Source organism: Klebsiella sp. Shm-1 (genome assembly GCF_040804525.1).
GTDB classification, from domain to species: domain Bacteria; phylum Pseudomonadota; class Gammaproteobacteria; order Enterobacterales; family Enterobacteriaceae; genus Klebsiella; species Klebsiella pneumoniae.
Genome location: NZ_CP161823.1, coordinates 4,548,231 through 4,663,573, shown reverse-complemented (window position 1 = coordinate 4,663,573; position 115,343 = coordinate 4,548,231). Strand labels below are relative to the sequence as shown.

Sequence of the window (115,343 nt, the reverse complement as noted above, 5' to 3'; positions counted from 1 at the left end):
AACGCCCTGAACGTAGGGGCCAATCGCCGCTGGTGCATTTTCCGTCGCAATAGTTTTGCTCATGTTATCTCCAGATGAACTGAGTAATGTTACGCAAAATCATTCAGGTTGCCGCCAGGCGGTAAGCGCTGTATCGCCGGCGCAGACGCCGCCTGAAGGACGAAGCGTAGGGTGGTAGCCATTATAGGGAGGCCTACCACCAATACCAACCGCATTTAGTTGGCCAGCACCACATAATGAGAAAACTCTTTTTCGCAGTATTTGCATTTGAGTGCGATGTCATCAGCGCGTTTTTTCACTGCAAAACTGGAAGAAACCGGTTCGGCGTGGCTGATACAGTTGCTGTTCGGACAGACCAGCACGCTGTCGATACGATCCGGCAGGCTCGGGCGGGATTTGCCCACCACTTCGTAATCATCAATGCGGTTTACCGTCGCCTGCGGGGCGTACAGCGACAGCTGGTTAACCTGCTCGTCGGTTAGGAAGGTGTTCTCGATTTTAATCAAATCCTTGCGGCCCATCTCGCCGGAGGGCAGGTTCAGGCCGATGGTGATGCGCTGGTCGGTTTCGGTCAGTTTGAACAGGGTGAGCAGCTTAAAGCCGACCTGCGCCGGGATATGGTCAATCACGGTGCCGCGTTTGATCGCTTCTACCTGCAGTTTATTGTCGTGTGTCATCTCTCATTCCCCCTTACAGTGCCAGCTCGCTATTCAGTACCAGTGCCAGTAACGCCTGGCGGGCGAAGATGCCGTTACCGGCCTGCTGGAAGTACCAGGCGTGCGGTGTTTTATCGACATCGGTGGTGATTTCGTCAATGCGCGGCAGCGGGTGCAGCACCTTCATATTGGCGCGCGCCCCTTCGAGGTCGGCGGCGCGCAGGACGAACTGCGCTTTGACGTTGGCGTATTCCGACGGATCCAGACGCTCTTTCTGCACGCGGGTCATGTACAGAATATCCACTTCCGCCATCACGTCGTCGATGGCGCTATGCAGGCTCCAGGCGATGCCTTTTTCATCGAGCATATCGAGGATGTACTGCGGCATGGCCAGCGCGTCCGGGGCGATGAAGTAGAAGCGGTTGCCGTTGAATTTGGCCAGCGCCTGGGTCAGGGAGTGGACGGTACGGCCATACTTCAGATCGCCGACCATCGCCACGTTGAGGTTTTCGAGGCGGCCCTGGGTCTCCTGAATGGTGAACAGGTCGAGCAGGGTTTGGGTCGGGTGCTGGTTAGCGCCGTCGCCGGCGTTCAGTACCGGCACGCCGCCGGAGAATTCGGTCGCCAGGCGCGCGGCGCCCTCCTGCGGATGACGCATCACGATGGCGTCGACGTAGGTGCTGATGACGGAGATGGTATCCGCCAGCGTTTCCCCTTTTTTGCCCAGTGAGGTGTTGGCGCTGTCGGAAAAGCCGACCACGCTGGCGCCCAGGCGGTGCATCGAGGTTTCAAAAGAGAGGCGGGTGCGGGTCGAGGCTTCAAAGAAGCAGCTGGCGATAACCTTATGCTTCAGCAGCTCGGGTTGTGGATTGGCTTTCAGCTTTGCCGCCGTCGCCAGCACCAGTTCGAGGTCTTCGCGGCTGAGATCGTTTATGGAAATGATATGTTTTTGATATAGCGGGTTAGCCATGCTTATCTCCTGACGCCTGGGCAAAAAAAAAGCCCCTTAAATAAGGGGCTTCGGGAATCCAATGAGCAACGGAAAGAAAAACGGCAGGCCAGCGTCTGCATTGAGACGCGCTAAGACAGAATGTCGTACGCAATTGGCCATGCTTCCTCCCGGCAAAACGACTGGCATTATACGCAGACCGTTATGACGATCAAGCGATTCATTCACAAACAGGTAATCGTTTGCCTGTCGAAAAGTGCGCCAGCGCAAAGAAGCGTGAAACTGTACTGGTATGGCAGCCGCGATGGGGGTATAAAACAAAGAAATGAAATGCTGTTTTATATTTGAGGTTAGCAATGATTATTGGCAATATCCACCATCTGCAGCCATGGCTGCCTGCCGCGCTGCGCGAGGCTATCGAACAGGTTATCGCTCAGGTCAGCGAGGCGACGCCGCTGGGTAAACACGCTATCGACGGCGACAACCTGTTTTATCTGATTTCTGAAGACACCACCGAGCCGCAGGCCGCGCGCCGCGCGGAATACCATGCTCGCTATCTCGATATCCAGATTGTGCTCCGCGGCAGCGAGGGGATGACCTTCAGCACCTTGCCGCCAGGAGAGCCGCAGACCGACTGGCTGGCGGAGAAAGACATCGCTTTTCTTGCCGAAGGCCAGCAGGAGAAAACGGTGATCCTTAACGAAGGGGACTTTGTGGTGTTTTATCCCGGCGAAGTGCATAAACCGCTGTGCGCCGTTGGCGCCCCGGCGAAGGTGCGCAAAGCGGTGGTGAAGATGCTGATGGTTTAGTTGACGAGCTTTTTTACCCAGAGCTAGCAATTGTCATATTGTGACAATTGCTATTCTTTGTTTTTCCTGGCTATTCCCGCTTTTTTACTTCTTATTCCCTCTCATTTGCTGCTTCAGCCAAACGCTCATACCGAGCGCATTGTGCAAATTTTGATGGCGATCTCATTAATACGTTATATAACGTATTAATGTTGTTTCCGCTAATTTGAACAATCAATAATGAGATCTGGAGTTCTTACTGTATGAATACTAAAGAAATAATTAATGCCGTTGCTAAAGAGATAGAAGACAAAGGCGGAATCCGCCAAGTGTTCCTTGTTGCCTGCGGCGGGTCATTAGTGGATATGTATCCGGCTAAGTACTTCCTGGATAGCGAGGCGACGAAGCTTCATGTCGGCATGTATACCGCCAATGAGTTTGTCTACACGACGCCGAAAACGTTAGGGGAGAATTCGCTGGTTATCGTCTGTTCGCACGGGGGCAACACGCCGGAATCCGTCGCTGCGGCTAAGCTTGCTCAACAGCATCAAGCGCATACTATTACGCTGACTCACAACGCTCAGGCACAGTTGATCGAATACGCCAGTCACAACATTCTCTATGCCTGGGGTAACGATACCAATGTGGTCGATAATCCGATGGCGATTATCCTCAACCTGTGCGTTGATACGTTGCAGCAGGTGGAAGGTTTCAATAATTACGCTGATTTCCAACAGGGAATGACCCAAATTAATGGCGTCATTGCTCATGGCCGTCAGCAGGTTGCGGATCGCTGCCAGCGTTTTGCCCAAAAATATCAAGATGAAAAGCTCTTCTATATCCTCTCCAGCGGAGCTTCTTATGGCCATGCTTATGGTTTTGCTATCTGCTCACTAATGGAAATGCAATGGCTACATGCCGCACCTATTCACTCCGGTGAGTACTTCCACGGACCTTTTGAAGTTACGAATAAAGAGACGCCGTTTATTTTATTGATGAACGAAGGCCGTACGCGGGCGATGGATGAGCGAGCTTTGGCCTTCCTCACCAAGTATGCAGAAAAAGTGGAAGTCGTTGATGCTAAAGAACTGGGCATCGGGGTTCTTCCTCCGTCAGTCGTGGAGTTTTTCAACCCGGTACTGTTTTACAGCATCATGTGTGAATATCGTTCTGCGCTTGCCGACATTCGCCAGCATCCATTGGATACCCGCCGCTATATGGGGCTGGTGGAATACTAAGGGGAATTATGATGAATGTGATTGGAATTGGCGATAACGTCGTCGATAAATATGTTCATACTCAGACTATGTATCCCGGTGGAAATGCGCTGAACTTTGCCGCTTATGCGGCCATGCTGGGGCACAATGCGGCCTATTTGGGGATTTTTGGTAATGATGCCGCTGCGGAACACGTTATGCAGGTGCTGGATAAAGTTGGCGTCAAGTGGCCACACTGTCTGCAGGTGGCAGGAGAGAACGGCTGCGCACAGCTGAAAATCGAAGAGGGAGAACGGATATTTCTTGGTTCGAACGCCGGGGGTATTCGCAAGACAACTTCGATGGATTTTATTTTTCAGCATGAGCAATACCTGCGTGAGTTTGATCTGATCCATAGCGGCTGTTATAGCTACATGGAGACGCACTTACCTCAGTTACGCGAGCTCAACATTCCTGTCTCTTTCGATTTTTCAGATGACTTTGTACTGGAGCAGGCGCTGCCGCTGTGCCGTTACGTCGACTTCGCCTTCTTCTCATGCGCCGACTACAGCCTGGCGCAAACACGTGAAATTGTGCAACAAGCGCAGGCCAGCGGAAGTCGCATTGTCTGCGCGACGCGTGGAGATGAAGGCGCGATTTTATTTGACGGGCAGGATTGGTATCAGCAGGCGCCCGATTACGTCACTCCCGTCGATACAATGGGTGCAGGTGATGCTTTTATTACCGCTTTCATTTGCCATTTTCTGGCCCAACCTACGGGTAACAAGCGCGAAGCGATTACCAAGAGCCTGCAAAAAGCAGCAGCTTTCTCGGCACAAATTTGCCTGAAAGAAGGGGCATTTGGCTACGGGACTCACTACTAACCTATAACGCCATCTCTCATTTTTCCGTACTGATTTCCGTCCGCTAGCCGGGCGGAAAGGGGGATTCCTGCGCTTTTTCCGTGAGGAAAGAATTATGCATAGTGATGCTGCTGATTTGATTTTACGTTCTGATGCTATTTTTACTGCTGCCAGAAATGAGCTATTTAGCGGATATGTAGTCATTAAAAACGGCGCTATCGCGGCGATGATAGCGAATGGGGAAGATATTCAAACCTGGAGAGGTGAAAGAACTCGCTTTATCGAACTTGGCGATCGCCTGATTTGTCCCGGATTTTGCGATAATCACACGTTTTTTACCGGCTATATGAGCATGCAGCGTGGCGTCGATCTCCATGCCGCCCGCGATAGTAATCATGCCCTTGAACTATTACAGGATGCAGAAAAACTTCTCCCTGAGGGGAAAAGCCTCTATGGCTGGGGCTGGTCTGCTGCCCGTTGGGGAGCGGTGCCTGATGCCAGACTATTGGATGACGCTTTCCCGCAGAGACCGGTTGTCGCCATTAACGATGACAAAAGCTATTGCTGGATGAACCGTGCCGCCGTGGAGCTTTATGGCTTTACCGCTGAAGAGTGCAGCGCGGAGGCGAGAATCGCATTATTGGATGAGATGCTGTCTGATACCGCACAGTTAAAAAAAGAAATGCGGGCATTTATGGCCCGACTTGCCGGGCAGGGAATCACGGCAATAAAAGACGTTTGTTTCAACGATGCGCCGCAGTTGATGAATGCCTGGGATGAACTGGAAAAAGAGGATGCGCTATTGCTGAGAGTAAGCATTGTTTCTCAGCCCGTATCTGCGCCTGTCGATCTTGCTTTCGGTGAACAGGCCCGACGCCGCTTTCATTCGCCATGGCTGCGGTTTCATGGCTTTAAATTTATGGTCGATGGCGTTATTGCCGATCATACCGGCGATATGATTTACCCCTATGCCGATCGTCCCGGCACGAACAATGAACGACCCGTTGATTATAATGCCCTGCGCCAGCAGGTTTTGTTGGCTGATGCTCGTGGATTCAACTGCTGTATGAATGCGGAGGGCGATGCCGCAATTCGCCGCTGTATTGATATTTTTGCCGAATGCCGTAAGCGTCACCCGCAGAGCGTGGTTAGACATTCTCTGAGCGATCTGGAATGTCCGCATCCAAACGATATTCCCAGAATGGCTGAGCTCGGCCTTTTTGCCGAAGTTTATGCACAAATTCTGCTCCTTAACCCCTGCGAAGCCGAAGCCTATATGCGCGAACGCTATGGGGAAGAGCGCGAAGCGCAATTCTACGATTATGCCGCACTATTTGGGGCTGGCGTGACGGTGACTATTGGCACCGATCTGCCCCTGTTTATTCCTTCTGTTCCTGACTCGATGTATGCCGCCTGCAGTCGTCAGTTCCCTGATGGTTCACCCGTGAATGGCTGGTACCGCGAACGCGGAATGACCCGACAACAGCTCTTAACGGCATGGACGCTGAATAGTGCTCGACACCACGGCATGGAAGAGATGACCGGTAGCCTTGAGCCGGGAAAACGCGCGGATATCGCGGTTTTTGACCGTAATTTGTTGAGCTGCCCGAATGATGAGTTACGGACTTCTACCGTTGTACTGACCCTGGTGGATGGCCGTATTACCCATGACCTTCTGTAACTCTAAAAATGCCGAAAGACGGCAAACATAATATAAACATCTTATCGAGGCGGATTATGCGTATTGCAAAAATAAAGTGGGCGATGCCACACTGCTACGCTCTGATTTTCTTCATTATTATATTAGTAGCGCTGCTGACATGGTGTATTCCCAGCGGCAGTTTTGATTATCACTCAGTGACCTTACCCGGCGGTGAAACGAAAACATTAGTGATCCCAGGGTCTTATCATCTGCTGGACAAAGTCAGCAGCGAGGGCGATTTACGTCAGGGTATTGCCGCCGTACTGGCCGCGCCGATGGAGGGGATTATCAAGGCCGCCGACGTAGTGGCGTTTGTGCTCATTGTTGGTGGCGCTTTTGGCATTATTTTACGTACTGGCGCAATTGAGCGGGGGCTGGTGGCGCTGGCTGAACGCCTGGCAGGTAAAGGAATTTTGGTTATCCCTATCGCAATGACCTTGTTTAGCCTGGGAGGCGCGACTTTTGGTATGAGCGAGGAGGTGATCCCCCTGTATGCGATCTTTATCTCCCTGATGTTCGCGCTGGGTTATGACTCAATGACTGCGATCCTGATTCTTTTTCTGGGAACCCAGATTGGCTACGTTGGCGCAATGACCAATCCGTTCTCTGTACTCATTGCCCAGGGCGTAGCGGGTATTCAGGGAAATCCGCAGCTTTGGCTACGTGCTATTGCATGGCTGGTCTTCACGCTACTGGCGATTGCTTACACCATGTGGTACGCGCACCGTGTTAAACGCACTCCGCAAAAGTCGCCGGTATATGAAAATGATTGTCGCAACCGCGAGCAGTTTTTGTCGATACAGGATACGTCGGTCCATTTTTCCATCGCCGATCGGGTAATTATCATCGCCTTTGTGCTGGCGCTGGCCGTCATCTCATGGGGGTTAATCACGCGTGGCTGGTACATGGTTGAGATCGGCTCTGTGTTCCTGGCTCTGGGGCTGTTTTCCGGGATCGTCGGGCGCATGGGCATTAGCGGGATGGCCGACAGCTTTGTCGAAGGGTGCAAAGAGTTTGTCTACGCCGCCGTAGTCATAGGTCTTGCGCGCGGTATTCTGGTGGTGGCGGAGAACGGACGAATTATCGATACGTTGCTATTTGGTTTGTCTGAAATGCTGGAAGGGTTGCCGCAGTATGCGTTTACCACTCTGATGCTATTAGGGCATAACGTCATCACTTTTTTTGTGCCCTCATCTTCGGGCGAGGCCGCGCTCACTATGCCCGTGCTGGCGCCGTTAGGCGATTTGGTTGGTATCAATAAAGAGGCGATGGTGATGGCTTATCAATTTGGCAATGGCCTGACGAACCTGGTCTCTCCTACCGGCGGTGTATTGCTGGCTGGGTTGTCTATTGCGCGCATTGGGTTTGGTCAGTGGTTAAAGGCCATTGCGCCGCTGTTTCCGGTGCTGTGGATAGTTAGCGCTGCTTTTGCTGCGATTTCGGCCTGGGTCTGAAGGATATGCGCGCCGTCGTAGTTTGATGTGCGCGCTTCGATTATAATCCTGCTTCGCATTAATGGCCGTGCTGGTACCTCTTTTATGTCGAATTTTGGACTGCAACAGAATACTTCCGTACCGTTATACAGGCAGCTTAAAGATAAAATCCTCAGCGATATTTCTTCCGGGAAACTCGCTGAAGGAGAGAAAATCCCCACCGAGATTGAGCTCAGCGAACTCTACAATATCAGCCGTATTACAGTGCGCAACGCAGTGAAAGAGCTGGTAGCAGAAGGCTATTTGGTAAAAAAGCAGGGGAAGGGGACTTTTGTCTGTCTGCCTAAAATTGAGCGTAAAGTTGTTCACTTACTTAGCTTTACTGCCGCATGCGATGCTAACCATCTACCAACCCATAGCGTAGTGACTCGTCGTGAGATTCTGCAGGACTATCGTAATGCGCGTCAGCTTCTTGAGCTTGAGAGCGATGATTCCGTGCTTTATATCCAACGCCTTAGGATCGCTGGCGATGCGCCGTTAATGTTAGAGAATAATTACTACTCTCTGAAACGATTAGGTTTTTTACAGCAGGAGGATCTTAGCGGGTCGCTGTATCAGCTATTGCGTGAAAAATATGCGATCGTGCCTACCTATGCGGGTGAAACGACAGTAGAAATGGTGCGTGCGGATTCTGACAGCGCACCGCTGCTGAAGCAACCGCCCGGCGAACCGTTATTCCTGATGAAAACGCTAATTCTGGATAGCCAGCATCAGCCTATTCATTATGGAGAACAGTATATCGTCGCCGAGCGTTACACGTTTAGTTTCTGATTTCAGCGTGAAAGCGTCGCCACCATCACCGCTTTGATGGTGTGCATCCGGTTTTCCGCCTGGTCGAAGACCACGCTCGCCGCCGACTCAAACACCTCGTCAGTCACCTCCATGCCGCCGTGCAGGCCGTAATCGGCAGCCATCTGTTTGCCCAGCGTGGTCTGATCGTCGTGGAACGCCGGCAGGCAGTGGAGGAACTTGACCTGCGGGTTGCCGGTGAGCGCCAGCATCGCGCTGTTAACCTGATAGTCGCGCAGCAGGGCGATACGTTCGGCCCATTTTTCCTTCGCCTCGCCCATTGAGACCCAGACGTCGGTATAGATAAAATCGGCGCCTTTCACCCCCGCGGCGATATCTTCCGTCAGGGTGATGTTGCCGCCCTGCTGTTTGGCCAGCGCGGTGCAGGTCTCCACCAGCGCGGCCTCCGGCCAGCAGGCCGATGGCGCCACCAGGCGCAGATCCAGACCGGTCAAGGCGGCGGCTTCCAGCATCGAATTGCCCATGTTGTTGCGCGCGTCGCCGGCGTAGACCAGCGTCATCTGGTTAAAGGCTTTGCCCGGCAGATGCTCTTTCATGGTCAGCAGGTCCGCCAGCAGCTGGGTGGGGTGGAACTCGTTGGTGAGGCCGTTCCACACCGGCACGCCGGCGTATTGCGCCAGGGTCTCTACCACTTCCTGGCCGTGGCCGCGGTACTGAATGCCGTCGTACATCCGTCCGAGCACGCGGGCGGTGTCCTTGATCGACTCTTTATGGCCAATCTGGCTGCCGCTGGGCCCCAGATAGGTCACGCGGGCGCCTTGATCGTATGCGGCAACTTCGAAAGAGCATCGTGTACGGGTTGAGTCTTTTTCGAAGATGAGCGCGATGTTTTTTCCTGCCAGTTTCTGGACTTCGATACCGTTTTTCTTATCGGCTTTCAGCTTTGCCGCCAGCTCGAGCAGGGCGGTGATTTCTGCAGGCGTAAAATCGAGTAACTTTAAAAAATGCTTCTGGTAAAACGCAGACATGGTTCCCTCACCTGGCATAGGCCACTAATTGAATTAAAATTCAATTTATATGTATGAATATTCATTTGCAAGTCTGTGATCGAAATCTTTCACTGAGAAGTGGAGGCAATGACGGCGGTATGTGACAATAGGGATAACTGCCGCACATTATGAGGAACGAGCCATGGCAAACCCGGAACACCTGGAAGAACAGCGTGAAGAGACGCGTCTGATTATCGAAGAGCTGCTGGAAGATGGCAGCGATCCGGACGCACTGTACACGATTGAGCATCACCTCTCTGCAGACGATTTCGAAACCCTGGAGAAAGTGGCGGTTGAAGCGTTCAAGCTGGGCTACGAAGTGACCGAGCCCGAAGAGCTGGAAGTGGAAGAGGGTGACATGGTCATCTGCTGCGATATTCTGAGCGAATGCGCGCTGAACGCAGACCTGATCGATGCCCAGGTGGAACAGCTGATGACGCTGGCAGAAAAATATGACGTCGAGTATGACGGTTGGGGCACCTATTATGAGGACCCGAACGGTGAAGACGGCGACGACGATGACGAAGAGTATGTCGATGAAGACGACGATGGTGTTCGCCACTAAGTCGCAAATGTCGTAGATGGATACGGCGGCGCCTGCCGCCGTATAGCAAGGAACTTTCATGGATTACCCGCAGATTCTTTCCCCGATTATCAACTTCCTGCACTGCCCGACGCCGCAGGCGTGGATTGACGAAGCCCGCAAGCCGGAAAACCTGCCGCTGCTGCTGACCGACCATATGGTGTGCGAGCTGAAAGCGGCGCAGAACGCCATGCTGCTGGTGCGTCGCTACGTCGCGGATAAAGCTGACGCCGACGAACTGTTGGCCTGCCTGAAGCCGTACGAAGACTTCACCTACCGCCGGGGGCCGGAGCCGGATTTTGTCGCCCTGCATAAACGGATCAACAAAAGCGCCATGCCGCAGACCGACGACCCGTGGGGCCGCCAGCTGCTGGACAGCATGATTTTGTTGATTAAAGAGGAACTGCATCACTTCTGGCAGGTGCGGGAGATGATGCTGGCGCGCGATATCCCCTACGTCAAAATCACCGCCAGCAACTATGCCCGCGGCCTGCGGCGCGAAGTGCGCTCGCATGAGCCGGTGATGCTGATCGATAAGCTGATCTGCGGCGCCTATATCGAGGCCCGCTCCTGCGAACGCTTTGCCGCCCTGGCGCCGTGGCTGGACGACGATCTGCAGAAGTTCTACCTGTCGCTGCTGCGCTCCGAGGCGCGTCACTATCAGGACTATCTGGATCTGGCGCAGAAGATTGCCGGAGAAGATATCAGCGAGCGGGTGCGCCAGCTCGGCGAGGCGGAAGCGGCGCTGATCCTCCGTCCGGAGGCCGAGTTCCGCTTTCACAGCGGTGTGCCGGTAGCGGCGTAACCCACGATATTCGGGCCCGGTAGTCACTAACACCGGCAGTTTCAGTAGCCATGGGGAGAGAGATAGCGTTGAGAGCTTCAGCTCGCAATGGTACGGGCCGTAGGTCGGGTAAGGTTAGCCGCCACCCGACAAAAAAACGGCACCGCGAGCACGGGTAAGGTGCCAGCGGTGCCATCCGGGACATACCCCGGCTCGCGCTACGCTTAGCCGTGTAGCCCCGGTAAGCGTAGCGCTACCGGGGACGCCTGCGATATCGAGGCGCTACAGCGTTTTCAGCATCCGTACTTCGCAGTCCACGTGGCCGGTGCAGCCCAGCGGCCCGTCAATGTGCTCGAAGCCAAGATGTTCATATAAGCCGATCGCCTCCGTCAGGAAGGCGGTGGTTTCCAGATAGCAGCGCTTAAACCCTTGTTCGCGGGCGTAGTCCAGCGCCAGCAGCGCCAGCTTCTTCGCCAGCCCCTGGCCGCGGGCGCTGGTCATAAAATACATTTTCTGCAGCTCGCAGATATCCGGCTCGCTGCAGGCGAGCGGCGCGACGCCGCCGCCGCCAACCACTTCCCCCTCTTGCTCCACCACCCAGTAGGCGGAGCCCGGCTGGCTGTACAGCTCATACAGCTCATCGAGATTCGGGTCGGCGACCGTATAGCCTTTATCGGCGGTCAGGCCATATTCAGCCGAGACCTGGCGGATGACCCTGGCGATGGCGGCATTGTCTGCCGCCGTAATGCGACGCAGCAACGTCGCCGCGGGGACGCTCGTATTCATACAATGACTCATTACCCAAAAAAGACGAATGATGATGTTAATAACATCGCGACAGGGGAAAGCGCAAGCGAGGATGTTTCATAAAAAACGCCCCATGCCGGGTGGCAAGGGGCGGGAGGATCATAGCGCGGCGATCACCGCCTGCTGCTCAATCAGCTTCGCTTTCGCTTCCGCGTAGCCTTCCAGCTTCTCGCGCTCTTTAGCGATAACTGCTTCCGGCGCGCGGGCGACAAAGCCTTCGTTGGCCAGCTTGCTCTCGATGCGGCCAATTTCACCTTCGATTTTGGCCACTTCTTTCGCCAGACGCGCCAGTTCATCTTCTTTATTGATGAGGCCCGCCATCGGGATCAGCAGCTCGGCGCCGTCGACAATCTTGGTCACCGAGACCGGACCTTTATCATCGGCAGGCAGCACGGTAATGCTTTCCAGACGCGCCAGATTCAGCAGGAAGCTGCGGTTGTCGTTCACGCGACGCTCGGCCTCTTTGCTGCAGCCGCGCAGCAGCAGTTCCAGCGGTTTGCCCGGAGCGATGTTCATTTCCGCACGGATGTTACGCACGGCGACGATCGCCTGCTTCAGCCATTCGGTGTCGGCCAGCGCCGCGTCGTCCACCTGAGAGGCATCGTACTGCGGGAACGGCTGCAGCATGATGGTGTCGGCGGTGATCCCGCAGATCGCTTTCACGCGCTGCCAGATGGTCTCGGTAATGAATGGAATGATCGGATGCGCCAGGCGCAGCAGACCTTCCAGCACGGTCACCAGAGTATGGCGAGTCCCGCGCAGCTCCGCTTCGTTGCCACCATTCATAACCGGCTTGGTCAGCTCCAGGTACCAGTCGCAGAACTGGTTCCAGGTGAACTCGTACAGGATGCCGGCGGCGATATCGAAGCGGAAGTTATCCAGCGCTTCGCGATATGCTTTCACGGTGTGGTTGAATTCCGCGATGATCCAGCGGTCGGCGAGGGAGAGCACCATTTCGCCGCCGTTGAAGCCGCAATCCTGATCTTCGGTGTTCATCAGCACGAAGCGGCTGGCGTTCCACAGCTTGTTACAGAAGTTACGGTAACCTTCCAGACGCTTCATATCCCAGTTGATGTCGCGGCCGGTAGAGGCCAGCGCCGCCAGGGTGAAGCGCAGGGCGTCGGTGCCGTGCGGCTCGATGCCGTTCGGGAACTGTTTCTCGGTACGCTTGCGGATTTTATCCGCCAGCTGCGGCTGCATCATGTTGCCGGTACGTTTTTCCAGCAGCTCCGGCAGGGTGATACCGTCAACCATATCCAGCGGGTCAATGACGTTACCCTTGGACTTGGACATCTTCTGGCCTTCGTCATCGCGGATCAGACCGGTCATGTAGACGGTCTTAAACGGTACCTGCGGCTTGCCATTTTCATCTTTGATGAAGTGCATGGTCATCATGATCATGCGGGCGATCCAGAAGAAGATGATGTCGAAGCCGGACACCATCACGCTGGTCGGGTGGAACTGACGCAGGGCGTCGGTGTTTTCCGGCCAGCCGAGGGTGGAGAAGGTCCACAGCGCGGAGGAGAACCAGGTATCGAGAACGTCTTCATCCTGACGCAGGGCAACGTCGGCGCTCAGGTTGTTTTCCTGACGCACTTCGTCTTCGCTACGGCCTACGTAGACGTTGCCGTCGTTGTCATACCATGCCGGGATGCGGTGACCCCACCACAGCTGACGGGAGATACACCAGTCCTGAATATCGCGCATCCAGGAGAAGTACATATTTTCGTACTGCTTCGGCACGAACTGAATGTCGCCGTTTTCAACGGCTTCGACTGCTGGCTTGGCCAGCACGTCCGCGCGCACGTACCACTGGTCGGTCAGCATCGGCTCGATCACCACGCCGCCGCGATCGCCGTAAGGGACGGTCAGGTCGTGCGGTTTGATCTCTTCCAGCAGGCCGAGGGCGTCAACCGCCGCAACAACGGCTTTACGCGCCGCGAAGCGTTCCAGTTTCTGGAACTCCGCCGGGATCTCGCTGGAGTAGACGTCGGATTCATTGCCTTTGGTGTCGTAGACTTCCGCGCTTTCGCGGATGTCGCCGTCAAAGGTGAGGATGTTGATCATCGGCAGCTGGTGACGACGACCCACTTCGTAGTCGTTAAAGTCGTGCGCCGGGGTGATCTTCACGCAGCCGGTGCCTTTTTCCATGTCGGCGTGTTCGTCGCCCACGATCGGGATGCGGCGGTTAACCAGCGGCAGCACCACGAATTTGCCAATCAGATCTTTGTAGCGCGGATCTTCCGGGTTAACGGCCACGCCGGTATCGCCCAAGAGGGTTTCCGGACGGGTGGTGGCGACCACCAGGTAATCTTTACCGTCAGCGGTTTTCGCGCCATCGGCCAGCGGGTAGCGGATGTGCCACATGGAACCTTTCGATTCGCGGTTTTCCACTTCGAGGTCGGAAATGGCGGTGCGCAGTTTCGGGTCCCAGTTAACCAGGCGTTTGCCGCGGTAGATCAGGTCTTCTTTGTACAGGCGAACAAAGACTTCTTTCACGGCATTGGAAAGCCCCTCGTCCATGGTGAAGCGCTCGCGCTCCCAGTCCACGGAGTTGCCGAGACGGCGCATCTGACGGGTAATGGTGCCGCCGGATTCCGCTTTCCACTGCCAGATTTTGTCGATAAAGGCGTCGCGGCCGTAGTCGTGGCGGGTTTTCCCTTCTTCAGCGGCAATCTTACGCTCAACCACCATCTGGGTAGCGATACCTGCGTGGTCGGTACCGGCCTGCCACAGGGTGTTTTTGCCCTGCATGCGCTGGTAGCGAATCATGGTATCCATGATGGTTTGCTGGAAGGCATGACCCATATGCAAACTGCCGGTGACGTTCGGCGGCGGGATCATGATGCAGAAGCTCTCCTGGCTTTCATCACCATTCGGTTTGAAATAGCCCTGCTTTTCCCAGTGCTCGTAAAGCGGCTGTTCGATATCTTGTGGGTTGTATGTCTTTTCCATTATTTCCAGGTTGCCGTGTTCAGGTTGAAACCAGCCATGCGGTACGCCTTATAGCGTTCGCGCGCCAGTTGTTTCAGATTGTCTTCGTAAGGGACAAAGTCTATCACTTCTGTGAAAGCGGTGGCAAAATCTGCAAAGTTTAGCCGCAGGCTGATAAGAATATCCCGCGGGCTGCTGTTGCGCTTTTGCGGCCAGGCAATCTCTACCGGCGCGCCGCCTCTCGGGCCTTCGCCCGCCAGATTATGCGGCACAAAGCTCTCCGGCGGCCGCGACCACAGCGCCTCGTCGAGGCGAATCGCCTGCTGTTCATCTTCGCAGGCGATCAGGACGCGCTTGCCGTTGCGCCAACGTTCTGCGGCAATGTCACACACCAGCTGCTCGACGGCGCTCAGGCCGTCGACGGTGGCGTCATTGTCCAGAAGATAGAACGTTGCGTTTTTCATATATGGGGCTTCTTGTTGTGGATTTAAATGCAAAGCCGGGCGGCGCTACGCTTACCCGGCCTACAGTGTGCTGCCGTTTGTAGGCCGGGTAAGGCATCGCCGCCACCCGGCATGTCACATCACTCTTCGCCGTTAAAACCCGCACGATTGAGCAGGAACTGCGACAGCAGCGCCACCGGACGACCGGTCGCGCCTTTGGCCTTACCGGAACGCCAGGCAGTACCGGCGATGTCGAGGTGCGCCCAGTTGTACTTGCGGGTGAAGCGCGACAGGAAACAGCCGGCGGTGATCGCGCCGCCAGGACGGCCGCCAATGTTCGCCATATCGGCAAAATTGGATTCCAGCTGGTCCTGGAACTCGTCGGCCAGCGGCAAACGCCATGCGCGGTCGCCCGCCAGTTCGGAGGCGCCGATCAGCTCATGGGCCAGCGGGTTATGGTTCGACATCAGGCCGGTGATGTGATGGCCGAGGGCAATCACGCAGGCCCCGGTCAGCGTCGCCACGTCGATAACCGCTTCCGGCTCGAAGCGCTCAACGTAGGTCAGGACGTCGCACAGCACCAGGCGGCCTTCGGCGTCGGTGTTCAGCACTTCCACCGTCTGGCCGGACATAGTGGTCAGGACGTCACCCGGACGATAGGCGCGGCCGCCAGGCATGTTTTCACAGCCCGCCAGCACGCCGATGACGTTCAGCGGCAGCTGCAGTTCGGCAACCATCCGCATCACGCCGTACACCGCCGCCGCGCCGCACATGTCGTACTTCATCTCGTCCATGCCTTCGGCAGGCTTGATGGAGATACCGCCGGAGTCGAAGGTCAGGCCTTTACCGACCAGCACGATAGGGCGCGCGTCCTCAGCCGGGTTGCCTTTATATTCGATGACCGACATCAGCGACTCGTTCTGCGACCCATTGCCGACGGCGAGGTAGGCGTTCATCCCCAGCTCGCGCATCTGCTGTTCGCCGATCACCCGGGTGATGACGTTTTTGCTGTAGGTATCGGCCAGCTGACGCGCCTGGGAAGCCAGATAGGCGGCGTTACAGATGTTCGGCGGCATATTGCCAAGATCTTTCGCCGCTTTGATGCCGGCGGCAATCGCCAGGCCATGCTGAATGGCGCGTTCGCCGCTGGTCAGCTCGCGACGGGTCGGCACGTTAAAGACCATTTTACGCAGCGGGCGACGCGGCTCGCTTTTGTTGGTCTTCAGCTGGTCGAAGCTGTACAGCGTCTCTTTGGCGGTTTCAACCGCCTGGCGAACTTTCCAGTAGTTGTTACGGCCTTTGACGTGCAGCTCGGTCAGGAAGCAGACGGCTTCCATTGAGCCGGTATCATTCAGGGTATTGATGGTTTTCTGGATGACCTGCTTATACTGACGCTCATCCAGCTCGCGCTCTTTGCCGCAGCCAATCAGCAGAATGCGCTCAGACAGAATGTTTGGCACATGGTGCAGCAATAACGTCTGGCCAGGTTTGCCTTCCAGCTCGCCGCGACGCAGCAGGGCGCTGATGTAGCCGTCGCTGATTTTATCGAGTTGTTCGGCGATGGGGGAGAGGCGACGTGGTTCAAAGACGCCGACCACGATACAGGCGCTCCGCTGCTTCTCCGGGCTACCGCTTTTTACACTGAACTCCATGCACTATGCTCCTGAATCTTAAAGACAACAGTGGTGGCTACGGCTATACTCGTCGCCTTTCAAGTTGCAGATGCGCCGGCTGCGCCTGCTTACCCTGACGTGGCACATTGTGCGCGCCAGGGGCCACAGCCCTGCTGCCTTCTTACAACTCGAAATCCATTGAGTATATAATTGCAAGCTTTCGTAACTCATATCCGCTGTTGCGGTGACTTCGTGTTAATCTTAACGTTATTAAGGCCTGGGTTCGTCAGAAAAGATCCTGACATGCAGAACCGATGAGTCATTTAATCTTAGCGACGTTTTCGACGACCAAAGAGAATAAATGACGTTTAAGCCATGAAACAAGCAATTTTCCTGCACTAAAACGGGTTTTTACGGGCGTATTTATAGTGATAATCATAAGATATCTGGTTCGTGAGACGCTGAAAAGCCAGTTGGCGATCCTATTCATCCTGTTACTGATTTTCTTTTGTCAGAAATTAGTCAGGATCCTCGGCGCCGCGGTGGATGGCGATATCCCAACCAATCTGGTGCTCTCGCTGTTGGGGCTCGGCATCCCGGAGATGGCGCAGCTTATCCTGCCGTTAAGTCTGTTCCTTGGCCTGCTGATGACCCTCGGCAAGCTGTACACCGAAAGTGAAATTACGGTGATGCACGCCTGCGGCCTGAGCAAAGCCGTGCTGATCAAGGCGGCGATGATCCTCGCGCTGTTCACCGGCGCGGTGGCGGCGGTCAACGTTATGTGGGCGGGGCCGTGGTCGTCGCGCCATCAGGACGAGGTGCTGGCCGAAGCTAAAGCCAACCCCGGTATGGCGGCGCTGGCCCAGGGCCAGTTCCAGCAGGCCAGCGATGGTAACGCGGTGATGTTTATCGAAAGCGTCAACGGCAACCGCTTCCATGACGTCTTCCTTGCCCAGCTGCGTCCGAAAGGCAATGCGCGCCCCTCGGTGGTGGTGGCGGATTCCGGCGAGCTGTCGCAGCAGAAAGACGGCTCGCAGGTGGTGACCCTCAACAAGGGCACCCGCTTTGAAGGCACCGCGATGCTGCGCGACTTCCGCATTACCGACTTCAATAACTATCAGGCTATTATCGGCCACCAGGCGGTGAGCGCCGATCCGGACGACACCGAACAGATGGATATGCGCACCTTGTGGAAAACCCACACCGACCGCGCGCGCGCCGAACTGCACTGGCGCTTCACGCTGGTGGCGACCGTCTTCATTATGGCGCTGATGGTGGTGCCGCTCAGCGTGGTGAACCCGCGTCAGGGCCGCGTGCTGTCGATGCTGCCGGCGATGCTGCTTTACCTGGTGTTCTTCCTGCTGCAAACGTCGATTAAGTCGAACGGCGGCAAAGGCAAAATGGACCCGGCTATCTGGATGTGGGCGATTAACCTGCTCTATTTTGCGCTGGCGGTGCTGTTAAACCTGTGGGACACGGTGCCGATGCGCCGCTTCCGCGCCCGTTTTAATAAAGGAGCGGCCTGATGCAGGCGTTTGGCGTACTTGACCGTTATATCGGTAAGACGATTTTCAACACCATCATGATGACCCTGTTCATGCTGGTGTCGCTCTCCGGCATTATCAAGTTTGTCGATCAGCTGAAAAAGTCCGGGCAGGGCAGCTACGATGCGCTGGGCGCTGGTCTCTACACCATCCTCAGCGTGCCGAAGGATATCCAGATCTTCTTCCCGATGGCGGCGCTGCTTGGCGCGCTGCTGGGGCTGGGGATGCTGGCCCAGCGCAGCGAACTGGTGGTGATGCAGGCATCCGGTTTCACCCGGCTGCAGGTAGCGCTGGCGGTAATGAAAACCGCGATCCCGCTGGTGCTGCTGACCATGGCCATCGGCGAGTGGGTGGCGCCGCAGGGCGAACAGATGGCGCGCAACTACCGTGCCCAGCAGATGTACGGCGGCTCGCTGCTCTCAACCCAGCAGGGGCTGTGGGCGAAAGATGGCCACAACTTTGTCTATATCGAACGCGTAAAAGGCAACGATGAGCTGGGGGGCGTCAGCATCTATGCCTTCAACCCGGAGCGTCGTTTACAGTCGGTGCGCTATGCCGCTTCGGCAAAATTCGATAGCGAAAATAAAGTGTGGCGTCTGTCGCAGGTGGATGAATCCGACCTGACCGATCCAAAGCAGGTGACCGGCTCGCAGATGGTGAGCGGCACCTGGAAAACCAACCTGACGCCGGACAAACTGGGCGTGGTTGCCCTGGATCCGGATGCGCTGTCGATCAGCGGGCTGCACAACTATGTGAAATACCTGAAGTCCAGCGGCCAGGATCCGGGACGCTACCAGCTCAATATGTGGAGCAAAATCTTCCAGCCGTTGTCGGTGGCGGTGATGATGCTGATGGCGCTGTCGTTTATCTTTGGCCCGCTGCGTAGCGTGCCGATGGGCGTCCGGGTGGTGACGGGGATTAGCTTCGGCTTTATCTTCTATGTCCTCGACCAGATTTTCGGCCCGCTGACCCTGGTCTACGGCATACCGCCGATCATCGGCGCGCTGTTGCCGAGCGCCAGCTTCTTCCTGATAAGCCTCTGGCTGATGATGCGCAAGGCCTAGCGGGTAAGCCTGAAACGTAAGCCCCCTCAGCGATGAGGGGGCTTTTTTTTAGCGCTTGCGTCCGCCCAGCAGGCTGCCCAGCATGCCGCGGACGATCTGATTGGTGACCTGGCGAACCGCGCTTTTCGCTGCGGTCTGCACGATACCGTCGCGTTTTCCGCCGCGCGGGCCGGTGCTGCCGAACAGGATATCTTTCAGGCCGCCAAGCAGCCCGTCGTCATCGCCGTTCTGCTGGCCCTTCGCCGGCGGAGCCGACTGCTGCCCGGTGGCGACCTGCACCCCTTGCTGCAGCATTTCGAAAGCCGACTCGCGGTCCACCTCCTCCTCATACTTACCGTACAGCGGCGAGTGGTTCAGCAGACCATTGCGCTCGTCATCGCTGACCGGCCCCATTCGCGAGCAGGGGGCGATAACCATCGCCCGCTCGACCACCGACGGGCTGCCTTTCTCATCGAGGAAGGAGATCAGCGCCTCGCCGGTGCCCAGCTCCTGGATCGCCTGCTCGGTACTGAAGGCCGGGTTGGCGCGCATGGTCTGGGCGGCGGTTTTCACCGCCTTCTGGTCCTTCGGCGTAAAGGCGCGCAGGGCATGCTGCACGCGGTTGCCCAGCTGGCCGAGCACGGCGTCGGGAATATCCGCCGGGTTCTGCGAGACAAAGTAGACGCCGACGCCCTTGGAGCGGATAAGGCGGATCACCTGTTCAATTTTATCTAGCAGCACCTGCGGCGCGTCGTTGAACAGCAGATGCGCCTCATCGAAGAAGAACACCAGCTTCGGTTTATCGAGGTCGCCGGCTTCCGGCAGGCGCTCGTAGAGCTCGGAGAGCATCCACAGCAGGCTGGCGGCGTACAGCTTCGGCATCTGGTAGAGCTTTTCGGCGCTAAGGATATTGATCACCCCTTTACCGCTGGCATCGACGCGCATCCAGTCGGCAATATCCAGCATCGGCTCGCCGAAGAAGTGCTCGGCGCCCTGTTGCTCCAGGGTCAACAGCCCGCGCTGGATGGCGCCGATAGAGGCGCTGTTAATATTGCCGTACTGGTTCTGGAAAGACTTGGCGTTATCGCCGATAAACTGGGTGATTGCGCGGAGGTCTTTGAAGTCGAGCAGCAGCAGGCCGCGGTCGTCCGCGATGCGGAAAATAATGTTCAGTACGCCGCTCTGCACCTCGTTGAGATTGAGCAGGCGCGCCAGCAGCAGGGGGCCGAGATCGGAGACCGTCGCCCGCACCGGGTGGCCCTTCTCGCCAAAGATATCCCAGAGCACCACCGGGTTGGCGTGCGGCTCCCAGTCGCTGACGCCGATCTTCTCCAGCCGCGCCTGCAGTTTCTCTGAGCTCTGCCCCGCGGCGGCAATGCCGGTCAGGTCGCCCTTGACGTCGGCCATAAATACCGGCACGCCAATCTCCGAGAACGACTCAGCCAGCTTCTGCAGGGTGACGGTTTTACCGGTGCCGGTCGCACCGGTGATAAGCCCATGGCGGTTGGCCATCGCGGGCAGTAAATAGAGCGCGTTATCCAGCGTGCGCGCAATCAACAGGGGTGAGCTCATGGTCGATTCCTCCATTTATCCTGCGACGATTATAGGCAACCTCGTCGTCCGGCGTTGGGAAAATCGTCACGCGCCGCGCACGCTGTACCGTGAGGGTCTCAGGCGCAGTGGCGCTGGATGAGCGCGATGCTCTGCTCAATTTCGCGCTCGATATCCGCTTCGCTCCATTGCGCCAGCTCGGGGGCGAAGGGCTCAAAAGCGTACACCCCCTGATAGCCGCGGGCTTCCAGCGCTTTAACCTGCTCGCAGGTGCCGAGACGATCCTGCGGGGTTAGCATGATGCGCTCGGCATCGGTGAGCTGCTCGCGCGGACGGCTATCGTCCACTCCTGAAAGGTGCACCAGCCCGATATCCGCCACCTCTACCTGGCTGAACTCGTCCGCCGCCTGCGGGTAAAGATGGTGATGGAAGGTGTCGATCAGCAGCTTAAACGGCACGCGGGCGTCGTGGATCAGCGTCTGCGCCTGGTGCGCAGAACGCAGCGAGCTTTGCGGGAAGCCCAGCGGCTCCACCAGGCCGTGGATGCCATAGAAGGCGAACAGCGGCGCCAGGTCGCGTAGGGCGCCCAGGGTTTCGCTGGCCGGCACCTCGCTGCCGTCGTTGAGCGGACAGAGCACCAGCGATTTGGCGCCGATGGCCTGGGCCTCTTTCAGCAGCGATTCGGTCAACTGCCGCACTTCTTCGCTACGACGGTTAAAGGGGTAGACCGCGTTAATCGTCAGGATCTCGATGTGGTAGCGCGCCGCCAGCTCGCGCACCTGCTGATGGCTCAGATCGTCGGTCACTTTTCCACTGGGTAAATCGTTGCGCAGCTCGACCTTATTCAGGCCCAGACGGTTCACCAGACGGAAAAACGCTTCAATGCTGAGCGCTGGCGCGATTTTGCGGTTAATACAAAAACGTTGCATTGCGATGGCCATAGGACACTCCTGACGGAAGAGGGGTAGGTTCGTTCAATTGGCTAACAGTCAAAACGTTTATTCCAAAATTAGCAAGAATGGAAATGATGAATGTTTGAGCTGTCTCGCAAAATATCACCGGCACCGACTACCGGCGCGACAGCGGCGGGAAGCCTGGCGTCGAGGGCAACGAGGCGCGATGCGGGAAGCGCACAGGCGACCGGTTAGCGCAAAATGCGACTGTTATCACCAAAATGAAATTTCATTTCACAACAATGTTGAAATATAAATTTCATTTTACTACGGTTATAGCACAGCAGAATCAGCGACGGGCCGGTGTGCGCTGGCCCCCTTCACTATGAGGCGAGAACATGACGATCACAGGAAACTTTATTGGCGGGAAAACCGTTATCAGCAGCAGCAACGAAACGATGCCGGTGTACGACCCGGCGACGGGCAAAGCGGTGCGCGAAGTCACGGTGTCAACCGCGCAGGAAGTCTCCGAGGCGATTCAGGTTGCTCGCGATGCGTTTGACAGTTGGTCCCGTACCACGCCGCTGCGCCGCGCCCGCGTGCTGTTCAACTTTAAAATGTTGCTGGAGCAGCACGTGGAAGAGCTGGCGGGGATCATCGTCAGCGAGCACGGTAAGGTGTGGTCGGATGCGCTGGGCGAGCTGACCCGCGGTATGGAAGTGGTCGAATTCGCCTGCGGGATCCCGCACCTGATTAAAGGCGAATACTCCTCTGACGTCGGCACCGGCGTCGACAGCTACTCGCTGATGCAGCCCCTGGGCGTGGTGGCAGGGATCACCCCGTTTAACTTCCCGGCGATGGTGCCGATGTGGATGTTCCCGCTGGCGCTGGCCTGCGGCAACAGTTTCGTCCTCAAGCCGCCCGCGCTGGCGCCGACGGCCGCTGTGCGTCTGGCAGAGCTGTTAAAAGAGGCTGGTCTGCCGGACGGCGTGTTTAACGTCGTGCACTGCAGCAATGAAGATGCTGAGCAGCTGTACACTGACCCGCGTATTGCGGCGGTGAGCTTCGTCGGCTCCTCCGGCGTGGCGGAGTATATCTATAAGACCGCCAGCGCCCACGGCAAGCGCGTGCAGGCCTTCGGCGCCGCCAAAAACCACGCGATTGTGATGCCGGATGCCGATCTCGACGCTACCGTTAACGCCATTATGGGCGGCGCTTTTGGCTCCGCAGGCGAGCGCTGCATGGCGCTGCCGGTGGTGGTGGCGGTGGGAGATGAAACCGCCGACAAACTGATCGCCCGCCTGAAGCCGCTGGTGGAAGCGCTGAAAGTAGGTCCGGGCTGCATGCGTGGCCAGGAAGAGAACGAGATGGGACCGGTGGTGTCTGATACCCATCAGAAAAAAGTGCTCGGCTATATTGATAAAGGCGAAAGCGAAGGGGCAAAACTGGTGGTCGATGGCCGCAAACTGCGCGTGCCGGGTTACGACGCGGGCTACTATGTCGGCGGCACCCTTTTCGATCACGTCACCCCGGAGATGACCATCTGGCGCGAAGAGATCTTTGGCCCGGTGCTGGGGATTGTGCGCGCGGCGGACTATGACAGCGCCCTTGAGCTGGTCAACAGCCACGAGTTTGGCAACGGCAGCGCCGTTTTCACCAGCAACGGCCACACCGCGCGTGAATTCGTCCACGACGTGCAGGCGGGGATGGTCGGGGTGAACGTGCCGGTCCCGGTGCCGATGGCGTTCCACAGCTTCGGCGGCTGGAAGCGCTCGGTGTTTGGCGCGTTGAACGTCCACGGGCCGGACGGCGTGCGCTTCTACACGCGTATGAAGACCGCCACCGTACGCTGGCCGGCAGGGCAGCAGACCGTATCTGAATTCAGCATGCCGACGTTAGGTTAATCGGCGAAGGAGAGCGCCATGTCGTTACTGGCTAAATCGCGAAAAGAGGGACAGATCCAGCATATTACGCCGCAAAGCGCCGGTTGGCGCTATATCGGCTTTGATGTCTGGATGTTGAAAAAAGGGCAGACCGTGACGCTGGAGAGCGGCGATCGCGAGCTGTGCCTGGTGCTGGTCGCCGGGCTGGCGTCGGTGAAAACGCAACATGCCGATTTCCCGAATCTCGGTAAACGGATGTCGCCGTTTGAACGCACCCCGCCGTGGTCGGTCTACGTCCCGCCGCAGGATAAAGTTGAGGTGACCGCCGATTCCGATCTGGAGCTGGCAGTATGCAGCGCGCCGGGCAAAGGCAGCTTCCCGGCACGCCTCATTCGGCCGGAAGACGTCGGGGTAGAGCACCGTGGGAAAGGGCGCAATCAGCGCCGGGTGCATAATATTCTGCCGGACAGCGCCGAGGCGGACTGCCTGCTGGTGGTGGAAGTCTACACCGACGAGGGGGCCACCAGCTCGTGGCCGTCGCATAAGCATGATACCGCCCAGCCGGGCAAAGAGACGCAGCTGGAAGAAACCTACTATCACCGCTTCGATCCGCCGCAGGGCTTTGCCTTCCAGCGGGTCTACACCGACGACCGCAGCCTGGACGCCTGTATGGCGCCCTACAACCACGATGTGGTGATGGTGCCGCGCGGTTACCATCCGGTGGCGGCGATTGCCGGTTACGATAGCTACTATCTGAACGTGATGGCCGGGCCGGACCGGAAATGGTTGTTTACCTGGGAAGATGACCACGCCTGGATCAACACGCCGGAGTACCCGCGCCACGACTGATGCGCGGTGCAGAAGCGGATAAAGAAGGCCGGTTAGCGATGCTAACCGGCCTTCCTGTTTGAGGGCGGCGGGTGTTTTTTCGCGAAACGCTCCGCGGAATCCCTCTCCCCGACCCGGCAAGCGCAGCGCCGCCGGGGAGGAACCTCCGGCACTGTACCCGCCTTTGTGCCGGATGGCGGCACAAATGCCTTATCCGGCCTACGGCATCCTCCCGTAAGCTCCTATACCGTCGGCCCGGCAAGCGCAGCGCCGCCGGGCGATGACTACAGGCACGGTGCTGCTTTTATGCCGGGCGGCGGCTCACGCCTTGCCCGGCATACGGTTCGTGCGACCTGCCGTTAATTTATTCACCATTGTTGCTGAAACTGCCGGTGCTGACGGCCTCAAAATCGCTGAGACGTTCCCGGAAGGCCGGGGCAGCCCGCATGGATGCGGGCTGAGGGCCGTGTTTTGCACGGATGCTGCCTCGGCCCGACCCGAAGCCTGCAGGGATAAGTCGAAGGGACCGCGTAGCGGCGATTTTGCTGGCCGGAGCCCGGGGGTACAAGGGGCGGCGGCGACTGGCCGCCCCCTGTGCGCTCCCTGCGCCATGACAGGCATAACGCAGACGATTAACCGGGAGCGCAATGTGCGCTGAAATCACATGCGACAAACGCTTTACCCGGATTAATAAAGTTGCATACCAATAACATTATCTCCGGCACCCCGCAGGCGCATATACCCCAGGCCCGGCAAGCGCAGCGCCGCCGGGCGATGACCACAGGCACGGCGCTGCTTTTATGCCGGGCGGCGGCTCATGCCTTGCCCGGCATACGGTTCGTGCGACCTGTCGTTAATTTATTCACCATTGTTGCTGAAACTGCCGGTGCTGACGGCCTCAAAATCGCTGAGACGTTCCCGGAAGGCCGGGGCAGCCCGCATGGATGCGGGCTGAGGGCCGTGTTTTGCACGGATGCTGCCTCGGCCCGACCCGAAGCCTGCAGGGATAAGTCGAAGGGACCGCGTAGCGGCGATTTTGCTGGCCGGAGCCCGGGGGTACAGGGGGCGGCGGCGACTGGCCGCCCCCTGTGCGCTCCCTGCGCCATGCCAGGCATAACGTAGACGATTAACCGGGAGCGCAATGTGCGCTGAAATCACATGCGACAAACGCTTTACCCGGATTAATAGAGTTGCATACCAATAACATTATCTCCGGCACCCCGCAGGCGCATATACCCCAGGCCCGGCAAGCGCAGCGCCGCCGGGGAGGACACCACCGGCGCCATACCTGCCTTTGTGCCGGATGGCGGCTTCGCCTTATCCGGCCTACGGGAGCCTCCCGTAAGCTCCTATACCGTAAGCCTGGCAAGCGCAGCGCCGCCGGGCAGGACACCGCAGACACCATACCCGCCTTTGTGCCGGATGGCGCTACGCTTATCCGGCCTACGGCATCCTTCCGTAAGCCTATACTGCGCCGCCGAGTAACAAACGCCAGGCAGCCTATCTCACGCCTTCTGCTTGGCCTCGGACTCCTGGCTGCTGTTCAGCGCCAGCGAAACCGCCAGCGTCTGGGCCAGACACAGGGAAGCAACCTGCGAGCGGAAGCCATCCACCTGCGCTTCACGCACCACAAAGCAGACATCGCTGAAAGCCGCCAGCGGGCTGACCTGGCTGTCGGTAATGGCGATCTGCCGCGCTTTGCGCTGCGCGCCCAGCTCCACCAGCTCGACCACTTCCCGGGCGTACGGCGAGAAGCTCACCGCCACTACCACGTCTTTCGGACCGACCAGGCTCAGCTGCTCGGTGAACATGCCGCCGAGGCCGTCGATCAGAAAGGCTTTGCGATCGAGGTGACGCAGCGCATAGGTCAGATAGGAGGCGACGCTGAACGACCGGCGCAGACCAATGACGTAAATATTTTCCGCCTCGCCCAGCAGGGCCACCGCGCGCTCCAGATCATCGCTGGAGGTCTGCATCGCCAGCTGCTGCAGCGCCTGGTTGTTCACCATCGTGAACATATTGAGGATTTCCGTTGGCGTTTCCGGCGGGCTGGACTCATCGCTGGTGGTCTGGCGGAACAGACGGGCGCGCTCGGTATAGTTGGCGGTCTCTTCCATCAAATGTTGCTTGAACATCTGTTTCATTTCGTTAAAGCCGCTGAAGCCGAAGGCGTTGGCAAAACGAATCAACGTGGAAGGGGGAACATCCGCCTGTTGCGCAATGGAGGCCACGGTATCGAAAGCCACGCTATTGCTGTTATCAAGGATATAGCGGGCGACCTGTTTCAGGCGTTTGCTTAACGTATCGTAGCGACGCCTGATTTCATCCTGCAGGATGGTCAGCTGTGTTGGGTTATTGGCCATAAAGTGCGCTCTGAGAAAATGGAAGGAATATGGCTTCCAGTGTACCAAATGAAGCGAATTTTTCATTTATTGCGACGAAATACGCGATTCATTTCACGAAGAAACAGAAAAACGCCCGCTCCGCAAGGTGACGGAGACGGGCGTCGGGGGATCAGCGGCGGGCTTCGCGCCAGTAGCCAATAAGCGTCAGGTAGTTGCGTTTCACTTCCTCTATCAGGGCCTCATCGCTGAGCTCACCCTGCATCCAGCGCCGCGACGGCTGGCCAAAGATGGTGCGCCCGACGGCGAAACCTTTGATCATCGGGTGTGCGGCCGCCTCGGCGAAACCGGCGCGCAGTTTGTCGGAAGGCGCATCAAGCCCGAGGATCAGGATCCCGCGGCTCCACGGATCTTCGCGCTCGATGAGGGCGGTGATCTGCTGCCAGCTGGCGCTGGAGAGCGGCGGCAGCTTCCACCAGTCCGGTTTGATCCCCAGCTGATAAAAGTGTTCCAGCATAGTGTGGTAATGGCGCTCGTCTTTGTCCGGGCCATTTTCCGGCAGGATCACCTCCAGCAGCAGTTCATGGCCTGACTTGTTACAGGCCTGCCAGACCTCGAGCAGCAGGGCATCCTGCTCTGCACGCAGCGCCGCCGGGTCGTCCGGGTGATAGAAGACCAGGCATTTGACGACATGCTCCAGCGGCCAGTCGATCAGCTGCGAGCCGATGTTGCCATGCTCCAGACGCAGCGGTCGCGAGCTGGGCAGTTCGATAGGGCGGCCGATCCACCAGCCCTTGCCGGTAATGGCGTTGAGCGCACGCTGGCCGTAGGTACCGTCGGCCAGAATGCCGCTGCGCTGATCGAGACCTGCCTCCTGCGCCGCCGCTTCGGCCGCGGCCAACAACAGCAGCTTGAGCTGCGGAATGCAGGCTTCGTCACGCCCGGTCTCCCGCGCCAGATCGGCCAGCTGTTTGCGATGGTCAAAGGCGAAAATGCACAGCTCCGGCCACTGCTGACGGCGGCTGGTGACCCGGTGTAGGTGGTTGAGGCGCTCGTCGACGTCCGGGCGCGGCACCGATTCGGCGCGCTGCAGGTAGTCATCGAGTTCGACTTTGGTCGGCATCGCCGGCGCGCAGCCGTGGCGGGAGACCACCAGCGCCCCGCAGGCGTTGGCGTAACGGCAAGCCTGCTCCCAGCCTTCGTCGTTGAGCCAGCCGCGCAGCAGACCCGACATAAAGGCATCTCCGGCGCCCAGCACGTTGAGAACCTCCACGCGCACGCCCTGCTGCAGCGGCACCTGGTCCCAGCTGTCCGGGATGTCGCCTTCCAGCACCACGCAGCCCATCGGCCCGCGCTTGCAGACGAGAGTGGCTTTGGTGGCATTGCGCACATTTTTCAGCGCGGTCAGGGTATCGGTGCTGCCCCCGGCAATATGAAACTCTTCTTCGGTTCCCACCACCAGATCGAACAGATGCAGCACTTCCTGCAGCTGGCTGGTGACCGGTCCGGACTCAATGAAACGGGTTTCGCCATCGCCGAGCGAGGTGAGCCCCCACAGCACCGGACGGTAATCGATATCCAGCGCGGTACGCAGGCCGTGACGGCGGGCGTACTCCAGCGCCTTCAGCACCGCGGCGCGGGTGTTGGCGTGCGACAGGTGGGTGCCAGTCACCGCCAGCGCCCGGGAGGAGGCAATATACTCCTCGCTAATGTCGTCAGGCGTTAAGGCCATATCGGCGCAGTTATCGCGGTAGAAAATCAGGGGGAAGGTCTCCTGATCCTTAATCCCCAGCATCACCAGCGCGGTCAGGCGAGATTTGTCGGTAATCAGATACTCGGTATCCACCCCGGCGCGGTTGAGCGTTTCGCGCAGGAAACGGCCGTTGTGTTCATCGCCAACGCGCGCCAGCATGGCCGATTTCAGCCCCTGAATCGCGGTGCCAAAGGCCACGTTGCCGGAGGAGCCGCCGAGATATTTCGCGAAACTGGCAACGTCTTCTAGCCGCGAACCAATCTGCTGGGCATAGAGGTCGACGGCCACCCGACCTATACAGATGACGTCGAGCCGCTTTACTGCTGCATTCATAGCTAGGATTTCCTTTTTGGTGTCTGCTGCCTGGAAGGGTCGGGATCCCGACGTCGACTCCGTGAACAGCCTGAGGGTTATTGGTTACCCTTAGTTTGAGAAATAAATATTTCATTTGCAAACTCGTTCGAAATTAAAAAACCAAAAGTGTGAGGGATCTACCACTCTGCCGCACTGAGCCTCGCGCGAGCGCGGATCGCCCCCTCTGTCGACCCGGGGGAAAATGAAACGCCAAATGGCATCCATTTACCTATGATTTTTAAGGGGATATTTCCGTCTGGAGCGGCAAAAAAGGGCCTGAAAACGTGTCTGGAATGTAAGTGAAACGTATGAAATGGGTAGAGAGTTTGATCCTTCTCGCAAAATGAAATATTTCTTCTGTATTTGTATTTAATGAAAAAAATGTTTGCCTATAATCCACAGGTATTCCAGTGACGTGAACGACGGCCCCGGCGGCATCGGCGCGACGCCACACACAAATACTGAACAATAAGGATTGTGCATCATGGGCAAACTGAGACTGACAACGGCGCAGGCGCTGGTGAAGTTCCTCGATAACCAGTACCTGGAAGTGGATGGTGTAGAGCTGAAGTTCGTGAAAGGCATTTTCGCGATTTTCGGCCATGGCAACGTCCTGGGGCTGGGGCAGGCGCTGGAGCAGGACAGCGGCGATATGCGCGTCTATCAGGGGCGCAACGAGCAGGGGATGGCCCACGCGGCCACCGGTTTTGCCCGCCAGGCCCTGCGCCGGCAGATTATCGCCTGCACCTCCTCCATCGGTCCGGGAGCGGCCAACATGATCACCGCCGCCGGCACCGCCAGCGCCAACCGCATCCCACTGCTGCTGCTGCCGGGCGATGTCTTCGCCACCCGCCAGCCGGATCCGGTGCTCCAGCAGATTGAACAGAGCTACGATCTCAGCATCAGCACCAATGACGCTTTCCGCGCAGTCAGCAAATACTGGGACCGCATTACCCGCCCGGAACAGCTGATGAGCGCCTGCATCAACGCCATGCGCGTCCTGACCGACCCAGCGGAAACCGGCGCGGTAACGCTGTGCCTGCCGCAGGACGTGCAGGGCGAAGCCTGGGATTACCCGGAATCCTTCTTTGCGCGCCGCGTGCACCGTCTCGACCGCCGCCCGGCCAGCGCCGCGCAGCTGGCGGACGCCGTGGCGGCCATCAAAGGCAGCCGTAAACCGCTGATCGTCTGCGGCGGCGGGGTGAAATACTCCGGCGCGGGCGAAGCGCTGTCCCGTTTTGCCGAGCGCTACGGGGTGCCCTTCGCCGAAACCCAGGCCGGGAAGGGGACGGTGGTCTCTTCTCACCCCCTGAACGTCGGCGGCGTCGGCGAGACGGGCTGCCTGGCGGCGAACCTGCTGGCGAAAGAGGCCGACCTGGTGATCGGCGTCGGCACCCGCTTCAGCGATTTTACCACCGCCTCGAAATGGATTTTCCAGCACCCGGAGGTGCGTTTCCTGAATATTAACGTCAGCAACTTCGACGCCTGGAAGCTGGACGGCATTGCCATGCTGGCGGACGCCCGGGAAGCGATGACCGCTCTCGACGCGGCGCTGGCGGACAGCGGCTGGCAGGCCGGCTGGGGCGCGCAGATCGAGAGCGTGCAGAGCCGTCAGTTAAAAGAGACCCAGCGCGTCTACCAGGCGGTGTGGCAGGAGAAATCCTTTGTGCCGGAGATCGACGATCATCTCGATCGCGAATCGGTGTATCGCGAGTTCCGCCAGATCACCGACTCCACCCTGACCCAGAGCAGCGTTCTTGGGGTACTGAATGAAACGCTGCCGGCCGAGGCGGTGATCGTCGCGGCGGCGGGCAGCCTGCCAGGCGATCTGCAGCGCGTCTGGCGCAACCGCGCGGAAAACACCTACCACGTGGAGTACGGCTACTCCTGCATGGGATACGAAGTCAACGCCGCGCTGGGCGTGAAGCTGGCGCAGCCGCAGAGCGAAGTCTACTCCCTGGTCGGCGATGGCTCGTTCATGATGCTGCACTCTGAGCTGGTCACCTCCCTGCAGGAGCGGGCGAAGATCAACGTCGTGCTGTTCGACAACATGGCCAACGGCTGCATCAACAACCTGCAGATGGAGCACGGGATGGACAGCTTCGGCACCGAGTTCCGCTACCGTCAGCCGGAAACCGGCCAGCTGCAGGGCGGCCTGGTGCCGGTGGACTTCGCCACCATCGCCGCCGGCTACGGCTGCAAAACCTGGCGCGTCACTACCCTGGACGAACTGCGCCATGCGCTGGACGCCGCCCGTCGCGAAACGGTCAGCACCCTGATTGATATTAAAGTGCTGCCGAAGACCATGGTGCACAAATACGGCAGCTGGTGGAACGTCGGGGTCGCCCAGACGGCGCTCTCTGAGCGGATCCGCAAAGTGGCGCAAATGATTAATGAAAAGCGCGCCCAGGCGCGTGATTACTAAAACGAACATCCACTCTGAATCCTACAGACTTACGGAGAAAACCATTATGTCGCTCAAATTAGGTGTCATCGGCGCTGGCGCTATCGGTAAAGAACACATCCGTCGCTGCACCCAGGTTCTGCAGGGGGCCACCGTTGTGGCGGTGTCTGATATCAATGCCGACAACGCCCGCGCGGCGGTTGCGCTGCCGGGCGTGCAGGCGGAAGTCTACGCCGACGGCCACGACGTGATTAACGCCAGCGATGTCGATGCCATCCTGGTCACCTCCTGGGACCCGACCCACGAAGAGTACACCCTGGCCGCCATCGCCGCCGGTAAGCCGGTATTCTGCGAAAAACCGCTGGCGATGACCGCGGAAGGCTGCCGCCGCATCGTCGATGCCGAAATGAAGGCCGGCCGTCGTCTGGTGCAGGTTGGCTTTATGCGCCCGTACGACGAAGGCTATCTGGCGCTGAAAAAAGTGATCGACGATGGCGATATCGGCGCACCGCTGATGCTGCGCTGCGCCCACCGCAACCAGTCGGTCGGCGAGAACTACACCACCGATATGGCGATCACCAACACCCTGATCCACGAGCTGGACGTGCTGCGCTGGCTGCTGAACGATGACTACCGTTCCGTGCAGGTGCGCTTCCCGCGCTCCACCTCGCACACCCATGCGCGCCTGAAAGATCCGCAGATCGTCTCCTTTGAAACCAAAAAAGGCACCCTGATCGACGTCGAAGTGTTCGTGAACTGCCAGTACGGGTATGACATCCAGTGCGAAGTGGTCGGCGAAACCGGGATTGCCCGTCTGCCGGAGCCGTCGGCCGTCCAGATGCGCAAGTCCGCCAGCCTGTCGACCGCCATTCTCACCGACTGGAAAGACCGCTTTATCAAAGCCTACGACGTCGAGCTGCAGGCCTTTATCAACGACGTCAAAGCCGGCCAGCTGCACGGCCCGTCGGCCTGGGACGGCTACGCGGCGTCGGTGGCGGCGGATGCCTGCATTAAAGCGCAGGGAACCAGCGAGCCGGTTGAAGTGACGCTGCCTGAGTGCCCGGCATTCTACAAACGTTAAGCGCGTTTTGCTGACGGAACTTCTTTGCACAGGTAACGACGATGAAAATTGCTTTTGATGTGGATGTCATTAAGGACCTCGGGATCACCCGCATGGTCCATCAGGTAGCGGAGTGGGGCTACAAGTACATTGAACAGTCGCCGCACCCGCAGATTAACCCGTTCTACAAGCACCCGCGCGCCAGCCGGGAGATCATGGCGGAGTACAAGCAGGCGCTGCGCGATACCGGCCTTGAGCTGTCGTCGTTTATCTGCGTCTACCGCTGGTCCGGCCCGGACGAACTGCGCCGTCAGGCGGCGGTGAAAAACTGGAAACGGCTGGTGGAAATTGCGGTGGAGATGGGCGTTCAGGTGATCAACACCGAGTTCTCCGGCGATCCGAATCAGCCTGAGATCTGCGATGAAATGTTCTATCGCTCAATGGAAGAGCTGTTGCCGATTTTTGAGCGGGAAGGCATCCGCGTGGAGATCCAGGCGCATCCCTGGGATTTCTGCGAAGAGAACAATGAAACCGTCGATATCGTGAAGTCGTTCCGCAGCGATAACGTGAAGTACGTCTACAGCGTGCCGCACACCTTTTTCTACGACAAAGGCGTCGGCGACGTGGCGAGCATGCTGCGCTATGCCGGGAGCGATCTCTCCCATGTCCTGATTGCGGACACCCGCAATCATACGAAACATTGCCGCTATATCGTTAACCCGCCGGGCGTGGATGCCGTGGTGCACCAGCACGTAGGCGTCGGGGAAGGGGATGTGGATTTCGACGCGCTGTTCCGCACCCTGCGCGAAATGAAATTCGCCGAGCAGACCTTCAAGGTCGGCGGGGAGCCGATTGTCGCCACCTCGCTGTTTGGCTACCCGGAAAAAATGAAATACCAGGCAGTGGAAACCCGTGAACTTATTGAACGTGAATTGCTGCGCCGGTAAGGCGCAGCGGCAGGAGCCCTACTATGAACAAAGATAACGTCAAACTGGCTATCGCCCCAATCGGCTGGACTAACGATGATATGCCGGAGCTCGGCAGCGAAAACACCTTCCAGCAGATCGTCAGCGAAATGGCGCTGGCCGGCTTTACCGGCAGCGAAGTCGGCAGCAAATATCCGCGCGACCCTGCGGTCCTCAAGCCGATGCTGGATATCCGCGGCATTCAGATCTGCAACGCCTGGTTCAGCACCTTTTTCGCCAACGGCCAGCGGGAAAAAACCATTGATGAATTCGTCAATCACATGAACTTCCTTCATGCGATGGGGGCGAAAGTGATTGGCTGCTCCGAGCAGAGCGGCAGCATCCAGGGGCTGGATAAACCGATCCTCGGCGATGCGAAGCCGTGCTTCAGCGAAGAAGAGTGGCAGCGGGTGGCAGAAGGCTACAACACCCTCGGCCGCCTGGCGGCGGAGAAAGGGATGCAGGTCTGTCTGCACCACCACATGGGCACCGGCATTCAGACCACCGCGGAAATCGACAAATTTATGTCGCTGGTGGACGAGCGCGTCTTCCTGCTGTTCGACACCGGCCACGCCTGGTATTCCGAAGGCGGCGAAGCGCCGATGCTGGCGATCCTTAAAAAGTATCTGCCGCGCATCAACCACGTCCACCTGAAAGACGTCCGCCCGCCGGTGATCGACCAGGTGCGCCGCGACGGCTTGTCGTTCCTCGACGGCGTGAAAAAAGGCACCTTCACCGTCCCGGGCGACGGGGTGATCGATTTCCGTCCGGTGTTCAAGCTGCTGGACGACTTTGGCTATAAAGGCTGGATGGTAGTGGAAGCCGAGCAGGATCCTGCTCTGGCCAATCCTTTCGAATACGCCGTCAAAGCGCGCAAATATATCCGCGAAACGGCAGGGATCTAATCGTTGTGACATTTTCAGGCCATACCGGGTATGGCCTGCTTTTTTCCTTTCTCAACCGGACCCAGGGCTTAACCACAGCGCCGGACAGTTCCCTCTCCCTCAGGGAGAGGGCGGGGTGAGGATGACGATGACGGGTAAAGCGTCACTTCACTTCCGCCAGCGCGGTCTTATCCACATACGGTTTCATCAGCGCGTCGGCTTCCTTCTGCGCCGCCTGCACCGCTGCCTCCGGCGTCACTTTGGCATCATTGACCACCGCCGCCAGCTGGTTCTCCATCGCCTTACGCACCGCCACGGTCTCCCAGGTGGAGTACCATGGATGGGCGTACTTCAGCTGCTCAAGGGCGATCGCCGCCCGCGGATCCTGCTGCAGATAGGCCTTCATCTCCGGCGTATCGTATGACGCCTTGCGCGGCGAGAAGTAGCCGGTGAAGCGGCTCCACGCGCCGTTCACCTCGGGGCTCACCAGATAGGTCAGGAACTGATACGCCGCTTTCTTCTGCGCATCGCTGATGCCTTTAAAACTCACCAGGCTGGCGCCGCCGATCGGCACCGCGCGCTGCTCTTTGGCCGGCAGCATCGCTACCCCAAGCTCAAAGTCTTTGCTGTTCTCGCGCATAAAGCCCAGCGCGCCGGTGCTGAGCATCGCCATCCCGAGCTTGCCGGAGAAGAACGCGGCGCTGATCTGCTTCGAGTTCAAGACCCCGGACGGCATCACCTTGTCCTTGTAGATCAGATCCTGCCAGAAGCGCAGGGCGCCGATGGCGGTCGGCGAGTTGTAATAGACCTCGCCCGGATAGTCTTCGTTAAAGTATTTCCCGCCGTTGGCGCGCACCAGTGCCGAGAAGATCCAGCCGCCGTAGTCGTCGTTGGTCGACGGCAGCATGATCCCCCACTGGCCTTTGCTCTCGTCGGTCAGCTTTTTGGCATCAGCCAGCAGCTCGGCCCAGGTCTGGGGCGGCTGTTTGATCCCGGCTTGATCGAACATCGTCTTGTTGTAGTAGAGGATCGGCGTCGAGTTATGGAACGGGATCGCATAGGTGGTGCCCATCACCTGGGCGTTCTTATGCATCGCGGGCCAGAATTCCTTTTGCAGAAAATCGCCGGCCTTTTGATCGCCATATTTAAACAGCTCGTCCATCGGCAGGATCTCATCTTTCAGCGCCAGATCGGTGGTGAAGTTGGCGGACATGATCACCAGCGCCGGCGGCTGGCCGGCCTTCTGCGCCGATTCGGCTTTGATCTTGGTGGTGTCGTAGTTGCCGGTGAAGATCCCGCGCACTTCGACATCCTGCTGCGAGTCGTTGAATTGCTTAATGACGCGGGTCATCTCCATGGTCAGCTTGCCGTCCACCGGCGCCGGGAACATGAAGTCTATTTTCTCTTTTGCCAGCGCCGCGCCGCTCAGGGCAAGGCTGAGGCCAACCGCGACTAGCGTAAAAGGTTTAAACATGATTACACTCCATCAATAAATTATGCTGGGTCTCAGCATGAAAAAGATGCACATCGGCAGGCGAGAAGCCGATCTGTAGCGACTCGCCTTTCTCCGGCACCGTGCCGCGGTGGCGGCGGCTAAAGCGCAGGGTGCCGATCGGGGTGCTGACGTGGAGCAGGTAATCGGCCCCCATCAGTTCTCGTTGCAGAACGGTGGCCGGCAGGCGCAGATGGCCCTCCTCCACGCGGTCGGTAATATGTTCCGGGCGAACGCCCAGCCAGACGCGGGTCTGATCCCGGTGGCGCGGCGGCAGCGGATGGCGTTGTTCGCCAAGCTGAACGTTGCCGTCAACGCAGGGGAGCGATAGCAGATTCATTGCCGGTGAACCGATAAATCCGGCCACGAACAGATTGGCCGGGTTGGCATACAGATATTCTGGCCGTCCTACCTGCTGCACGTGGCCGCCGTTCATCACCACGATGCGGTCGGCCATCGACATCGCCTCGGTCTGATCGTGGGTCACATAGATGGTGCTGGTTTTCAGCTGCTGGTGGAGCGCCATAATGCTGTCGCGCACTTCGCTGCGCAGGCGGGCGTCGAGGTTGGAGAGCGGCTCGTCCATCAGGAACAGCCGCGGATTGCGCACAATCGCCCGGGCCATCGCCACCCGCTGGCGCTGGCCGCCGGAGAGCTTCGCCGGTTTGCGGTCGAGCAGCGCCTCCAGCTGCAGCATCTGCGCCACTTTGTCCACCCGCGGCTGCCAGCTGCTTTTCTCTTCCTTGCGCACCTTCATGCCGAAGGTGATGTTGTCGCGCACCGACAGATGGGGGAACAGGGCATAGTTCTGGAAGATCATCGCGAAGTTGCGCTCGCGCGGCGTGGTGGCGGTGATGTTCTCATCATGCAGCCAGATTTGTCCTTCGCTGACCGGCTCCAGCCCGGCGAGCAGGCGCAGCAGGGTGCTTTTCCCGCAGCCCGACGGGCCGACCAGCACCACGAATTCGCCTTCGTGAATATCCAGCGACAGGGCGCTGAGCGCCGGTTTGCCGTCGAAACGTTTACTGATGTTTTGCAGACTGAGCATGGCGGTTAGCGCTCTTCCGTTGGGCAACTGATGTTTTCGTCGTACAGCCACGGCCCGGCGTAGTGGGCCAGCGAGTGCTGGTAGCTCACCCACTGCTCACCGACCTGACGGTGCATCAGGCACGAGGCCGGGGAGAGGTCGTAATAGGGCCGGGTGTCTTCGTGGCAGTACGGCACCTGATGGACGGTGCCGGGAATGGTGGAGATCAGCGCCTGGCGATACTGGGTCATGGTCAGGCTGTGGTTGTGGCCGCAGAAGATGCGCGTCAGCGACGGAAAACGCTCCACCAGCGCCAGCAGACGGTGGCCGTTTTCGCAGGCGATCGGGTCCATCTGCGCATTGCCCAGCGGCAGCGGCGGGTGGTGCATAAAGATCGTTGCCGGTTTGTCGCCGCCCTCGAACAGTTGCGCCTCCAGCCAGCTGATGGTCTCGTCGGTCAGCCAGCCTTTTGACGTGCCGGCATGACTGGAGTCGATAAACAGCAGGCGGGTGGCGAAGTCATCCACCGCATAGCGCATATTTTGCGGATCGTTGCCCAGCTGCGGGCACAGCGGATGAAGATGCTCGAGAAAATGGGCTTTGTCGTCGTGGTTGCCGGGGATCAGATACAGCGGATAGTTCAGGCTGCCGAGGATCTGGCGGGCCACCTGATACTCCTCCGGGCGGCCGCAGTTGACGATATCCCCGCTCACCACCACCGCGTCCGGGCGCTCGCGCAGCGCGTTAAGCTGGGAGACCACGTCGGCGTTGGCGGCATTGACGTCGATAAAGCCGTACAGCTTCTCGCCGCGGCTGCGGAAATGGGTATCGGAAATGTGCGCTAACAGCATGAATCACTCCTTATTTGATCCCGGAGAAGCCGAAGCTCCGCAGGAACTGTTTCTGAAAAAGGATGAACGCCAGCATCAGCGGCAGGCAGACCATCAGCGTCCCGGCGCCGATGGTGCCCCACTGGCCGCCGGATTCGGCGCCCATGGCGAAAGAGACCAGCCCGACGGTCAGCACCTGCTTATCGGGATCGTTGAGCATCATCAGCGGCCACAGGTACTCGTTCCAGTGGTAGGTAATGCTGACGGTGGCGAAGGCCAGCACCGACGGCCAGGACATCGGCAGCAGTACGCGGAACAGCACCTGCCACCAGCGGCAGCCCTCCATCAGCGCCGCCTCCTCCAGCTCTTTCGGAATGGCGAGGAACGCCTGACGCATCAGGAACACGCCGAACGCCGAGGTGAAGTAGGGCATCATCACCCCGGTGAGGGTGTTGAGCAGGCCGAAGGTTTTCAGGGTCAGCATGTTCGGCACCATCATCACCACCGGCATGATCATCAGCTGCACCAGGAACAGGAGAAACAGCGTCTGCTTGCCGCGAAACTCGTGGCAGGCGAAGACGTAGCCGGCGGTGGTGATGGTCAACAGCTGCACGAAGAAGGTGCCGAAGGTGAAGATAAGGGTGTTGGCGTACAGGCTCAGCCAGTCGGCGCTGTTCCAGGCGTCGCGGAAGTTATCGAGAGTCAGCGGCAGGCGGGGCAGCAGCGACGCCATATCGTCGCCGAAGGTGGTGGCGCTGAACGAGGTCGCCAGCATCCAGATAAACGGGCTGACCCACAGCAGCGCCAGGCAGCACATTAATACTGTGAGCGTAAAGGGCGACGAGCGGCGCAGGCGCAGCCACAGCGGACGGGCGGCGGCGGGCGTGCGGACCAGCAGCGGCGAGATTTCAGCGCTCATAGTGGGCTCCTTTCTCCAGCAGTTTCAGGTTAATCAGCGAGAAGGCGAACAGCCCGGCCAGGGTGAGGAAGGTGGCGGCGGAGGCTTTACCGAGGTCGTGGGTATCCCAGGCGAGATTCTGGATGTAATAGAGCAGCACGGTGGTGGCGTTGTCCGGCCCGCCGCGGGTCATCACCGCCACGTGGTCTATCTGGGTGATGGAGTAGATCAGCGCGGTGGTGATCACAAAGCTCAGGGTCGGGCGCAGCAGCGGTAGCGTGACCTTAAAAAAGACCTGCGTGCGGGTAGCCCCCTCCATCAGCGCCGCTTCCCGCGTCGAGGCCGGAATGCTCTGCAGCCCGGCGAGGAAAAACAGCATGTAGTAGCCGGCGAACTTCCACACGCCGATCAGCGCCAGGGCCAGCAGCGCGCTGTTGCTGCGTCCCAGCCAGTTGTTGTTCATCGGCCCGAACAGCTTCGCCAGATAGTGGTCGAGCAGGCCGAGGCCGGGCATAAAGATAAACAGCCACAGCGCGGCGGCGCTGACCATCGGGATAATCATCGGGAAGAAAAAGGCGGTGCGCAGCCAGCGGTTGACGCGATGGTTCTCGCTCAGCGCCACCGCCAGCAGCAGGGCGAGGGTCACCCCGGGCACTACCGTCAGCAGGATATAGAGCAGATTATTGACCAGCGACTGCCAGAAAACGCCGTCGGCAAACAGGCGGGAGAAGTTATCCAGCCCGACGTACTGCGCGCCGTCGCTGGCCATGCGGGTATCAAACAGGCTGTCATACACCGAACGCCCCAGCGGGAACCAGGTAAACAGCAGTAAAAACAGCAGGGAAGGCGACAGGATCAGCCAGGGAAGCCAGGTCTTTCTCATGGTGACGCGCATCTCGTTCAGCCATTTATCGAAGCCCGGATTGTGGGAAGCAATGACTACAGAGGCATGGCGGGGAGATGACGGTTTGATGAAGCAACGGGGAAAACGCCGGGCGAGCGGGCCGCCCGGCGGGAGAGAATCATCAGAAGTCGGCTTTCAGCACCGCGCGGTAGCGGGCTTTGCCTTCGCGAACGTGCTTCAGCGCTTCGTTAATTTGCGACATCGGGAACAGCTCGGTGGTCGGAGCCACTTTGCTGCGCCCGGCAAACTTCATCAGCGTGCGCAGTTCGGACGGATTACCGGTCGCCGAGCCGGAGATGCTGCGGTCGCCGCCGATCAGGGTAAAGGCCGGCACCGGGAACGGCTTCATCACCGCGCCGACGGTATGGAAGTTGCCGCCGTAAGCCAGGGCTTCGAAGTACGGCTGCCAGTCGAGGTCCACCGCCACGGTGTTGATGATCAGGTCGAACTGACCGGCCAGCGCTTTTAAGGCTTCCGGATCGCGGCTGTTGACCACGCGATCGGCGCCCATCGCCAGCACTTCCTGCTCTTTGGCCGGGTTGGAGCTGAAGGCGGTCACTTCCGCGCCCATCGCCCGCAGCAGCTTAATGGCGATATGGCCGAGGCCGCCGATGCCGATCACCCCGACGCGGCTGGTGGCGGTGACGTGGTGGGTCAGCAGCGGTTTAAAGACGGTGATGCCGCCGCACAGCATCGGGCCGGCGGACGCCAGATCGATGCTCTCCGGCAGGGGGATCACCCACTGCCAGTCGGCGCGCAGCTTATTGGCGAAGCCGCCGCGGTTGAGAATGGTCGGCACTGAGCCTTCCAGACAGTTGATCTGGTTGCCGCTGATGCAGGCGTCGCAATGGCCGCAGCTGCGCGCCGTCCAGCCGATGCCGACCTTCTGGCCAATCTTCAGCCCTTTATCCTGCGCCGCGCTGCCCAGCGCCGCCACCCGGCCAATCACCTCGTGACCGGCCACCAGCGGGTAGCTCGACATCCCCCATTCGTTGTCGATCATCGACAGGTCCGAATGGCAGATCCCGCAGTATTCCACTTCAACTTCGACATCTTCCGGCTGCAGCTCACCTGCATCGTATTCCCACAGCGACAGATCGGCGCCCGCTTCTTTGGCGGCGTAGCTTTTAATGATGCTCATGTTCATTTCCTTGGGGTTGGCGTGATAACCCAGAAAGTGTAGAGCATGGTTTTTCACGGCGCTTGGCAATCGGAGGGGTCGCGAAGCGGGCGGACCAGCCGCCCGTTAAGGTCAGCGGCTGGCCAGCGGCCACTGATTAAGGCGGATGCCGCGCTGCGGGGCGTTCTCGGCAAAATCATCCAGCACCGCCCGCACGTCCGGGTCGAGATAGCCGACGCTGTCGTGCTCGACGATCACCACGCTCTTTTCCGGAATCTTCGCCAGCAGGGCCAGCAGATGTGGATTGTGCATAAAGGTCAGATTCTGCTGGATGCGCAGCACGTAGTGGTCATCGTAGCGCGCCAGCTGCAGCGAGTGGCGATGGCTGCGCCAGAGGCTGAACGCCATCTGGGTGGCAAGACCAATCCCGATCCCCGCCAGCATGCCGCAGGCGATAATCCCGCCGATGGTGGCGAGGAACGGAACGTACTGCGCCGCACCCTGGCGGAACTGCTCGATGAACAGCCGCGGCGTCGCCAGCTTATAGCCGGTATACAGCAGCACGGCGGCGAGGCTGGCGAGCGGGATTAAGGTCAGCAGGCCGCTGAACCACAGGCCGCAGATTAACAGCAGGACGCCGTGGATAAAGATCGACAGCTTGCTCTGCGCGCCATTGCTGACGTTCACCGAGCTGCGGACGATCACCGCGGTGATCGGCATCGCCCCCAGCACGCCGGAGAGCAGATTGCCCACGCCCTGGGCGACCATTTCGCGGTTCGGCGAAGGCGGCGGATTTTGCGGACGCAGCTTTTTCAGCGCCTCCTGGCTGAGCAGGGTTTCGAGGCTGGCGACCAGCGCCAGGGTTACCGCCACCACCCACACCGACGGATTGCGCCACGCGCTCCACGCCGGAGATTCCAGCTCGCCCAGCAGGTCGCCGAGGCTGCCGAACGCCGGCAGGGTAATACGCGGCAGAGCGGCCAGCTGCTGCGGCGCAAAATGGGTCAGCAGCAGGGTGGTCACGCAGCCGAGCAGGACGGCGATCAGCGGCCCGGGGATCCAGCGCAGGCTCTTCACCCGGCGGATAAGCGGCGAGCCCCACAGCCAGAGCACCAGCAGGCCGCCCGCGGCGACGGCAATCGCATTGACGGAGAAAGCGGCATTGCCCTGAACCACTTCGGCAAGCCCGGTCTCTTCCGCCGTGCCGAGCGCGACGGGGATCTGCTGCATAATCAGCAAGATGCCGATCGCCGCCAACATGCCTTTGATGACGCTGGCGGGAACCAGCGAGATAAAGTGCCCGGCCCGCAGAATGCCGAACAGCAACTGCAGCACGCCGGCCAGCACCAGCGCCATCAGGAAGACGGAGAAGGAACCCAGGGATTCAATGGCGGCGACGACGATGGTGACCAGTCCGGCGGCGGGGCCGCTGACGGCGAAGCGGGAGGGGCTGAGGGCGGTGACGACCAGGCCGCCGATGATACCGGTCAGCAGGCCGACGAAGGGCGGTAAGCCGCTGGCCTGGGCGATGCCGAGGCACAGCGGCAGGGCGACAAGGAAGACGACGATGCCGGCGAGAGAGTCCTGACGAAGCGTGTTCATGGGGCGTGCTCCTGCGGTGAGAGATGTTCGACGAGGGTGGTTAAATGGCCGGAAGCCAGATCGTAGACGCAGCCGTGCAGGCTGAGCGGCCGCCCGCTGGCGAGCACCGTCTGCACCGGCTCACTCTCCAGCAGACGGGCGAACTGGGCGCGAACGTTGGCTTCCACCAGGGCGTCAAGAGCACGGCGAGAGGGCTCCGCGTCGGAACTGGCGCTGGCACTGGCGCCGGGGGAGGCCTCAACACCACACCCATCGGCGATCTGCGCAATTTCGTGATACAGGGTGTGGCGCAACTGGCCGATGCGGCGAGCCAGCGCCGAGGACTCCTGCGCCAGCGGCAGGGTGGGCAGAGAGAGCGCCGCCTGCACGCCGCCGCAGCCGTAGTGGCCGCAGAGCACCACCCGCTCCACCTCAAGGTAGTGGAGGGCATACTGCAGGACGCTCATGACGTTGTCGTCGGCGGGATCGAGCATGTTGGCGATATTACGGTGGACAAAGAGCTCGCCGGGCTGGCTGCCGGTGAGCACCTCGGAGGGCACGCGGCTGTCGGAGCAGCCGATCCACAGCGAGTGGGGCCTCTGCCCGTCGATCCATTTTTCGAAATAGTCCGGATCATGCTGACACTTCTGCAGCGCCCAGCTGCGGTTGCGGGCCAGCAAAGGTTTTAACGTCGTCACAAGTATTCTCCTGAGTTAATTCATCGAGTGAATATGTCCATCAAGACTCGTACAGCGACTAGTAAAAATAGTGTTTACCGGAACCCTTCACGCCTGAGGAAAATCCTGGAATAAACGGCAAAAAGAAAACTTTTCATTAATGTAAAGTTATAAAAATATTGAGGAAATTAATGTTTTGCCGCGGAGCGGATGAATAACTAAAAGGCATTGGCTAAAACTTTCTGGACTATATGGGAATGGTGACGGGTGGGGTGGGGGGAATAGTTGGGGAGTGGATATTGGGGATGGGTGGGGAGCGTTGGGTTGTGCTGGGGATGCGGGTGAGAGTGGGATGAGAACAAGTTGAGATAAGATTGAGTGAGGTTTGGGGGGATCAAGGGGAAAGGGGAGTGGCTGGCAGGTGGAGTTGGGGTTGTGGGGGTTGTGAGAGGAGGGTTGCTGGTGGCAGTCGCGCTGTGGAACGACAGCAAAAGGTGACGCTGCGCAGGATAGCGCTGTTTTTTTCAACACTTAGCGCAATGACGACACGCTGTCGCTTGCATGACCGCCGCCGACAGGTATAATCCAGAACGTTTCCGCATCCCCTTCAGTGCCGAAGTGGCGAAATCGGTAGACGCAGTTGATTCAAAATCAACCGTAGAAATACGTGCCGGTTCGAGTCCGGCCTTCGGCACCATCGGAACATCAATAGACGTCAACGGACGTCTTTTTTTGTGCCTGAAATCCAGTATTCACAAGGCTTTCCTTGCTTTTTCACTCAACCTAAGTCAACCAGATTCAATCTACATCAACTTACTGATGCGGGTACAACTGCGGGTATATCTCGGTTCGATAATATTTGTACCCACACAGAACCCTTGAAAGGATACTCATCATGGCTCTGAGTGATGTGAAGGTTCGTTCAGCTAAGCCTGAAGCAAAAGCCTATAAACTGACTGACGGTGAAGGCATGGTTTTGCTGGTTCACCCTAACGGCTCCAAATATTGGCGGCTTCGTTATCGCTTCGGTGGGAAAGAGAAGATGCTGGCGCTGGGGAAATACCCTGAAGTGTCGCTGGCGGATGCCAGGGCACGCCGGGACGAAGCCCGTAAGCTATTAGCTAATGACGTCGATCCCAGTGAGAATAAGAAAGCCGTTAAGGTAGAGCAGGAGCAAGAGGCGATAACTTTTGAAGTGGTTGCCAGAGACTGGCACGCCAGCAATCAGAAGTGGTCTGCATCGCATAGTGCTCGTGTATTGAAAAGCCTCGAAGATAATCTCTTTGCTGTCATCGGTAAGCGGAACATTGCTGAATTGAAGACACGGGATCTGCTTGTACCCATCAAAGCAGTCGAGTCGTCCGGACGTCTTGAAGTTGCGGCTCGTTTGCAACAGCGAACTACCACGATTATGCGCTATGCCGTTCAGAGTGGCTTAATCGACTACAACCCCGCGCAGGAGATTGCTGGTGCGGTTGCTACGGCGAAAAGACAGCATCGTGCGGCTTTGGAGCTTAACCGCATACCTGAATTACTTCATCGCATTGATCATTACACCGGCAGGCCTTTAACTCGATTAGCTGTCGAGCTCACTTTGTTAGTGTTTATCCGTTCAAGCGAACTGCGCTTTGCCCGTTGGTCAGAAGTGAATTTTGAAACGGCCATGTGGACGATCCCAGGTGAGCGTGAACCGCTGGAAGGTGTTAAGCATTCGCAGCGTGGTTCAAAGATGCGGACGCCCCATCTTGTTCCCTTGTCGCGTCAGGCCTTAGCTATTCTGGAAAAGATCAAAAGCATGAATGGGAACAGAGAGCTGATCTTCGTTGGCGATCACGATCCGCGTAAGAACACGGTTAACAAGGCCTTGCGTGTGATGGGCTACGATACGAAGGTTGAGGTTTGCGGGCATGGTTTCAGGACTATGGCATGTAGTTCATTGATTGAATCAGGGTTGTGGTCGAAGGATGCGGTAGAAAGGCAGATGAGTCACCAGGAGCGTAACACTGTGCGTGCGGCTTATATTCATAAGGCAGAGCATTTGGGGGAGAGGAGGCTGATGCTGCAGTGGTGGGCGGATTATCTTGATGCGAATAAAATGGCTGCTATCACTCCATTTGACTATGCAAAGATTAATAGTCCTTTTCGATAATACTAACTAAATGTATGAATATTCAGTTTTTGTTAATTAAATATTTATAGCTGAGAAGCCTCCCCCCGAATGGGGAGAGGCTTTTGTCTTAACTCAAGCAAGAAAGAAATCGTTATGTAAAACTTTATTTTTGTCCGGTACTTGAACGGAAGTGTTAAATATCCAAGGTATCTTGTTCGCCTAATGGCCATCTTTTCAATCAAATAACCCCAAGCTTTGCATACAATTCTTTTTTCTCTTTCATGCTGTTATCCAATGGTGCAACTCGTAATGCTGCTTTCAAATATGCTGCAGCACCAGAGTAATCACGCATTTGCTCGCAAACTAAAATGAGTTGGCTTAACACATGGAACTTCATTGGAGTTGTTTGGTTTACTTTCTCCAATAGTGCTCTTGCTTCAGGATATTTTGCTTCAAGGCCAAGGATAGATGATTCTAAATACATGGTAGTCGCGTTTTCTGCTTCAACTTGCTTTCGTTGCAACAGCCAGAATTTTGCTTGACTAATATTGCGCAACTGTAAGTTTGTCTTAACTATCAGCTCGAACAAAGCCGCTGGTTGAGTCAATTTACCCTCGAGCAAGATCGCTTTATTATCTTCTACAACTTTTTCAAAGTCGAATAAGCGATTGGCGCGGTACAAGGCAATAAGTTGCTGATGTAAAGCTTGTAGATCTTTACTGCGGCCATACTCCTGCGACGCTAACTGGGCAGCCTTTTGGTAAGACTGATTGGACATTGCTTCAAGTACCGCACTTGACCAGTCCTGATCAAGTTTAGTCTGAAAAACTGGAGCAATAGCACTAACTTTTAGTTGCTTAGTGGTAGCTGCATCAAATGCATGAATTAATTCGGAAATAGTTGAAAAGCGATCCTCCGCTCGTTTTTGTAAGCAGGTAAGAACCACTTGCTCCAGGTCCGTATGAATAGAGCTATTAATCTCTGTCGGAAGCTTGAAAGGTGCGTGGCGCTGAACTTGTGCTGGCGTATCATGGGGGAGCTTTCCTGTCAGCAGCTGGTATAGCAAAACACCTAAGCTGTAGATGTCGCCCAATAGTAGCTCTTCCAGACTGCCTCTACGGCTATCGACGTTGGAGAACTCTGGGGCCGAATACAACACAGTCCCGCCATTTTCTCGGGTACGAACGTAAATTTCTTCTGGTAAAGCTGAGCTGCCAAAGTCCGTCAACTTCACCAGGTCCCGTTCGCCAACCAAAATGTTATGTGGCTTAATATCTCCATGGGATATTGGCACTGGTAGCTCGGACAAATAATGTACAGCACAGAGCACTTGACGATATATTCTGAATAAACGTTCATAGGTCTGGCCAAAATTACGCTGCCTGTCATCAAGCTTTTGCGCCAGGGTTTGGCTTGGGAAATATTCCATTTCAATATAGAACCATTCATTATCTATACGGCCCATATCAAAAATTTGCACAATATTTTCGTGCGGCTCGACGTCTAAAAGCTCTTTACCTTCGGCAAGCTGGCGGTCTTCCCGAGTAATATCCTTAGGGATTTTTACTGCGACAATTTTTCCATCTTGCAGGCGCTCCGCCCGCCATACCCAACCATGGCTGCCATCACCAAGGCATTCAAGTAACAGGTATTTGTCACCAAGGCGTTTATTCGTCCCTGGCAAAAAATGTGCTGATTTTATATTCACATCAACACCTCATAGTGAATTCTGTCCAAAACAATCATGCTCAGATTTTTGATAAATAAAAAGCGACTAAATACCACCTCAACATCAGGAGCGGCGCTTACTTGGGTACCAGTGGATGAAGTGAAACCCATGCGGCAAATGTCTTTCAGTTTTCGGGTATCAGGTGCACCTACTAAGCCTTGGCTCCAGGCACTAAGGACCAGGGTTTTGGGGCAATGATTCCAGCGCTGCGCTGCTTCCAGTAAGTTTTTTAATTTTTCTTCTAGCTTGTGCTGCCCCTTCGCTGAACCATCAAAGCGTTCAAATTCGATTAAACACATAGGCGATGCAGATGATTTATGAAACCAGCCCGAGTCTGAGCGAATATCAGCACCAAATGTACCTGGAGCCGGACATTCCACTACCGCCATAAATGACTGTTCATGCCCGAATGTATTCCAAACGCTACAGCCTAAGCTGTGGACCAATACATCCTGGTCCAATAGCTTACCGCTTGCTAAAAGTGGAAACGTCTCATTTACCCAAGCTACTTCAGGCATAGGCACCTTAGCCATTGAAAGAGCCCCAAACACGCAATACCTCCGGTGATTCACCACCGTGAATTAATGCCTTACTACCTATTTTAACAAGCAGTGGTGCAGGGATTGAACGACCACACACCAGAGCTTCACCGGTTGATAAACTAGGAAGTTCCTCCAGGTCAGCTTTGCTCACCATATCTGATGCTTTAGCTATAAATCGTTGATCGTCTGGGTTCTTTAAGCGCATCGTAATTAGCGTATTGCACTGAGAGGTCACATCTGAATCTAATTTCGATGGACGCTGGCTCACAATGCCAAATCCAACACCAAATTTACGACCTTCACCGGCGATCTTTTTAATAATGCGGTGACTGACTGCATTGCCACCGGCCGGAGCAAAATTATGGCCTTCTTCGTAAATGATAAAGCATGGGCGCAGCGGGTCCGTTTTGCTTGAGGCCGCCTTTAATATTTCACTAGATAACAGTGCACAAATGACTTGCTTAGCAGTATCACTCAAACCTTGTAAGTCAACAACGACTAAACGCCCTTGTTGATTGCTCGGGCGTCCCACCATTTTGTAAATATCAGTTGGCTCAGCCATCGTTGCACTGTAAAAACTTTTGGCTTCATTAAGCACGCGTGAAAGCTTCATCGAGGCGACGGCGGCACTACGGCCTGATAACGCCTTCGCCTCAGCTTCAGAAAGGTCGTCCCACTCTTTTAACTCTTCAATGCCATCACCTAATAAGAAGCGTAGGCGGTTAATATCTCGTGGCTCGGTCTTATCTGCAGAGCGCCAATAACGAATTGCAACATCGAGTACCCGTTGTTGCGGTTCCGTTAAACCAGGTAATATTTCAGCAATATCGTCCATTTCAAAATGGTCAAACTGAAGCGCTAATGGTGTATTCTTACTAGCGTATTTATGTTTAAAAGATTCGTGCTGCGGCGAGTAAACTTGAATACCTGCACCGGCGGCTTGCAGTTTTTCAAAGGTCTGTTTTATCAGTGGTAGTGCTTCTTGATCACGCTTATCGTCAGTGGCTTCTAAGAAGCTTGAGAATTGCAGATTACCGCCAGCGAGGGCTTTACCATATTCACCATGTGGATCAAATACTACTACAGTACCGTTATTAACCGCGACTAAACGCTCAATAATGCGGCCAACAGTATAAGACTTACCTGAACCCGTCATTGCCAGAACTGCCAGATGCTCAGTGACCAACTTGTTCACGTCAATAAAAACAGGAACTGTATTCTCGCCTTTGTCGTAGCCTACCAGGTTGCCCAAGTGCAAACTGGAGTGTTCATTAAATTCGTAAAAATCACTCAAAAACTGGAAATCGACGGTTTCAACAGCGGTACCAGGGTTAAGTGGGCGACGTGGAATTTTGATTTGACGAGTAACAGGATCGCGGTAACCAACCAGCTCGACCTGAGCAAACATATTCTCACCAGTTACATTCGCACCGGGCAAAAGCTCAAGCTCAGTCACACCATCGCCAAAGCCGGCGTTGTAGAGCATATTGGTGCGACTGATCTTAGTCACTCGCCCCAGTACGGCGACTTGCCCCTCATCTTTGCGTTCCTGGTGCATAATGCGTACAAACTCACCACGGCGTACTGAAAACGAGTCTTGCACAACCATAGTTAACTGGCTGGCATCACCAGTGTTACCGACTAATTTACCTAAAACTTTATAAGCCATTATTCAATCCCTCATCGAGGCCTGCCAACCACCCTGCCTCAATATCATTATTCTTTAGAGCCTGGTGTAAACCCTGGCGATAAAACGTAGCAAATTTAGGTAAAATGCCAAGCTGTTGATAGCCAAGTAATTGTGGCAACGGCATTGCATTACCTTTGTTTTGTATATCCAGCACTATCAGGCGAGAGGCAACTAAATCGAGATCAGCACTTTTCCATTCTGGTTCGTCACCCGCTAATTGCACCATTTTTATCTGTCCACCTCGGGCACTACGGAAGTGAAAACCAATTAACCCTTGCTTAGCTTCAATGTTGGGTTCAATGCGGTTTTCTTGCTCAGACAAACGAAATGCGACGGTGCGCGAATAGTTGCCTAAAATGCCATTGATAAATCGCAAATCCCCCACGCCCACCAAACTTTCATCCAGCCCTGCCAGATTTTGCATCAACTCTTTAGAAAACCCATCAGAGGCTAAAATTTGTTTGCGGCCTTGTTCGGTACGTAAATCTTGTTTGGCGATACTTACAATTGCACTAAAGCGCTCAGCCAAAATGCTCGCAAGCACTACACCATTTTGATTCCACGGAAAAATTTTAGAGCGATGGTTTTGCCAAAAAGTTTCTATCACTTGCCTGGTTTTTTCGTACTCTTGTTTATGACGGACATTGCGCTCCAGCGGAGCCATATCCCGTGCTAAAAACAACGGCGTATCCAGCAAAATTAAATCACCTGGCTCATAACTTAAGAGTTTTTTCTCAACTAACTGATAAGAATGACGAATTTCAATTAAATCAAGTCGTTTACGCTGTGCTTCAAAATCAATATCATCCAGTTCTGATACCGAGTCGCTACCCGCCGTACTGACTTTATTGTCATCTATTAGCAAATCTGTGCGTACTGCTGCACTGGCATAAATAAAACCACCCAATACCTTGTCTAAGCACGATTTAGTCGCAATACCGGCTACGCGTAAATTAACGATTGTGGGCTTGGGGACCGCTTTCACTAAGCCAGCATCACGGAACAGCGGTGCCACTTGCTCAATATCACGGACCTGTTTAAGCAAGCGTCCTGCGCTTCCAGGTAAGCGGAGCTGGCTATCGATGGCGAGAGATTGCGCTAAATTCATCGTTTTGTTCTCATTCATGCTTATAGCGCTCCTGTGTGTAGCTGCTCGTTAAGTAATGGGGCATAAGCCCAATATTGCGAGGCTTGTAGGCATGTTTTACCGGTGGCTGTTATGCCCGCTTCGTCGATAAAATCGTGCTGCCGCAACATCTCCCCCCGCTTGACAATATCAAGGCTGTTAACATCAAACATCAGCTTAACCGCGTTATGCTCAGACAACGCTTGTAAGCTCATGCTACTTCCAGCGTAGAGTAGTAGCAATACAACCAGATCGTGCTTATCAGGTGTGTAGTCGGTTGATGGCGCGTTAGGTTCGATGATTCGTTCAGCAATGCCTGCGTGGTCCACAAACCAATTCAACCATCTCACCAGGATCTCACTATGATCGAGTAAAGTCAGCGACCACAAAGGTAACGTGGTAAAGGCTAATAGCCCACTGTTGCTGTGTTTTCGTATGTAACGGGTATGCACCACATCGCCGGCCTGGTGTTGGTGGCGATCTGCACTGCCAGTAAAGCCAGCAATAGCCTGGTCTGTTTCACTGGCTAGCAAAGCGGTTAGCCCTGGCTCTTGCACCCTCAAGACCGCTGGTACTAACTGCCAATCTAGTGGGGAGGACAAGTGCGCTAATAAGGTAAATTGTTCAGCTTTCAGGTTTATCACCAAAGCGGCACAACCTGCCTGCATAGCCCAGTGATACAGGCGTTGCATAGTATTAGCGTCAGTCAACTCTTCTGCTTGTACTAACAACAAACCGCTGGCTGGCGGCGAGCTAATCCAATCCTTCGTTAAGGGGGTTGCCCCCGCAACAGTTTGCAAAAACCGACCTTTACGATTACTGGCCAGTGCTGCAGATAAGTAAAGACTCATTGCGTCACCTCTATAAACCAGTGGCAAAGGTTAGGCGCATTTTTACAATACCTTTGTCTACAAGTCCTTTCTGTTGCTCAGGTGTTAACGCGGGTTCTTGGTTTTGGCTCAAAGCCTGATAAATCGGTTGCCAATCCGCCAGTGTTAAGCCTGTATCTTTTAATATTTGCTCACCCTGGCTCTGCCATTTGGCTTGGGTGCTTTCACACACCAGTTGAAGTTCACTGACACCCAAATTGCTCACATCCCCCAGAGTCAACGCTGCTGGTTCCGCTTGCTTTTGAGAAGCCAATAGCGGTTTTAATAACGGCAGCCAGCTGTTTACCTGCTCGATGGAGCTGCGTCTGAATTGGTTAAGACGCTCTTCAATTTTAAGTAGCTGACCTTGAATCGGTGTAAGTTGACCGCGTGCCGGTTTTAAAAGCTCTTCTGGTAAATCCCGTAACGATGAAAACTGCCCATTGCGCAAACTGTTTTGCATACTTTGACGCTTGCTCTCGGCATCGTTGGGGAGATCGGCAATAGCGTCTTTAATGAGCTGTAATTTCATTACCAGTTTTGGTAGCTCTGCAATGTCATCAGCGTACTCATACTCAGCCGTGGCGCTACTAAGCCATTGTTGCAACTGTTGGGCGCGTTGGTTTTGCTCTGCGAGGTTATTTACCAGCTTCCCAAATCGTTCTTTGCAGTTGCGGTAGCTAGACAAAATATGTCCCTGGATCTCCACTATCGGCAGCTGTTGATCACTGTGCAGGTTTAAACCCACTTCTTGCGCTAAGGCTGAAAGCTTGTCATGTGCTTTACCTAAATCGAGTTTACGCAGGTAATGCAGTAAGGTATCGCTGTCTGCTTGCTGCTCTTTTTGGCCAGTGGCACTGCTGGTATCGTCTTTCAACGCGCCGTCTAAAATATGACCTATGGTGCGCAGCGTGTTGGTGTACAGACGTTTCGGGAAATTCGTCAGTGGGGCACACTCTGTTTCAACATCTATGATTAAATCAGCGAGTCGGTTGTTGATACGCTCAGCACTGCGCTCAACAAATTCGGCAAATAAACAGGCCTGTTCAATGCGTTGATAAAGCGAGGTCGTTTTGTCTTCTAAGCTAAGAATATGGGCATCTTTTAGCATGGGCTTGGAACTATTAAGCGGTTTAACCTTTGCTACTAACTCCAGCACTTCAGCACGCTTGTGGATAAGCCCTGCCAGTACTTGCGTGTCGTTGGCCTCGACAATATCAGCCAGTTGTTCTTCTTGGTGTTTGAGCACGTTAAATAGTGATTGTGCTTTTTCCAGCTGCTCTTTAGCTTCCACGGTGACAAAACCCAGCTTATTTGTACCCAGTGGCGCGAACATTTCATTAATGCGTGCATAACCATACACGCGGCTCATGACTTCCACATTGGCTGCGTAGCTGCCCATATCGTTACCGCTGAACCAGTTTTGTGCTTCTCTAATGGCATTTTCTAAGCGGGAGCGCGGATAGTGCTCCCAAATTGCCTGTTTTTCTGTTGGATTGGTTAACGTGAGTAAGTTCAGCTCTCCACACCACCACATCCAGTCATTAAACACGCCTTTGGCGGTAATGCTCGTTTCAGCCACATAGGCGAAATAAAACTGCTGCTTAAAGCCTTCGAATTGCCACTTGTGCTTTTTATTAGGGTGAGCAATACGGGCTAAAAATAATGGGATCTGCACCTGGCTTCGCTGCACATTATTAAGTTCAGTAAATAGCCCGGCATGTTCATCGGCCGTGTAGCCTTTGGCAACATAGCTGCCCGGCACTTTAAGTTTATCCAACAAGCTGCTCAGCTCATTCACTGGCACGCCGTGTTGCTGCTGTAAATCGAGAATGCCGTTTAACTCAGGGTGAGCAATGGCCAACTGATACCAGCCTTTAAACAACAGGTCGCGGTCATTCGGTGATAACTTACCATCCACCTTTAACGGCCAGGCAATTAAACCGCGCTTCTGCAAGCGCTGGCGCCACTTGTGAATGGCATCCGTGGCAAAGGTAGTCAAGGCATGCAGCTTGTTTTTGAATTTCGCGGTAAAGCTGTCGGCAGTTAAATTCACGCCGTGCAACTGGCATGCTGCCAGACTTAAGCCAATACGCTCTAACTGGTCTGCTTCGCTTGGGTTGACATAATGCAGCAGTATCGCATCACGCAACTCATTTCTTTCATCCAGTCTGCTGTATTGCTCCATAAGATGTGCAGAAGCGGTTAACGCTAATACTGGCGTGCGACCATTTTGGTGGCTGTGGTTTGCCGCAAAGGTGTGAAGATTGTTCAGCTCAATGAGGTTACTGACCCAGGCAAACAAGGCTTTACCTTCTGGGTGAAGCTTAAATCCATCCAGGGTAAGTAAACCACCCTGGCGACCACGGGGCTCGGTTAAAATGGCCAGAGGTGCATCGTCGCTGCCCGCTTTATTACTCAGTAAGCTTTCATCATAGGTCCAGTTGTTATCCAGTAATCTCATAAAGCCCGTTACACGGGCTAATGCCTTGATGAGCGGCTTCTGGCTATTTTGTTTGCTCAGTTCACTCATCGCCTGTTCATGGGCATCGCCCATGGCGGGATCTTTAAAAATCAGTGAGTTTTGCTGGGCACTGCGATAGCGCAAATCCAGGCGCAGTAACATCGCCACACTGGGGCCAATATGCGTTGCTTCGCTGGCGTCCAGCTCGGTAGTTTCACCCACTAACTTGTGCCATAAGGCATCGGCAGCAAATTCTATCGCTGGGTGGTCATACAGCAAGCTGAGTAAGTATTTAAACTCACCTTTTGACAGAGGCAGTAATACCGCGCCTTTATCGCCGCTTGCGGCTTGCTCTTTAATCGAAAAAGTACGCAGGTTATCCAGCAAAGTATCTAAGTTCAGCGCTTGATCTACTGCAGGGTAGTACCATTCATCTTTATCGCGGCGGAATTTGGCTTGCTCCAGGGCTTGTCGGCACTGTAGGCGGTCAATGCTCAGTTTGCGGTAATGAGCAGCTATGGGTTCCAGATCTTCGTTTTTCAGCGCCAGCAATTCAGTGGCATGGTTCACTTCAGCTAAGCGCACGGGTAATTGGCCGTAGAGCAAACTACGGCATTCGGTCAATAGTGCCTGGTCGCGGGTTTGAATGCCTTCTATCGCACCTTTATCCAGAACATGCCTGGCCACGCGGCCAGAACCAGCCAACACAGCTTCAAATAAATCGCCCACATCCTTGATACTGCGGCCTGCTTGTTGGTATTGACTCAGCACCGCATCCACATTAGCCATGACCACGTTAAACCAACCGAAGTTGGCACCACTCATGGCGTATGCAGCTTCCACTAAACCAGCAGGGTAATTAAAACCCAGCTTGCCGTCTTTTAAGAGGCTTGCCACATAGTCTGATACATCGGCAAAGGCATTATGCTCAAGTTCCACTAACTCAAAGCGGCGTGCGACCGATTGAATTTCGCGCAATTGCTGGCCAAGCAGTGGTGAGCACAGTGCAACATAGCGCAACCATGGAAGTTTACGGCGAGGGTCTTCCTCTTTAATTGCTTTACCAATCAGGCGAATGGCCTGGCCATCGAGGCGTTTATCTCGTTCGTCTTCCAGGCCAAAAGTGGCGGCTTCTGCAACGGTTTCCAGCTCATCCAGCACCACCAACATATACTGTACGCCAAAGCTCTTTAATACTTTATAGGCGGCTTGCACCAAACTGACTACCAGCGTTTGGTCAGTATAGAGGTCTTCTTCGCTGTGGTTGGCGTTCAGCTGTAAGGCATCTGCTAACAGTTCAGACTTAAAGCCAAATGGCATTAAGCGTTCATAGGCTTGTTTGGCAATTTCACTTTGAATCGATCCATCAAAGGTTTGGGTGGCCAGTGGTAATAGCGCCTGATATAAACCAAAAGCAAACCAGTTATCCGAGTTTTGATAATCTGATGCCACTTGAGAGTAGCGAATGTAGAGCGCCAGATATTTATCTTGCGTATCGCGATTAAACAGTTGCTTATCGTGCAGTTGGCCTTGCTCATCGCGGACAAACCAGCCCCTGGAACAGTCGTTAATTTGTGCGACCAATTCATGGCCTAAACGTGATTTACCCCGGCCCCATTCGGCTTCGACGGCAAACACATGGGCAAAGCGATCATCGTCGTGATCCACCGTATGCAAAAAGGTTTGAAAGCGTTTGAAAAATCGGCTCTGGCCCACTAACGGGTCGCGAGGTGGGTAATCTGATACGCCCGTCGCCGCCCAGCGATGTTGTTTTGCCAGGCTATCAACCATCTGTTCGTTTAATTCAAAACTCATAACGACGATCCTTGAAGGTTTATTCTATTGGCGGCGCGTTTTTTATTGGCATAGCAGTTTTGCGCCAGTTGCTTAATGGTCCGTTGTAAAGTTTGGCTTTTGTAGCCAAATAGCGGTGCTAACGGCAGGCTATAACAGGCATCGCTGAAGCTTGTGTGAATTCGATATTGGCCGGACTCGCCACGACCCGCCTCGGTAAATTGCCAGATTTTTTGTGCCAACAATTCGGCAATCAATGAGCTTAGGACGCGGTTTAGGCGGTTGATGCTTTCTGTGTTCGCATCGAGTGCCGGGTAGAGGGTGATATTGAGCTCACCGAGCAGAAGCACAATAAACTCAGCCAAACTGCCCAGGCTCACTTCATCACCTTCAAGGCCTTGTACTGCCACATTTATTTGACCGGGTGCAAAGGCATTTTGCCCGACAGGTAAAGTGAGCAACAAGCCGCCACGTTGCTCGGCAACCCAGGCATCTTGCACAAATATAATGAGACTGAGTAAAAATAACCAGGGTTGTTGGGCGAATAGCTCGGTAAGCGGCACGTTGTCATGACCCGAGCGGGACACCAATAACCAATCGGCATTGGGGTTAAGGTCATGTTCATCAAGCAAGGTATTAGGGAGTGCTAACAACCGCCCACTACACCAGTTATTTGTCAGTTGTTTTGCGGTGACATCCACCACTTGTATAGGTGCCGGTGGTTCATTTTGTTCGCTCACGGTAAACAAGGTATGGCTGGTGCGCAAAATACGACATAGCGCGGGAATGGCAGCATTGTCGTTTAGGCTATGACCGAGCAAATCGCGTTCGGTTTGTGCCAAAGGGCCGGCAATGATTTGCGGCGTGGTGGCAGTGCTTTCCAGCTGGGCTAAGACCCATTCACTGGCATTGCCCAGTTGTTGAATGAGTTTAACCAATACCATTGTGTCACTCATCGTGCCTGCTTCCTGGCAGCGAGCGGCGGCTAAATTTATCCAATGTTGGCGAACATCTGGGTTTAAGCCCAACAACGCTAATTGCCATTCACCTGACTGGCTTAAATCGTTAAAGGCATCAAGCAATGGTGCAGTGAGGCTAAAGGCGCTAATGATATCCGTTTCAGCGTCGTTCTTTTTCGGTTGTATTATTGGTTGTAGCAGTGACCTGAGGGCAGGCACAGCCGCCAGTAACAACGCTGCTTTACTGGCGGTTAAACCGCCTTGCTGCCAAAGCTGCAGGCAGAAGTTAAGTGCCGCTTCGCTATTTACGGGGTCGTTATTTTGCCTGGTTGTAATGCTGTCCATGCCCCTTGTCTCCATCTTTACTCTTCAGCCTCAGCTTGTGCCGCATCTTCCAGCAAACTGTATAACTCATCCACATCGCTAAATAGCGGTGTGGCGCCTTCAATGGCATACCCCTCAGCACTTAGTTTACTTATAATCGCCTGATCTAAGCTGTTGTCGCCATCTTCCAGGGCTTGTTGGGCCTGGATTAATTGTTGCTCGGTCAGTTGGCCTTCGATTAATGACTCAACTAGGGTTTTGGCACTTCGCGTAAGTGCAAAAGCAATTTTTTTGGCCAGATTAATATTAATTAAGTTTTTTGCTAAGAATTCTTCAATATCATTCTTGAGCCTAATAACAGGAAGTTCATGGAGGCTCGCGAGATCCAAATAGCTGATGATGTTATTGACCGAAACTCGCTCGCAATATAATTCTTTGATTGTCGAGGAAAGGAAATAAGCCAAATAGGCATTATTAATGCCCTTGGGCGTGAACCTGAATATACTACCATTAATATAGGTGCCAGCCAGGTGGGATTCTGCGAGTTCGCAAGTGGAGATCGCGCCTTTAATCTCCATTAGAATATCGCCTTTAGAAACTTTTGCCTTATCGGCAACCTCTTCTTCGGGTACGTAAGTAAAGCATGTAGGATCTATGTTTGCATTTTTCAGATCAGTGGCACGAATAAATCTAACGTTACCTTTCCCGTAAGAGTTGCTTGAAGGTAAAACGCCATAAGATCCGCTTTCGATAAATTGCTTTAAGGGTTCAGAATTAATCTTGAACCAAGATTCATCAAAAAAACTGAATTTTTCATCATAAAATGCCGGATCGAGGCGATCTTCTAGTTTTGTTCTAACGATTTTTGTGGATTTTTTTTGTTTGTAGCCTAGCTCAGCTAGAGCATTCGCAAACATAAATGATGATACTTGCTCAAGCCGCTTCGCCCAAGCGCCCAGTTGCTCGGCTTGGCGAACTTTATCCCCGATGTATTTTTGAGACAATGACTCTGCTGTGATAACAGGCAAATTGGCGATAAGGGGGGTATTCAGGACTGGTTGAGCAGAGCCAGATATACCTCGTAGTAATGATTTTTGTGCATACTTTGTTGCTAGATAAGCAATTAGAAATGACGAGTCGATCTTGTCTGTTAAAGGCCTCGCAATCATTAAAGCGCGGGAACATACACCATCTGGCATAGATACTGTCTTCAACGCTACTTTACCAATTGTATTTCCAACTGCAGCAAAGACTATATCGTTATCTCGAATCCATATTTGAGAGTTATTGGCTGCAAAATCATCTGGAACATAATTAACATCGTCATTGCTAAGAAAAATACCGTTGATATCGGAAACGCGATAAAGCGTTGTTCCCTGATCTCTATAAACAGAAGTGAGTTCTCCGGTATAGCCAACGTTTATCCCATTGCAGTATGCACTCAATGGTATGACACCATAGTCTTGTAGTGTTTTATGGTTCTTAATCTGCTCAAGAGAATAGAACTCTGCATCCAGTCTATCTTCCAATAAATTTGAGTTTACTCGGCTATACATCACTTACCCCGCTTATAAGCCGATACAATCTTATCCAGATCGTTAGCGACACCAGCGTTATAATCTTCGATGTTGTTTTTCACCACGTAGCCCAGAGTTTCCGCCACTGCCATAAATACATCGGTTTGTGGCTCGGGTAAAAATTGCTCAGGCTGGTTGGGGTTAGCATGGCGTTTTTGCAAATACAAAATCGAGGTTTTGGCGCCCGTGCCGGAGAGCTTAAAGCAGTCGCTCGGCAAGGAAATTACCGCTTTTACAATGGCTTTACCGCCAACAAACTCGCTGGTTTTTTCGTCTTTTTTCCCCATAATGTACTCGCGTACATAGCGGTCGCCGGAGTTACATAAAATACCATCAGGCAACACTATTAACAGGCGGCCACCGGGTTTAAGCAGTTGCAGGCAGCGGTCGATAAAAAGTACTGCTGGATCAATGGTGGCACCTACCGGTTGCCAGTTGCCCTTGCTATCGGGTTTGCTGCCCAGCGCGAGCCCTGCGGTTGTAGGCTGCAGGCTGTAAAACGGCTTTTTATCAGTACCGCCAGTTTTGCGTAAATCGGTACGATAGCCCGCCCATTTAGGCTCGCCGTTGTCATCCAGCTCTAAATCACCGATATCCTGCCACTTCATTTTTACGTGGTCATACCAGGCGTTGTAGCTATCAACGACTTTTTTGGTCGGACGAAAACCACCAAGCACTTGCTCCATATTGGCTTCGTAATTGGCTTTTGAGTTTTGACCATTTTTGCCTTTATCAAATTTAGGCGTACCGAACGGCGGGTTGGTGCAAATAAGGTCAAAGCTATTCGGCTTCAGAGCGTTAGTGGTGAGTGAGTTGTCGGTATAGAATATCTGCGCTTTGGGGGCGCCTTGTAATGCCATATTCACGCGGGCCAGCATCACCATGCGCGGTGCAGCATCGGCACCGGTAAATGCACAATCGCGTAATTTTTGTTTCAATGATTCTTTTTTATCGTCGGCCAGCACCAGCTTAAAGTCGATCCATTTATCAATCTGGCTTAACGCCACCGAGCCAAAACCAAAGGAGCCACAGGTGGGGTCGCAGAAACGAAAATCGCCATTGGCTAAGCGCGATCGCATTTCATCGTCATCGTCGATGTCGTGCATAGCAATTTCTAGCATGGCCTGTTTTACTGGGTTAGGTGTTAAATAAACGCCAAGGCCACCTTTGGATTCAAAGTTGGCACGCAGGAAGACATCAAACACTCTGCCGAGTAAATCTCCTGACACATCAGCCAACGTGCCGTGTTCTTTAGCAATTTTGCCGTCGTTGGTTTTTACCGGCCCCAGGTTTTGTATTGCTTCCAGCAAATCCTGATAGTTTTTCGCAACAGACAGGCGCAGGTGTGTTTCTTTACTAAAGATGGGATTACGTGAGCCATCATCTGAGATCACGACGTAGTTTTCGTGGCTTTTAAATTCCTCAAACGCTGCTTTGATTTGTGCAACGGCTTTATCGCCGTGCCTGGCCACATATTGCCAATCATAGACGTCACGAAAACGCAGGGTATTTCCCTCATCATCTTTAAAGGTAAGGTCTTCATCGTGATGCACACGGAAAGTTTCTAAAAACAGAAGTTTAGCCACTTCCTCAATAATGTCGTTTTTGTCGTTTACCTTGTCTTTTGTGACACGGTAAACATTTTCATGGAAGGCATCAAATCGCTGCATTAAGCGTGTATAAACACGCATCGACCAGCGAAAGGTTGGATCACGCTCCATGCGATCAAAGCTACGTAATTCTTCCAGACTTGGCAGGGTATCGGCACCGTGGGTACCGTCAGATCCATCGGCACCGAACAAGGCCAAAATACGTTGGTTCATGCCATCGTCCACAACGGCAAATACTGGCCAGTCACCTTCGATATCGCTTAACAGCTGGTAGGCTAAATCATCAAACTTTGCAGTATCAGCGGCGTATTCCCAATGGCCTTCTGTCAGCGCAATCAACATGACTGGTGGTGTTAAGTTGCCTTCAACCAGGCCTTGAATGAGACCAGCCTTGGCGAATTCATGCTCGGGTAATTCGACCAACGGTTGAGTAAACTCGGTATGCTGTTTGACCAGTTTGTTGAACAGTGCTTCTAGCTGCTGCTGCGGGTCTTGTTTTTTTGCTTTTGCTTCTTTTGCCATGATGTTTTCTAAAATCCTTTAATACCGCCAACGGTTACTACAAGTGCCGGCTAATTTATCAATACCAGCAAGGGACCTTTAGTCTCTAACTGCGCATGCTTCAGCGCCAGTTTGCGTATCTGCTGTTCACTGGTTGTAATACCAGCAGGGAGCTTTTTCAGTACTTGTGCCAGGGGCATGCGCCCACCAGCTTGTTGTAACAATGATATCAAATGTGCCGCAACATCAGGTGTAACCTGGTAGGTTGCCGTTGTGGACTCTTTTAGATGATTGCTTTGAGGCAATGAGGCAAGCCATAGCGAAACTTGAGACTGGCTAAAGCCAAGGGTTTGCCAGAGAGTTTGGTTCTCGTTAAATACAGCGGCAGCGCTTCTGGGCGCTGCTGTTTGCTGAGTAATTAGTTGTTCCAGGCTTTGCCGCTGGTATTCATGGGTCATCTCATGCCTCCACTATAGGATACTGAAGCAGCCATCCGATCCAGTTTGGGGCTCATTGTACAGGACACGTCATTCGGCCACATCATCCTCTCACCGCATTTTGCCATTATCCGGTATGGCACAACCCATAATTTTAATGTCTCCGAGAAAGCAAAATGCTGCGGTATCGGTTGGCTAAAGTCATCATGCGCAGGGTAAATCAGATACATTTCGCCATTCCCACCAAGATATTTTTGTCCGTAGGCAAACATTTGATAGAAGTCAGCTTGTGCCAGTCCATAGAGTGATTTTGTCTGCTGGCTGCTATTCACCAGCTTCCATTTTGTATCCATCACCATTTTGGTTTGAACTGGTTTGTGTGATTGAATCAGCAAGTCGGGGCGAAGCTTAAAGCAATCTTTAAGTCCATGCTTTACCAAAGAATAAGTTGCTGCTTGAGGTAAAACTTTAAGGTGAGGAGGAAGTTCGTAGGAGAGTGTTTGTGCAACAAAGGATTCAAACACCGCTTCCATAGGGAACAGGAGGGATATCGCCTTGGTATTTCCCTGCAAGGCGCTCGGGCTCATTCCTCTCAGGATCAATTGCGCCCACGCCATTGGCTCGTTGTAATGAGCCATACCACGCTCGAGGCGTAAGTTGTTTATATCACGTTCAATATCCCGGCTAAGTGGAATACCGTCAAACGCAAAGCGCAGTTCGTAAAGCCAGCGTTGATTCTCTGATGACAGCTTTAGACTAAGAAGCTTATCTAACGCGGAGTGTAAGAGCCGATTGGCGGCACAATCAGGCATGTAGTCATCATAATCGACACAAAACTTATGGCGATTCACCGCGTTATGTCGCAGCTGTGCAGAAAGAATCAGCTTGCCTTTCATAAAAGCCAGGTTACCTTGCTCGCTCACATAGTCGGAGCGTAAACCTTGTTTAAGTAATTGGCTAACGCTACGCAAAAACTGGTAAATAAAAATCTCAAGCAAAGGCATACGCTGAGCCTGAAGAGTGGCTTGCTGGGTTTGAATATGTCGAAACCCAGGCAGATAGCTTAGCATCGTCAGTAATGTTTGACGCGCATTAGCCGCTATGAGGTTTTTACCAACCTTGGGCAGTATCTCAAGCTGGAAACCGTGAGGTGTTGAAAGCATCCCCGCGTAGTTTTGCACCTGAAGCAATTTGAAGCCTGAGCGAGAGGTGAGTTTGAGAAACTGGCTCCCTTGATTACTTGCCAGGCTAAGCGCTTCTAAATAATTAAAGACCTGTTGAGGCACCAGCTTTGCGCCAATTGAAGCCGCTTTTCCACTCCCCAGTAGGTCATATTCAAAAACGGAGATAACTTCACCCATGATTTACAGCCCGCTCATCAAGGGGAGTCTGCTGGGGCTGATAAATTGAACGATAAGCCTGTGGAATATTCCAGATCTCTTGATCGAAATCTTTAAGCTCGTAAGCTGTTGATTGCTGATCATGGCGTCGTAAACCATGGTTGTTACCAAAAAGCGTATCGAGATCGTCGGTTTTCTCAATCACGAATTGTAGGCTGTCGTCTTGTTTCTGGTTGTCTGCCAGCACTAGCCTGATCTTGTTCCAGTCATCGAAAAAGTATTCCTGCAACAGGGGAATGATCTTTTTCTGGAATGCGATCTTCAATTGTTTAAACGCAGCTTCTTCATCACCGGCATCGAGTGCATTTTTTACCGACATAAAGAACGCATGCCCCAGTGTATGTTCGCGATCGTAAAGCGCTTCGATGCGGCTATTCAGTTTCTCTAACAATGACTCAAGCTCTATGCCTTTCACCTTAGCTCCACTCAGTAAAGAGAGATCAGGCATCATTTCGACAAAGTCAAAGCGACGGCGCAAAGCCGTGTCCATCAGAGCTAAAGAACGGTCCGCTGTATTCATGGCTCCGATGATGTCGACATTGGCGGGGACGCTGAAGTGATCACCGCTATAAGATAGTTGCAGGCTCATTGCATTAGACATACCAGCACGCTTGTCTACTTCAATGAGTGAGATCAGTTCCCCAAAGATCTTGGAGATGTTGCCGCGATTGATCTCATCAATGAAAATGGCGTAGCGATGTCCTGGATCGGCGTTGGCACGCTGACATAGGCGTATAAAGATACCCGGCTCAATGGGATAAGAGATATTGCCACTCTCGTCAGAGCGAGCGCGTATACCTTCAATAAATTCTTCATAGCCGTAAGATTGGTGGAACGTAACCACTGCAAAACGCTGTATAGCTTCGGCAGATTTTGGACCGCGTTTAAGTTCGGCGTAGAGCTCTACCAAATCCTCCACTTGCTCGAGCTGTGAATCAACTATCAACCATTCGCTGTTATCTGTTTTGTTAAATACGGCAGGCTCACGCCGATTCTTATAATCAACGGTTAACGACTCGGGAACTGTATAGGATTGCAAAGCTGCCCAGGCAGTATTCGATAGGTTGCCATTACGACCGTTTAATAATGCCTTACGTTGAAACCACATATGTTCAATAATTTGGCGAACTTTGGCTCGTTTCCCAAGATCGAGCAGCACCAGCGTTATAACCTGCATCCAGTTCAACGATTCAAGGCGAGAATCCAGCCAGGCATCACGATCAGCAGGAACTGCATGAGAAGTGTACTCTTTCATTTTTTGCTGCAACGTGAAGGTCTTGCCAGTGCCTGGGGGGCCAAAGAAGATCACGTTAGTTGGTGAATGTGGAATGGTCTCGTTCTCGATGGGCTCACTGCTGGTTATGGATGTCGTGCTAGCTACTTTCTCCTGCTTTTGTTCATTATCGCGTTCACGGAGCAATTCATAGAGATGCCAGATGGCCATATTCACGTAATAAGGATCTTTGTTAGGAGATTGGGCGTGTATGGCTTGTTTCAATTCATAGTTTTTCTGTAACCAATTTCCGGTCAGTACCAAACCGAGATGGAAGTGTTGATTTAGGAATTCTGCTGCTTTATTAAAAGCATTCTCATCCACAGTACTGGTGTAGTTTTCTGGCGAGAACGCGGCAAAGACGCGATTTCTTAAACTCCAATACATGCGCTTAAGCTCTCCGGTCTCTTTAGCCTGTTGTAGCGCACTGCCTACGTATTGGTAGGTTGCTTCATTCGGTTGCTGACGAATACGTTCGGTGAGTTCTCTAAGCAATGGGAGGCTTTGCTGATATTCTGCTAATGATGGAACGCCCTGACGAATACTGGCAATACCGTTATCACGTTCATACCAGAGCCTCTTAACTAAATCATCCGTTTCAGGCTCAGTAAAAGTTGAGGTTTGTTGTAGCAAGGTCGTAAATTCACGGTATCGCTGATCCCACTTGGAAGCTGAGTAATTTTTATCTTTCGCCAGGGCATCAATCAATTCACTGATCGTCAGCTTGCCTGCTTCAATACTATCAACAAGATCCATCGTAATTTTCCTTTGATGCCACATTTCTTACAAGGTAGCCAATGAGCTGTTTTATGATCTATCTTACCAAGCATGAGTTTGCAGCCAAGTGCCATGAGTCAGATTTTCAATGGAAAGTACAGTTTTGACATGTCATTGAATTGATTGCTCTCAAACGAGTTTTTGGCATCTTCACCTTAAGTCGCGATTATCAAGTTACTTTGTTGTGCTGAAGCGCTGTTGATATCAATAGAGTATGAGCTGTACGGATACTAATGTAGGGCATGCTCCCTTCTTGGGTCAGCAAGGTGCGATGATTTTGAGTTGGAAGAGGAAAGTACGGGGAGTTGTGTTCGCACTGACCTGCCCCCAGGATTAGATACAACCTTCAGTTAGTAATGGATTGCCCTCGCCCCGATAGACGATCCTGCCCTATAGTTTAAGCATAGGAGGAGCGTATGGGCACACCACGATTTACACCTGAATTTAAGGAAGAAGTCGCCCGTCAGATAACGGAACGCGGTTATTCCGTCGCCGAAGTTTCTGATCGGCTGGGCGTTTCAGCACACAGTCTCTATAAGTGGTTGCGGGCTATTAAACCCGATAACAGCGAGCAGCATGCCCGTGATTTACTGGAAGCGAAAAGCGAGATCCTGAAGCTCAGGGCCCAACTGAAGCGCACTGAGGAAGAACGGGACATACTGAAAAAGGCCGCGCGGTACTTTGCAAGGGAGCCCGACTGAAGTACCGCTTTATCAATGAGCACCGCACTGTATGGGGTGTCATGACGATGTGTCGGGTGTTGTGCGTTGCCCGGGCCGGGTTTTATGCGTGGCTGCATAACCCGGTCTCCGCGCGGGATAAAGATAACCAGCGTCTGCTGACGCTTATCCGTGACTCCTATTCACTGAGCGGAGGCGTATACGGTTACCGTCGGGTTCATGGCGACCTGAACGAAATCGGGGAAAACTGCGGTAAAAACCGGGTGGGCCGTATTATGCAACTGAACCGGATTAAAGCCGTGCGCGGCTATAAAGCTCCGCGTCGTATCGCTGGCAGACCTTCAGTGGTTGCGCCTAATCGTGTGCAGCGGCAGTTTACCGTTGTCCGGGCCAATCAGATCTGGGTCACCGATATTACTTATATCCGCACCAGGCAGGGCTGGCTGTATCTGGCGGTGGTTATTGATCTCTTCGCCCGTAACGTGGTTGGCTGGTCGATGAAACCCACGCTCTCTCGCGAACTCGCGTTGGACGCTCTGATGATGGCCGTGTGGCGTCGAAAACCGGACGGCGAGGTTATCGTACATAGCGATCAGGGCAGCCAGTACGGCAGTGACGACTGGCAGCGCTTCTGCCGGGCCAATAACCTGGCGCCGAGCATGAGCTGGCGTGGCAACTGCTGGGATAATGCGGTGGCCGAATCGTTCTTCAGTTCGCTGAAAAAAGAACGGATCAGAAAACGCATATATAAAACCCGGGATCTGGCCCGGGCGGATATCTTCGATTACATTGAAGTGTTCTACAACCGGGCCCCGCGCCACAGTCATCTCGGCGGCGTCAGTCCGGAGGCCTTCGAACAGGCCTCGTCGTGAGGACAGAATTTGTCTACAGGCATGGGGTCAGTCCAGTTGTAGTTAGATGGTTTTGAACAGGTGATACATGACATGATAAAAAAGAAAAAAACAAAAAAGAGTGGGGTTTGTCAGCTAACAGGAGATTTTGGCCCTTTTCAGCGATCGCATATATTACCAAAAGCCGTAACGAAATTAAGTGACAATGGTGAGCGATACAGAGAAACATCTCTCAATACAAGGCCTGTTTGGCGTTCTAATAGTTGGTATGATTATAATTTAGTAACTGCTAAAGGTGAAAAAATACTCAGTGAAATAGACGATTTGGCTATCAGTGAACTTAGAAAACATAAACTAATATGGAGTGGTTTTGGTCCTAAATGGAAAAATTCTCCGACAAGTTATCGTTTGGATGAACCAGTAAGAACTGTAAGTGGTTTGAATACTAAATTAGTAAGGCTCTTTTTTATTAGTTTGTTGTGGCGAGCTGCTGCTTCTCAGAGAGAAGAAATGTCTGATATATATCTTCCTCAGCAAGAGCTGGATGTTCTTAAACTAATGATAGTAAGAAAGGAATCAGGTGAACCTGGTTTTCTTCCAATGTATATCAATCAAATATCTAACATAGGAGTTCATCATAATCGGACCCCAATTTATGAAAAGCAAGTAATAGGTGATATTGAAGTAGATACATTCAGATTCTACTTTGAAGGGTTGATTTGTCATATTATTCATTCATATGATGGTGATATTATAAAAGGGTTAGAACCTGTATTTATAGAAGCCTCTTCTGAGTTGCTTGTTATAACTCATAAATTCGAAGATTCCAGAGCATTTTCTGATTTGAAAGAAGTGATCTCTAGTTCGTTTGATGAATGTTCCTAATCTAACTAGGGAAACTTTGGGATGATATTATTTCAACAATTTTGGACAAAAGTGTTAGATATATTTTTTAAACGCTCCCAAAACCAGTGATACCGAAAGTGCGGTGATCACCGCACTTGGTACTAACATATATGATGGCTTAAGAAAAACCGGCACCGCCAGCCACGCCAGCCCCGTTGCCGCGAGGCTGGAGCCGATCATACGCCTGGCGTGGTGATAAACAAACCCGGACTTATGGCCTGCGCCGAACCGCCGTAAGTCGCGTCTTACCAGCCCGTCAATAAGCCCGACGACGATAATCAGCGCAAATAGCGGCAGTGCCTGCAACAGAACCACCAGCCGTAGCAGAAAGGTGAGGGTGATATTGCTCGCAGACTGTAACGCGCAGCGGATTACCGTCGTGACAGCCTCCGTCCAGAACAACCCGCTTTGACCACTGAGAGAAGCAATCAGCGCCGCGCTCCCTTTCTGCAACGTATCGCTGACAATCGCGAGGTCTTCTACTAACCACATCGGTGCGCCAGCAGAGCTTTTCCACCACTGCCATGTCACCTGCAATACCTGCTCACTGTGACTGGCGCAGGTGTTCCGCCAGAAAAACGCCTCGCCCAGCCACTCCAGCGTTATCGCCAGCATCCACGCGCCGAGGCAAAAACCGATCAGCACGCCGGGAAGTAATGCTATCCAGCCGAGCAGTCCGGGGCGACGCACGGGGCCTGGTGGCGCATGTTCGGGCATCAGTGCAGCGGCAGAGTAATGTAGCGGCAGAGGAACCGTGCCTCGTGTGCCTCATCCAGTCGTATCTGAAAAATGTCGTGTTCGCCTTGCGGCGATGTAGCTTCGCGCCATGCCTGAAAGCCCTGCAAATTCATCTGGGCGATAATCTGGTCGGGCGTTTCTCCCTGCGTCAGCGCTTCCACCGCCTGTTGCAGGGGAAGAGGCAGAGTTTGCGCAGGCCACATCACTTCAACGCTCACGAGCTGGCGGTGTGTCCGGGGTATCATCGGTATGGTTCTCCGTGGTTTCGCTGTCGTACAGCCATAAAATAGGGTCATTTTTCGCCGTTACAACTGTCTCCGGGCGGTTCCACCATACGGGCGCGCTGTCGTATTGTTTTTCCATATAACGGGTGATTTGAGCGATGTTCTCCGGCATCAGCGGATCGTGTGCTGCGTCCGGTAATGGGATGCGTAGCTTCCAGAGCTGACCACCTTCCAGCAGAGCGAACGCCTGCCCTTTGGGAAGCTGTACCAGTGAGGCGGGTTCCAGTAACGGCACCTGTATGCTGCTCATCCGATCCTGGGTGTTGCTGGAAAAACTGATATTGCCCTGTGCGTCGGCGCTGTCGGTAACGCCGGAACTGATGCTGTTGCTGAGCACATCCACCTGCGGCAGTTGCTTCGTCAACAATTCGACGGTGGCAGATTCCCGCACCCGCATCATGATCCGACTGTTGAAGTTGCCGACGACCTGGTCCGCTTTGGCGCGGTCGCCGATGCGGGCTTCTATATCGGAGAGCGTCTGGGTGTAGGCCGTAACCTCTACACCTGCGCCGCCGCCTTTATTTATTAGCGGAATAAATTCATCGCCCATCAGTTCACTGAACTCATCGCAGTGCAGGTTGATGGCCGGGTTCTCTTCCGTCTGCGGCAGGCCATCCATCACGCCGTGCTTGTAGATATGTCCGGCGACGCTGACCAGATCGGCGAACATTGAATTGCCGACAGCGGCGGCAATTTCTGCGTCAGACAATGCATCCAGCCCGACATAAATAATCGCCCGCTGGCGAATGGCCTGCTGCCAGTTGAATACTGGGCGCGGGTCGTTAAGGTCGCCGTAGTCCGGGGCCAGCAGTTGGGAGATTTTTCTGGTGGTCAGTTTTTCCAGCAGTGGCAGCAGCGAGGCGACGATCTTATCGAAATAGGTTTTGTCATAGCGCACGGCAGTACGTAGACCGTCGAGGATCGTGTCGTGTAATCGGGTGGTTGAAAGGTACTGCTCCAGCGCGACGACGTAGCTGTCCCTTCCCTGAAGATTACGTGGCGTGTTTTTCTCAGTGATGCCACCGGCAATCCGTACCACGTTGTCCCATGCCTGGCGGTCGTGGCTGGGCAAAAAGACGCGGGCGTAGTCGATAAATAGTTCGTCGATGTTGATAACGTGGCGGGCGATACGGGCGTAGTCCGGGCGCTGGCCCAGTGCCACCAGGGCGCGGGTGATGATGTTGACGAAGCGCCAGTCGAACCTCCTTTACTCAAACTTTAGGGCAGAATCGTCTACCGGAGTGGTGGGGGCAGTCCAGGGTGGCCAAATTCAGTGTGCCACTACATATTGTCTAAAATGAGGGAGGAAGGAAAAGGCTGGATCTCGCCAGCCTTTGACAGTCATTTCACTTTCTTGAAGATGAGCAGGATCAAAGGGACGCAGACAGCGAAACCAATGATGGAGGCTAAAGCCGAATCAGAGTGATTTTGCGCTAGCTCCTTAACAAACCAGGTACATTGAGAAGGGGTAAATTCTCCGCCTTGACTCATTGTCTCTGTAAAGTTAAGAGCGAAGACCAGATCGAAATAAAGCACGATAGCGTAATACGCTGCACAGATCAGCGCGATACTCACCCATCTGATCCAGAACTTCTTATTCATCATCGTAAGTGCTTCCCAATGAACCGCCTACTGTACCGCCTGAGTAGGGGGATGTTGAGCCAGCAACAGCAGCGGAATCGGCAGCAGATTGTTGAATTTTTGCACTCCCTCCTATTGATTGAGGGCTTTTGTTCTCGGTGTTAGGGTACTGCTGTTTGAATGTATTAGTCATTTCGACAACGAGGATTGATGAGAAGTCTGCACTCTTTGATTCAAGATATCTTTGCAGTGAAACCGGAATAGTAAAATCTTCTTCTATGTCGATTGGTAGCTGTGTTGTCGTGGATGTGTAACCGTGTTCGAATACCTTTGAGCCAGCAAACTTGAGCCCCTCGGCTGAGTGAGTGGTACAGTTGCTACCAGTGACATCATACTTATCAATGGTTCGGCCTCTTCGCTTTGTACCATCTTGCATGTTTGGCGTTTGAATTGGTGTTACACCGCCATTCCAAAGGTTTTCGAAGAATTTACGGATTATTTTAGGATCTGCATCATCAATGCGGAAAGCGCGAGCTCCCATTTCATAAAGTTCGTATCGGTAATACTTACGCGCATCTTCATCCTGGAAAAAGTCTAAAATCCCATCCCCAGTGAAGGTACTTTTATCAGTGCGTCCATAGCGTCCATAGGTGTAGAGGAAGATATTGTTATTCTCATGCACTGAAACGAAAACATGACCTGCACTTGTCGTTTCAGTCCATATATAAACGCCGTTCAGCAGCGGGTTATCTTCTGACTTGCAGGTGTCAGTCACATTATCAGCTTGGGGATCATAAATCGGGCGGGGGAGAACGGGAAATTCGACGACTTGAGATTGGGCTGTGTCGGCTTTCGCTGCCCCTGTAGAAAATTCATAAGTGTCATCGATGGAAGGAATAAAACGTGATTTGCAGGGACAGGAACTACGGCTGTGCAGTGTTCCGGCTACTCTTTTACCATGTATTTCGTCACTATCAAGGCCACCGCAGATACGATAATGCCCTGGATGTTTGCCGCAGGTTACTTTATGGCCTTCACATGCCATATCTTTCTCGAAAAATTGATGGTTGGGGCATCCTTCAAGAATCCTGCCACCGCAAGCGGTCTTATCACCCCTAAATAAAAAATGACCAATAGCCATTCGTCCTTATCCTTATTTTTGCTTTTAATTCCATGTGGGAAGTGTAAGTTTTTGGTGTTGGCGAGTAAATGAGCAATTGTAATAAAATCAAAGTATGTTAATCAATGGGAGCAGGTCGCCAGCTATGGATAGTGTTTATCCGCACGGTCAGTTGCAGACGAGATTTCCACAATTGCCTGCATTCCAACAGAGCAAGAGCCTGTCTTTTATGAAGCTGGATCAGGGCGGCGGTATCGCGGACCGGTAAATTACTTGTGGTTACCTGTTAGCCGGTGTTGCTGGTAAAGCTGGTGACGCTGGAACTTATCTAGCGAGTATGTTCTTTCACCTTTGGTGGTTGCTTAGAATATGGCACCGCTTGGCCTGCAGTCTGGAGAACACTGGCCGGAACAGAAGGTCGTAAGTTGTTCCAGCAATGGCTGTTGCGGGCTAAGTGCCGACTAACAGATAGCTGTCATAATGGTCGGCTTCCGGCGTGAGAACGGAAGCTACAACCAATTCTTTGAAAATAAATAAAAGCAGGGCTAACGCCAATCGTTTCATTACATCCTTCCGCGAACTACGGTGGGGGTGTTGATCTCCTCCCTGAAAACAGTGCCAGGCTAAACTGAAGTCTCCGGTCTTTCTTCCATCTCACAGAGAGGCACATCGCCATGAAAAAGACCCGCTATACCGAAGAAAAGATTGCGTTTGCTCTGAAACAGGCCGAAACCGGCACCCGCGCCGGGGAAGTCTGCCGGAAGATGGGCATTTCTGAAGCCACTTTTTATAACTGGAAGAAGAAATTCGCCGGTCTGGGCGTGACCGAACTGCGGCGTCTGCGGCAACTGGAGGATGAAAATCTGCGGCTGAAGAAACTGGTGTCTAACCTGAGTCTGGACAAGAAGATGCTGCAGGAGGTACTGAAACAAAAGTTCTGAGGCCGGCTCAGAAACGTCAGGCGGTGCATTTTCTGCGGGAGGCTTACCGTATCAGTGTCCGACGGGAATGCGGACTGCTGATGCAGAGCAGAACCGTTTACCACTGGCAGAGCCGGCGGGATGATCGGGCGATAACCCTGCGTATCCGGTAAATAGCGGAGCTACGGTTTCCCGCGTATTCATATTCAGCTGCGGCGGGAAGGCTGGCCTGTTAACCACAAGAAAACACACCGGATTTACTGTCTGGAAGGCCTCAACCTGCGCAAAAAGCGCCCCCGCATGCATGTCAGTGCAGCACATCGTCAGCAACGTCCGGTCCTGACCGGTATCGATCAGTGCTGGAGTATGGATTTCGTGTCGGATAATCTGTTTAACGGAACACGTTTCCGGGCGCTGACTGTAGTGGATAATTTTAGTCGGGAGTGTGTGGCGATCCATGCCGGAAAGTCACTGTAAGGCGAGGATGTGGTCGGTGTGATGGAAAGGTTGCGGGTGCTGGGCAAGCGTCTGCCGGTACGTATTCAGACAGATAACGGCAGCGAGTTTATTTTGAAAAGTCTGGGTAAATGGGCGTATGAACACGGTGTCACAATGGACTTATCCCGCCCCGGAAAACCAACGGATAATCCGTTTATTGAATCATTTAACGGCAGTCTGCGGGATGAATGCCTGAACATTCACTGGTTTCTCTCGCTGGAAGATGCGCAGGACAAACTCGACAACTGGCGCAGGGAATATAATCATGAGAGAACGCATTCATCATTAAATGACATGACTCCGGCTGAATTCATCCGAAGTCTCCGGAAAGACGAAGATCTCTGATTTAGCACTGCACTGAATTTGGGCCAGGGGCAAATCTGGCCGGGAACTCAAAAATGCATGCAACTAAAACAGGGTTATTTACAGACAAATTTAAAATTAGCTGAAAGTTAATATTGTTTTTGCGGAGCCCTTTCGGGCCCCGAATATTACTTTATTTTAACATTGATTTCACTTTCCGGGCAACCCGGCGAACCAGGCTGGTGCCTCGTTTTGCGCCTTGGACATGAATTGCTTCATACAGAGCATTAAAACGGTCATGGGCCCAGCCATCTCTTTGCTGAGAAATAAGACCATCAACCTTATTATTTAAAAGTTGTAACTCGTTACTGACAGAATGACCACCATTGATGCTCCGCAAGCGATTCACTTCACTCTCAAGTTCTTGAATCTTCTCGAGGTAGGAAGGTATCAACCCCATTGCATAGTTATATTTAACATTCTCATCCATAAAAGGACGGAAACTGCGGTAGTTATTTTTACTCTTATTTCCACTTAACAACATGCCGGAGTTTGCAACTCTATACCAAAATAGAGGTTCCGGGACGATTTGCAATTTATATCCCTGTAATGATATTTTGGCAAAAAACTCCCAGTCTTCATGACCTAAACCGTAATCTTCAGTAAATCCGCCTACTTTTTCGAAAACCTCTTTTCTGATCAGCGCATTAGCATCGCCAAAGCAGTTACTAAAGCTGGCGATATTTAAATCAGGCCCTAACGGAAGCCAGCAGTGCGTCATTTTACGGAACGGAGAAGGGAACTCCTCACCAAAAATAAGATCGCTTGGTGTGGTTAACACATCGGCCCCAGAGTTTAATGCTGCAGTAACAAACGTTTCTACCTCAAAAGGCTTAGCAACATTATCATCGTCCATAAACATCAGATATTCGCCAGAGGCGTGTCGCGCAGCCAAATTCCTTGCAGCACCCAGATAGTTATTAGAACTACGGACAATTTTCCAGCCTCGAGAGTTAAAATCATTCTCGATGAGATTCAAATAACGATGAGAATCTTCTGTCGTACTTCCATCATCAACCAAGATGACCTCAATATTTTGGTACGTCTGAGATTTTATTGATGCGAGTGCTTGCTGAAGCAAATGGTGACGTTCGAAGTGAGTTATACACACGCTAACTAACGGGCTGTTAGCTTCATCGATTTTCTTGAATGTGCGGTTGTTTTTTCGTTCAACTGCGACAAACCAAGCTTCTTTAATATTGTCTTGTGATTCAGCAAGCCCTGGTTTTATATTTATATTTTTTAAGCGATAGTGGATTTTTCCGTATAAATCGACAGGTGTAGGAATAAATAGAACTTCCGCATGATGCTCCTGCGGAATAAGCTCTGGAATTCCACCAACGTTTGAAGCGAGAAAATTAACGTTATTAATCAAGCATTCATAAACAGTATAGGGTGAGTTTTCTACAAGTGATGGAATGATGACTAATACATTTTTTCTTTTTATATATTCATTAGCGTTGGTACGATCATAGTCGCTGATGACATTAACTGCGAGTCCCAAATTTTTAGTCTGATTCATAATATAAGTAAATGAATCAGTTTTCCCCATAGTGACATTTTTTCCGAGGAAGGTTACTCCAGAAATGCTCTCTTTATCTTCATCAGATAGTTTTCTTAATGCACGCAGGAATATGTCAAGTCCTTTACGGGTTTCAAGGCGGCCGAAAAATACAAGCTCAACGCCAGAAGCTGGCTTTTCATTTATTTTAACTGTAACATCATCTCTCGTCACAAACCCTTGAAATGGCTCGCAATTTAAAATTACATGACGTTCTTCAGGAACATTCCAGTGCTTACTCAACATCCAATCAATTAAATACTGAGACGGACTAACAACTTCATCCGCCATTTCAACCACCATTTTCTCCATATAATAGAGTTCAAGATGGTTCTGATCATATGGAAGCTGGTAATTACCTTCATCAGCCCATAACGTTGAACTGTGAGTATTTACAATGAACTTTGTATTTTCAAAATCCGTTCCATTCTTTTTGCTTAATAAAGTGTAATAAAGATCTGCCTGCCACTCACAAGAAATAACAGTGTCATAGGTGTTATTTTCTTTCAACCAGAGATAAATTGAATAACTTTTCCTTCTAAAATACGGTGCATCAATATTAATCTCTTTTATCAGTCCGGTTCTTAGCAGATTGATACCAAAGGTACTATAAATACGTGACCAGTCGCTAAATTTCGATACAGATGATTCAGAATAGTCGCCACATGTATACAATACATCAACATCATACCCCTTTTTTGCCAAAGTAGTGGCAAGGGCAGTGAAAGCAGTACCAATACCGCCGTTACGGACAGGCCCCTCAATGTCCGGCGTCATTATAAGAATTTTCTTCATTGTAACCCTTCCTTTGTAACCTAGACTTTTCTATGATATTAGTGAATTGAAGTAGTGTAAGATAGCAGTCGGTAGCTTCTGTTAAACAGGATAAAAAATGACCAATATGAAGTTAAAATTTGATTTGCTTCTAAAATCTTATCATCTATCTCATCGATTTGTCTATAAGGCAAACCCTGGTAATGCTGGTGATGGTGTAATTGCATCTGCGACGTATGACTTTTTTGAACGAAATGCTCTTACCTATATCCCTTACAGAGATGGCGAGCGCTACAGTTCTGAAACTGATATTTTAATTTTTGGAGGCGGAGGAAACCTGATAGAAGGATTGTATTCTGAAGGTCATGACTTTATCCAGAATAATATTGGGAAGTTTCATAAAGTAATAATAATGCCGTCGACAATCAGAGGGTATAGCGATTTATTCATCAACAATATTGATAAGTTTGTTGTTTTTTGTCGAGAAAATATCACCTTCGATTATATTAAATCTCTCAACTACGAACCAAACAAGAACGTATTCATTACTGATGATATGGCATTTTATCTCGATCTTAATAAATACCTGTCACTTAAACCCGTCTATAAAAAACAGGCCAACTGCTTCAGAACGGACTCCGAATCTCTAACTGGAGACTACAAAGAAAACAATCATGATATTTCGCTCACCTGGAATGGCGATTATTGGGATAATGAATTTCTGGCGCGTAATTCTACCCGTTGCATGATAAACTTTCTTGAAGAGTATAAAGTTGTCAATACCGACAGGCTGCATGTGGCAATTTTAGCATCTCTGCTTGGCAAAGAAGTCAACTTCTATCCTAACTCATATTACAAAAATGAAGCTGTTTACAATTATTCACTTTTTAATCGTTATCCAAAAACATGCTTTATTACGGCAAGTTGAAAAAGGCAGCGTATAATAATACGCTGCCTGAAAGCCATATAACTGTTACAGCATTGTTAATTATTGCCTGCCAGCCTTTAGGTGACTATTCATTCGCACGCCTATAGTCTGCAAAACTATCGATTATCGCAGTAAAAAACTTATCAATGAGTTTAGTCGTTGCACCGAGGTTTTAACTTTCCGCATCACTTTTCACGTACAGTATTTTACTGACTCCGTGTTTCTTAAATTCTATTGTATGCTGACAGATTTTCCCACTTGCGTCGTCACGACTTGAGCAACACTGGATACTGCTGATCCCATTTCGCTTCCAGCTCATCCAGCACCGTTTCTGCGGCTTCTTTCGACCCCGCGCGATATACCGGTTTCAGATCAGCCATAAAAGCTTTATGGTCATTTGAGGCCACGTATTTAATCGAGTTACTGATTTGGTGAATGACGCACAACTGAACCTCTGTCTGCGGATAAATGTTGTTTATCGCCTCCGGGAAGCCGGTCAGCCCGCCCACGCAGGCGATCAGGATGTCTTCAATGCCCCAGTTTTGCAGGTCGCTTAATATAGACAGCCAGAAGTTAGCGCCTTTACTTTCTGATAGATACCGGCCCAGAGTTTCTTTCTTGCCTGCCAGATTCAGCGCCATAACGGTATAAACCGTTTTGCTCTGATAGCGGCCATTCTCACGGACTTTATAGTGAATACGTTCAGCCAGACGAAGGGGTAAACCTTTTCCAGCGGGTGCTGTTGCCACTGTTTTAGTTCAGGGATAACTTTATCGTACTACACTGATGGTGGCGGTTGACATGCTGAAAGCATATAAATCTTCGAACTCTCGGCTAATGTCCTGGTAGCTAATCCCCTGCGCAAACAGCCGAATGATCTTGCGTTCAATAATAAATGCGATGATGCTCGCAAAATCCTTGCCGATCAACCCACCAGATGCGGCGGTTTACGTGGATCGCGATTTAACTATCACTGCTATTTATTTGTTCGAAAAGCCCATAGCTTTCTATTTATACTCAAGCTTCGCGCCATCAGATAGCTATGTCTTATGAAAAAACTACCGGACCATTTATCCAGGGAATGCATCATCGCCGCCATTCGCGCTTACGATGCAGGCGTTGCGCATCAGTTTAAAAGCGCGCGTCTGTATGAGATCGAGTTTGAGGGGCGTCGGTATCCTTCAAAAGCCATCGTCGGGTTAGCGGCCACGCTTGCGACAGGAACGGAATTTATCCTGGAAGAGATGACGGTCCGGCTTCGGCCCGTTGAATGGTTACTGACTGCTTGAGACATGTTCTTTGAACACAGTCAGAATAGTGCCTCGTTTTAGGTCCCAGTGGTGGTGAGTATGAAAAAAGGCCTGCAAAGCAGGCCAATGAGGATCCAAAGTAAGAAAAGCAGTGGCTATACCAACCATACTTCTGGTTGTAGGTGTATTGACTGTCACATTAAATCGATACATCTCAAACTAACTCGAAGTATTTATGGTACTCTGGCATTAACCACTTAGGAGAAATCTATTCCGCGTAGTTCTGCGCAATCATCGCAGTCTTATCGAGACGGCTATTAATCTGCGCGGCAAATTCATCTATCGGGCACAGCCAGCCGTCCGGACTGTTTTTACAGTGCAGATTAAGCTTTTGTTGCAGCGGTGGATTCTTCACATTTAGCGGCTCCAGCCGACGCATTTGATCCAGGCTTTGCGTCATAAAGGTAAGGCCTATATACGTCTGATGCGTTTTGCTATCCCGATAACGTTCAAACATCAGCGTGCTTCCGGGCGGCGTATCATCTTTCGGGTAGCCCTTCAGATGCCAGGAGACATTGAGCAGGGTTTGCAGTGGCGTCAGGTTGGAGTCATGGCCGAAATACATGACCATCCGTGCATCCGGCGCGCTGGCGGCAATCTCTGGGCTGGCGTTGGGGTCGTGGAAACCAGACCCCTTTTCCAGCGTATAGAGGATCTGGCTCAGTAGTTGTGAGCCAGCGCGGGCGGCGATATACGGGTCATGAAGTATTAGATCGAACTTAATCTGATGCAGTTTGTTGAGCCGTGTCAGGTCGTCAGTATTTTTGACGTGGCCAAACGCAACCTGTTCCAGTGGCAGTCCTTCGGCATATTGCAGGCGGAAGGTTTCACCCAACTCGTTACCCCAGAATAGAGGCCCTTCCAGCTCAATATTGCGATCCTTCAGGTTCTTAATCGACCATTCACCGCTGGAGTAGGTGCATTGATCACCTTTACAGTTGGGGTCAACGATTTTTTGCATCGCTGCTATGTCACCGGCATAACGCTGTTTTGCCGCCTCCAGGCTGCCACCCATCTTTTGTAAGACGCTGTTGCTGGCCCTGGCGACATCTAGCGGAGCGACGCCATTATCAATGGGTTTAAACAGTGTATCTTTTTTGCTGGCGGGTGAGCTGACTTTGACGCCACATCCGGGAAACAGTGTATCGATCAGGGCGTAAGCTGTCATACGGGTGCGCTGTTTGGCGCTGGTGCGGACAAAAATATCGTCGGCATTGAGGCAGCTATCTTTTTTAAGGAACTGGCGTTGCTGCAGGTAATCCCGCAAATAATCTCCCATGCGTGTGACGGCAGCGTAGCCGTGCATGGTCAGCTCGCCATCTTTGCCCTGAAAATGGGGGAAAGTTTCTGGCGACATTGCCTGGATTTTTGCCGTATCCATCTGTGGGCGGATACCATGGCGGTTCAGCGTTACGACTTTATCCAGCACCAGATCGGCTGTTGCGGCTTGCGCCAGTGAAGAGGTTAGCGCCAGTGCAATAAGACTTAGCGTGTAAGCTTTCATCATGATTCTCCTGTCAGAAATAATACCGTGCGCCAAGAGCAATTTTGTCGTCACTGTACCGATCGTCCGCATCATCGGAATCGACGGTCATGTTGCAGTACTCCAGCCACAGGATGAATTGTTTGTTGAAGGTATAATCGGTGCCAAAAATAGTGCGGGTTTCCTGATAATTGTCAGCCGCCGCATCGCCATCGCGCAGTCCATAGACTCCGTAGATACCCCATTTATCCCAGGTCCACTTAGCACCAGCTCCGAAAAGATCGACATTGATGGTGTCCTGATAAGCGGTATAACCTTTGCTGCTACCTTTATTACCGTTCTTGATTTGATAACCACCATAGTCCAGAGCCAGTGAGAGATTAATTTGTGGGATGTTGTACTTCATCCCTATACCCCATATATTTTCTTTGTCCGCTTTCACGTCTGTGTACCCGCTTTTGACGTTGGCATCGGTTGAACCATTGGTAGTCTGTTGGGCGATACCGGCATTTAATGTCAGATCCCAGGGTGAGTCGTAAAGTAGCGCCATCGCCCAAGCGTTATCGATATCATTGATATTTGTTCCAGTCTGCATGGTATAGGATGTTGCCACTTTTAGACCATGCCAGCGTTCAGACATAAAACGTATAGTATTGGATTCTCGCTTGATAAAATTATTATCTCCGCCACCAACACGAGCTATTTTCCCTCCGCCAAAATAAAGTGCCCCGCTGCTGCCATATTCATAGCTATAATCAGACTGATGAACATAATCGAAGGGGGATTTCACTCTACCAAAATCTAGTTCACCAATACCTTTGTAACTCAGCCCCCCATAAGATTGTCTGTTGTCAAAATGAAAATTATCTTCTGCTGCCTGAGTATCTCCGCCATATTCGAAATAGGCGATGGCGCTCAGATTCTTCATCCAGCTGTCGCTCTCGAACTGATCGCCCAGACCACGTTTAAACTTCAGCCCGATACGTGTACCCTGATCTTTTAATTTTGAATCGCTATCGCCATCTGTCCTGCCGCGTTTAGAACTATTTTCTAACATCATGCGTAACGAACCAGTAAGATCAAGCTTGGCTCCTTGTTCTTTATTTTCATAAAGGGTAACGGCTTGGCTATTCGCTGTAATTAAACCTGTGATTAATCCTGCAATAATACGCTTCTGCATAATCTATATCCTTGATTTGTTTTATCACATGGCGAAGCCTGGATATTCCTGACGGTAAAGCCGTAATACATCCCGATAGGTGGAGCGGTAATCGCCGCTACCGAGTTTTGGCGGTTTTTTTGCGTCGTCCTCTGTGGCGAAATTACTGTCTTTCCATGCCATTGATGTCAAATTTACCTGCCATGGAACATACAGTTTTAGCGCATTATTCATTAGTACCGTACCTCTGCGGATATGACCTGCTCGGGTCACGATCGTCGCCTCCCGTATATTGAAATTACGCATGATCATCGCTGTGTAATTAGCGTTCTGTACGGTGTCGTAAGAGAGCACCTCAGGTATGATGCGTGATGGAGCGATTCCATTTTCGGTAAAGTATTTCCACATCACTTCCGCTTCAACACGATTATTGCGGGGTACGCCGCCGGTAACGATAATTTTTGAGTCTGGATACTGTTTGGCCACTTTTAGCGCTTGCGCCATAATACCTTTTAGCGGTTCCTGTGGATTTCCTTCTTTATCAAGTTGATAACCCAGAACGACAATTGCATGATAGCGCCCCGGATGGGCCACCTTAGGCATATCGAAATGAATGATATTGGTGTCCTGAAGCACCTTGTCTGCTGCATCGAGGATAGCGTCATACTTTGCCGTTTGGTTAGGGAAATGTTGTTGTAATTGTTGGTGTAGTTTCCCGGTTGCCTGCTGACGTTCCTCTGGAGTTTTAGCTAAAGCGCGTAGATAAACCAGCGCATTATAACCTGAGTCAAAATCGCCAAATTTTTTGAAATTTTCCTGATAAAGAGCAATTCCTTCTTTAACGTGTTTGTTGCGTATTTGGGCGGCAGCATAACTGTTAGCAATTTTTTCTTCGTTCGGACTTGTCTGATACGCTTTGGCAAAACCATCTTCAATTGGGCCGGAACCATTAACACCATAAATGAATTTCCCCCAGTAAAAAAAATGATGGCTCACAGCATAATCGACATAGCAATCTGTTTTCTTCTGCTTTATCGTCAAGGAGTCACAGTTTGATAAAGGGAAGTCTTTATTTTCATAATCTGCATGGGCGGCCTGCGCTGACTGCTGAAAAGCAAGAAAAAGGGCAGGTAGCAGAAAAAAGATTTTTTTTCTGTTCATAACAAAACCTTTAGCATATTGGATGTATAGGGGAATTCTATAGGTACAGACAAGTAAGCTTATAAATATTCGTGAGGAACATAAAAGAAAGTACATTGAATGCCATCCATTTTATAAACATCCCCATCGGATTAATAAGCTGGTTAACTCAGCAACTACTTTATGAAAACAAGCAGGGTTTTACATTATGAAATTGATTTCTCAATTTGAATAATTAACCAGTAGAGCCCGTTATGGTGTCTCTCGGTATGGGAATGCGGTATTTTCGGTTTTTTAACCTACAAGGAAAGGTCGTTCTTCTGACATGAAAAATAAATAGTAGCAGCCTCATGTGCTGCCGTTGATTTCATCTTTATATACAACCTTACTATAGATATGAGAGATAACATGGAGATTGATTATCCGGGGTGTTTCAATGTGGCGCTTTGTAAATATCGTAAATTCTGGATGCGAAATGGCTAGACATTTTAAGATCTGGGGTGGTTATTTGAAATGGCGATTTTTGTAGATTTAGATGCGCATTGTGATGACAGTGGCATCACTCTTTTACCTATTGATTAGTAGTGAATTGATTGGATTTGATGAGATGCTAGAGGTACTAAACCGATTTGCTTAGTTCATGTATCATGATAATCCTTCCATTTATGGAACTGCTAAAAGTGGTATTCAACGCGTTTCCCACTTCCGGATCAGGTTCCAGACGACGGTTAATGAGAGCGATCGTTCCCGAGTTAGCTGCATCATGACTTCCAGCGCTTGTATTGAATCAAGATTATCTACTTTCACCTCTTGCCAGCGTTTCCAGAGTGCGATTTCTTCTTCTTCATCTGGAGCCTGGCTGCGCCCCTGGCGAATGTTGATCCCCATAAGTCGACGGCGAGCGCTAATTTCGGCCGTCGGAATACCGAAGTAGTGGTTAATCAAGGCGATTGAGCCACCCAATTGCACTGCCTGGTTCACAATCTGCTGAAGTTTGTGCTCCTGTTGTACCTGAACAAGCATTTTGCGTAGAACGTCATGGTTGACTGTCACTTTTAGAAAATGTGAAGAGGTATTTGTCAGATATAGTAACTCATCATAGGAAAGGGAACATAGTTTGTTTAATTCATCATGATTAAAGCCCAAAGCTTCGCAATAACGTAAGTTACCAGCCTTAATGGCTTGCACCACCTGTGACAAAATAGCATGGTTAATCGTTGGTATCATTTTTTGCGTCCTGTTGTAATTCCATAAGCCGACGAACGATGCGAATTAACCGGAATGCTTTAATAAGGAACTGATCGCTGAACACGAATCTATTCTGTTCGCGTCGGATAAGTAGTATCGGATCTAGAGTAGCGGCCAGATCTGCTGTTAGGGGAACCCCATTGAGTGTCATCAATAGAGCTCTGCAGGCGCGGGCTTGAGTTTGGGAATATACATCTGGGGCTGTTGTAATCGCGCTAAGTTTATAGTCGGCATCGTCTACATTGTTATCAGGAAATATCTTACCGTCGATGCCACAACACTCCGCCAGTTCTCGCGCAACTTGGTTTCTTAGCGCTTGCAATGCCTGGGTTGAATCAATTAGGGGTGAAATACACCAGATATCCATGATGGGATCGTTGCTTTCACACATTAGTGTGGAACCCAGAGGCGAGTCTGGCGCAGAGAGAACCGTTTTTCTTTTGGAACTCGGTTTACGTCTGTATACAGTAGAACGTGCTGCGGAGGCCTCTTTCTGTATATAAAGCGGCGATTCCTGAGTGGGGCCGAGTAAGGCCAGGCGCTTCTGCTCGGAAGGATCCAGATCCAGCATCAGCAGATTGTAATCAACGTTCAGCGCCTGACTCAGTAGTCCTAATAGCTCATCCTGTACAAGTTCGAAGCAGAACTCTTCAGGCTGATCATTGAACAGCGATAGCGCCGAGGAAAAGATATTTTCAAATGAACCCAAATCATCGGTGGCATGTTGTTCCCAGATTCGTAGCGCCGCAGTCCGCATGGAAAGTAGTTTTTCTATTTGTGGACGCCCCAGCCCGGCATACAGTACTTGAGGAATATAGGGGTGCAGATATTCCAGAGTCTGTTCCATGCGGCTGATTTGTGACTGGTTGATCGGGTAGCCATCTTTCCTCAGGCGTTCCGCCAGTTCCCGCTGCGAGAGTTGATATTGCTCAACGTGCTGGTACAACTCTCGCGCTTTACTGATCCCCAGCGCCCGCTCAATAAAACTCAATTTACCGTGAAGATCGTTCTCTGCCAGATGACCGATCAGACATCGCAGTTCTCCATGCATAAGCTGTTTAGACGTCCCACCCCACGGTCGGTAAAGGCAATGAATACGCCAAAACCGCTCATCATGAGTTTCTTGCCATAGCTCATTGAGGATTGACAAGCGGGTATTACCGCCGTTGGCAATGATGTAATAGTCCTGATCGGGGCGACGGGTGATAGGTGGCGGCGTGTCCAGACCGCGCTGGCGGATCGACGCTTTGATATCGTCATAGTTGGGGTTGCGCATAACCCTGGGATTGAACTCGTAAGGACGGAGTTGGTCCAGCGTCACGATCATCGCGGTTTCCTTTGACGGGCGGGCACAACCCTCGGCAGATGAAGATTGCTGGTCAAAACAGCTTTGCATCAGGTGAGATTGAACGACCTGCGACGTTAGCTTCGAGTTCATATCAATCCTCCCGATTGGGCTAGTCTCATCGTTGATAAGATGTAGATGGGCCATGATGATTGGGGGGGGATGCGGCGCGATGGCGATAAACTCAGCAGTACCGCAGTCCAGCGTGTTATACCAGTAAAGTTAAGCTTGGTAGGGGAATGATATAGTGTCATAATTATAATTTAATTTTTAAATCAATTGCTTGTGATGATTTATGTCCGAGGTTATGAGTTCCTGAACAGAAACCTTCGTGCGATGTCTTTCCTGCGCTTACTCTTCAGAATCAATACTTAGGGTTTACTGCGTCATAACTTCATGGACGAAGACTCTCCTAAGCTGTCTGCTGTAGGCTTTACCGTAAAATTGTACTGCGGTGTCCGGACCGCTCAGTTTCTTCAGGGGAGTTGAACCAAACGCTTGATTCATTGCCTTCTGGGTTGATGGCAGGATCAGCCAGTTTAGGAACAGCCGTGATGCCGCCGGATGTGGGCTGTTGGCGGCAATCGCCGCGATGTTGCCGCCACCGGGCATCCCAAACTCCGGCACGTAAAATTTCAGCCTTGGGGTAATGGCTCCAGTTTTTTGCAGCCCAACTAGATGGTCTTCCCAGATGGGAATCAGCATCAACTCGCCATCGTTCAGGCGAGTCAGGCTGTCAGCGCCGGAGGCTGTCAGTGTTATATTGTCGCGGTTAGCGGCAAACCACAGCCATCCTTTCTGCCAGCGTTTCACTACCGTTGGGTCAATGCTGTCCGTTTTGCTGTTAAAATCACCGCCCGTAATGGTGACGATTCTCTGGATAAAAGCTTCCCCCGCGCCACCGTTATTTGGGTCGTTATAGCCGAACCTCTTTGGATTTGCGTTAATAAAGCTTTGTAATTGATCCAGTGTCTGCGGCAGTGCCTGATTGCCAATCTGTTTCGGATCATAGGCAAAACCGGTCTGATTACCCCAGAACGCCACGGCATAACCCTGAGTATCGACGTTCTGAATCTGATGAACGGCGTCATCATAGCCAGGTAAATCGTCAATCTTTGCTAGCGCTTTCAATCCCATCATCACCGGCAACTGTGTTACAGACATGGCGATAACGTCGAGTCTGCCTTTCTTTTTGCCCGCTTCCGCCAGCAACTTATTAACATTGCCGTCGAGTCTGCCTTCCGGAATACGTACTTTAATGCCGTATTGTTTTTCAAATTCCTGCACGAAAATTCGCCACTGTGATTGCAGGTACCAGACATGAAAAGTCACGTTGCCTTCTTGTTTTGCTTGTTCCAGTACTTTATCCCAGTCGGCCTTCTCAGCCGCCATTGTCAGAGAACTGCACAGCAGGCCGCCCGCCATAATTATCACTGCTTTTTTCATCACATTATCTCCTGTAAAAGGTCAGGCTTTCCCCGTTGACTGCGACAGATAATTCCCTTTCAGCAACTTCTCGATGATAGCCATCAGGATGACGTTGGGGATCACCAGAATCATCGACACCACTGCCGCATCCGGGCGGACGAAGGAGTAGCCAAGGAAAGAGTAAAGAATGGTCGGGACGGTGATAAAATCCGGTGCGCCCAGTACGTATGAGATGCTGAATTCCTCAAGGCTTCGCACCAGACAAAAAATCAGCGCCGCCAGCAAGCTCGGTTTCAGCAGCGGCAGGTAGGCGTTGCTGAAAGTGCCCCACACACCAGAGCCTAAGTCACGACTGGCATCGATCAGATCCTGCGGTACAGCCTTAAACCCTGCCGACATAATGCGAATCGAATAGGGTAGCGTCAGTACCGTATGGCCGATAACAATGCTGATAAAAGCATTGTCGATATTGAGATTGAGCAGCATGGCGCTGAAGAAAATCCCGATCAGCATTCCCGGCATCACCAGTGGGATCAGCGTCAGCATCTCCGCCACCGCCTTACCACGAAAGGTCATGCGCCCGAAGGCATACGCGGTGGGGAGCGACAGCAGAAGGCTGGCGACCGCTACCGTAGGTGCGATGGTGTAGCTGTTCAATAGCGCCTCTGCAAGCGAGGTTTTTTCCCATACCAGCAGCCAGCGGCTGAACGACAACACCGGCGGGAAGATATCCGGGTAGCTCCACGGATGGGCCGCGTCAACCAGCGACCAAAGGATCGCCATACCGAACGGCATTCCCAGCCAGATGAGGTTGGCAACCATGAAAAAGATCAGCGAAATCGTCACCACCCGACGACCATTGGCAGTGTGGCTCATTTGAGCTCTCCTTTGCGGGTTGCGAATGGGGTGATAAGCAGGGCGATCAGCAGCGTGCAGATGGCCGCCGTGACCATAATGATCACTGCAATTACCGCCGCGCTATTCCACTCGCCGTATTCCATGGCGGTGGCCTGCATCAGGCGTGACAGCGAGTAGGTGTTGCGCGGCCCGGCCACTGAGAAGAAGGCGAAATCTCCCAACGCGCCGATAAACACCAGAATCAGCGTCACCTGTACGGCGGGCAGCGTCAGCGGCACCACGACGCCGGTAAAGCTGCGCCAGCGGTTAGCACCGAGGTTGCTGGCGGTGTCCAGCACGTCGTTACGAATAGCGTTGACCGCGCCGCCGACCAGGATCAGGGCTAAGGGCAGGTTCTTCCAGATTTGCAGGATAACGACACCCCAGCCGAAATCATCGTTCTGCATCCGCAGCGGCTCACTGATAATGCCCAGCGCCAGCAGCAGCTCGTTGATGATGCCGTGATAAGCCACGATATTGACGAACAGAAACGCCGCCACCAGACCGGGGATAAACATCGGCGCACGCAGTACCGCGATAATCCCTGCTTTACCGACCATCGGTTTACGTAGCCACAGCGCTAGTGGATACGCGAAAATTACCGAACCGAATGCCCCCAGCAGTGATACTTTTACGGAGTAGAACAGGGCGCTTTGCAGTACCTCGTCCTGCAGCATGTTGCGCCAGTACTCTAGAGAGAAATGACTATCGCCTTCGAGGTTAAACCAGCCCAGACTCTGGGCGATCACCACATAAAAAGTGGATCCCATCAGCAGCAGAATGGTGCCCAGCCCGCTGAGCATCAACAGCCAGGCGAATAGCTCGTTGCGCCAGTTTTTCATGATACCGGCTCCAGAAAATGGATGGCGTTTTCCGTCAGACGGAAGCAAACGCGCTCGCCGGGGGCAATGGGCGGCTTTTTAATCAGCTGCAGGCGCACCGACAGTCCGGCGTTGTTGTGGCCCCAGGCTTCGGTGAGGTTGCCCATAAAGGCCATTTTATCGAGCGTCAGGGTGAAGTGGTTGTCTCCCGCCTGCGGCTGGCCGACATACTGCGCATCTTCTGGTCGCCAGCAGATATAGCAGTGCTCCGCGCGCGGCGGCCGGTCAGAGAAGACATAAAACTCACCGAGGGCGCAGCGTACCCGGTAATAGCCCGGCTGCTCTGCGGGCGTGACCTGTGCGGTATCGATATTGGCCGCGCCGATAAAGTCCGCCACAAAGCGGTTGGCTGGGCGGTAGTAGATCTCCTCCGGCTGGCCGATCTGCTCGACGTTACCGGCGTTCAACACCACGATTTTGTCCGACATCGCCAGCGCTTCCGCCTGGTCGTGGGTGACGTAAATCGAGGTGAGCTGATACAGCCGCTGGAGTTCCTTAATTTCAAAACGCACGCTCTCGCGCAGCTTGGCATCGAGGTTGGAGAGCGGTTCGTCGAACAGGATCACGTCTGGACGGGTGATCATCGCCCGCGCCAGCGCCACGCGCTGCTGTTGACCGCCAGAGAGCTGCCCGGGCATTTTCAGCCGCTGACTCTCCAGCCCTACCTGCTTCAGCGCCTCCGCCAGCCGGGCCTGCTGTTCGCCGATGGTGGCCTTTTTCTGTTTCAGGCCGAAACAGATATTGTGCGCCACGTTGAGGTGCGGAAACAGCGCGTAGGACTGAAAGCACATGGCGGTGTTGCGCTTTTCCGGCGGCAGCGCGTTCACCGTTTTATCGCCAATCAGAATGCGCCCACTATCCGGCTGATGAAAACCGCCGATCATCTTCAGCAGGGTGGTTTTACCGCAGCCGCTTGGCCCCAGCAGAGTCACGAATTCCCCCTCTTCGGCGCAGAACGAGATTTCCCTGGCGGCATAGAATTCGCCGAACGTTTTGGTTACCTGTTCCAGCACCAGTTTTGACATAAGCTCTCGTTTTCCGTTGCATCAAATGGGTGTTTAAATTTACATACTAAATATAAAATTTATGTGATGTTGATCGTTAAAACAAAAAAACCATGATAAACAATGATAAGTAAGATGTTTTAAGCATGATTTTTGTCTTTTGACAGAGTTTTCTTTTCTTATTAAATTTAAATAGTAAAGTTAACTATCATCTTTCATCATGAGGAGCTACAGATGGCATTTAACTTTCATCGGGCGGCAGAGGGAATAGTACTGGCCAACAGTCACCGTGGGTTTTCCACTTGCGCACCGGAAAATACCTTTCCAGCATTTGAGGCTGCACGCCTGGCGGGAACTCACTGTATTGAAATCGACGTTCACCTGACGGTGGATAACCAGTTGGTCGTCACGCATGATCACCGTATCGACCGGGTGTCCTCTGGTGATGGCTTTGTCGAGGAGATGACGTACCTTCAATTGCTGGCATGCGACTTTGGCATGAAATTCCATCCCTCATTTATCGGAACACACATTCCCCTACTGGCGGACGTATTGTGCTGGGCGGTGGAAAATGATATGGGGCTGATTGTTGAGGTGAAACAGCGTAACCGACACGATAAATTTGTTTCTGTACTGGTCGAGCTACTTCACGAGCAACCGGAAGCCATCAACCATATCCAGTTGTTAGGCTTCAATCATGTGTTAATAAATCAGGTGAAGGCACAAATTCCACAACTGGCATTACAGGTGGTAACGCTGGAGCGTTACAATAACCAATTGGCGGCGGTGCAACAATCAAACGCCTCATGTGTCTGTTTTGAATTTGAGTTCGCCCATATTGGCGACCTACGAGCTTACAAAAAAGCCGGGCTCGGAATACGGATGTTTCTGCATGAAGTGAGAAATGGCATGACTCCGCTGGAGCAGTACGACTATAAATTCGGCTGCGACAGTCGTTCGATGATTATCGGCTGGATGCAGGCGGGGCTGATTGATATGCTCAGCCACGACGATATTCCTTACCTGCAGGGGCTTATTGAAGAAGCTGGCCTGCGCTGGGGTTAGAAAAATAAGGACACCATGGATTCCCAATCTGAATGCCTTGAACTTCGTGGTTCACAGCGCCTGCTACTGGAACTGATCCGCAGGCACGCGCCGGTGACGCGTGCCGAACTGGCGCGATTGTCTGGATTGACGGCGGGAGCGATCACCCAGCAGTGTCGGGAACTGATGTTCTTAGGTCTGGTGGTTGAAGGAGAACGTAATACCGGCCAGCGCGGTCAGCCATCGCTGCCATTGCGTCTTAATCCTGGAGGAGGCTGTGCCATAGGATTGTCGTTTAGTCCCGGCTTCATCGATATGACAGTCGTCGATCTCAGCGGTCGCCAGTTGTTGTCACTTTCCGAAGCGCACCTTGAAAATCAGCCGTTGTCCGCCACACTCGTGCAGATCAAAACCTTGGTGGAGCAGACGCTGAAAAAGCGCCAGCTCCAGCACGCGCGTATTCTCGGCATTGGCTATGCGGTGCCGGGCTTTCTGAAAGCCGATGGACGCAAACGCCACTGCGTGCCCTCTTTGGAGAGCTGGCGCGATGCGGATTTACAGCAGACATTTGCTGACAATCTGCCGTGGCCGACGTGGGTGGAGAATAATGCCAACGCAGCTGCGGTAGGTGAGCTATACAGTGGTGAATGGAATGCGTACAGCGATCTGACCTTTATCGATCTTGGCTACGGTATTGGCGCAGGGATTATCTCCGGGCATAAAATGCTGCGCGGCGGGTTCTGCAATGCTGGTGAAGTTGGAATGGCGTTTCCATCAGGTACGCCGCGACCCTCATATAAGGATCTGCTTGCCACACTGGATCGCGAAGGGTTTACTGAAAACCAGCTGCCGGAGTTGATCGCCGAGCAGCATCCACTGCTGGAAAGCTGGTTTGAACGCTGTAGAGGTCAGGTGGAGCAGACTGTGTTTGGCTGTGTACAGTGGGTGGACCCGCAGATAATTGTGCTTGGTGGAGTGATGCCAAAACCGATTATCAGCCGACTGGTGGAGGAGCTGAACCAGCGGCTAGAAACTCGTTTCGATCCTAACCGTCCGCGAGTGAGGTTGGCTGCGTCTTCAATGGGAGTGCAGAGCGCATCAAGGGGGGCGGCGATGATCCCGTTGTATCAGGTGATAAATGAGGGGTGAGCAAGTTTTATTTGGTTTTTACGCAGCCTTCATTCATATCAGCCGCAAGCTTAATATACGTCCCGTCGTTAAAAACCCCTGCGGCGCAAGCCTGAAAAAATCGGAAGCGCATAACCGTTGCGTTCCCACAGTTCACAAACCCCACGCTACCTTACCGGTAGCGTGGGCTCACACACTCTTACTTATCCCGCGTCTCGCCAGCCTCCCAGCTGTAACTGCCATCGGCCGCTAACCTATCGCCCAGTTCCTGATACTCGAACTGATAAAACTCAGCCTGGGTGCCGTACCCGGCGTAGTCTACCGCCGCCAGGCCGACGAACGCGCCGGTAAAGAACCCGCCGTAGCTCTGCAACACATAGTCATCGGACAGCACCGCGGCATCCAGCTGGACCGGGATCTCGGTGAACGACACGCCATCGAAGCTGTATTCATAGCTGTAGGTCTGCTTGCGGACCTTGGTCCGGAACCAGACGTATTCCACGCCGTCCGGCACCTTGATGGCGTTATCTTTCAGGTACGACGTGTATTTCCCGCGGTTATTTTCGCCGACTTCGATGACCTTGCCGTTAATTTCATTCCAGGTCAGGAAGACGAAGCTCCAGTGGCGGTCGTTATAGTAATTCGTTAACCCGGCCATCTGCTGGTAGCTGAAGGGCTCGAATTTCACCTTCACCGCGGCGTCAAAATAGAAGGCCTGCCAGCGGCGGGCAATCAGCGACAGGTCATGCGTATTGGCTAACGAACCCTGGCCGATTAAGGTTAATTTGCCGTCGCCGGTGGTGCCCATTTTGGCCGTAAACGGCACCCGCAGGGTATTCCAGTTCGGGTCGAGCGCTGGCGAGGTAAAGTCATCCTGCTGGCTATTATCGCTGGCGCTTTCGGTGAAGATGGCGTCTTTTGGCCCTTCGACGAAGGTTTTCCCGCCATGACCGCCTTCAATACGCGGCCAGCCCTCATCGTCCCAGTATACTTTCTGGATCGCGGTTTCCCGGCCGAGAGTTGACCAGCCGCGCGGGTCGTAGATGGATTCCCCCGGGCGATTCCACGGCCGGGCGCAGAGCGAGGCGTAATACCATTCGCCTTCCGGAGTGGAGACCAGCGCGCCATGGCCCTGTTTCTGGATGTAGCTGTCCGGGGTATCGACGTTGGTTAAGAACACGTCGCCCGGCTCGGTTTCGAAGCTGTCGGCCTCGAGGGTTTTCGACCGCGCCACCACCTCCTGGTGGGTAAACACGGTGCCGCCCTGGGCGGCAAACAGATAGTAGTAGCCGTTCAGTTTATAGAGGTGCGGCCCCTCGACCAGCGCCACGGCGGTGCCGCGGTAGATGGTGCGCGCGGTTTCCGGCATTAACTTCAGCGTCTTGGTATCCAGCTCCGTTAAGGTAATGCCATCGAAGGGGTGATGGTACTCCCGGTGATCCCAGGTTTGCTGGACGATATATTTCCGGCCATCGTCGTCATGGAACAGCGAGGCGTCAAACCCGACGCCGTTCAGCTTGATCGGGTCGCTCCACGGGCCCCGAATATCCTTCGCGGTGGTCAGATAGTTGGTCATGTCTTTGAAGGCGCCTTCGGTGACCTTCACATCGGTATACACCAACCAGAATTGCCCATCGGCCCAGGAAAGCGCCGGCGCCCAAATGCCGCCGGAGGAGGGGTTGCCCTTCATGTCCAGCAGGGTGGTGGTGGAGAGCGGCGAAGGCAGCAGGTTCCAGTTTTTCAGGTCTTTCGACTCATGTAAACGCACGCCCGGGAACCACTCAAACGTCGAGTTGGCAATATAGTACGTATCCTCGACGCGAATAATACTGGGGTCGGCATTAAAGCCGCGTAATATCGGGTTTTGAATAAGTGACATTTCATTACACCTTTTAAAATGGAAAGTTAAGGATCGGTCTGATTTATAATTTTTTTAACTACACGCGGATCTCATCCAGCTGACGGTTGATGTCGGTCACATGTTTATCGGAGATCGGATAAACCTGCATGATCACCATCGAAATAGCGGCCAGCGCAATTGGGATCCACACCGCGGTCATAATGATCCCATCGATGGCGCTGGCGCTCTGCACGGCGCCGCTTTCATTAAATCCATACACCGCCAGCAGCCACAGCGGGATAGCGCCGCCGATGGTGAAGCCGATCTTGAAGAAGAGTCCCATAATGGCATTGATAATGGCGGCATTGCGTTTGCCCGATTTTAATTCGCCGTACGCGATAACTTCCGGTACCAGCGCCCACATAAAGCCGGTGGCGGAGGTTAAGCCCCACTGTTTAATAAAGGTGGCGATGTAGGCCAGCCACAGGGCGTCGTGCATCCCTTCGCGGGACCAGACGTAGGTCAGCAGTTCGCCGACGATGAACATGGCGAGGAACAGATGGAAGAAGCCTTTTTTACCAAAGATTTTTTTCAGTTTCGGCCAGAACACCGGGAAGGCGATGCCGGGAATAGACGCGACGAGACCCACGGCGCCCATCCATTCGGAGTGGCCGACGACGAACTGGTTGAAGAAGCCGTTAACGGTGTTCATGAAGAACATGAAGGTAAAGGCCAGCATAAAGAACATGCCGAGAATAACCAGCGGACGGTTATGTCTGAGCTCGTGGAAAAGGTCGGTAGTTTTGACGTTGGCGGTCTGCTCGGCGGTCGCGACCACGCGTTCTTTGGTGCATTTGTAGCAGATAAACAGGGCCACCGCGCCGATGATCATATAGATGGCGTACACGCCAAACCAGGCGTAGTTCGCCGACGGATCGGTATAGTTCCCCAGATTCAGCTCAAGGCCGAAAAAGCCGGTGTCTTTCAGGCTGCGATCTTTCGGCGCCGCCATCTGCACAAACATCGGGAACAGGGTATAGACCAGCAGGTTGGCGCTGTTGGCCAGCATCATGCGGGTACTGGTCAGCTTATCGATCGATTCCGGGTCGCGGGTCAGCGACGCATTCAGCGAGCCATAGGGAATATTGACTAAGGAATAAACTAAGTCCAGCGCCAGATAAATTATAAAGGCGAAAGCCACCGAACCTTTCACCCCAGGGATGGGCGCGAACAGTAATGCCGACAGGATCACCAGCGGCACGCCGGCTCGTAACAGCCACGGACGATATTTCCCTGCTTTCGAGGTTCGTTTATCCACGTAGGTTCCGACCATCGGATCCCAAAACACATTAATGATACGGACAAAAAGAAAAATAAAGCCTGCCGTTGCCGTGCTGATGGTATTTACCGTCAGCATATGCAAAGCCAGAAAACCCCCAATTGTGCCGAAAACAAGGTTTTGCGCAAAGTCGCCCATGCCATAACCAATTCGTTCTCCGCGGGTTAATTTATGATATTCATCATGCCGACTGTGCATTATGTTTTTACTCATTCTAAGCAGACTCCGGTTTGTTTTGTGTAGGTGAAACACTTTCTGACACAGTTGACCTGGAAGAATCTATTACGTTTTTAAATTACGTAATTATGTTTTTTTACTTCTGTGATCCTCGAAGCAAAGGCCTGTATCGCCTGCGTTGAACCGTTATCCGCCGCTAATTTTTGGGCAGGCAGGCATTGCGACAAAACCGGCATTTTAATTTGGTATGGATACCTGAATTCCCCAGGAAGTGTACTCTATACGCGCGCGAAGCGAGATATTTAAAATAGTTTTATTTGCGAGATGGCTCACATTTGAGCATTTTCTCAATCGCCGAGTGAAATAACGTAATTGAGCAACCGACGATGAGAATACACGATGTGTCACAGTTGTTAATTTTCCTGTTTCTCAATTTCGGAGTTCATCATGCAAACCTATTTCGACCAGGTTGATCGCGTTCGCTTTGCCGGACCCAAAACCGATAATCCGCTGGCGTTTCGCCACTATAATCCGGATGAAATCGTGCTGGGAAAACGCATGGCAGATCATCTGCGTTTTGCCGCCTGTTATTGGCATAACTTCTGCTGGAATGGCGCGGATATGTTTGGCGCCGGCTCGTTTGAGCGTCCCTGGCAGGCCGCGGGCGATGCGCTGGAAATGGCCAAACGCAAAGCGGACGTGGCGTTTGAATTTTTCTACAAGCTCAACGTGCCGTATTACTGCTTCCATGATGTCGACGTCTCGCCAGAAGGCGCGTCGCTGAAAGAGTATTTGCATAATTTCGCCGTGATGACCGAAGTGCTGGCGGAGAAACAGCAGCAAACCGGCGTGAAACTGCTGTGGGGCACCGCCAACTGCTTTACCCACCCGCGCTACGGCGCCGGGGCGGCGACCAACCCCGATCCGGAGGTGTTTGCCTGGGCGGCCACGCAGGTGGTGACCGCCATGAACGCCACCCACCAGCTCGGCGGCGAAAACTATGTGCTGTGGGGCGGCCGAGAAGGTTACGAGTCGCTGTTGAATACCGACCTGCGCCAGGAGCGCGAGCAGATTGGCCGCTTCCTGCAGATGGTGGTGGAGCACAAGCATAAGATTGGCTTTGGCGGCACGCTGCTTATCGAGCCGAAACCGCAGGAGCCCACCAAGCATCAGTACGATTACGATGTCGCGACGGTGTATGGCTTCCTGAAGCAGTTTGGTCTGGAAAATGAGATCAAGGTGAACATTGAAGCCAACCACGCCACTCTGGCGGGGCACTCTTTCCACCATGAAATCGCCAGCGCCATCGCGCTGGGCATTTTCGGCTCCGTTGATGCCAACCGCGGCGATGCGCAGCTCGGCTGGGATACCGATCAGTTCCCGAACAGCGTGGAAGAAAATACCCTGGTGATGTATGAGATCCTCAAAGCCGGGGGATTCACCACCGGCGGCCTGAACTTTGACGCCAAAGTTCGCCGGCAGAGCACCGACAAATACGACATGTTCTATGGCCATATTGGCGCCATGGACGTGATGGCGCTGTCCCTCAAGCTGGCCGCGCGCATGATTGAGGATGGCAAGCTCGATCAGGGTCTGGCAAAACGCTATGCCGGCTGGCAGGGCGAGCTGGGGCAGAAAATTATGAGCGGGCAAATGTCGCTGGATAATATTGCCCGATACGCTGAGCAGCATAATCTGAATCCGCAGCCTCAGAGCGGGCGTCAGGAATTACTCGAAAATCTCGTCAATACCTATATCTTTGGTTAATTTTTGCTGACATGCCCCTGCGGGGGCATGTATTCCGCCGTCTATCCGCTGCCGGGAAATAGCGTTTATTGGTTCGTGCTGTGTTTTTTTTGTCAGTGGCGAAAGACCACCTGTTTAATATCAGCGAAGGAGGAAGGGTAACGATAATTGTGTAATGCCTCTGTGACCGTACAAAATAAAAAATAACTTGTTCTGATGATAGCGACATATTCTGTCAGCTCAGAATAGGCTGGTTATTGTCTGAATAAAATTAACCTATATTGAGAAACTCATGACAATGATAAAAAAGCTTCCATTAACCATGGCGGTTATCGCCGCGTTTTTTCCGCTTACCTCTGTAATGGCGCAAGAATTTACTCAGGAACAGATCGACGCCATCGTCGCCAAAGCCGTTGATAAAGCGCTGGCCGACCGCCAGGCGAAAATCGACGCCGCGGCCAACAAAAAGGTCGACGTGATCACCAACCCGCAGACCACCGCCGCCTCGCCGGATATGGCCATTCCGTTCGGCCTCAAGTTCAGCGGCTACGCCCGCTATGGCGCCCACTTCCAGACCGGCGACCAGAAATATGTCGGCGTCGACGGCTCCTATAACGGCGCCTCGGCGATCGGCCGTCTGGGCAACGAAAGCAACGGCGGCGAATTCCAGATCAGCAAGGCCTTCAAAAGCGCGCAGGGGGCTATCTGGGATCTCAACGTGATGTTCGACCACTGGAGCGACGAAGTTAACCTGAAGAAGGCCTACGTCGGGGTCACCAACGTGCTGGAATCCAACCCCAACGCCTATATCTGGGCCGGCCGCGACTTCCACCAGCGTCCGCAACAGGGGATCAACGACTACTTCTGGATGAACCACGACGGCCAGGGCGCCGGGGTAAAGAACTTTGATATCGGCGGCGTGCAGTTCGACGTGGCGGCGGTCTCGCAGGTGAAATCCTGCAGCCCGGAAGTGATGGCCGACGAGACCAACCCGTCGCGCATCACCTGTACCGGCAGCTCCGACACCGGCGACAACGGCCACTACGCGCTGACCACCAAAACCCACAACATCAAGGCCGGGCCGATCGACGTCGAGGTGTACGCCAACTACGGCTTTGACTCAAAGGCGGTGGACAGCGACGCGCGTCTCGAAGCCTGGCAGGGCGGCCTGGTGCTGAGCCACACCAACGACAGCGGGGTGAACAAGGTGATCCTGCGCTATTCCGACAACTCGGATAACAGCGTCTACAACAAGACCGACGACCTGACCACGGTCTACGCCAGCTTCGAGGGCAGCCATAAGTTCACCCAGCAGGCGCAGGTGGAATATCTGCTGGCCTTCCATGACTACGACAACGGCAAAGATAATACCGACAACCGCAAAAACTACGGCGCCATCGTGCGGCCGATGTACTTCTGGAACGACGTGCACTCCACCTGGCTGGAAGCGGGCTACCAGCGCGTGGATTACGACCAGGGCGGGGATAACCACGGCTGGAAGCTGACGCTGTCGCAGAACATCGCCATCGGCATGGGGCCGGAGTTCCGTCCGATGCTGCGCTTCTACGTGACCGGCGGCCAGGTGGACAACGAGCATACCGCGAAGGTTAACGGCACCCAGGACCAGCAGCTGGATTCGCTGAACGTCGGCGGGATGTTTGAGGCGTGGTTCTGATGCGATAGCGTTGTCGAAGGAGCGTTCCCGGCTGGCGCTACGCTTAGCCGGGCTACAACTGGTGCGCTCCATTTATGCCGGATGGCGGCATACATGCCTTATCCGGCCTACGTTCCTTCCTGCGGGCTCCCCCCCAGGACCGGCAAGCGCAGCGCCGCCGGGCAGCTGGTTCAGGCCAACTCCCTCAGTTCACCGTCAGGCGCAGGGCCAGATCCTGCGGGTAGGGGTCAAAATAGTTCTGCGCCTGCAGGTAGCGATCCGGATACTCGGCCAGATAGTGCTTAAGCAGCGTCAGCGGGGCGAGGATCGGCAGCAGCCCGGCGCGATAGTTGAGGATCACCTCCCGCAGCTCGCCGCGCTGGCGGCTGTTCAGCTGGTCGCGGAAATAACCCTGAATATGCATCAGCACGTTGGTGTGGTTTTTCCGCGAGGCGGGCCGCTTGAGGATCGCCATCAGCTTCTCGCGGTAAACCTCGAAGAAAGCCTCCAGATCCTCCCATTCATGCAGCGAGGCGACGAACGGGCCGATCTCCCGGTAGCCCGCCTGGTGGTGAGCCAGCAGCTGCAGCTTGTAGCGGCTGTGAAAGGCCAGCAGGCCGTGACGGGTCAGGCCGCGGGCGCGCAGGGCGTTGAGTTCATGCAGGGCGAAAACGCGCTCGACAAAATTCTCCCGCAGCAGCGGATCGTGCAGCCGGCCATCCTCTTCCACCGGCAGCCACGGGTAGCGCGCCATCAGGGCACCGGTAAACAGCCCCACGCCTTCCTTACGCCCGCGATTGCCTTTTTCGTCATACAGCCGCACGCGCTCCATCCCGCAGCTCGGCGATTTGGCGCAGACGATAAAGCCCGACAGCTCACCCAGGGTTGCGAGGTGGGCGCTGGCGAAATCAGCCATCTTCTCCGTCACATCCTCGTGCGGAGCGTGGCTGAAGCGCATGCGGATCTCCCCGACCGGGGTCTGCACCAGGCGGAGCGCCGGGCGGGGAACGGGCAGGCCGATCGCCATCTCCGGGCAGACGGGCTTAAACGCCACCCACTGCGCGAGCTCATCCATCACAAAGCCCATACGCTTATGCCCGCCGTCGAATCGCACGGCTGAGCCGGTTAAACATCCGCTGATCCCAATGACAGGTTGCGTGTTCATGGCGCTGTCCTCTCTTCTGCTGTGGTTCGGGTAAAGAAAAGGGTCACGGTGGCGACCGTAATGCCGAATTTCTTCATCTCGGTTTTGTTAAATAAATGGCTGCCGTCCTGCAGGAACATCCAGTCGTCAAAGTGCAGCAGCCACCGGCTGCCGCTGGCCTCGACGTTCATGCTGTAGCGCCAGTGAAAGGCATTGCCTGCCGCCTGGCCGCTGGCCACCCCTTCGATATCGCCGGCGGTGCCCTGATAACGGTTATCGCCGGTGCGGCGAATGCGCCATACCCGCTGCTGCTTCTCGCCGTCGTCATAGACAAAGCGCTCATGGAGGGTCAGGGTGTCGCCGACGACGTCGCCATCGATCTCAACATGGAAGCGGCGCAGCTGCTTGCCGCTGCGATCCTGCACCATCCCCCACGCCTCGGTTCGCCCCTGAAAATAGTGAAAGATGTCGAGGGCGGGCTGCTGCTGCCGGTACTCCGTGACCTCGGTGCTGCAGCCGGCGAGGATCAGCATCAGCAGCGCCAGGCCAAGGGTCAGAATGCGTTTCATGGTGTACCTCCGATCAACTGCTGACGCAGTTCGGGATAAGTGGTGCGCGGATCGAGCCAGATGGCGAGAAAGCGGGTGCTGAACGCCGCCGACTGGCGCGGGCCGAGCGGGGTAAAGGCGGTCTGCGCGGCGCTGGCGCGGTACCAGAACTGCCCCTCGCCGCCGCTGACCACGAACGCCAGCTGGCTGCCCGGCGCGACGTCCGGCCAGATCCCCTGCAGCATGCGTAGCCAGGCTTCGCTGCGCGGTTCCTGCTGCAGAATGCCCTGCGCCTGCCACTGGTCGCGGGTGGCCTCCACCAGCGCCTCGCGATCGATGTCGCGCCGGTAGGTGATGATCAGCGCCCGATCCTGCTGCGGGCCGTCATACCGGCCATTGGGCGTACGCAGCTGCGAGTGATAGACGGTGAACGGCCCCCAGGTGAGGGTCGCCTCGCCGACGCGGCGCCACGCCAGCCAGTCGGCGGCGTGGGCCGCCGGGGCGAGGACGGTCAGCCATAGCAGTAACAGGGCGAATCTCATTTTTGCCTCCCCATCCCCAGATGGAACAGCAGCATGATCACCAGCCAGCCGCAGGCCATGGCGGCCACAGCAAGCGCCGTCGGCACCAGCAGGGTCATGGCTCCGAGGCGAGCGCCGATCAGGTAGGCCACCGGGCCGCCGAGGGTCGCCGCCGTGGCCAGCACCCAGCCGGGAAGCGTCGCGGTGCGGGTCAGTCGGGTCCAGACGACGGCGAACATCAGCCACAGGGCCACCATCCACAGGGGCAGCAGGCTGTCGCCGGGAAAATCAATCAGCCCCGCCAGCGCCCAGCAGGCGTCCAGCCCGCAGCCCGCCGCGGCCAGCAGCAGGGCGGGCGGACGACTGGTCGCCGGCAACCGCAGCCAGGCGAAGATGGCCAGCGTCAGCCAGATCAGCAGGCCGCGCTCGCGCAACATCACCACCAGCGTCCAGTAAACATCGAACGCGAGGGCCATCAGCAAGTGCTGCGCCGGGCGTGTCATACCCGCTCCGCGGTGAGCTGCACCACGCTGATGGTGCGGGCGTTAAATCCGGCTTCGCAATAGCCGAAGTAGTAGAGCCACATCCGGCGGAAGCGCTCATCGAAGCCGAGCTTTTCAATATCCTGCCAGGCGTGGGTAAAACGCTGCCGCCAGTGCGCCAGGGTGCGGGCATAGTCCGGGCCCATGTCGAACAGGTTGCGCACCACAAAATCGGTATGGCGGGTCATCAGCTCGCTCATTGCCGTGATGCTGGGCAAAAAGCCGCCGGGGAAGATGTAGCGCTGGATAAAATCGACGCTTTTGCTGTAGTCGCGATAGCGCTGATCCTGAATGGTGATCGCCTGCAGGGCCATTCTGCCGCCCGGGCGCAGGCGCGCCTGACAGGTGCGGAAGAAGGCCGGGAGGTAGCGCTGGCCCACCGCCTCAATCATCTCCACCGACACCAGTTTGTCGTACTCGCCGCGCAGATCGCGGTAGTCGCAGAGCAGCACCTCGACGCGATCCTGCAGCCCGGCGCGGGCCATGCGCTCGGTAGCCCAGCGGTGCTGCTCCCGGGAAAGGGTGGTAGTCGTGACCCGGCAGCCGTAATGGCGGGCGGCGTACTCGGCCAGCGCCCCCCAGCCGGTGCCAATCTCCAGCAGATGATCGCCGGAGTTGAGCGCCAGCTGGTCGCACAGACGCGCCATCTTGGCCCGCTGGGCCTGGGTCAGATCCTGCTGGTCATCGGTAAACAGCGCGCTGGAGTAGAGCAGGTCGTCATCCAGAAAATGGGCATAAAATTCGTTGCCGAGGTCGTAATGGGCGGCGATGTTCTCCCGCGCCTGGGCGCGGGTGTTGCGGCGGGTCCAGTGGCGCAGGCGGGCGACGGGCTTGCCCAGCAGACGGAAGCCGCGCTCCAGACGCCCCAGCACCTCGCCGTTGCGCGCGAGGATCTGCAGCAGCGTCGTCAGCTGGTGGCTCTCCCAGTCGCCGTCCATCCAGGCCTCGGCCGCCGCCAGGCTGCCGCCGGTCAGCAGACGCCAGTACACCTCCGGCGTGCAGACCCGCGCCTCGGCGCGCAGCGCGGCGGCGGGGTCGCCAAAATGAAACGTCTGCGCCCCTTCGCGCACGGTGAGCGAGCCTTCGCGGAGGCCGCTCAACAGACGAAAAAGCAGCCAGCGCGCGAGCCGCACGTTGCGCGGCACATCGGGTTCAAGCGCAAAGACGGGATCGGTCATGAGCGTTCACTCCTGCTGACAGGATGGTTGTACAGCGGCACGCGCTTCAGCCACAGCCGCAGCGCCTGCCAGTAGATGGCGAGGACGGTTTTCAGGGTCATCAGCGGCAGACGCAGCAGCAGCCCGCGCAGGTTGGCGCGGGTCAACGGCACGCGGCTCAGGGCCAGGGTGGCGTCGAACACCCTGCTGGCCTGATGGTTTTCAATATGCATGTGCAGCGTTTTGCCGGGCGCGTTGAAGCGCCAGTGATAGACCATGTCCATCGGGTTAAAGGGCGAAACGTGAAAGGCTTTCTCCAGCGGGCGCGCCTGCTGGCCGTCCACCGCGTAGTAATGACGCTCATTCCACGGCGTGTTGCGCACTTCGGCCAGCACCCAGCGCAGGGTGTCGGCTTCGTCATAGCAGTAGTAAAAGTTGACCGGATTAAAATGGAAGCCGAAGTAGCGCAGCTGGGTCAGGAGCATCACGCGGCCCGCCGGGCGGCAGCCGGTCAGGCTCTCCAGCCGGTTCAGCGCCTGGGCCTTCAGCGGCGCGCCCAGCGGATAATCGGCATCGTACCAGGCGGCGGCGGCCAGGCGGTTGCGGCGGATGCCCGCCTCAGGCAGCCTGTCCAGTTCGTCGAGGTCGAGCCAGGCCATAAACAGGCGGTAGACGAAGTGGTGCGCTTTCGGCTGCAGGCGACGGTGGCGCAGGACGCCCTGATAGAGGCAGCTGTTCATTTCAGTGGCCCTCCGCCGCGGCGATGCCCTGCACCACGTCGAGCGCGCTGCGCACCCCATCCTCATGAAAGCCGTTGTACCAGTAGGCCCCGCAGTACCAGCTCCGCTGCTGGCCGTTAATCTCTTCGCGCCGCAGCTGGGCCGACCAGCTTTGCGGGTTAAACAGCGGATGCTCATAGACGAAGCGCTTCCAGACGTAGCGATCGTCCACCGGCGCGTCCGGGTTCAGGGTAACGCAGAACAGCGGCGCGCCCGCGGGCAGCCCCTGGAGAATATTCATGTTGTAGGTGACGCAGGCCCGGGCCCGATCCCCGTCGCTCAGGCGATAGTTCCAGCTGGCCCAGGCGCGCTGGCGCTCCGGCAGCCAGCGCGGATCGCTGTGCAGCACCACCTCGTTACGCTGCCAGCCGATGTCCCCGAGGACTTCTCGTTCGGAATCGGTGGGCGCCGCCAGCATCGCCAGCGCTTGCACGGAGTGGCAGGCGAAGATCACCTGGTCAAAATGCGCCTCCCCGGACGCCAGCCGCAGGGTGACCCCCGCCGGGTGGCGGTCCACCTGCTGCACCGGCGCGTTGAGGCGTAGATCCAGACGATCGCCGAGCCTGGCGAGCAGGGCGCGGACGTATTCCCGGGAACCGCCGGGCACCACGTACCATTGCGGGCGATCGCGAATATCCAGCAGACCGTGGTTTTCAAAGAAGCGCAAAAACAGCGGCAGCGGGAAGCGGCGCATCTCCTGCAGCGACGACGACCAGATGGCCGCCCCCATCGGCAGAATATAGTGGCGGGCGAAGAAGGGGCTGAAACGGTGGCGGGCGAGGAAGCTCTCCAGCGTCGCGCCTGGATCCAGCGCCTCGGTCAGCGCCAGTTTCGCCAGCCGGTTGAAGCGGACGATCTCGCTCAGCAGTCCCCAGAAGGCCGGCTTCAGCAGATTGCGCCGCTGGGCGAAAAGCGAGGTCAGGCTGTGGCCGTTGTATTCCAGGCCGCTGGCCGGGTTGTGGACCGAGAAGCTCATCTGCGTTTTTTGCCCGCCGATTCCCAGCTCGCTGAGCAGGCCCATAAAGCGCGGATAGGTGCGATCGTTGTAGACGATAAATCCGGTATCGATGGCCCAGGTGCCCTGCGGCGTGGCGACATCCACGGTGGCGGTGTGGCCGCCCGGCGTGGCGCCCGCTTCGAACAGCGTTACCTGATGGTGTCCGGCCAGTCGCCAGGCGCAGGTCAGCCCGGCGATGCCGCTGCCGATGATGGCGATGTTCATGAGCGCACCATTCTGCGCAACAGCAGGCGCTGGATACCCGATGGCAGACTGGCCAGCAGACGCAGGGCCAGGCTGAAACCGGTGGGGAAGGCGATGTGGTTTTTGCCCTTCGCCAGACCGTGGCGGATCGCCGCCACCGCCCGATCCACGCTCACCCGGCCGGGCATGGCGAAGTCGTTTTTGCGCGTCAGCGGGGTGTCGACGAAGCCCGGAGAGACCACCGTGACGGCCACCCCTTTCGGCTCCCAGTCCAGACGCAGGCTGTTAGCAAACCAGCTCAGCGCCGCCTTGGAGGCGCCATAGGCTTCCGCGCGCGGGAAGGGCAGCCAGTGCGCCATGGAGCTGACCAGCACCACCCGATCGCCTGCCTCCAGCTGCGTCTGCAGCGCCGCCAGGCAGTTCACCGGCCCGAGGAAGTTGGTGGCCATCACCCGCTCCACGAGGGCGGCATCCACCTGTCCGTGGTCGAGGTATTCGCAGGTCCCGGCGCAGAGAATGATCAGGTCGGCAAAACAGCCCGTCAGCGCCTGGCGACAGGCGTCCCTGTCTGTCATATCGAACAGGCGTACGCTGATGTTGGGGCTGAGCTGCTGGAGCGCTGCCAGGCGCGACGCATCGCGCCCGCAGGCGATGACCAGATGGCCATCCGCCGCGAAGGATTTCGCCAGGCCGGCGCCGATCCCGGAGCTGGCGCCGGTGATGAGCACCGTCATCATGAGCGCACCCTCCGCTTCACGCCGCGCACCGCCCAGCCCAGCAGGGGAAGATGCTCGTAGATCATCTCCCCGGCGTCGTAGTAGTCGCGCTGATGGAGAACCTGCTCCCCGGCGATGTCCACCACCGAGCAGCCCGGCAGGGCCAGGGTTTCTCCGCCGGCAATGCGCGGATGCGACCAGTGCATGGTCCAGGTCACGGCGAACCGCTGGCCGTCGCAAAGCGGCGTGTCGATGGTGAACCGGCACTGCTCCACGTTGGCCAGCAGATGGGTAAAGTAGCGCTGAATGGCGAACAGCCCCTGATGCTGACCAAAAGGATCGCTCAGCGTCGCGTCCGGATGGTACAGCGTGGCCAGCGCCGCGGGCGGCTGTGCATCCAGCCCGGCGTAGTACTCAACGAAACGACGAATCACGGACGGCGAGGTGCTCATGGATCACATCCTGGCTAGATACGGTAGCGTAATGGCATACTTAAAACTTACACAAATAAAATTATTTGTCCAAGTTTGTAGAAAAATATATTTTATTTATGTTAAAAATCATGTTGTTATGATTGGTGTTTTAAGGAGTGAAAATCGCGGGTGGTGCAAAGGGCAAGCGTGAGCCCGCCGCGCCACCGGGCGCTGGCGTCTCAGAGAGGGGATGTAGGTTAAAACAGGGGGTTAGAGCGGGATCACCTCGAGGGAGACGACCTGCTGCTGCCAGAGTTCGACCTGCCTCTGGCGGGCAGCGGAGAGTTTGCCGCTGGTGACCAGCAGCCAGTTGCGCTGGGGAAAAATCTCCGGCGCCAGGGCGGCGGGAGGCACCGGCAGGACGTCGATGCGATGGCCCTGGCCGGTACGTTTGAGCGCCTCAAGCCAGATTTCGCAGGCGTCGGTCAGGTGCCAGCCGGTGATCAGAAAGTTGTCCCCGGGCGCCTTCTTGTCGCCTTCGAGGCAAAACGAGGTATAGGCGATGATGATGCCGTCGAGAATTTCGCGCAGCGTCATGATGGCCGGCACGTTGGCGGAGACCTGGCTGCGCAGCGGACGCAGCACTTCGGTTACCAGCTCCTGGCGCGGATATTCGCGCCCGGCGTCGTAGATCAGCTGGCGCAGGGACTCGATTTTTCCCTCTTTCAGCCGCTGCAGCATGGTCTCCTGCAGCGTCAACCAGTTATTGGTGCGCCGCGCGCCGGGGCGCGACAGCAGGGGTTTCACCTGGCTGACCGGCACCCCTTTTTTCACCCAGTCGAGGATCTTCAGCGCCTGCTGGACGTCGTCATCGCTGTACAGACGGTGTCCACCATCGGTGCGCAGCGGCTTAAGCAGGCCGTAGCGGCGCTGCCAGGCGCGAAGCGTGGTCGCATTTATCCCGCATAGTCGGGCAAATTCGCCGATGGAGTAAGGCATGGAGGCCACCTGTTAACAAAGAATATTCTCAATATACTACGAATCACGACGGCTGGCGTGAAGTGTAGTGGCTTTGCACTACACTTTCCCCAACCGCGTAAATGAAAGGAGTTCTCATGAAGCTATGGCCTGTTGTCACTGGCGTCGCTATCGCGTTAACCCTGGTGGCCTGTAAATCGCCCACGCCGCCGAAAGGCGTTCAGCCGATTAGCGGGTTTGACGCCAGCCGTTACCTCGGAAAATGGTATGAGGTCGCTCGCCTGGAGAATCGCTTCGAGCGAGGCCTGGAGCAGGTGACCGCCACCTACGGCGCCCGCAGCGATGGGGGGATCAGCGTCGTCAACCGCGGTTATGACCCGGTCAAAAAACGCTGGAATGAGAGCGACGGGAAAGCCTATTTCACCGGCGCCCCCACCACCGCGGCGCTGAAGGTGTCGTTCTTCGGGCCATTCTACGGCGGCTATAACGTGATCCGCCTGGACGACGACTACCAGTACGCGCTGGTCAGCGGCCCCAACCGTGACTATCTGTGGATCCTGTCGCGCACCCCCACCATTCCGGCGGCGGTGAAGCAGGATTACCTGAATACCGCGCGCGAGCTGGGCTTTGACGTCGATCGCCTGGTGTGGATCCGCCAGACGCCGCGCTAGCCTCGCCGCTTAGCGGCTGAGCAGATGGGTATAAACCACGTACAGCCCGGCCAGCGCCGCCACGTTGAGCGCTACGCTGATGAAAAACCACGTCCGGAAGGGCTGCTTTTGCGTTTTATGGCGAAAGCACTGCTGGCCGAGGATGGCCCCCGGCCAGCCTCCCGCCAGGCCCAGCACCAGCAGCGTGGTTTCCGGCACCCGGCGCCAGGCTTTGCGCGCCGCCAGCTTGTCGGCACCATAGATAAGCCATGTCAGAAGGCTGCTCAGTAAAAACCACATCGCCAGCGGGTAGGGCAGCAGGGCGCTGCCCACGGCGGTGAGCAGCAGCAGGGAATAACATACCAGGTTCAGATTCATAGGGACGTTCACGCCGGCCAGAAGAATGGCGCCACTATAGCCAATTTCCCGGACCGGCGTAAACGCGGCGGGCTATTGGCTACGCTTGCCCCGATGCCGATACAGCCACATCAGCTTATACGCCGCCGGAATGATAAACAGCGACAGCAGCGGGGCGGTGATCATCCCGCCAATCATCGGCGCGGCGATACGGCTCATGACTTCCGAACCGGCGCCGGTGCCCCATAAAATCGGCAGCAGGCCGGCGATAATCACCGCCACGGTCATCGCCTTCGGCCGAACGCGCAGCACCGCCCCCTGGTACAGCGCCTCGTCGAGCTTATCGACGCTGAAAGTCTGCGGATTCTCCAGCGATGGCTCGGCCTCAATGGCATGGCGCAGGTACATCAGCATCACCACGCCAAACTCCGCCGCCACCCCGGCCAGGGCGATAAAGCCGGTCCCGGTGGCCACCGACAGATGGAACCCCATCCAGTAGAGGAACCAGATCCCGCCGACGAGGGCGAACGGCACGCTGGTGATAATCAGCAGTGCTTCGCCGACGCGGCGGAACGCCAGATACAGCAGCACGAAGATAATCATCAGCGTCATCGGCACCATCAGCTTCAGCTTCTGATTGGCGCGCTCCAGCAGCTCAAACTGCCCGGAGTAGGACACACTGATGCCCGGCTTCAGCTTCACCTCCTTGCCGATGGCCTGCTGCAGATCGTGCACTACCGACACCATGTCGCGGTCGCGGGCGTCGATGTAGATCCAACTGGTCGGGCGGGCGTTCTCGGTCTTCAGCATCGATGGTCCGGTGACCACTTTCACCTCAGCCACGTCGCCGAGGACAATCTGTTGCTTCAGCGGCGTGAGGATCGGCAGCTGGCGCAGGGTCTCCGGGCTGTTGCGATAGCTCTGCGGGTAGCGGATGTTGATCGGATAGCGCTCGACGCCCTCCACTGTTTCGCCAACCATCGCCCCGCCGATGGCGGACGAGACGAACAACTGCACGTCGCCGACGGTCATCCCGTAGCGGGCCGCCTTCTCACGATGAATATCAATGGTGAGGTAGCGCCCGCCGACCAGCCGCTCGGCTAATGCCGACGTGACTCCCGGCACGGTGCGCGCCACCACTTCAATTTGCCCGGCGATGGCGTCGATATCGGCCAGGTTAGTGCCGGAAACTTTAATGCCAATCGGGCTCTTGATGCCGGTGGAGAGCATGTCGATGCGGTTGCGGATCGGCGGTACCCACAGGTTCGCCAGTCCCGGCAGGCGCACGGTTTTATCCAGCTCGTCGACGATCTTCTCCATGGTCATCCCCGGCCGCCACTGATCCTGCGGCTTGAGCTGAATCGTGGTCTCCACCATCTCCAGCGGCGCCGAGTCGGTGGCGGTTTCGGCCTTGCCGGTTTTGCCGAACACCCGGGCCACTTCCGGCACCGCCATGATCAGCTTATCGGTTTTCTGCAGCATATCCGCCGCCTGCGCAGCGGAGATCCCCGGCAGCGTGGACGGCATATACAGCAGGTCGCCCTCGTTGATCTGCGGCAGAAACTCGCCGCCGACCCGGTTAAGCGGCCAGACAACCGTCAGGATCGACAGGAGCGCGATCAGCAGGGTGGTCTGCGGCCAGTGCAGGACCTTCAGCAGCAGCGGGTGATAAATGCGGATCAAAAAGCGGTTCAGCGGATTGCTGCTCTCCGCCGGGATCCTGCCGCGGATCCAGAAGCCCATCAGGATCGGGATCGCCACGATCGCCAGCAGCGCCGCCCCGGCCATCGACCAGGTTTTGGTGAAGGCCAGCGGGCCGAACAGTTTGCCCTCCTGGCCTTCGAGGGTGAAAATCGGGATAAACGACAGGGTGATGATCAGCAGGCTGATAAACAGCGCCGGGCCAACCTCCACCGAGGCCTCGGTAATGATTTTCCAGCGGATGTCGTTGCTGAGCTTCTCTCCCGGGTGCTTATGCTCCCACTCCTCCAGCCGCTTATGGGCGTTCTCAATCATCACGATGGCGGCATCGACCATCGCCCCCACCGCAATGGCGATCCCGCCCAGCGACATGATGTTGGCGTTGAGCCCCTGGAAATGCATCATGATAAAGGCGAAGCACAGGCCGAGCGGCAGGGAGATAATCGCCACCAGCGCCGAGCGCACGTGCCACAGGAACAGGGCGCAGACCAGGGCGACGACGATAAACTCTTCCAGCAGCTTGTAGCTGAGGTTATCGATGGCGCGGTCGATAAGCTGGCTGCGGTCGTAGGTGGTGACCACTTCCACCCCTTCCGGCAGGCTGCTTTGCAGCGACGCCAGCTTCTCTTTGACCGCCGAGATCACCTCGCGGGCGTTCTTGCCGGAGCGCAGGATCACCACGCCGCCGGCCACTTCGCCCTCGCCGTTAAGCTCGGCGATACCGCGGCGCATCTCCGGGCCAATCTGCACCCGCGCGACGTCGCCGAGATAGACCGGCACGCCGTTATCCCCGGTTTTCAGCACGATATTTTTGAAGTCGTCGAGCGTCTGCAGGTAGCCGCTGGCGCGCACCATATATTCGGCTTCCGCCAGTTCGACGGAAGAGCCGCCCGCCTCCTGGTTAGAGGCGTCCAGCGCCGATTTCACTTCGCCGAGACTGATGCCGTACTGGGTCAGCTTCATCGGGTCGACGACAATCTGATACTCCTTGACCACGCCGCCCACCGACGCCACTTCCGAGACGTTAGGGATGGTTTTCAGCTCATATTTTAAGAACCAGTCCTGTAGGGAGCGCAGTTCGGCGAGGTCGTGCTTGCCGCTGCGGTCGACCAGCGCGTACTCGAAGACCCAGCCGACGCCGGTGGCGTCCGGGCCCATTTCGGCGCTGACCCCGGCGGGAAGTTTGCCCTGTACCTGGTTGAGATACTCCAGCACCCGCGAGCGCGCCCAGTAAGGATCGGTGCCGTCTTCAAAAATCACGTACACGTAGGAGTCGCCGAATTGCGAGAAGCCGCGAACCGTTTTGGCGCCGGGGACCGACAGCATGGTGGTGGTCAGCGGCCAGGTGACCTGGTTTTCGACGATCTGCGGCGCCTGTCCCGGATAGCGGGTTTTGACGATCACTTGTACATCAGAGAGATCCGGCAGGGCGTCTACCGGGGTGTGGATGATGGTCCAGGTTCCCCAGATGCTGAGAAACAGCGCCGCCATCATCACCAGGAAGCGGTTGGCCACCGAGCGGCGGATAATCCATTCAATCATGGTTCCGTTCCTTAGTGCGCGTGGGCGGCAGAGGCCGCGGCATCAGGGGCCTGCGCGCGCATGCGCTCCAGCGCGCCGGCGATATTGGCCTCCGAGTCGATCAGGAACAGGCCGCTGGCGACGACTTTTTCACCCTCCTGCAGACCGCTGCGAATGGCCGTGACGCCATTGGACTCATGGAATACCTGCACGATTTTCGGCACGAAGCGGCCCTCGTTATCCACGGTAATCACTCGCTGCTCGCTGCCGCTGTCGATCAGCGCTTTGGAGGGGATCAGCAGCATCGGTTCGCTTTCGCTGGTCAGTTGCAGATAGGCGTTCATCCCCGGCTTCAGCGCTTCATCCGGGTTGTTGACCTGCAGGCGCAGCTGCAGGGTTCGGGTGGCGCTATCGACGCTGGGGAGAAGGGTCCATTTGCTGATGCGGAAGGTTTTGCCCGGCCAGGCGGGAACCTGAATGCTGAACTGCGAGGCGTCTTTAATCAGCCAGGCGATGGATTCCGGGACCGCCACGCTGACCCATACCGGGTCCATGCCCTGAATTTTCGCCACCACGTTATCTTTGGCGATGTTCATTCCGGCGCGCAGATCGAAGGCGGTAATAACGCCATCGATCGGTGCTTTGAGAGTAAAGCGGGTCTGGATTTTACGCGTGGCTTCCAGGCGGCGGATATCGTCGTCCGGCATTCCGGCGAGACGTAGACGCTCGAGGATCCCCTCGACCTGCGTAGCGGTGCCCCCGGTCTCCTGCAATAGCAGATATTCGCTCTGCGCTTCCACCCAGTCCGGGATGGTCAGCTCGAGCAGCGGCGTGCCTTGCTTGACTTTGTCGCCGACGGTCAACGGATAGACTTTATTGATAAAGCCCGCCGCCCGCGCCTGCATAATCACATACTGGTACTCGTTATAGCTGATATTGGCCGGGAAGGTCTGAGCGTAGCGCAGCGGCCCGCGGGTGACGGCGGTGGTTTTCACCCCAAGATTCTGGGTCTGCGTCGGGTCGATACGCACCCCCGGCGCACCGGCGGCGGCATGCTCCTCATCGGCGTATTTCGGCACCAGATCCATATCCATAAACGGCGATTTACCCGGTTTATCGAAGCGGGTGTTCGGGTACATCGGATCGTACCAGAACAGCACTTTACGCTGCTGCTCGGCCGCCGGAGCGGCAGAGTGGGTCGGAGCCCATCGGGCGTACAGCGCCGCGGTAAGCGCGCCGCCAATCAGCATGCTGCCGAGGATCAACGCCGTATTTTTAAGTGTCAGGGATGCCATGTGTCGTCCATTCAGTTGTTGAGGGGCCTACCGTCGCCGGGCCGTTATTGGGCGCGGATATCCTGCAGCAGCGACAGGTTGCCCTGCTGAACGAAGGTGAAATCCACGCTGTCGCCATCCTTCACATTGTTGAGCTGCGTCTGCGGGGTGATGGTGAAGCGCATGGTCATCGGCGGCCAGTTCACCGCCGGGATGGCCTCGTGGGCGATAGTGATTTTTTTGTTATCCATATCAATAGCTTTAATGACGCCTTTGCCGCTGATGCTTTGCGCCTGCGCGGCGGCGGGCTGCTCGTGCATCGCCATACCGGCGTGCGGGGCGGCGGCCTGGGCGGCGAACACCGCGCCAGAGAGCAGGGTGAACAGGGCGATTTTAGATAGTGAATTCATGTTCGGGACTCCTTGGGTTATTCCATCCAGCCGCCGCCGAGGGCGGTGAACAGGGTGATTTCATTAGCCTGACGGGAATAGTTGAGTTCCAGCAGGGTTTGTCGGGTGGTGAAAATATCGCGCTGGGCGCTCAGGACTTCGATGTAGCTGACCGCGCCGTGACGATAGAGCGCGGTGGCGCGCTGCAGGGTGATATTTAGTGAAGCGAGATAGCGCTGCTGGGCGGCAATCTGATCGGCCAGGCTTTGGCGCAGGGCCAGCGCGTCGGCCACCTCTTTAAAGGCGGACTGGATTTTTTGTTCATAGTTGACCACCTGCTGCTGCTGGCGGATCTCCGCCAGATCGAGGCTGGCCTGATTACGCCCGGCGTTGAAAATCGGCAGTTCGATTTTGGGAATGAAGTTCCACATCGCGCCGCTGGCGTTAAACAGGCTGGAGAGTTCGCTGCTGCTGCCGGAGAGCGAGCTGGTCAGGGTGATCGACGGGAAGAAGGCCGCCCGCGCGGCGCCGATGTTGGCGTTGGCCGCTTGCAGGCTGTGTTCGGCTTCCAGAATATCTGGCCGCTGCAGCAGGATCGCTGAGGAGAGCGATGGCGGCAGGGTTACGCCTTGCAGGTCTACCGCGCTGCTGGCGCTATCGTCCGGCAGGCGCTGATAGCTGCCGAGCAGCAGTTGCAGGGCGTTATTGGCCTGCGCCAGCTGGCCCTGACGTTTGGCGATATCGGCGCGGGTGCTTTCGATCATGCCGCGCGCCTGCTCCAGCGCCAGCACGGTGGTGCTCCCGGTCAGCAGCTGTTTTTCAACGAAGGCGTAAGACTGCTGATAGTTCTGTAAGGTATCGTTGGCCACCTGCAGCTGCGCTGCCGCCAGCCGCTGGTTGAAGTAGCTTTGTGAAACGTTAGCAATCAACAGGATATGCACTGCGCGCCGCGCCTCTTCGCTGGCGAAGAAGTTCTGTCGGTCGGCCTCGCTAAGGTTTTTCAGCCGGCCAAAGAAATCGAGGTCGTAGCTGAGGTTTAAGCCGGCGGTATAATCGCTGCTGGTGGTGGTGTCGCCTTTAAGCTTGCCGCCATAGGTGGTGCTGCCGTCACCGTTCAATTGCGGGTAGCGGTCGGCGTCGGTAACCCGGTACTGGGCGCGGGCTTCCTGCACTTTCAGCGTCGCCATCCGCAGATCGCGGTTGTTGGCCAGCGCAGTGCTAATCAGGCTTTTCACCTGCGGGTCGACGAAAAAGGTGCGCCAGCCGGTCTCCTGGTAGCCCGCTGTTGCAGTAACCAGCTTGTTCTGGCTGAGAGAGAACTGCTGCGGTACCGGCGCTGCGGGGCGCTGGTAGTCCGGAGCGAGCGAGAGACAGCCGGTTAAGGCAAATATCACGCTGAGGGTAAGTAGCTGTATTGAACGCATGGCGGCAGAAGTTTCGACGATTTATCCATGGCGGCTACTTTACGTAGCGGGCTCTGTTCAGGGCGTGACGGGAAAATGACAAAGCTGTCATTTTCCTGATATTTCATTGCTATCCGGAGGCGCTCCTCTAAAATTGAATACCCGCACAAAGCGCGCGTGAAGGAGCCTGCCGTGAAGATTTTGATTGTCGAAGATGAGAAGAAAACCGGAGAGTACCTGACCAAAGGGCTCACCGAGGCCGGCTTCGTCGTCGACCTGGCCGATAACGGCCTCAACGGCTATCACCTGGCGATGACCAGCGATTACGATCTGCTGATCCTCGACATCATGCTGCCGGATGTGAACGGTTGGGATATCGTGCGCATGCTGCGCGCCGCCGGGAAAGGCATGCCGATCCTGCTGCTTACCGCGTTGGGCACCATTGAGCATCGGGTGAAGGGGCTGGAGCTGGGCGCTGACGACTATCTGGTAAAACCGTTCGCCTTTGCGGAGCTGCTGGCGCGGGTGCGTACTCTGCTGCGCCGCGGGGCGGCGGTCATCGTCGAAAGCCAGTTTCAGGCGGCCGATCTCAGCGTCGATTTGGTCAGCCGCAAGGTGACGCGCGGTGCCACCCGCATCACCCTGACCAGTAAGGAATTCACGCTGCTGGAGTTCTTCCTGCGTCATCAGGGCGAGGTGCTGCCGCGTTCGTTAATTGCTTCGCAGGTGTGGGATATGAATTTCGACAGCGACACTAACGCCATCGACGTGGCGGTGAAGCGGCTGCGCGCCAAAATTGATAACGACTTCGAGCCGAAGCTCATCCAGACCGTGCGCGGCGTCGGCTACATGCTTGAGGTGCCGGATGGCCGCTAAGCGCCCCTTTTCCCTGGCCACCCGGCTGACCTTCTTTATTAGCCTCGCCACCATCATTGCTTTCTTCGCCTTCACCTGGATCATGATCCATTCGGTGAAGGCCCACTTTGAAGAGCGCGACGTTCACGATCTCAGACAGCTCAGCACCACCCTGGAGACGGTCCTCGACCACGCTGACTACCCGCCGGCGCGGCGGCTGGAGATCGTGAAGAATATCATTGCGGGCTACGCCAACGTCTTCATCTGCCTGGACGATGGCCAGGGCAATATTCTCTTCCAGTCGCCCAACGGGCCGGATCTCAGCCATATGCTGAGTACGCCGGGGCTGGCGATGCAGCTCCGCGACGGGAATGTGATTTCATGGACCGACCCGCAGCCGCGGGCAATGGCGCACGATAATCATCCAATGGAAACCCGCGCCTGGCGGCTGATCATGCTGCCGCTGGGCAAGCAGGCGGACGGTAAACCGGCGTACCACCTGCTGATGGCCTTATCCATCGATTTTCACCTGCACTATATTAATGAGCTGAAAGCGAAGCTGATCTCCGCGGCGTCGATAATTAGTTTGCTGATCATCGCCATCGTGCTGTTTGTGGTCTACCAGGGGCATAAGCCGATCCGCCAGATCAGTCGCCAGATCCAGAATATTACCTCGCGGGATCTCGATGTGCGCCTTGACCCGCAGGCGGTGCCTGTCGAGCTGGAGCGGCTGGCGCTGTCGTTTAACCATATGCTGGAGCGCATAGAGGATGTCTTTACCCGCCAGTCCAACTTCTCCGCCGATATCGCCCATGAAATCCGCACGCCGATTACCAACCTGGTGACGCAAACCGAAATCGCCTTAAGCCAGAGCCGCAGCCAGCAGGAGCTGGAAGAGGTGTTGTATTCCAATCTCGAAGAGTTCTCGCGGATGTCGCGGATGGTCAGCGATATGCTGTTCCTCGCTCAGGCGGATAATAACCAGCTGATCCCTGAGCAACAGGCGCTGGATCTGGCCGAGGAAGTGCATAAGGTGTTTGAGTTTTTCGAGGCGTGGGCGGAAGAGAAGGCGGTGGCGCTGCGTTTTGTCGGTAGCCCCTGCCGGGTGACGGGCGATCCGCTGATGCTGCGGCGAGCGATCAGCAACCTGCTGTCGAATGCGATCCGCTACACGCCTGCCGGGCAGGCGGTGACCATCCAGTTGAGCGAAAGCGCGGAGACGGTACGCCTGGTGGTGGAGAACCCCGGTACGCCGATTGCCGCCGAGCATCTGCCGCGCCTGTTTGACCGTTTCTATCGCGTCGACCCCTCGCGCCAGCGCAAAGGGGAGGGCAGCGGCATCGGCCTGGCGATTGTGAAATCGATTGTCGGAGCCCACCACGGCAGCGTGGCGGCGCAGTCCGATCTGCGCTCGACGCGGTTTATTGTGGTGTTGCCGAAATAGGCGCAATCCGCGAGTGATAGTTGAGTATGTGGCTTTCTGTCGCTATATTAAATGTACGGAAAATAACCGTACATGAAGTTTGCAACAGGCCGGAGATAACGTATGCCCGCACTTAAAAAGCAGCGTATAGATTTGAGATTAACCGATGATGATAAGAGCATCATCGAGGAAGCTGCGGCAATTTCGAATCAGACGATTACCCAGTTTGTGGTTGCCAGTGCCTCAGAACGTGCTGCGGAAGTGATTGAGCAGCACCGCAGAATGGTCCTCAGTGAGCAATCATGGAGCCTGGTGATGGAGGCGATTACCCAACCGCCAGCCCCGAATGATCGACTGAAACGTGCAGCGAAGCGTCTACAAACCAGGTAAGGTAGAGCTAATGGAGCAGCAACTGACGATTGAGATGATTGCCGATGCGTTCAGCTACGATATCACTGGATTTGATTGCGGCGAGGAAGCGCTGAATACGTTTTTAAAAGAGCACCTCAAGCGGCAGCACGATGGACAAATCTTAAGGGGTTATGCGCTGGTCTCCGGGGATACCGTTCCCAGGTTGCTGGGTTATTACACCTTATCGGGGAGTTGTTTCGAGCGAGGCATGTTGCCGTCTAAAACTCAGCAAAAGAAAATCCCGTATCAAAATGCGCCAAGCGTAACCCTCGGGCGGCTGGCCATTGATAAATCTGTTCAGGGGCAGGGCTGGGGAGAGATGTTGGTTGCCCATGCGATGCGAGTGGTGTGGGGAGCGTCTAAAGCCGTTGGCATCTACGGATTGTTTGTTGAAGCCCTTAATGAGAAGGCTAAAGCATTCTATCTTCGTCTGGGGTTTATACAGCTCGTGGATGAAAATAGTAACTTACTGTTTTATCCGACCAAATCGATTGAACAGCTCTTTACTGACGATGAGTCATAAAAGAAACCGGGCAGCGCCAGGCGGCTGCCCGCAGTATCGCGACTCTCTTACTCTTCGAAGTACCAGTAGCCCTGATTAATCAGCCGCGTCAGTTCGCTCACGAACGCCGGATTCTGCAGGCCGCTGCCGAGCTCTTCCTGGCCTAATGAGGTATAGCGACACAGCGCATCCAGCGCTTCGGCATCGGTGGTGTCGAGTTGTTCGCTATGCACGAAAAAGCTGTCGCCGATATGCAGAACGCGCAGGCCGCTCAGGCGGGAAAGCTTTTCACCACCCAGCAGCGCATCGACCACTTCCTCTTCTTCATACGGTGGTTCCGCCGGCGCAATATCCAGCTCGTGACGCGGGGTGGTGACGAAACTGCCGAACCACTGCTTGAAGTCTTCCGGTTGGCGAATCATATCGATCATCATGGTGCGCAGACGTTCGAGTTCATACTCTTCAACCCGGCCCGGATGCTCGCGGCAGGTAAGGTCCGGATCGCTGTAGTGCTCGCCGCCGAGATCGTTCTCCAGCACATAGTCGGCGAAGCTGCTGATCAGGTCGCGGCCGTTTGGCCCGCGGAAGCCGACGGAGTAGTTCAGGGCGGTTTCGTGGGTTATGCCGTCGTGCGGGAATCCCGGTGGAATATAGAGGATGTCGCCCGGCTGCAGATCTTCATCAATGATCGGTGGGAACGGATCGACGTGCAGCAGTGCCGGATGCGGACAGAACTGACGCATCGGCAGCTTGTCACCCACGCGCCACCGGCGGCTGCCCATGCCCTGAATAATAAAGACGTCATACTGATCGATATGCGGGCCGACACCGCCGCCGGGGACGGAGAAGGAGATCATCAGGTCGTCCAGGCGCCAGTCCGGCAGTACGCGGAACGGGCGCACCAGCTCGGCGGCCGGCATATGCCAGTGGTTTACCGCCTGGGCCAGCAGGGACCAACCGGTTTTGCCCAGCCCGTCGAAATGTTCAAAAGGACCATTGCTGGCCT

At 54.6% G+C, this 115,343-nt stretch carries 95 protein-coding genes, 1 tRNA gene and 4 pseudogenes (2 of these 100 cut by a window edge); 32 read left to right on the top strand and 68 right to left on the bottom strand.

The features are described 5' to 3' along the window. The 5 genes from ridA to AB1E37_RS22745 form a co-directional block, all read right to left on the bottom strand. A protein-coding gene (ridA, locus tag AB1E37_RS22765) for a 2-iminobutanoate/2-iminopropanoate deaminase (RefSeq protein WP_002886926.1) crosses the window boundary here: on the bottom strand, positions 1-63 show its 5' portion. The gene continues 324 nt to the left of window position 1, outside the view; the window shows 63 of its 387 coding nt (coding positions 1-63); its start codon is at positions 61-63; the stop codon falls past the left edge of the window. Between the two features lie 152 nt (positions 64-215). Then, positions 216-677 carry an aspartate carbamoyltransferase regulatory subunit gene (pyrI, locus tag AB1E37_RS22760; RefSeq protein WP_002886927.1) on the bottom strand — a complete coding sequence of 154 codons (462 nt, stop codon included), beginning with the start codon at positions 675-677 and terminating at the stop codon, positions 216-218. A 13-nt stretch (positions 678-690) separates the two neighbouring features. Then, on the bottom strand, positions 691-1,626 hold the full coding sequence (gene pyrB, locus AB1E37_RS22755) for an aspartate carbamoyltransferase (RefSeq protein ID WP_002886928.1): 936 nt from the start codon (positions 1,624-1,626) through the stop codon (positions 691-693). Positions 1,627-1,628: 2 nt separating this feature from the next. Beyond that, positions 1,629-1,688, bottom strand: a complete 60-nt coding sequence (locus AB1E37_RS22750) for a pyrBI operon leader peptide (protein ID WP_227650304.1) — start codon at positions 1,686-1,688, stop codon at positions 1,629-1,631. After that, positions 1,663-1,767 carry a pyrBI operon leader peptide gene (locus AB1E37_RS22745; protein ID WP_002886930.1) on the bottom strand — a complete coding sequence of 35 codons (105 nt, stop codon included), beginning with the start codon at positions 1,765-1,767 and terminating at the stop codon, positions 1,663-1,665. The genes AB1E37_RS22750 and AB1E37_RS22745 overlap by 26 nt, the downstream gene beginning before the upstream one ends. A 194-nt stretch (positions 1,768-1,961) precedes the next feature. Here AB1E37_RS22745 and AB1E37_RS22740 point away from each other — a divergent pair, with 194 nt between their 5' ends. The 6 genes from AB1E37_RS22740 to AB1E37_RS22715 all read left to right on the top strand — a co-directional run bounded on the left by AB1E37_RS22740 (position 1,962) and on the right by AB1E37_RS22715 (position 8,418). Continuing rightward, positions 1,962-2,414 (top strand): YhcH/YjgK/YiaL family protein, encoded by a 453-nt coding sequence (locus AB1E37_RS22740; protein WP_004186717.1) that lies wholly within the window; start codon positions 1,962-1,964, stop codon positions 2,412-2,414. A gap of 242 nt (positions 2,415-2,656) precedes the next feature. Continuing rightward, a complete protein-coding gene (locus AB1E37_RS22735) occupies positions 2,657-3,631 on the top strand; it encodes an SIS domain-containing protein (RefSeq protein ID WP_367776870.1) in 975 nt (324 codons plus the stop codon). 11 nt (positions 3,632-3,642) lie between these two features. Next, the gene (locus tag AB1E37_RS22730) at positions 3,643-4,473 is read left to right on the top strand and encodes a PfkB family carbohydrate kinase (protein WP_004210623.1); all 831 of its coding nucleotides are present in this window, start codon (positions 3,643-3,645) and stop codon (positions 4,471-4,473) included. Positions 4,474-4,567: 94 nt separating this feature from the next. Further along, positions 4,568-6,133 (top strand): amidohydrolase, encoded by a 1,566-nt coding sequence (locus tag AB1E37_RS22725; RefSeq protein WP_004186721.1) that lies wholly within the window; start codon positions 4,568-4,570, stop codon positions 6,131-6,133. A gap of 56 nt (positions 6,134-6,189) precedes the next feature. Continuing rightward, positions 6,190-7,608 carry a YfcC family protein gene (locus tag AB1E37_RS22720; protein WP_004152274.1) on the top strand — a complete coding sequence of 473 codons (1,419 nt, stop codon included), beginning with the start codon at positions 6,190-6,192 and terminating at the stop codon, positions 7,606-7,608. A gap of 84 nt (positions 7,609-7,692) precedes the next feature. Beyond that, positions 7,693-8,418: a GntR family transcriptional regulator gene (locus AB1E37_RS22715; protein ID WP_004192370.1), complete on the top strand. Its 726-nt coding sequence runs from the start codon at positions 7,693-7,695 to the stop codon at positions 8,416-8,418. Between the two features lie 2 nt (positions 8,419-8,420). Here the strand turns inward: AB1E37_RS22715 and argF are convergent, their stop codons facing one another. Continuing rightward, the gene (argF, locus tag AB1E37_RS22710) at positions 8,421-9,425 is read right to left on the bottom strand and encodes an ornithine carbamoyltransferase (protein WP_002886946.1); all 1,005 of its coding nucleotides are present in this window, start codon (positions 9,423-9,425) and stop codon (positions 8,421-8,423) included. 163 nt (positions 9,426-9,588) lie between these two features. On the opposite strand from argF, the gene rraB reads away from it, so the two are divergent. Continuing rightward, positions 9,589-10,011, top strand: a complete 423-nt coding sequence (gene rraB, locus AB1E37_RS22705) for a ribonuclease E inhibitor RraB (RefSeq protein ID WP_002886947.1) — start codon at positions 9,589-9,591, stop codon at positions 10,009-10,011. 58 nt (positions 10,012-10,069) lie between these two features. After that, complete coding sequence (miaE, locus tag AB1E37_RS22700) at positions 10,070-10,834, top strand: tRNA isopentenyl-2-thiomethyl-A-37 hydroxylase MiaE (RefSeq protein ID WP_004186726.1); 765 nt, start codon at positions 10,070-10,072, stop codon at positions 10,832-10,834. A 261-nt stretch (positions 10,835-11,095) separates the two neighbouring features. Here miaE and AB1E37_RS22695 read toward each other — a convergent pair whose 3' ends face one another. The 4 genes from AB1E37_RS22695 to pepA form a co-directional block, all read right to left on the bottom strand. Continuing rightward, positions 11,096-11,599 carry a GNAT family N-acetyltransferase gene (locus AB1E37_RS22695; protein ID WP_004152275.1) on the bottom strand — a complete coding sequence of 168 codons (504 nt, stop codon included), beginning with the start codon at positions 11,597-11,599 and terminating at the stop codon, positions 11,096-11,098. A gap of 120 nt (positions 11,600-11,719) precedes the next feature. Continuing rightward, positions 11,720-14,575: a valine--tRNA ligase gene (locus AB1E37_RS22690; RefSeq protein WP_004192363.1), complete on the bottom strand. Its 2,856-nt coding sequence runs from the start codon at positions 14,573-14,575 to the stop codon at positions 11,720-11,722. Continuing rightward, complete coding sequence (gene holC / locus AB1E37_RS22685; RefSeq protein WP_002886953.1) at positions 14,575-15,018, bottom strand: DNA polymerase III subunit chi; 444 nt, start codon at positions 15,016-15,018, stop codon at positions 14,575-14,577. Before holC ends, AB1E37_RS22690 begins: the two co-directional genes overlap by 1 nt. Before the next feature lie 119 nt (positions 15,019-15,137). Further along, positions 15,138-16,649, bottom strand: coding sequence for a leucyl aminopeptidase (gene pepA / locus AB1E37_RS22680; protein WP_002886954.1), 1,512 nt, complete (start codon positions 16,647-16,649; stop codon positions 15,138-15,140). 389 nt (positions 16,650-17,038) lie between these two features. On the opposite strand from pepA, the gene lptF reads away from it, so the two are divergent. Both lptF and lptG read left to right on the top strand, forming a co-directional pair. Continuing rightward, entirely contained in the window at positions 17,039-18,136 is a 1,098-nt protein-coding gene (lptF, locus tag AB1E37_RS22675; RefSeq protein WP_002886955.1) for an LPS export ABC transporter permease LptF, read from the top strand. Then, positions 18,136-19,218: an LPS export ABC transporter permease LptG gene (lptG, locus tag AB1E37_RS22670; RefSeq protein WP_002886956.1), complete on the top strand. Its 1,083-nt coding sequence runs from the start codon at positions 18,136-18,138 to the stop codon at positions 19,216-19,218. Before lptF ends, lptG begins: the two co-directional genes overlap by 1 nt. Before the next feature lie 48 nt (positions 19,219-19,266). On the opposite strand, the gene AB1E37_RS22665 is transcribed toward lptG, so the two are convergent. Together AB1E37_RS22665 and AB1E37_RS22660 are read right to left on the bottom strand one after the other, a co-directional pair. After that, entirely contained in the window at positions 19,267-20,769 is a 1,503-nt protein-coding gene (locus AB1E37_RS22665; protein ID WP_002886957.1) for a helicase HerA-like C-terminal domain-containing protein, read from the bottom strand. A 98-nt stretch (positions 20,770-20,867) separates the two neighbouring features. Next, on the bottom strand, positions 20,868-21,689 hold the full coding sequence (locus AB1E37_RS22660) for a TIM barrel protein (RefSeq protein WP_004178392.1): 822 nt from the start codon (positions 21,687-21,689) through the stop codon (positions 20,868-20,870). 350 nt (positions 21,690-22,039) lie between these two features. Here AB1E37_RS22660 and AB1E37_RS22655 point away from each other — a divergent pair, with 350 nt between their 5' ends. Both AB1E37_RS22655 and iolB read left to right on the top strand, forming a co-directional pair. Beyond that, the gene (locus tag AB1E37_RS22655; protein ID WP_004146794.1) at positions 22,040-23,545 is read left to right on the top strand and encodes a CoA-acylating methylmalonate-semialdehyde dehydrogenase; all 1,506 of its coding nucleotides are present in this window, start codon (positions 22,040-22,042) and stop codon (positions 23,543-23,545) included. Positions 23,546-23,563: 18 nt separating this feature from the next. Beyond that, positions 23,564-24,373 carry a 5-deoxy-glucuronate isomerase gene (iolB, locus tag AB1E37_RS22650; RefSeq protein WP_004177654.1) on the top strand — a complete coding sequence of 270 codons (810 nt, stop codon included), beginning with the start codon at positions 23,564-23,566 and terminating at the stop codon, positions 24,371-24,373. 1,484 nt (positions 24,374-25,857) lie between these two features. On the opposite strand, the gene AB1E37_RS22645 is transcribed toward iolB, so the two are convergent. Then, positions 25,858-26,715, bottom strand: coding sequence for a MurR/RpiR family transcriptional regulator (locus AB1E37_RS22645; protein WP_004152190.1), 858 nt, complete (start codon positions 26,713-26,715; stop codon positions 25,858-25,860). A gap of 151 nt (positions 26,716-26,866) precedes the next feature. Next, complete coding sequence (gene iolC, locus AB1E37_RS22640) at positions 26,867-28,780, bottom strand: 5-dehydro-2-deoxygluconokinase (RefSeq protein WP_004146797.1); 1,914 nt, start codon at positions 28,778-28,780, stop codon at positions 26,867-26,869. A gap of 505 nt (positions 28,781-29,285) precedes the next feature. On the opposite strand from iolC, the gene iolD reads away from it, so the two are divergent. From iolD to iolE, 4 genes are read left to right on the top strand one after another with little or no spacing between them, the layout of a single operon-like run. After that, positions 29,286-31,226: a 3D-(3,5/4)-trihydroxycyclohexane-1,2-dione acylhydrolase (decyclizing) gene (gene iolD, locus AB1E37_RS22635; RefSeq protein ID WP_004186736.1), complete on the top strand. Its 1,941-nt coding sequence runs from the start codon at positions 29,286-29,288 to the stop codon at positions 31,224-31,226. A gap of 46 nt (positions 31,227-31,272) precedes the next feature. Then, positions 31,273-32,286, top strand: a complete 1,014-nt coding sequence (locus tag AB1E37_RS22630; RefSeq protein ID WP_004186740.1) for a Gfo/Idh/MocA family protein — start codon at positions 31,273-31,275, stop codon at positions 32,284-32,286. Positions 32,287-32,327: 41 nt separating this feature from the next. After that, positions 32,328-33,212, top strand: a complete 885-nt coding sequence (locus AB1E37_RS22625; protein ID WP_004152193.1) for a sugar phosphate isomerase/epimerase family protein — start codon at positions 32,328-32,330, stop codon at positions 33,210-33,212. A 23-nt stretch (positions 33,213-33,235) separates the two neighbouring features. Then, positions 33,236-34,135 (top strand): myo-inosose-2 dehydratase, encoded by a 900-nt coding sequence (gene iolE, locus AB1E37_RS22620; protein WP_004192343.1) that lies wholly within the window; start codon positions 33,236-33,238, stop codon positions 34,133-34,135. Between the two features lie 142 nt (positions 34,136-34,277). Here the strand turns inward: iolE and AB1E37_RS22615 are convergent, their stop codons facing one another. The 8 genes from AB1E37_RS22615 to AB1E37_RS22580 all read right to left on the bottom strand — a co-directional run bounded on the left by AB1E37_RS22615 (position 34,278) and on the right by AB1E37_RS22580 (position 42,664). Continuing rightward, positions 34,278-35,588, bottom strand: a complete 1,311-nt coding sequence (locus AB1E37_RS22615) for an ABC transporter substrate-binding protein (RefSeq protein ID WP_032448227.1) — start codon at positions 35,586-35,588, stop codon at positions 34,278-34,280. After that, a complete protein-coding gene (locus AB1E37_RS22610) occupies positions 35,581-36,654 on the bottom strand; it encodes an ABC transporter ATP-binding protein (protein WP_002886975.1) in 1,074 nt (357 codons plus the stop codon). The genes AB1E37_RS22615 and AB1E37_RS22610 overlap by 8 nt, the downstream gene beginning before the upstream one ends. A gap of 5 nt (positions 36,655-36,659) precedes the next feature. Next, positions 36,660-37,484 carry a phosphodiesterase gene (locus AB1E37_RS22605; protein ID WP_002886979.1) on the bottom strand — a complete coding sequence of 275 codons (825 nt, stop codon included), beginning with the start codon at positions 37,482-37,484 and terminating at the stop codon, positions 36,660-36,662. 10 nt (positions 37,485-37,494) lie between these two features. Beyond that, complete coding sequence (locus AB1E37_RS22600; protein WP_002886980.1) at positions 37,495-38,382, bottom strand: carbohydrate ABC transporter permease; 888 nt, start codon at positions 38,380-38,382, stop codon at positions 37,495-37,497. Next, on the bottom strand, positions 38,372-39,256 hold the full coding sequence (locus AB1E37_RS22595) for a carbohydrate ABC transporter permease (protein ID WP_004152194.1): 885 nt from the start codon (positions 39,254-39,256) through the stop codon (positions 38,372-38,374). The genes AB1E37_RS22600 and AB1E37_RS22595 overlap by 11 nt, the downstream gene beginning before the upstream one ends. A gap of 130 nt (positions 39,257-39,386) precedes the next feature. Next, on the bottom strand, positions 39,387-40,406 hold the full coding sequence (locus AB1E37_RS22590; RefSeq protein ID WP_004178400.1) for an NAD(P)-dependent alcohol dehydrogenase: 1,020 nt from the start codon (positions 40,404-40,406) through the stop codon (positions 39,387-39,389). A 111-nt stretch (positions 40,407-40,517) separates the two neighbouring features. Further along, complete coding sequence (locus AB1E37_RS22585) at positions 40,518-41,987, bottom strand: SulP family inorganic anion transporter (RefSeq protein ID WP_004222216.1); 1,470 nt, start codon at positions 41,985-41,987, stop codon at positions 40,518-40,520. Beyond that, positions 41,984-42,664, bottom strand: coding sequence for a carbonic anhydrase (locus AB1E37_RS22580; RefSeq protein WP_367776868.1), 681 nt, complete (start codon positions 42,662-42,664; stop codon positions 41,984-41,986). Before AB1E37_RS22580 ends, AB1E37_RS22585 begins: the two co-directional genes overlap by 4 nt. A 591-nt stretch (positions 42,665-43,255) precedes the next feature. Here AB1E37_RS22580 and AB1E37_RS22575 point away from each other — a divergent pair. Both AB1E37_RS22575 and AB1E37_RS22570 read left to right on the top strand, forming a co-directional pair. After that, positions 43,256-43,340 (top strand) — tRNA-Leu (locus AB1E37_RS22575). A 198-nt stretch (positions 43,341-43,538) separates the two neighbouring features. After that, entirely contained in the window at positions 43,539-44,792 is a 1,254-nt protein-coding gene (locus tag AB1E37_RS22570) for an integrase arm-type DNA-binding domain-containing protein (protein WP_004222222.1), read from the top strand. 199 nt (positions 44,793-44,991) lie between these two features. On the opposite strand, the gene AB1E37_RS22565 is transcribed toward AB1E37_RS22570, so the two are convergent. The 12 genes from AB1E37_RS22565 to AB1E37_RS22510 are packed head-to-tail and all read right to left on the bottom strand — an operon-like array spanning position 44,992 to position 63,804. Continuing rightward, positions 44,992-46,461 (bottom strand): serine/threonine-protein kinase, encoded by a 1,470-nt coding sequence (locus AB1E37_RS22565; protein WP_029884612.1) that lies wholly within the window; start codon positions 46,459-46,461, stop codon positions 44,992-44,994. Next, positions 46,458-47,000, bottom strand: coding sequence for a hypothetical protein (locus AB1E37_RS22560; RefSeq protein WP_223271240.1), 543 nt, complete (start codon positions 46,998-47,000; stop codon positions 46,458-46,460). The genes AB1E37_RS22565 and AB1E37_RS22560 overlap by 4 nt, the downstream gene beginning before the upstream one ends. 7 nt (positions 47,001-47,007) lie before the next feature. Further along, positions 47,008-48,693, bottom strand: a complete 1,686-nt coding sequence (locus AB1E37_RS22555; protein WP_004222242.1) for an ATP-binding protein — start codon at positions 48,691-48,693, stop codon at positions 47,008-47,010. Then, positions 48,683-49,840 (bottom strand): hypothetical protein, encoded by a 1,158-nt coding sequence (locus AB1E37_RS22550; protein WP_014599018.1) that lies wholly within the window; start codon positions 49,838-49,840, stop codon positions 48,683-48,685. Before AB1E37_RS22550 ends, AB1E37_RS22555 begins: the two co-directional genes overlap by 11 nt. A gap of 2 nt (positions 49,841-49,842) precedes the next feature. After that, positions 49,843-50,691: a hypothetical protein gene (locus tag AB1E37_RS22545; RefSeq protein WP_004222254.1), complete on the bottom strand. Its 849-nt coding sequence runs from the start codon at positions 50,689-50,691 to the stop codon at positions 49,843-49,845. A 10-nt stretch (positions 50,692-50,701) separates the two neighbouring features. Continuing rightward, positions 50,702-54,988: a hypothetical protein gene (locus AB1E37_RS22540; RefSeq protein ID WP_004222256.1), complete on the bottom strand. Its 4,287-nt coding sequence runs from the start codon at positions 54,986-54,988 to the stop codon at positions 50,702-50,704. Next, a complete protein-coding gene (locus AB1E37_RS22535) occupies positions 54,985-56,271 on the bottom strand; it encodes a hypothetical protein (protein ID WP_029884610.1) in 1,287 nt (428 codons plus the stop codon). Before AB1E37_RS22535 ends, AB1E37_RS22540 begins: the two co-directional genes overlap by 4 nt. Positions 56,272-56,288: 17 nt before the next feature. Further along, positions 56,289-57,806 (bottom strand): restriction endonuclease subunit S, encoded by a 1,518-nt coding sequence (locus AB1E37_RS22530; protein ID WP_014599020.1) that lies wholly within the window; start codon positions 57,804-57,806, stop codon positions 56,289-56,291. Next, entirely contained in the window at positions 57,806-59,959 is a 2,154-nt protein-coding gene (locus tag AB1E37_RS22525) for a class I SAM-dependent DNA methyltransferase (protein WP_014599021.1), read from the bottom strand. The genes AB1E37_RS22530 and AB1E37_RS22525 overlap by 1 nt, the downstream gene beginning before the upstream one ends. A gap of 50 nt (positions 59,960-60,009) precedes the next feature. Then, positions 60,010-60,396, bottom strand: a complete 387-nt coding sequence (locus tag AB1E37_RS22520) for a hypothetical protein (RefSeq protein WP_004222267.1) — start codon at positions 60,394-60,396, stop codon at positions 60,010-60,012. Beyond that, on the bottom strand, positions 60,393-61,736 hold the full coding sequence (locus AB1E37_RS22515) for an McrC family protein (protein WP_004222271.1): 1,344 nt from the start codon (positions 61,734-61,736) through the stop codon (positions 60,393-60,395). The genes AB1E37_RS22520 and AB1E37_RS22515 overlap by 4 nt, the downstream gene beginning before the upstream one ends. After that, the gene (locus AB1E37_RS22510) at positions 61,729-63,804 is read right to left on the bottom strand and encodes an McrB family protein (RefSeq protein ID WP_004222275.1); all 2,076 of its coding nucleotides are present in this window, start codon (positions 63,802-63,804) and stop codon (positions 61,729-61,731) included. The genes AB1E37_RS22515 and AB1E37_RS22510 overlap by 8 nt, the downstream gene beginning before the upstream one ends. A 437-nt stretch (positions 63,805-64,241) precedes the next feature. Here AB1E37_RS22510 and AB1E37_RS22505 point away from each other — a divergent pair. Next, positions 64,242-65,377, top strand: a protein-coding gene (locus tag AB1E37_RS22505) for an IS3 family transposase (RefSeq protein WP_166690396.1) whose coding sequence is annotated in 2 segments (ribosomal slippage) — positions 64,242-64,488 and positions 64,488-65,377 — 1,137 coding nt in all. Because the reading frame shifts where the segments join, the coding sequence is not laid out codon by codon here. Positions 65,378-65,449: 72 nt separating this feature from the next. Next, entirely contained in the window at positions 65,450-66,241 is a 792-nt protein-coding gene (locus AB1E37_RS22500) for a hypothetical protein (RefSeq protein ID WP_021464743.1), read from the top strand. Positions 66,242-66,295: 54 nt separating this feature from the next. On the opposite strand, the gene AB1E37_RS22495 is transcribed toward AB1E37_RS22500, so the two are convergent. The 5 genes and pseudogenes from AB1E37_RS22495 to AB1E37_RS22475 all read right to left on the bottom strand — a co-directional run bounded on the left by AB1E37_RS22495 (position 66,296) and on the right by AB1E37_RS22475 (position 70,006). Then, positions 66,296-66,979 (bottom strand): TIGR03747 family integrating conjugative element membrane protein, encoded by a 684-nt coding sequence (locus AB1E37_RS22495; RefSeq protein WP_029884609.1) that lies wholly within the window; start codon positions 66,977-66,979, stop codon positions 66,296-66,298. Further along, positions 66,979-67,245, bottom strand: a complete 267-nt coding sequence (locus tag AB1E37_RS22490; protein ID WP_004222284.1) for a hypothetical protein — start codon at positions 67,243-67,245, stop codon at positions 66,979-66,981. Before AB1E37_RS22490 ends, AB1E37_RS22495 begins: the two co-directional genes overlap by 1 nt. Next, positions 67,208-68,479: pseudogene (gene traD / locus AB1E37_RS22485) on the bottom strand (conjugative transfer system coupling protein TraD); the annotation flags it as partial. The pseudogene traD and the gene AB1E37_RS22490, both read right to left, overlap by 38 nt. Positions 68,480-68,625: 146 nt before the next feature. Next, complete coding sequence (locus AB1E37_RS22480; RefSeq protein ID WP_004192273.1) at positions 68,626-68,889, bottom strand: hypothetical protein; 264 nt, start codon at positions 68,887-68,889, stop codon at positions 68,626-68,628. Further along, on the bottom strand, positions 68,879-70,006 hold the full coding sequence (locus AB1E37_RS22475; RefSeq protein ID WP_029884607.1) for a PAAR domain-containing protein: 1,128 nt from the start codon (positions 70,004-70,006) through the stop codon (positions 68,879-68,881). Before AB1E37_RS22475 ends, AB1E37_RS22480 begins: the two co-directional genes overlap by 11 nt. Before the next feature lie 653 nt (positions 70,007-70,659). On the opposite strand from AB1E37_RS22475, the pseudogene AB1E37_RS22470 reads away from it, so the two are divergent. Beyond that, positions 70,660-71,748: pseudogene (locus tag AB1E37_RS22470) on the top strand (IS3 family transposase). A 151-nt stretch (positions 71,749-71,899) separates the two neighbouring features. On the opposite strand, the gene AB1E37_RS22465 reads toward AB1E37_RS22470, so the two are convergent. Then, positions 71,900-74,122, bottom strand: a complete 2,223-nt coding sequence (locus AB1E37_RS22465; protein ID WP_004222296.1) for a glycosyltransferase — start codon at positions 74,120-74,122, stop codon at positions 71,900-71,902. Positions 74,123-74,219: 97 nt separating this feature from the next. Between AB1E37_RS22465 and AB1E37_RS22460 the strand changes: the two genes are divergently transcribed. Next, the gene (locus tag AB1E37_RS22460) at positions 74,220-75,029 is read left to right on the top strand and encodes a polysaccharide pyruvyl transferase family protein (protein ID WP_004177598.1); all 810 of its coding nucleotides are present in this window, start codon (positions 74,220-74,222) and stop codon (positions 75,027-75,029) included. A gap of 269 nt (positions 75,030-75,298) precedes the next feature. On the opposite strand, the pseudogene AB1E37_RS22455 reads toward AB1E37_RS22460, so the two are convergent. After that, positions 75,299-75,919, bottom strand: a pseudogene (locus AB1E37_RS22455) (transposase); the annotation flags it as partial. Between the two features lie 159 nt (positions 75,920-76,078). Here AB1E37_RS22455 and AB1E37_RS22450 point away from each other — a divergent pair. Then, positions 76,079-76,261 (top strand): annotated as a pseudogene (locus AB1E37_RS22450) (HNH endonuclease); the annotation flags it as partial. 286 nt (positions 76,262-76,547) lie between these two features. On the opposite strand, the gene AB1E37_RS22445 reads toward AB1E37_RS22450, so the two are convergent. The 9 genes from AB1E37_RS22445 to AB1E37_RS22405 all read right to left on the bottom strand — a co-directional run bounded on the left by AB1E37_RS22445 (position 76,548) and on the right by AB1E37_RS22405 (position 86,945). Next, on the bottom strand, positions 76,548-77,846 hold the full coding sequence (locus AB1E37_RS22445) for a histidine-type phosphatase (protein WP_020802331.1): 1,299 nt from the start codon (positions 77,844-77,846) through the stop codon (positions 76,548-76,550). A 10-nt stretch (positions 77,847-77,856) separates the two neighbouring features. Next, on the bottom strand, positions 77,857-79,002 hold the full coding sequence (locus AB1E37_RS22440) for a porin (protein WP_014599025.1): 1,146 nt from the start codon (positions 79,000-79,002) through the stop codon (positions 77,857-77,859). A 24-nt stretch (positions 79,003-79,026) separates the two neighbouring features. Beyond that, positions 79,027-80,142, bottom strand: coding sequence for a YdcF family protein (locus AB1E37_RS22435; RefSeq protein WP_014599026.1), 1,116 nt, complete (start codon positions 80,140-80,142; stop codon positions 79,027-79,029). A 666-nt stretch (positions 80,143-80,808) separates the two neighbouring features. Further along, positions 80,809-81,348, bottom strand: coding sequence for a DUF2857 domain-containing protein (locus AB1E37_RS22430; RefSeq protein WP_004222304.1), 540 nt, complete (start codon positions 81,346-81,348; stop codon positions 80,809-80,811). Next, positions 81,332-82,807, bottom strand: a complete 1,476-nt coding sequence (locus AB1E37_RS22425; protein ID WP_009309828.1) for a ParB family protein — start codon at positions 82,805-82,807, stop codon at positions 81,332-81,334. Before AB1E37_RS22425 ends, AB1E37_RS22430 begins: the two co-directional genes overlap by 17 nt. A gap of 285 nt (positions 82,808-83,092) precedes the next feature. Continuing rightward, positions 83,093-84,160: an extracellular solute-binding protein gene (locus tag AB1E37_RS22420; RefSeq protein ID WP_009309829.1), complete on the bottom strand. Its 1,068-nt coding sequence runs from the start codon at positions 84,158-84,160 to the stop codon at positions 83,093-83,095. A 21-nt stretch (positions 84,161-84,181) separates the two neighbouring features. Continuing rightward, a complete protein-coding gene (locus AB1E37_RS22415) occupies positions 84,182-85,018 on the bottom strand; it encodes an ABC transporter permease (RefSeq protein WP_009309830.1) in 837 nt (278 codons plus the stop codon). After that, positions 85,015-85,881, bottom strand: a complete 867-nt coding sequence (locus AB1E37_RS22410) for an ABC transporter permease (RefSeq protein ID WP_032448233.1) — start codon at positions 85,879-85,881, stop codon at positions 85,015-85,017. The genes AB1E37_RS22415 and AB1E37_RS22410 overlap by 4 nt, the downstream gene beginning before the upstream one ends. Continuing rightward, positions 85,878-86,945: an ABC transporter ATP-binding protein gene (locus AB1E37_RS22405; protein ID WP_009309831.1), complete on the bottom strand. Its 1,068-nt coding sequence runs from the start codon at positions 86,943-86,945 to the stop codon at positions 85,878-85,880. The genes AB1E37_RS22410 and AB1E37_RS22405 overlap by 4 nt, the downstream gene beginning before the upstream one ends. A 213-nt stretch (positions 86,946-87,158) precedes the next feature. Here AB1E37_RS22405 and AB1E37_RS22400 point away from each other — a divergent pair, with 213 nt between their 5' ends. Both AB1E37_RS22400 and AB1E37_RS22395 read left to right on the top strand, forming a co-directional pair. Further along, positions 87,159-87,989, top strand: a complete 831-nt coding sequence (locus tag AB1E37_RS22400) for a glycerophosphodiester phosphodiesterase family protein (RefSeq protein ID WP_009309832.1) — start codon at positions 87,159-87,161, stop codon at positions 87,987-87,989. A gap of 15 nt (positions 87,990-88,004) precedes the next feature. Beyond that, positions 88,005-89,117 (top strand): ROK family transcriptional regulator, encoded by a 1,113-nt coding sequence (locus tag AB1E37_RS22395; RefSeq protein WP_004222324.1) that lies wholly within the window; start codon positions 88,005-88,007, stop codon positions 89,115-89,117. Between the two features lie 178 nt (positions 89,118-89,295). Here AB1E37_RS22395 and AB1E37_RS22390 read toward each other — a convergent pair whose 3' ends face one another. Next, positions 89,296-90,975 (bottom strand): glycoside hydrolase family 43 protein, encoded by a 1,680-nt coding sequence (locus tag AB1E37_RS22390; RefSeq protein WP_016831405.1) that lies wholly within the window; start codon positions 90,973-90,975, stop codon positions 89,296-89,298. Positions 90,976-91,033: 58 nt separating this feature from the next. Then, complete coding sequence (locus AB1E37_RS22385) at positions 91,034-92,473, bottom strand: MFS transporter (RefSeq protein WP_004153321.1); 1,440 nt, start codon at positions 92,471-92,473, stop codon at positions 91,034-91,036. 426 nt (positions 92,474-92,899) lie between these two features. Here AB1E37_RS22385 and xylA point away from each other — a divergent pair, with 426 nt between their 5' ends. Both xylA and AB1E37_RS22375 read left to right on the top strand, forming a co-directional pair. Further along, positions 92,900-94,219: a xylose isomerase gene (xylA, locus tag AB1E37_RS22380; RefSeq protein WP_004178432.1), complete on the top strand. Its 1,320-nt coding sequence runs from the start codon at positions 92,900-92,902 to the stop codon at positions 94,217-94,219. A gap of 271 nt (positions 94,220-94,490) precedes the next feature. Next, entirely contained in the window at positions 94,491-95,873 is a 1,383-nt protein-coding gene (locus AB1E37_RS22375; RefSeq protein WP_032448696.1) for a carbohydrate porin, read from the top strand. Between the two features lie 184 nt (positions 95,874-96,057). On the opposite strand, the gene AB1E37_RS22370 is transcribed toward AB1E37_RS22375, so the two are convergent. From AB1E37_RS22370 to AB1E37_RS22325, 10 genes are all read right to left on the bottom strand, one after another. Beyond that, the gene (locus AB1E37_RS22370) at positions 96,058-97,017 is read right to left on the bottom strand and encodes a DUF523 and DUF1722 domain-containing protein (protein ID WP_004214857.1); all 960 of its coding nucleotides are present in this window, start codon (positions 97,015-97,017) and stop codon (positions 96,058-96,060) included. Then, a complete protein-coding gene (locus AB1E37_RS22365; RefSeq protein WP_004177586.1) occupies positions 97,014-97,565 on the bottom strand; it encodes a DUF3833 domain-containing protein in 552 nt (183 codons plus the stop codon). The genes AB1E37_RS22370 and AB1E37_RS22365 overlap by 4 nt, the downstream gene beginning before the upstream one ends. Continuing rightward, complete coding sequence (locus AB1E37_RS22360; protein ID WP_004222332.1) at positions 97,562-98,086, bottom strand: hypothetical protein; 525 nt, start codon at positions 98,084-98,086, stop codon at positions 97,562-97,564. The genes AB1E37_RS22365 and AB1E37_RS22360 overlap by 4 nt, the downstream gene beginning before the upstream one ends. Continuing rightward, on the bottom strand, positions 98,083-98,568 hold the full coding sequence (locus AB1E37_RS22355) for a DUF2878 domain-containing protein (protein WP_004222343.1): 486 nt from the start codon (positions 98,566-98,568) through the stop codon (positions 98,083-98,085). Before AB1E37_RS22355 ends, AB1E37_RS22360 begins: the two co-directional genes overlap by 4 nt. After that, positions 98,565-99,785 carry a cyclopropane-fatty-acyl-phospholipid synthase family protein gene (locus AB1E37_RS22350; protein ID WP_004222347.1) on the bottom strand — a complete coding sequence of 407 codons (1,221 nt, stop codon included), beginning with the start codon at positions 99,783-99,785 and terminating at the stop codon, positions 98,565-98,567. The genes AB1E37_RS22355 and AB1E37_RS22350 overlap by 4 nt, the downstream gene beginning before the upstream one ends. After that, a complete protein-coding gene (locus tag AB1E37_RS22345; protein WP_004222350.1) occupies positions 99,782-100,504 on the bottom strand; it encodes a DUF1365 domain-containing protein in 723 nt (240 codons plus the stop codon). The genes AB1E37_RS22350 and AB1E37_RS22345 overlap by 4 nt, the downstream gene beginning before the upstream one ends. 1 nt (position 100,505) lies before the next feature. Continuing rightward, positions 100,506-101,765: an NAD(P)/FAD-dependent oxidoreductase gene (locus tag AB1E37_RS22340; protein ID WP_004222353.1), complete on the bottom strand. Its 1,260-nt coding sequence runs from the start codon at positions 101,763-101,765 to the stop codon at positions 100,506-100,508. Continuing rightward, on the bottom strand, positions 101,762-102,481 hold the full coding sequence (locus AB1E37_RS22335; protein ID WP_004222355.1) for an SDR family NAD(P)-dependent oxidoreductase: 720 nt from the start codon (positions 102,479-102,481) through the stop codon (positions 101,762-101,764). The genes AB1E37_RS22340 and AB1E37_RS22335 overlap by 4 nt, the downstream gene beginning before the upstream one ends. Then, positions 102,478-102,912: a nuclear transport factor 2 family protein gene (locus AB1E37_RS22330; RefSeq protein ID WP_002887256.1), complete on the bottom strand. Its 435-nt coding sequence runs from the start codon at positions 102,910-102,912 to the stop codon at positions 102,478-102,480. Before AB1E37_RS22330 ends, AB1E37_RS22335 begins: the two co-directional genes overlap by 4 nt. Before the next feature lie 231 nt (positions 102,913-103,143). Beyond that, positions 103,144-103,872, bottom strand: coding sequence for a MerR family transcriptional regulator (locus AB1E37_RS22325; RefSeq protein WP_002887258.1), 729 nt, complete (start codon positions 103,870-103,872; stop codon positions 103,144-103,146). A gap of 116 nt (positions 103,873-103,988) precedes the next feature. On the opposite strand from AB1E37_RS22325, the gene AB1E37_RS22320 reads away from it, so the two are divergent. Further along, complete coding sequence (locus AB1E37_RS22320) at positions 103,989-104,522, top strand: lipocalin family protein (RefSeq protein WP_002887259.1); 534 nt, start codon at positions 103,989-103,991, stop codon at positions 104,520-104,522. Between the two features lie 9 nt (positions 104,523-104,531). On the opposite strand, the gene AB1E37_RS22315 is transcribed toward AB1E37_RS22320, so the two are convergent. From AB1E37_RS22315 to AB1E37_RS22295, 5 genes are all read right to left on the bottom strand, one after another. Next, complete coding sequence (locus AB1E37_RS22315) at positions 104,532-104,879, bottom strand: DUF1294 domain-containing protein (protein WP_004222358.1); 348 nt, start codon at positions 104,877-104,879, stop codon at positions 104,532-104,534. Between the two features lie 72 nt (positions 104,880-104,951). Then, positions 104,952-108,101, bottom strand: a complete 3,150-nt coding sequence (locus AB1E37_RS22310) for a CusA/CzcA family heavy metal efflux RND transporter (RefSeq protein WP_004222362.1) — start codon at positions 108,099-108,101, stop codon at positions 104,952-104,954. Positions 108,102-108,112: 11 nt separating this feature from the next. Further along, on the bottom strand, positions 108,113-109,375 hold the full coding sequence (locus AB1E37_RS22305; RefSeq protein ID WP_032448235.1) for an efflux RND transporter periplasmic adaptor subunit: 1,263 nt from the start codon (positions 109,373-109,375) through the stop codon (positions 108,113-108,115). Positions 109,376-109,419: 44 nt separating this feature from the next. Then, positions 109,420-109,764 (bottom strand): cation efflux system protein CusF, encoded by a 345-nt coding sequence (gene cusF, locus AB1E37_RS22300; RefSeq protein ID WP_004222368.1) that lies wholly within the window; start codon positions 109,762-109,764, stop codon positions 109,420-109,422. A gap of 17 nt (positions 109,765-109,781) precedes the next feature. Continuing rightward, positions 109,782-111,167 (bottom strand): efflux transporter outer membrane subunit, encoded by a 1,386-nt coding sequence (locus AB1E37_RS22295; RefSeq protein ID WP_004222371.1) that lies wholly within the window; start codon positions 111,165-111,167, stop codon positions 109,782-109,784. A gap of 171 nt (positions 111,168-111,338) precedes the next feature. On the opposite strand from AB1E37_RS22295, the gene cusR reads away from it, so the two are divergent. The 4 genes from cusR (at position 111,339) to kacT (ending at position 114,358) form a co-directional block, all read left to right on the top strand. Next, the gene (cusR, locus tag AB1E37_RS22290; protein ID WP_002887273.1) at positions 111,339-112,022 is read left to right on the top strand and encodes a copper response regulator transcription factor CusR; all 684 of its coding nucleotides are present in this window, start codon (positions 111,339-111,341) and stop codon (positions 112,020-112,022) included. After that, positions 112,012-113,445 carry a Cu(+)/Ag(+) sensor histidine kinase gene (locus AB1E37_RS22285; protein ID WP_004222374.1) on the top strand — a complete coding sequence of 478 codons (1,434 nt, stop codon included), beginning with the start codon at positions 112,012-112,014 and terminating at the stop codon, positions 113,443-113,445. The genes cusR and AB1E37_RS22285 overlap by 11 nt, the downstream gene beginning before the upstream one ends. A gap of 102 nt (positions 113,446-113,547) precedes the next feature. After that, complete coding sequence (kacA, locus tag AB1E37_RS22280; protein ID WP_004222378.1) at positions 113,548-113,814, top strand: type II toxin-antitoxin system antitoxin KacA; 267 nt, start codon at positions 113,548-113,550, stop codon at positions 113,812-113,814. A 10-nt stretch (positions 113,815-113,824) separates the two neighbouring features. Then, positions 113,825-114,358: a type II toxin-antitoxin system toxin KacT gene (gene kacT, locus AB1E37_RS22275; protein ID WP_004178461.1), complete on the top strand. Its 534-nt coding sequence runs from the start codon at positions 113,825-113,827 to the stop codon at positions 114,356-114,358. 47 nt (positions 114,359-114,405) lie between these two features. Here the strand turns inward: kacT and AB1E37_RS22270 are convergent, their stop codons facing one another. Continuing rightward, positions 114,406-115,343, bottom strand: partial view of a cupin domain-containing protein gene (locus AB1E37_RS22270; RefSeq protein WP_117116885.1) — the 3' portion only. 184 nt of this gene lie beyond the right edge of the window; the window shows 938 of its 1,122 coding nt (coding positions 185-1,122); its start codon lies beyond the right edge, outside the window; it ends in the stop codon at positions 114,406-114,408.

Excerpts from the sequence above, each read along its gene's own strand:
- pyrI (WP_002886927.1), bottom strand. The coding sequence starts at position 677 with ATGACACACGACAATAAACTGCAGGTAGAAGCGATCAAACGCGGCACC.
- pyrB (WP_002886928.1), bottom strand. The coding sequence starts at position 1,626 with ATGGCTAACCCGCTATATCAAAAACATATCATTTCCATAAACGATCTC.
- AB1E37_RS22745 (WP_002886930.1), bottom strand. The coding sequence starts at position 1,767 with ATGGCCAATTGCGTACGACATTCTGTCTTAGCGCGTCTCAATGCAGAC.
- AB1E37_RS22740 (WP_004186717.1), top strand. The coding sequence starts at position 1,962 with ATGATTATTGGCAATATCCACCATCTGCAGCCATGGCTGCCTGCCGCG.
- AB1E37_RS22735 (WP_367776870.1), top strand. The coding sequence starts at position 2,657 with ATGAATACTAAAGAAATAATTAATGCCGTTGCTAAAGAGATAGAAGAC.
- AB1E37_RS22730 (WP_004210623.1), top strand. The coding sequence starts at position 3,643 with ATGAATGTGATTGGAATTGGCGATAACGTCGTCGATAAATATGTTCAT.
- AB1E37_RS22725 (WP_004186721.1), top strand. The coding sequence starts at position 4,568 with ATGCATAGTGATGCTGCTGATTTGATTTTACGTTCTGATGCTATTTTT.
- AB1E37_RS22720 (WP_004152274.1), top strand. The coding sequence starts at position 6,190 with ATGCGTATTGCAAAAATAAAGTGGGCGATGCCACACTGCTACGCTCTG.
- AB1E37_RS22715 (WP_004192370.1), top strand. The coding sequence starts at position 7,693 with ATGTCGAATTTTGGACTGCAACAGAATACTTCCGTACCGTTATACAGG.
- argF (WP_002886946.1), bottom strand. The coding sequence starts at position 9,425 with ATGTCTGCGTTTTACCAGAAGCATTTTTTAAAGTTACTCGATTTTACG.
- rraB (WP_002886947.1), top strand. The coding sequence starts at position 9,589 with ATGGCAAACCCGGAACACCTGGAAGAACAGCGTGAAGAGACGCGTCTG.
- miaE (WP_004186726.1), top strand. The coding sequence starts at position 10,070 with ATGGATTACCCGCAGATTCTTTCCCCGATTATCAACTTCCTGCACTGC.
- AB1E37_RS22695 (WP_004152275.1), bottom strand. The coding sequence starts at position 11,599 with ATGAATACGAGCGTCCCCGCGGCGACGTTGCTGCGTCGCATTACGGCG.
- AB1E37_RS22690 (WP_004192363.1), bottom strand. The coding sequence starts at position 14,575 with ATGGAAAAGACATACAACCCACAAGATATCGAACAGCCGCTTTACGAG.
- holC (WP_002886953.1), bottom strand. The coding sequence starts at position 15,018 with ATGAAAAACGCAACGTTCTATCTTCTGGACAATGACGCCACCGTCGAC.
- pepA (WP_002886954.1), bottom strand. The coding sequence starts at position 16,649 with ATGGAGTTCAGTGTAAAAAGCGGTAGCCCGGAGAAGCAGCGGAGCGCC.
- lptG (WP_002886956.1), top strand. The coding sequence starts at position 18,136 with ATGCAGGCGTTTGGCGTACTTGACCGTTATATCGGTAAGACGATTTTC.
- AB1E37_RS22665 (WP_002886957.1), bottom strand. The coding sequence starts at position 20,769 with ATGAGCTCACCCCTGTTGATTGCGCGCACGCTGGATAACGCGCTCTAT.
- AB1E37_RS22660 (WP_004178392.1), bottom strand. The coding sequence starts at position 21,689 with ATGGCCATCGCAATGCAACGTTTTTGTATTAACCGCAAAATCGCGCCA.
- AB1E37_RS22655 (WP_004146794.1), top strand. The coding sequence starts at position 22,040 with ATGACGATCACAGGAAACTTTATTGGCGGGAAAACCGTTATCAGCAGC.
- iolB (WP_004177654.1), top strand. The coding sequence starts at position 23,564 with ATGTCGTTACTGGCTAAATCGCGAAAAGAGGGACAGATCCAGCATATT.
- AB1E37_RS22645 (WP_004152190.1), bottom strand. The coding sequence starts at position 26,715 with ATGGCCAATAACCCAACACAGCTGACCATCCTGCAGGATGAAATCAGG.
- iolC (WP_004146797.1), bottom strand. The coding sequence starts at position 28,780 with ATGAATGCAGCAGTAAAGCGGCTCGACGTCATCTGTATAGGTCGGGTG.
- iolD (WP_004186736.1), top strand. The coding sequence starts at position 29,286 with ATGGGCAAACTGAGACTGACAACGGCGCAGGCGCTGGTGAAGTTCCTC.
- AB1E37_RS22630 (WP_004186740.1), top strand. The coding sequence starts at position 31,273 with ATGTCGCTCAAATTAGGTGTCATCGGCGCTGGCGCTATCGGTAAAGAA.
- AB1E37_RS22625 (WP_004152193.1), top strand. The coding sequence starts at position 32,328 with ATGAAAATTGCTTTTGATGTGGATGTCATTAAGGACCTCGGGATCACC.
- iolE (WP_004192343.1), top strand. The coding sequence starts at position 33,236 with ATGAACAAAGATAACGTCAAACTGGCTATCGCCCCAATCGGCTGGACT.
- AB1E37_RS22615 (WP_032448227.1), bottom strand. The coding sequence starts at position 35,588 with ATGTTTAAACCTTTTACGCTAGTCGCGGTTGGCCTCAGCCTTGCCCTG.
- AB1E37_RS22610 (WP_002886975.1), bottom strand. The coding sequence starts at position 36,654 with ATGCTCAGTCTGCAAAACATCAGTAAACGTTTCGACGGCAAACCGGCG.
- AB1E37_RS22605 (WP_002886979.1), bottom strand. The coding sequence starts at position 37,484 with ATGCTGTTAGCGCACATTTCCGATACCCATTTCCGCAGCCGCGGCGAG.
- AB1E37_RS22600 (WP_002886980.1), bottom strand. The coding sequence starts at position 38,382 with ATGAGCGCTGAAATCTCGCCGCTGCTGGTCCGCACGCCCGCCGCCGCC.
- AB1E37_RS22595 (WP_004152194.1), bottom strand. The coding sequence starts at position 39,256 with ATGCGCGTCACCATGAGAAAGACCTGGCTTCCCTGGCTGATCCTGTCG.
- AB1E37_RS22590 (WP_004178400.1), bottom strand. The coding sequence starts at position 40,406 with ATGAGCATCATTAAAAGCTACGCCGCCAAAGAAGCGGGCGCCGATCTG.
- AB1E37_RS22585 (WP_004222216.1), bottom strand. The coding sequence starts at position 41,987 with ATGAACACGCTTCGTCAGGACTCTCTCGCCGGCATCGTCGTCTTCCTT.
- AB1E37_RS22570 (WP_004222222.1), top strand. The coding sequence starts at position 43,539 with ATGGCTCTGAGTGATGTGAAGGTTCGTTCAGCTAAGCCTGAAGCAAAA.
- AB1E37_RS22560 (WP_223271240.1), bottom strand. The coding sequence starts at position 47,000 with ATGCCTGAAGTAGCTTGGGTAAATGAGACGTTTCCACTTTTAGCAAGC.
- AB1E37_RS22555 (WP_004222242.1), bottom strand. The coding sequence starts at position 48,693 with ATGGCTTATAAAGTTTTAGGTAAATTAGTCGGTAACACTGGTGATGCC.
- AB1E37_RS22550 (WP_014599018.1), bottom strand. The coding sequence starts at position 49,840 with ATGAATGAGAACAAAACGATGAATTTAGCGCAATCTCTCGCCATCGAT.
- AB1E37_RS22545 (WP_004222254.1), bottom strand. The coding sequence starts at position 50,691 with ATGAGTCTTTACTTATCTGCAGCACTGGCCAGTAATCGTAAAGGTCGG.
- AB1E37_RS22540 (WP_004222256.1), bottom strand. The coding sequence starts at position 54,988 with ATGAGTTTTGAATTAAACGAACAGATGGTTGATAGCCTGGCAAAACAA.
- AB1E37_RS22535 (WP_029884610.1), bottom strand. The coding sequence starts at position 56,271 with ATGGACAGCATTACAACCAGGCAAAATAACGACCCCGTAAATAGCGAA.
- AB1E37_RS22530 (WP_014599020.1), bottom strand. The coding sequence starts at position 57,806 with ATGTATAGCCGAGTAAACTCAAATTTATTGGAAGATAGACTGGATGCA.
- AB1E37_RS22525 (WP_014599021.1), bottom strand. The coding sequence starts at position 59,959 with ATGGCAAAAGAAGCAAAAGCAAAAAAACAAGACCCGCAGCAGCAGCTA.
- AB1E37_RS22520 (WP_004222267.1), bottom strand. The coding sequence starts at position 60,396 with ATGACCCATGAATACCAGCGGCAAAGCCTGGAACAACTAATTACTCAG.
- AB1E37_RS22515 (WP_004222271.1), bottom strand. The coding sequence starts at position 61,736 with ATGGGTGAAGTTATCTCCGTTTTTGAATATGACCTACTGGGGAGTGGA.
- AB1E37_RS22510 (WP_004222275.1), bottom strand. The coding sequence starts at position 63,804 with ATGGATCTTGTTGATAGTATTGAAGCAGGCAAGCTGACGATCAGTGAA.
- AB1E37_RS22500 (WP_021464743.1), top strand. The coding sequence starts at position 65,450 with ATGATAAAAAAGAAAAAAACAAAAAAGAGTGGGGTTTGTCAGCTAACA.
- AB1E37_RS22495 (WP_029884609.1), bottom strand. The coding sequence starts at position 66,979 with ATGCCCGAACATGCGCCACCAGGCCCCGTGCGTCGCCCCGGACTGCTC.
- AB1E37_RS22490 (WP_004222284.1), bottom strand. The coding sequence starts at position 67,245 with ATGATACCCCGGACACACCGCCAGCTCGTGAGCGTTGAAGTGATGTGG.
- AB1E37_RS22480 (WP_004192273.1), bottom strand. The coding sequence starts at position 68,889 with ATGATGAATAAGAAGTTCTGGATCAGATGGGTGAGTATCGCGCTGATC.
- AB1E37_RS22475 (WP_029884607.1), bottom strand. The coding sequence starts at position 70,006 with ATGGCTATTGGTCATTTTTTATTTAGGGGTGATAAGACCGCTTGCGGT.
- AB1E37_RS22465 (WP_004222296.1), bottom strand. The coding sequence starts at position 74,122 with ATGAAGAAAATTCTTATAATGACGCCGGACATTGAGGGGCCTGTCCGT.
- AB1E37_RS22460 (WP_004177598.1), top strand. The coding sequence starts at position 74,220 with ATGACCAATATGAAGTTAAAATTTGATTTGCTTCTAAAATCTTATCAT.
- AB1E37_RS22445 (WP_020802331.1), bottom strand. The coding sequence starts at position 77,846 with ATGATGAAAGCTTACACGCTAAGTCTTATTGCACTGGCGCTAACCTCT.
- AB1E37_RS22440 (WP_014599025.1), bottom strand. The coding sequence starts at position 79,002 with ATGCAGAAGCGTATTATTGCAGGATTAATCACAGGTTTAATTACAGCG.
- AB1E37_RS22435 (WP_014599026.1), bottom strand. The coding sequence starts at position 80,142 with ATGAACAGAAAAAAAATCTTTTTTCTGCTACCTGCCCTTTTTCTTGCT.
- AB1E37_RS22430 (WP_004222304.1), bottom strand. The coding sequence starts at position 81,348 with ATGATACCAACGATTAACCATGCTATTTTGTCACAGGTGGTGCAAGCC.
- AB1E37_RS22425 (WP_009309828.1), bottom strand. The coding sequence starts at position 82,807 with ATGAACTCGAAGCTAACGTCGCAGGTCGTTCAATCTCACCTGATGCAA.
- AB1E37_RS22420 (WP_009309829.1), bottom strand. The coding sequence starts at position 84,160 with ATGAAAAAAGCAGTGATAATTATGGCGGGCGGCCTGCTGTGCAGTTCT.
- AB1E37_RS22415 (WP_009309830.1), bottom strand. The coding sequence starts at position 85,018 with ATGAGCCACACTGCCAATGGTCGTCGGGTGGTGACGATTTCGCTGATC.
- AB1E37_RS22410 (WP_032448233.1), bottom strand. The coding sequence starts at position 85,881 with ATGAAAAACTGGCGCAACGAGCTATTCGCCTGGCTGTTGATGCTCAGC.
- AB1E37_RS22405 (WP_009309831.1), bottom strand. The coding sequence starts at position 86,945 with ATGTCAAAACTGGTGCTGGAACAGGTAACCAAAACGTTCGGCGAATTC.
- AB1E37_RS22400 (WP_009309832.1), top strand. The coding sequence starts at position 87,159 with ATGGCATTTAACTTTCATCGGGCGGCAGAGGGAATAGTACTGGCCAAC.
- AB1E37_RS22395 (WP_004222324.1), top strand. The coding sequence starts at position 88,005 with ATGGATTCCCAATCTGAATGCCTTGAACTTCGTGGTTCACAGCGCCTG.
- AB1E37_RS22390 (WP_016831405.1), bottom strand. The coding sequence starts at position 90,975 with ATGTCACTTATTCAAAACCCGATATTACGCGGCTTTAATGCCGACCCC.
- AB1E37_RS22385 (WP_004153321.1), bottom strand. The coding sequence starts at position 92,473 with ATGCACAGTCGGCATGATGAATATCATAAATTAACCCGCGGAGAACGA.
- xylA (WP_004178432.1), top strand. The coding sequence starts at position 92,900 with ATGCAAACCTATTTCGACCAGGTTGATCGCGTTCGCTTTGCCGGACCC.
- AB1E37_RS22375 (WP_032448696.1), top strand. The coding sequence starts at position 94,491 with ATGACAATGATAAAAAAGCTTCCATTAACCATGGCGGTTATCGCCGCG.
- AB1E37_RS22370 (WP_004214857.1), bottom strand. The coding sequence starts at position 97,017 with ATGAACACGCAACCTGTCATTGGGATCAGCGGATGTTTAACCGGCTCA.
- AB1E37_RS22365 (WP_004177586.1), bottom strand. The coding sequence starts at position 97,565 with ATGAAACGCATTCTGACCCTTGGCCTGGCGCTGCTGATGCTGATCCTC.
- AB1E37_RS22360 (WP_004222332.1), bottom strand. The coding sequence starts at position 98,086 with ATGAGATTCGCCCTGTTACTGCTATGGCTGACCGTCCTCGCCCCGGCG.
- AB1E37_RS22355 (WP_004222343.1), bottom strand. The coding sequence starts at position 98,568 with ATGACACGCCCGGCGCAGCACTTGCTGATGGCCCTCGCGTTCGATGTT.
- AB1E37_RS22350 (WP_004222347.1), bottom strand. The coding sequence starts at position 99,785 with ATGACCGATCCCGTCTTTGCGCTTGAACCCGATGTGCCGCGCAACGTG.
- AB1E37_RS22345 (WP_004222350.1), bottom strand. The coding sequence starts at position 100,504 with ATGAACAGCTGCCTCTATCAGGGCGTCCTGCGCCACCGTCGCCTGCAG.
- AB1E37_RS22340 (WP_004222353.1), bottom strand. The coding sequence starts at position 101,765 with ATGAACATCGCCATCATCGGCAGCGGCATCGCCGGGCTGACCTGCGCC.
- AB1E37_RS22335 (WP_004222355.1), bottom strand. The coding sequence starts at position 102,481 with ATGATGACGGTGCTCATCACCGGCGCCAGCTCCGGGATCGGCGCCGGC.
- AB1E37_RS22330 (WP_002887256.1), bottom strand. The coding sequence starts at position 102,912 with ATGAGCACCTCGCCGTCCGTGATTCGTCGTTTCGTTGAGTACTACGCC.
- AB1E37_RS22325 (WP_002887258.1), bottom strand. The coding sequence starts at position 103,872 with ATGCCTTACTCCATCGGCGAATTTGCCCGACTATGCGGGATAAATGCG.
- AB1E37_RS22320 (WP_002887259.1), top strand. The coding sequence starts at position 103,989 with ATGAAGCTATGGCCTGTTGTCACTGGCGTCGCTATCGCGTTAACCCTG.
- AB1E37_RS22315 (WP_004222358.1), bottom strand. The coding sequence starts at position 104,879 with ATGAATCTGAACCTGGTATGTTATTCCCTGCTGCTGCTCACCGCCGTG.
- AB1E37_RS22310 (WP_004222362.1), bottom strand. The coding sequence starts at position 108,101 with ATGATTGAATGGATTATCCGCCGCTCGGTGGCCAACCGCTTCCTGGTG.
- AB1E37_RS22305 (WP_032448235.1), bottom strand. The coding sequence starts at position 109,375 with ATGGCATCCCTGACACTTAAAAATACGGCGTTGATCCTCGGCAGCATG.
- cusF (WP_004222368.1), bottom strand. The coding sequence starts at position 109,764 with ATGAATTCACTATCTAAAATCGCCCTGTTCACCCTGCTCTCTGGCGCG.
- AB1E37_RS22295 (WP_004222371.1), bottom strand. The coding sequence starts at position 111,167 with ATGCGTTCAATACAGCTACTTACCCTCAGCGTGATATTTGCCTTAACC.
- AB1E37_RS22285 (WP_004222374.1), top strand. The coding sequence starts at position 112,012 with ATGGCCGCTAAGCGCCCCTTTTCCCTGGCCACCCGGCTGACCTTCTTT.
- kacA (WP_004222378.1), top strand. The coding sequence starts at position 113,548 with ATGCCCGCACTTAAAAAGCAGCGTATAGATTTGAGATTAACCGATGAT.
- kacT (WP_004178461.1), top strand. The coding sequence starts at position 113,825 with ATGGAGCAGCAACTGACGATTGAGATGATTGCCGATGCGTTCAGCTAC.